The organism is Anaerobutyricum hallii (assembly GCF_900209925.1).
Lineage (GTDB): Bacteria > Bacillota > Clostridia > Lachnospirales > Lachnospiraceae > Anaerobutyricum > Anaerobutyricum soehngenii.
The window spans coordinates 227,672-343,014 of sequence record NZ_LT907978.1 but is presented as its reverse complement, the minus strand read 5'-3'; the positions used below and the strand labels follow the sequence as shown (position 1 = coordinate 343,014).

Genomic DNA, 115,343 nt, shown 5'->3' with positions numbered 1-115,343 from the left:
CAGTTTTCTTGTTGTCTTTATCATCTCATCCCTTTCCACATATTCGATCAAACCCTGCTTCTGTAAAAAAAGAAGTATATTATAAATAAACCCTTCTTTTGTTGTCTTAGCATGAGATCCCCGATCATCTGATTTCAATGCTTCATATGCATGCCACAGATCCAAAAAGGAAATTCCTGCCGTATCGATTTCTTCATCATTATCTTCTTTATGTTCCTCTTCGTAAGCAGCGCCTTCTCTTAAACGTTCTGATAAAATATTCATCAGCTCACCAGAACGAATATATTCTCTTGCTCTGCTGCTGTCTCCCTCCCCATCAAAAAATTCCGATAACAAAGTCAGGATTGTAAACTGTGATAAATAATAATCTTTGTTTGTTCCTGCCGATTTACATAATTCTTTTTTTAATTCCGCTTTGGAATATCCAAGAAAATTATTATTTTCCCTTGGAATCAGGTAAATAATGTTTCCATACCGCTCAATATCACAAGAAGCGGTTTCTCCCTGTGACTTTACAATATTCTGGACATTTTCTTCCTCTGTGTATGCCTTATATAATATCTGCTCCTCTTCTTCCCGAAGCTCATGATGCTCTAAAAGATAATAAAATATTTCTTGACTCTTTTTAATATCTTCTATTGTGTATGCCATTGTTCCTACTCCTATTTTGCGCTGTTATCCCGTACAGATCAACACTCTATATATATCAAAACATTTGAACATCGTATGGATCTGTATTGGTTCTTCTCATCTCTTATCCCTAAAAAAACAATCGCCTCTTCCTCTTCTAACCGCTCTGCTTTAATCAATCTTATCTTACTATTTTCAGGAATCTCTTCTACCAATTTTAAAAGCATTTCATTAAGCTGAAATCCTCCCGGCTGTTCCTGAATATATTCACTTTTTTCTTTTTTCAATGCAGCAATATCAATAATACGGTTGCGGATCAGTTCCACCATAATTTCTTTAAACACATCTACATTCGGTATAAAAATCTCTTTTTCTTCCGGGTAAGCTTCTATCCTTTCTTTTAACTCTCCTAGAGAAATCTTCCCTGTAACCGATGCTCTTTCAAGCAGATATCGAAGACTTTTCTCATAGACTAACAACTTCTTTCGCAGTTTTTCTTCTTTTTCTTTTTGAAAAGCTTCCTCATCAAAATCCAGTTCCTCCTCTATATCTTTATCCTCTGATATACCGACAGATTTCTCATAAGAAAATGCTTTGTTCAAATTATAAATTTTCTCTGGTTTTTTATTGAAAAGGGGTCGGAAAAACATATCCATATTTTCTAATGAAGCTGGTTTTTGCAATACCTTATCATAAAAATCTTTTCGTATCGAAAAACGTTGTATTAATCTTGCTTGTGATAAGCGTTCCAGTTCCTCTGTATACAATATTTTCAAATCAAAATGACTATTTAAAATCTTTTGATGCTCGTCAAGAACTCTTGTCAGATATTTCTCAATAATCTTAAGATTATTTAAATCCTGCTTCTCTTTTTTATCTAACTTGCGTATATTAATATTTTCCTCCTCTAAATCTTTCACACGCATCTGAATCATCTCTCTATAACTTTGAAACTTCTTTTTTGTATCTGTAATCGTATTTAAATTTCCTAATAAAATTTCTTCATAATCTTTTACAGAATAATTTAACGCATTTCTTCGGATCTGCCTCATGGCTTCCTGAACTTTCTGAAACTGTATCCGCATTAGATTAAATACGTTTTTTATATCATCCACTGCCTTATCATAACTCTGCTTTTCCAGATGAAGCCGAAAAATAATTTCATGAATATTAAACTTCATATTGTCTTCTATTTCCAAAGTTGATAAAAGCAGATTATATCCATCATCCGTCAGATAATATGATGTTCTTCTCACTTCGTTTTCTATATAAACAATTTTATTTGCTACATAACTGATCTGCATTTTTTCATATGCATTTTTTTCAAAATGATATCCATCAAAATATATAGGCCGCCCCTCATTAGACAACACTGTATTTACAATAAAATCCCCCAGCTTCCTGCATTGCTCATATGAAATATCTTTCTGCATATACTGCACATTAATCGTATCTATATATGTTGCTATATCATCCATCGTACACTTTTCTTCTTTTAACGATTGTTCCATAATATAAAGTAATACGATAAATAAAAGATTTATCTGCTCATCGAACTTTGTAAATCCATACTGTTTCCACGATAATTTCTGAACACTGTTTTGAACAATGACTGCATACAAACCTACATTTTTCATTCTCCGGGGGAAATTCTTCAAAAATTCATACTGCATATTTTTTCTCCATCTAACTAAAAATCTGAAATATTTAAAATTTCCTGTGGAACATATCTTCCCTTTTCCAAAATTTCTTTCATCTGCTTTATTCGTTCTGTTGAAAAATAAGAAAAGAAAATATTTTTTATATTTCTATTTTGCCTCTCTTTCGTCTCTGGAATACTGACAGCCTTCACAGCTTTATCTAACATCTTCTCATATCCGGCCATAAACGGAATGATTTTCCACTCTTCATTAAAAAGCTCAGCTAAATTCTCATAAATTCCAATACCTTCATAGTCCAGATCTCCAAAATAAAATATTTGGTTTCCTTCCGCCTGCATATAAGGTTCCACACACAAGTCAAAATCTTCAAAGCTTCGAAAAATCCCCTTTCCAGCTCCATAAATCAACGTATCAATCTTTATTCCAAGTATCTCCTCATTTCCTTCCAAAAGATGACGACGCATACTAAAAAAAGTATCTTTATTTTCTAATATTAACAAATTCTGCGGAATATTTCTTGTAAGTGAATAATATGCAAGCGGTTCTGTCGTCTCGTAAATATTAAAAAAAGACAGCTCCAGTCCACACCGATTCAAAATACGCTTTCCCTGTCCTCTAGATAAGAACTTCTCCTGTCCCCAGATTTCAAAACTGCGTTCATTTACCGATACTTTAAACTGAAGTGTCTTTTTTTTATTTTTCAAATATTGATTTAACTCAAGCACCCTTGTCCTGTCTGCTTCATAACTTTCTAAATGTCTTAAATAATAATCTACAGAAATATCCGGAACAATCTCATATCTTAATTCTTCAATATAAGTGCTATAGTCCTTCTTTTCTTCCAATACCCAGTACTCACGATAAAGAGCCGGACTCTTTCCATTCAATCTGGAAGCCTTCACCGGCTTAATCTTCTGTTCCTCCAGTAGATTCATAATGTACTCATACTGTTTTTGATAAGTTTGTTCTCTGCATTTTTCTAAAAGTTTTTCCAATAAAATTTTTTTCATATTCAAATTTCTCTATAAGATATTTCCTACAGAAACCTCCCCTGTCTACATAGGTACTCTCAGAATCTTTTTGTACTTGATTTTAATACTTGATTTTAGTATTTCGTTTCACAAAAAAACTCCAAGAATACCTATATGTTAGATATGTTCATGTGGACGCCATTGAGAATCATATTTCTCTGCCATCTCTCTTAAAAGCTTATTATATTCTTTTACATGTTCTTCCGGTGTGATCTCGCCATTCATAAGTTTCTGTCCAAGTTTTTTAAATGCATTCTCTGAATTCATTTTTAACTCTCCTTTTATTTTGTCTAAAATTTTTACGCATAGTTTTTTATTCTATCACAAAACAGAAGGAATGATAAGTAGAATTTTTAATACTTTGAATGTTTGAATGCTCTTCAAAAATAATACACTGATACTTTTTTAATTATAGCAGTTTCTAATGCCTTTAACCATAACTTTCAGGAATACCCCGGTAAAAAGATAAACAAAGCATAGATTCCACACATTGCAGGACAAAATATCTCATGATATACTTTTAAAAACACACCAAACTGAGGAGATGCTAGTTATGAAAAAAGATGGTTTTTATTCATCCGGAGAATTTGCAAAAACGGCTCATATCACAAAGAAAACCTTACGGTATTATGATGCCCACAATATTTTAAAGCCTTCTTATCTGACTCCTTATGGGGCGCGCTTCTATTCCGATGAAGATTTTGCCCGCCTGCAGCAGATTCTTCTATTAAAATATCTGGGATTTTCACTTGATGATATCCGGGAAATGACGATCAACGATTCTGACTATCATTTTATGGCAGATGCTTTGAAATTACAAAGAAAACTTGTTCAGGATAAAATAGAGCAGCTCCAGCTGGTAGAACGTGCGATTCAGGATACCTCCAAAGCAATTGAAGAAGAACACAGTGTAAACTGGAGTCAGATGCTTAAGCTGATTCATCTTACCGGTATGGAAAAAAGTATGAAAAACCAGTATCAGAATGCATCCAATATTTCCGCACGTATTCAGCTTCATAATAAATACAGCACGAACACACAAGGCTGGTTTCCCTGGATCTTTGATCAATGCCACATGGCAGAACATTCGACCGTTCTTGAGATTGGCTGCGGTGATGGTTCTTTATGGCTTGAAAATAAAGAAAAAATTCCAAAACAGCTCCATGTCGTTCTTTCAGATATTTCAGAAGGAATGCTTCGTGATACCCGGCGTGCCATTCATGCAAATGTAAAAACATCCCGCTTTGATTTCCAGGTTTTTGACTGCGAGCGGATTCCATATCCTGATAACAGCTTTGATCTTGTCATTGCCAATCATATTTTATTTTACTGCAAAAATCTCACCTCTGTTTTTGAAGAAATTTCCCGCGTACTAAAAACAGGCGGTACTTTTGTATGCAGTACCTACGGCGCAGCTCACATGAAAGAAATCAATGAGCTTGTCTCAGAATTCGATGACCGCATTGTTCTTTCAGCAGACCGGCTTTTTGAACGTTTTGGAAAAGAAAACGGTGCAGATCTTCTTGCTCCGTATTTTCAAAATATAAAATGGTTATCCTATGAGGACTCCCTCCATGTTACAGAACCGGAAACCTTAATATCTTACGTTCTGTCCTGCCATGGCAATCAAAACCAGTATATCATTGACCACTACAAAGAATTTCGAAATTATGTAAGAAAAAAAACAGAAGATGGCTTCACTATTACAAAAGACGCCGGGATTTTTATTACTATTTAATTCATTGAGAGAAAACAGACGAAAATAAAAAGAATAGACTATAGCAAATGTAAAGATATCACTGCGTAGAAAATGCCTGTTCGGCATTTTTACTTGCTCTCACATTACATTTGCTATAGTCTATTCTTTTTATTTTCTGTGTGTTGGCTTCAGAAGGAATGAATTCAATAGTCTTTGGGAGGGATAAGGGGGAGAGGTCAGAAGACTACTGCTTACTCGGAAAATGTATCATGTACAGCGATAAATTGCAGTATCATCTTATCATCAGTGAAACTTGAAAAAAGCTTCAGCATAGCGAAGAGAGTAAGTAGCAGACTCCTGACCTCTCCTCATTCTCTCCTCAAAAACTATTGAATTCATTCCTTTTGGAACCAAAACACAGAAAAAAGAAATCATATCATATCCCAGATGCGGCTTCGGAGCGTGATTAGGATGCGGATGAGCATCTTAACCACAGCGACTACAGAGCAGATGGGATATGATATGATTTCTTTTTTCGTCTGTTTTCCTCTAATGAATCAAATAGCAAAAAAAAACACTTGAAGGTGCCCTTAGGGCATCTTTTATAATTATGGTATCGTTATGACACAAGAGAAGGAGAATGTATAATGAAAGGTATTATTTTAGCAGGAGGTTCTGGCACACGCCTCTATCCTCTTACCATGGTAACTTCTAAACAATTACTTCCTATTTATGATAAGCCGATGATTTATTATCCGATGTCTGTTTTAATGAATGCGGGTATTCGGGATATCTTAATTATTTCCACACCACAGGATACTCCTCGTTTTAAAGAATTGTTAAAAGACGGAAGTCAGTTCGGAGTAAATCTGTCTTATGCTGTACAGCCAAGCCCTGATGGACTGGCACAGGCATTTATTATCGGAGAGGAGTTTATTGGAAATGATACTGTAGCTATGGTTCTCGGTGATAATATTTTTGCCGGACATGGTTTAAAAAAGCGTCTTTGTGCCGCTGTTAAAAATGCAGAACAAGGTAATGGGGCAACTGTTTTTGGTTATTATGTTGATGATCCGGAACGTTTCGGTATTGTTGAATTTGACCGTAATGGAAAGGCTGTTTCTATTGAAGAAAAACCGGAACATCCAAAGAGTAATTACTGTGTGACTGGCCTGTATTTCTATGACAATCGTGTTGTAGAATATGCAAAGAATCTGAAACCAAGTGCCAGAGGTGAATTAGAAATTACAGATTTAAATCGTATTTATTTAGAAAATCACTCATTAAATGTTGAACTTTTAGGACAGGGATTTACCTGGCTTGATACGGGAACACATGAAAGTCTTGTTGATGCTACAAACTTTGTAAAAACAATGGAGCAGCATCAGCATCGTAAGATTGCCTGTCTTGAAGAAATCGCTTATTTAAATGGTTGGATTTCTAAAGATGAAGTTCTCAAAGTTTATGAGGTATTAAAAAAGAATGAATACGGTCAGTATTTAAAAGATGTTTTAGATGGAAAATATCAGGAAAATTTATATTAATTCAAGAATGCCTCGGCAGGATTGCAGGAGTGGGAGTCATCTCACATCTGATATATTTATATGATACCAGGGTCAAAAGGTTAAAACTCCGTTCATGCTTGCACGATAAGGTATTTGACTTTGGGACCCGAAAAACATGAGAAAATGGCAATTTAAAAGGAGTATTTATTTATGACTATTATTGTAACCGGCGGCGCCGGATTTATTGGAAGCAACTTTATTTTTCATATGTTAAACAAATATCCTGATTACCGGATCATTTGTTTAGACTGTCTGACTTATGCAGGGAATCTCTCTACATTAGAACCGGTAATGGATAATCCGAACTTCCGCTTTGTAAAAGAGAGCATTACTGACAGAGAAGCTGTATACAAACTGTTTGAGGAAGAGCATCCTGACATGGTAGTAAACTTTGCGGCTGAAAGCCATGTTGATCGTTCTATCGAAAATCCTGAAGTTTTCTTAGATACCAATATTAAAGGAACTGCCGTCCTTATGGATGCCTGCCGCAAATTCGGCATCAAACGATATCATCAGGTAAGTACCGATGAAGTTTATGGCGATCTTCCTTTAGACCGCCCGGATCTTTTCTTCACAGAAGAAACACCGATTCATACCAGCTCTCCATACAGTAGCTCTAAAGCAGGAGCAGACTTATTAGTTCTTGCTTATCATAGAACTTACGGACTGCCTGTGACAATCAGCCGCTGCTCAAACAATTACGGACCTTATCATTTTCCTGAAAAGCTGATTCCGCTTATGATCGCTAATGCGCTAAATGACAAACCTCTTCCTGTTTACGGAAAAGGGGAAAATGTACGAGACTGGCTCTATGTAGAAGACCACTGTCGTGCAATTGATTTAATCATCCATAAAGGACGTGTCGGAGAAGTTTATAATGTCGGTGGACATAACGAAATGAAAAATATCGATATTGTAAAAATCATTTGTAAAGAACTTGGAAAACCAGAAAGCCTCATCACTTATGTTGCAGACAGAAAAGGCCATGATATGCGTTACGCTATTGATCCTACAAAAATTCATAACGAACTCGGCTGGCTTCCGGAAACTAAGTTTGCCGATGGTATAAAAAAGACAATTCAGTGGTATCTTGATAATAAAGAATGGTGGGAAACTATTATTTCCGGTGAATATCAAGACTACTATGAAAAGATGTACAAAAACCGTTAATTCATTTTTCACACACATGTACAAACAGTTATTTTTATCATATTCAACTTTATAAATATAAGAAAGAGGAATTATATATGAAATTTTTCGTAACAGGCGTTTGCGGTCAGTTGGGGCATGATGTCATGAACGAACTTGCATCCCGCGGTTATGAGGGGATTGGCTCTGATATCGCACCGGAATATTCTGGTGTGCAGGACAATACCGCTGTAACAAAAATGCCTTACATTTCATTAGATATTACGAATAAAGACGCCGTAAATCAAATCTTAGAAACAACTTGCCCTGATGTTGTTATTCACTGCGCTGCCTGGACCGCTGTTGATCTTGCAGAAGATACAGATAAACAGGACACCGTTAAAAAGATCAATGTTGATGGCACGCAGTACATTGCTTCTGCCTGCAAAAAACTTGGCTGTAAAATGATTTATTTAAGCACTGACTATGTTTTTGACGGACAGGGGACAACTCCATGGCAGCCTGACTGCAAGAATTATAGACCATTAAACATATATGGTCAGTCAAAACTTCTTGGAGAACAGGCAGTCGCAAACACTTTAGACAAATATTTTATTGTCCGCATTGCATGGGTATTCGGTCGAAATGGCAAAAACTTTATTAAGACCATGCTCACTGTCGGCAAAAATCATGACAAACTTACCGTCGTTAATGACCAGATTGGAACACCAACCTACACCTTTGACCTGGCAAGACTTCTTATTGATATGGCTGAAAGCGAAAAATACGGCTACTACCATGTCACCAATGAAGGTGGTTATATTAGCTGGTATGATTTTACAAAAGAAATCTTTCGTCAGGCAGTCGCGCTCGGTCATACGGAATATGATGAAAATCACATTACTGTAACACCCGTTACAACCGCTGAATACGGTGCATCTAAAGCCGCCCGCCCATTTAACAGCCGGCTCGATAAAAGCAAACTTATACAAGCAGGATTTACACCTCTTCCTGACTGGAAAGATGCACTGCAAAGATATTTAACTGAGATTTTAAATGAAGAATTTTAATAATTAAAATAACCAAATAATTAAAATACAGTAACAAAAATTAAAGGAGGTCTCTCTCTTGGGACAGATTAAAGTAAAAAAGAACGTTGGAGGAATCGAAGGTTTATGTATTATTGAACCTACCGTACATGGTGATTCTCGTGGCTATTTTATGGAAACATATAATAAAAATGATATGGCAGAAGCAGGACTGACAATGGAGTTTGTTCAGGATAATCAGTCTTCTTCTTCTAAAGGTGTTCTTCGTGGATTACATTTTCAAAAACAACATCCACAGGGTAAGCTTGTTCGTGTGATTAAGGGTACCGTTTTTGATGTCGTTGTTGACCTGCGAAGTCACTCTGAAACATATGGAAAATGGTTCGGAGAAATCCTTTCTGCAGAAAACAATAAACAATTCTATATCCCGGAAGGATTTGCCCATGGCTTTCTTGTTCTATCTGACACTGCAGAATTTTGTTATAAATGTACGGACTTCTACCGTCCAGGTGATGAAGGTGGTTTAGCGTGGAACGACCCTGAAATCGATATTAAATGGCCAAAACTCGTCGGAGAATATCCTGGTTCCCCAATCGGAGAAGGCTATCATTTAGAAGATGGAACTCCACTTACTTTAAGTGATAAAGATCAGAAATGGCTCGGAATAAAAGAAACATTTAAATTCTAATTTGTAGATTTCGTGTAGACGAAAAAAGAAATACTGGCATATCCCATCTGCTCTATAGTCGCTGTGTTTAAAATGCTCGTTCGCATCTTAAACACGCTCCGAAGCCGCATCTGGGATATGCCAGTATTTCTTTTTTCTGACTATACTAAATCCACAGTTGGTGAGAATTAGTATTTTTGTTTGAGGAAAATATGGGGTTTCTTCAAAAGTCTATGGATTTCGTTAGAATGAATATCTCCAGAAGAAGATATTTTTTACTTGATTGTATAAAATCATATCAGATGTGAGATGACTCCTATCTTATGGAGAATTTTTTCTCTGGTTAACTCTCATAATCTTCTGGAGAATCCCCTTCTCTTTCTAACAAAAATCACTAATTTACTATTTGTTATCAAATCCAGTCAGCCGCTGAAATAAAATTTTATGCTGAATTGTAAGAAGACTATGATAAAGAAAAAAGAATAGTTATAATGGTGTGCATCCCGTCAAGTAGACAATTAAAAAAATATAAAATTTTTGTGTTGCCCGGTTGGATATCGGGCAACATTTTTATGCCGCCAATCGTTGCTTTTCATGAAATTCCATTGGTGTTAATACTCCAAGTCCTCTCTGTGGTCGGTCGTTTGTATAGTAATCTATATATTCTGTGATTGCCTTCACTAATTCTTCTCTGCTCTCAAATTTCTTTCCATAATACATTTCCCGTTTCAAGATTCCCCAAAAGCCTTCCATTACTCCATTATCTGTACAGTGTGCTACCCTCGACATACTCTGTATCATTCCTGCTTCTTCCAATTTCTGATGGAATCTTCGGGAGGTATACTGATATCCTCTGTCACTGTGAAAAATAGGATGGGCTTCTGGATTTGCCTTTACTGCTTTATCAAAAGTTTCAAATACCAGCGCATTATTATTACTATCCCCAATAACATATGCAACGGGCCGTCTATCACATAAGTCTAATATAGCGCTTAAATATATTTTATGAACACTGTCTAAGGTGTTTCCATATTTGAATTCCGTTACATCAGTAACCCATTTCTCATTAAGGTGTTCTGCCTTAAATTCTCTATTAAGAATGTTTTCTGCAATAAATGCTGGGTTGTTTGATGCTCTGGTACAGCCATTATACCGGCTCTTTAAGTTGGACCGGATCTGTTTTTTTCTGCAAATACGGAGGATTCTCTTATCATTTACCCGAATGTCTTCATCGTGGCGCAGCTTGTCATTTAACCTTCTATATCCCATATCTGGATGTTTTTCATGTAATTGTTCCAGTTTCTCTGCCAATTCCTCGTTAAATCTCTCGTTCGGTGTCTCTACGTGATGGAGCCATTTGTAGTAGGATGATCTGGCGATTCCACCTATTTCACATAATAACAGGATTGGATAGTTATATTTTTCGTGTTCTTCCTTGATTGCCCGATAGATATGTTCCTGGCGTATCAGGCTCAGCCTCCCCTCCTCTCTATCTCTTCTAATTTTTTTAAGAAAGATATCTCTATTTCTGCCCGTCTTTTTTCCGCACGCAGAAGTCTTACTTCTGCACGCAGTTTTTCTACTTCCGTCATTTCCTCTGGGGATTTTCTCTTTCCCCGCTTATCTTGCAGCCCATCCACCCCGTTTTCTTCATATCTTATAGTATAACTTCTGGCCTGATGATAAGAAATGTGAAATTTTTTTGCTGTTTCCGAATAGTTATGAGAATGTTTTATGCAATATTGAACGATCTCGACACGTTCTTCAAATGTAGTTTTTCTGCCTTTAGTCATGATTGGTCTACCTCCTGTTTCCTTATCATGACTATTATACTTCATAATCCATCTTCTGAGTATCTGTGCATCTGAAATTTTGTGTTTGGCACAGATATCCCGGAGAGAACCTTTTCCAGAAAGATAATCGAAAACAGCTGCTTCTTTTTGAGCAGGAGTTCGATAGGTATGACCTTTTCGAAAAAAAGCTTCCGGTCCAATTGATTGATAATTTCTAAGCCATTTATCAACGGTCGTATAATAAACTCCTATTTTTGATGCAACAGAACTGATGGATTCTTTTTTCTGAAGAATTTTTTCCATCCATTGTATTTTTTCTTCTGGAGAAATCTTATCCATAAAAAATGCCCCCTTTCAGATAAACAGTTTTATTTTTTTCAACTGTCTACCTAAAAGGAAGCATACCATAAGTATTGCATTTTGTGACTTTGCGCTGTGGAATTTTGACTCTGAAAACTTCGGACTCGTTTTTCCGAAGTTTTCGTTTTTTGAGGCAAAATGAAGCGTTTAGCACAACGGAACAAAATCTAACTTATAACTATTCTTTTTTCTTTACAAGACTAACTACAATTCATCTCAATATCTTCTACTAAAGCGGCGTCTGTGTCCCCAGCAAATTAGTATTTAATCCTCATTCTCCTCAATTGTGGATTTATGATAGTCAGAAAAAAGAATTGTTATAAGTATTGCATTTTGTGACTTTGCGCTATGAAATTCTGACTATAGGAACTTGGGACTCGTTTTTCCCAAGTTCCTGTTTTTCTAGGCAGAATGGAATGTTTAGCGCAACGGAACAAAATCAAACTTATAACAATTCTTTTTTCGTCTACACGAAACCCACAAATCAAATCATTATGATTCGCAAAAGATTTTTCTTTGCCAGTCGAATGGAAGCAATATTTTCCTTTTCAATTCTGGTAATGACTTCTGTAAAATAGAGATATTCTTTTTCGAAGTGAAGCAGGGCGGGCAGAACTTCTGATGCAAATCCCTGTCTTTGCCATTCTTTTAATATAGAATATCCAATTTCAACATAATAATCCTCCGTATTTTCCAACGGCGAAAAGCCGGCAATGCCAAGAAAGGTGTCGTCGGTTTTTTTGAAAATACCATAGATTCCGTAGCCATAAAAACTATATTGATTTTTTATATAATCTAAAAGAAAAGTTTCTGCAGCAACAGTTGTGCAGCAATTTTGTGGAAAGAAGCAGCCAGATGGATTATTTTTATTTTCTTTCTGTAACAATAAAAGTTCAGGCAGTTGTTTGACGGTAAGTTCACGAATAGTGCAGCGGGAGGTTGTAGTTATCATCAGGGGAATATGATGATGTCTGCAATATACTTCTCTTAGAAAAAACGGACTGAGTGCATCTGCATCTAAAATCATCCAGGGCGTTCCCATCAGAGTTTCCTGCTTATTATTTTCGTGAGAAAATGCGATGGCTGGAAGATTATATTTTTTTGCAAGTTCTATATTTTGATCAAGATCACACAAGACAAGAGAAAAATCTGGGAAATCAGAGAAGGAAGGAAACTCTTTAGAAATTATAAAATTTATGGTATAGTTAAGATACTCTGAGGAAAAATGCCTGGCGATAGTATTTCCCAGGTTTTCGTCCATAATAATAAAAAAATTAAACATAACAGAGTCCTTTCTAACATATTCGTGTTTCTTATTGTATTTATCATACAAAAGAAAGGGATACTTGTAAAGAAGTTCTGTTTTGGAGGGTAATGATGCGAAAGGAAGAGAATATAGAAAATATAGAAAAGGAAGATCTGTGCAGTAAACTACAGGTTCATTTCATAGAGAATACAGAGGCGGAAAAGTCGGTAGAGGATACCGCATCGACAGATCAGATTTCAACTGATTCTTCTGTAAAGCCAGAAGAATGTTCTAAGAGAATGAATAAAAACAACAGTGAGAATGATGCACAGGAGGCAGCAAACGAAAGCAAACGCAAACATAGACATGAAAATATAACAAGCCAGAACGCAGAAGCTGTTGAAGAAACATTTTATAAAGTGACAGGAGAAGCAGAGCCGGAACGTAAGTCGCATCCGATTCGTAATGTGATACTGGGATTGCTGGTATTGATTCTTGTAGCAGGTGCCGCTATATCTTATCCGATAGGTAAAGAATATTTTCAGGAAAAGTCTGTAGCAGGAAAAGATATTGAAGTAACAATCAAAAAGGGAAGCACCTCAAAAGATGTGGGAGCGATTCTTAAGAAAAAAGGTGTTGTCCGCTATAAAACAGCCTTTTTATTAAAGTTATACTTCTCCGATTATAAAGGCAAGCTTCGTTATGGAACATTTGATTTAAACGATGGAATGAGTCTTAGCAAAGTAATTAAAGAATTAGCTACTCAGAATGGTCAGAAGGAAAATAAATTTACTATTCCGGAAGGATATACGATTGAGATGACAGCCGATAAGCTTGAAAAAGAAGGAATTATGACTGCACAGGAATTCCTTACAGCTGTAACAAAAGCGGCGGATACATCAAGGTATAAAAATATTCTTCCAGACAAAACAAAAGTATTTTATCAATTACAGGGTTATATTTATCCAGATACGTATTATTTGTCAAAGAATATTACAGGGGATCAGCTCGTAGCTAAGATACTCGAAGAGTTTGATAAAAAGTTTGATACGACAAGACAACAGAAAGCAGCTCAGCTTGGTATGTCTGTAGAAGAAGTATTAATTCGTGCATCTCTGTTACAGAAGGAGACAGAGTTACCAGAGGAATATCCAATCATTGCAGGAGTTATTCAAAATCGTCTCGATAAAAAGATGAAACTACAATTCGATTCTACAGCAGTATACGCAATCACAAAAGGTCAGTATGGCATTGCAAGAGTTATGTATAAAGACTTAGAAGTAGATTCTCCATATAACACTTACAAATATAAGGGACTGCCGGTTGGCCCAATCTGCAGTCCAAGCTTAGAAGCTATTGACGGTGTCTTGAATCCGCAGAAGAATGATTATTTATATTTCCAGATGAATACAGTGAAAAATGATGGCTCCAATATCTTCACCAAAACATATGAAGAACATAAAGCAGCATCAGCAACAACAGAACAGTAGAATACTAACATTCTGTCTTTTGCTATTTCACTTCAACAAAACATTTTTATTTTCAAGAATGCCCCGGCATTCTTACTGCCGGAGGCTATATCAGTGGGGGAGTCAATCCCATCTGATATATTAATGAGACAATGTACTTGTATATTGTCTCATTTTTTTCGCTTTTTCCGCATTTGTCTCACTTTTACGACCGTATGGTATTATCAAATTTTGTAAAATAAAACCATATAATGCGCTTACGCATAACAAAATTTGAAAGGAAGGTAAGAAATTATGCCAAAGCCAGTTGCGGAAACAGGCAACAAGAATTTAATCGGCTCTAACTTAATTGCTTTAAGAAAAAAACACCATTTATCACAAAGAGCACTTGCACATGAACTACAGCTCAAAGGTTATGATATTGACAAAAATGTAATTACAAGAATCGAAACACAACAACGTTTTGTAACAGATATCGAAATCCAAGCATTTTGTGAACTTTTCCACATCACATTTGAAGAACTAATAAATCCAAATATGAATTTGATGGACTAAAGAGACGAAAACCAGAAATTTAATATAGAAAAAAATGTGAAGATAGTCGCTTCGCAGAAAATGCCTGCTCGGCATTTTTACTCGCTCCGACATCACATTTTTTTCTATATTAAATTTCTGGTTTTCTGCTTTTTGGCTCCAGATGGAAATTAGTATTTAAATCTTGGATGGGAGAGAGGGGATTGTCCAGAAGTCTGTGGTTTTTATTTGGAATGAAAATCTCCAGAAGAGGGGTATCTTCTTACAATTCAGCATAGAATTTTGTTTTAGCGGCTGTCTGGTTTTGATAACAAATAACAAATTAGTAATTTATGTTGGAAAGATAACAATTTGAGTGTCAATCCTTTAGAATTTAATTTTTCGGAAGACCATAGCCTTCTGGCACATTCCATGTTGTTAAACCATAGATTTAGATAGTCAGAAAAAAGAAATAATGCCCTATCCCAGATGCGGCTTCGGAGCGTGTTTAAGATGCGAATGAGCATTTTAAACACAGCGACTACAGAGCAGATGGGATAGGGCATTATTTCTTTTTTCGTCTACACGAAATCTACAAACTAGTATTTTTTAAAATCTTTGTTCTAGTAAAGTATTATATATATTTATCTTTCCATAGCCCCATTCTCGGTTTGGATATTCATATGGTCCATCTTTTACCGCTCCCCGAATAAGATAGGTTCTCATGTCCTGCCCATTCATAAACGGGTCGTAGCCGGCAATAAATGCCCATTCCTGCATTAATGCTCCTATTCCCGCACCAAAGGCTGCTGCTATACTGCTTCCGCTTCGTACTCTTTCTTTTCCGGCTTTTTCTCCGTTTCTGTCAATTCTTGAAATCCCAGGGATTTTTACAGAGACTCCTGGGGCAGCAAGGTCCGGTACAATTCTTCCGTCTCTTGTATATCCTTTGCTTGCTCTTATATATAATCCTCCGGTTGTCACATCATATGGCGTATATGTTATGGCGTACTGAGCATTTCCTGGTGAAGTGACGGTCTGTTCGGAGTCTGGATTAATGAATACTGTTTCTTCTTTTAAGAAATTGCTGATTGGCATCCAGATATCGTACGTTTTTTCACCGTTTCCTGTTCCGTAAATAAAAAGCTTCCATATGCCGGGAACGAGATTTTTAAAGTTCATCCGGATTACCTGTGAACCTCCTATTGTTGCTCCCGGAAAAGAACGTATTTCCAATAATGTATTTTCGGGGAAAAAGCGAATGCTTCGAAATTCTCCCATTTTAAGCTGCATACGCTCAATATTTTCTCCTCCGGGAGACAGAACCCCTACTGTATACACATTTGGCTCGTCACCCCAAAGCTCCATGATGAAGCCATTTTCTCCTTCTGCCACATTAAAATCAACTGTCTGATATTGTTCCTCTCTCCGTATTGTTCCATGAAAATGATGACCGCTGATTCCTTCGTTTCCTCCTGCGATATGAAAAGAAATTTTGGGGAGTAGCGATAGATAGGAAATATATCTTGCCAGACCATTGGCTCCATTGTGTCCTCCAAGGTTTGTTCCGATTCCAAGACAGATTGATACCGGTCTTCCCAATTTATTTGCCACACTGATGACATAACGTACTGCCAACATAACGTCATCCTCCTGACAGGACCAGATGCCATCCGGAATAGAATAAAATTCACGCAAATATTTTTTACTTTGTTTTAATTTTACAACAACAAGTTCCGCATCCGGTGCTACACCCGAAAATCCCTTATCGATATCTTCTCGTCCGGCTGCAACGGCCGCGAGAAATGTTCCATGTCCATTCTCATCTCCGGGGAGTTTTTTATCTTTCTTTTTTATCCCTTCACTAATTTCTTCTCTCGTCCATTCCGTTCCGTAAAGAAATCCTTCCGGTCTTGTTCCACTCTGGTCACTCTGATCCCACAGTGCGACAACTTTGGAACTTCCGTCTTCATATAAGAAAAGAGAATCCTCTAATCGAATGCCTGTATCAATAATCCCAATCAAAGTCCCACTTCCCCTGTAACCAAGCTGAGGAGATCGTCTGACTTTCAGAATTCCCGTTTCTTCTAATTCTTCCGAAGCCATCAGACCATAGCATTTTGGAACAGTATTATATCGAAATCTTCTATCATCTCCTGTCAGGGGATTCTTCGACTTTATATAAACAATAGACTGATTATATCCTATAGGAAACACACAATAGTCTGCCAATTCATTTTCAAAAAAATTTTCATCAAGTAAATAATCAACAAGATATTCCTGATATTCTTCATTTGCCGGAACCCCAACACAATCCTTTTCCTGAAGCAATGCCTTTAATCCATCTTGATTATTTTCCATAAAATCTCCTTCTTTAAAATCTCTTTCTTTTTTTATATGAAAATCATTACATCACACATTATCTGAAATATTTTCTGGAATATTTTCTTTTATGTATATGCATTTTCAGGAAAAATGCTTCTATATTTTTGCTATTAACTTTTTTTGCTATGCCACAACAACGAATTGTCTATTTTTCATAAGAAATGTTTAAATATCTACCCTCAAATTTCTTTTCCTTCTATTGAAAACTGTCCTTTCAAATGTTAACATATTTATAATATTAGGATTAAAAAGTCAAACACCTTATCGTGCTGACCTTTTGACCCTGATATCATATTTATTAAATAAAGACCATAATTTAGAGCGTTTCTGCCTTTTTCTACATTTGGCACCGCTCTGAATCATTTTAACCAGTTACATTCATTAATTTTAGCGTTGAAAGTTTTGGAGGCATTTCCAGTGATCACAAAAACCATTACCATTAATTCTATGGATAAGATTAAAACTTTTGTAGACATAATTAATAAATTTAACGGACGTTTTGATTTAGTGTCTGGCTGCAGTATTGTCAATGCAAAGTCCATCATGGCCATTTTCAGTCTTGATATTTCCCGCCCGGTTTATCTCTACATCTATAACGAAGATTCCGCTGATTATGTTGCAAAAGCATTAAAAGATTTTGAAGTGAATGCATTGCAGATACAGGAACAGCTTTTAGCATAATGATATTATCCATTTGACTTAACTGATGAACACAAGAACATCAATTTTATCTCAGTCGAGAAGACTCCCACCTCTTTCAGGTGGTGAGTGACAGCAAATTTGTCTCAGTGGGAGTCCAATCTCTGACTGAGATAAACGCTCCGCGAGGATGCGCAGTGATTCTGTAAAGAATATGTCAGCTTACGCTGACCAGAATCACGCGCCAAGTCTCGCGGCTGCTCGACTTGAATTTAATTTAACAAAAAATGAACCAGAAAAAGTACAGATACAAAGTCTGTACTTTTTCTGGTTCGGCCAATTTCTTCTATTGAAATTCAAACACAGAATGTTTATTTTTCTATTTTTTCTGGTTCTGGATATTCTTCTCCCTGTGTATCTACAGTTACGGATGCCATTACCTGTTTTTCGTATGGAGAATCCATAAATGTCTTCACAGATGCAATCTTATCTACAACATCCATTCCTTCAATTACTTTACCAAATGCGGCATATTCTCCGTCAAGATGTGGAGCTGCCTTATGCATGATAAAGAACTGGGAGCCTGCAGAGTTTGGCATCATGGAACGAGCCATGGAAAGCACACCTGCTTCGTGCTTTAACTGATTTGTAAATCCGTTATTAGAGAATTCTCCTTTAATACTGTATCCCGGATTGCCGGTTCCGTTTCCAAGAGGGCATCCTCCCTGAATCATAAATCCTTTAATAACACGATGGAAAATCAGTCCATCATAAAATCCCTTATTAATTAATGAAATAAAGTTATTCACTGTGTTTGGAGCAATCTGTGGATATAATTCTGCTTTGATTACATCTCCATTTTCCATCGTAATTGTAACAATTGGGTTTGCCATTGTACTTCATCCTTTCTCATAGTTCTATCTATTTCTATTTTTAACATAATAACATATTTTTTTATATTTTCCAACTAAATCAATCTCCAACTTTCTCTCATTTCCCTTCTGATAAAATATATGCTATAATTATTTTCGTTCGTTTTCAGAAAATTAATTCTGAATGCTTTTAATTTCATGATGTCTGGGGCAAAAGTTCAAAACTCCGTTCATTCTTGCACGATAAGGTATTTGACTTTGGGTCCCGCAAAATATAAGAAAGGATTTTTTATGAATAGAAAACTTTTATTTTTTGATATTGACGGCACACTGCTTGCCGGAGGCATTCCCGGATATATTCCTGACAGCGCTATAGAAGCTTTAAAGCAGGCACAGGCAAATGGACATTATATTTTCATCAACAGTGGACGCACATACGGATTTATGCCAGAAGCAATTAAGGAATTTCCTTTTGATGGCTATGTATGCGGTTGTGGTACAGAAGTAATCTTTCATGGAGAAACTCTTTATCATTATGATCTTGATGATTCTTTAAAACGCAGTTTAGATGATATTTTAACAGAATGTAAAATTCAGGCCGTATGCGAAGGTCGAAATTCTTGCTATTTTCAGGCAAAAAATGATGCAGAAGTCTTTGCACCAATTATCACTATTCGTAATTCTTATGCAAAGACAAATCTTGAACATCCCATTCGTTTTCTTGACGACCCTGTTTTAGCTTTTGACAAGTTCATTATTTTAACAGACACAAACAGTGATATTGATTTATTTCACACGAAGCTAAAAGATAACTTTGACTTTATAATAAGAGAGGAAATGCATCCTTACGGATTCGAAGAGATTGTTCCTAAAGGATGTTCCAAAGCAAGTGGTATCGATTTCATTGTAAAGCATCTTAAAGCATCTTTAGATGACTGCTATGTATTTGGTGATAGTACAAATGATCTTTCTATGCTCACTCATGTAAAGAATAGTATTGCTATGGGAAATGCCTATCCTGAAGTGCTTAGAAACACCTCCTATGTTACAACCCCGATTGACAGGGATGGAATCAGGAATGCCTTAAAGCATTTTAAATTAATTTAATATTGGTCGTTTTTGATTTTCTATTCCTAAACATAATTAGATATACCTTCCAAAGATTAGCTTGCAGTTTTTTTCATAAACTGTTATAGTGGAGTAAATATTACAGCTACAGCTAGGGGGATATTTATGACAGATTTTCTTGTAAACAAATTTATAAAAGACAGTACCAATATTGAAAGTACAGAAGTCCGGACTCGCTATGGTATGCTTACCAGCGTTGTTGGGATTTTTTGTAATGTTTTGTTGTTTTCCGTAAAACTTACGATCGGACTTATTTTAAGTTCTCTTGCTGTTACCGCAGATGCTTTTAATAACTTATCCGATGCTGCTTCGTCTATTATCAGCTTTATCGGGGTGAAAATGGCCGGGAAGCCCGCAGATGCGGAGCATCCTTTTGGACATGGAAGAATTGAGTATATTGCGGCTTTAATTGTTTCATTTCTTGTTATTGAAGTTGGATTTACTTTCTTTAAAAGTTCGATTTCTAAGATACTGCATCCAGAAGAAATCAGTTTTGATCTTGTACCATTTGTTATCCTTATTTTATCAATCCTTGTAAAGTTATGGATGGCATTTTTTAATAATAAACTTGGTAAAAGAATTGATTCTAAAGTTATGCTTGCAACTGCAGCGGATTCTCTCGGAGATGTTATCACAACGAGTGCTACTGTACTTTCGATTATTATCTGCCACTTTACATCCATTAATGTCGATGCGATTGCCGGCCTCATTGTATCTGCTATTGTTATCTGGTCCGGTATCTCTATTGCAAAGGATACGTTAGAACCTTTAATCGGTGAGCGTGTCCCTGCGGAACTTTATCAGAAGATTACAGATATCGTAGAATCTTATGATGGAATTGTCGGAACGCACGATCTGATCGTCCATAACTATGGTCCGAATCGAAGCATGGCTACCATTCATGCCGAAGTTCCGAATGATATTAATATTGACGTATCGCATGAAATTATTGATAAGATTGAACGCGATGTAAAAAAAGATTTGAATATTCTTCTTGTTATCCATATGGATCCGGTCGAAATGCGTGATGAAGAAGTTCTTTCTCTTCGAGAGAAGACTTCCCGCATTGTTCATGCGCTTGATCCTGAATTGAATTTTCATGATTTTCGTGTTTTAAAAGAAAATGAACAACGAAATCTCATTTTTGATCTAGTGATTCCTGATTCTTATTCTGAAAAAGATGCAAACCGCGTGATGCATCAGCTTGTATCTCTTCTTCACGAAATGGATGAAAATGTAGAATGTATTATTACATTAGATAGAAGTTTTGAAGCACCGGAAAGCTAAGCCGTCACAACTTTTAGTTTTTCTTCCTATTCAATAAGCCGAGGCACAGATTTCCAATGTCTGTGCCTCATTTCATTTACTATTCTATATTCCCTGCATCGGATTTTTACAACTTGTAAAATCACCACTCTCTAGCTATATCTATCCTTATGAAGCCTCTTTTCATAAGCGATATACTTCTCTGTTTCTACTTTATAATTCTCCTGTTTCATCGTTACAAGATAAACCTCAAGCATATAAAAAAAATATATAGATTCTGACTCGCAACAGTAACATTTCTATCTTTATATAACTGTAAAAAAAACTCTATCTGACGTAACTCTATTTCCCCATCCCAAAGTCTTTATAACTTCTCTTCCCATTCTTTTTCTTTAAACCCGACCAAAACAAAATCTTCACCTACAACGATTGGTCGTTTCACAAGCATACCATCTGTTGCCAGTAACGCATACTGCTCTTCTTCACTCATTCCAAGCAGTTTATCTTTAATTCCATTATTACGATAAACCTGTCCACTTGTATTGAAGAAACGCTTTAATGGAAGACCACTTTTCGCATGCCATTCCTTTAACTCTTCCGCAGTTGGATTCTCTTCTACAATATGTCTGTCATCAAACTCCACATCATGATCTTTCAGCCACTTACCTGCTTTCTTACATGTGGAACACTTTGGATACTCTACAAATAAAACTTTCATCCTTATCCTCTCTCCTTCTTATCTTTCTTTAAAAATTTTTAAAATACTTTTATACCTTCCAAGAATCTAAATATTCTCTATCTGCCAATCAATTGGTTCAAGCTCATGAAAACGCAGGAATTCATTTGCCTGACTAAAATGCCTGCATCCAAAAAATCCACGATAAGCAGACAACGGACTTGGATGTGGCGCCTCTAAAATTAAATGATTGGGGTTCGTAAGCATCGGCTTTTTATTCTGTGCCGGCCTTCCCCAAAGCAAAAATACAATTGGCCGATCCTGTGCATTAAGTACACGTATCGCTGCATCCGTAAACTCTTCCCATCCGATTCCTCTATGAGAATTCGCCTGATGCGCCCGAACAGTAAGAACCGTATTTAATAAAAGGACACCTTGCTCTGCCCACTTTACCAAATACCCATTATTCGGAATATAACAACCAAGGTCATCATGAAGTTCCTTATAAATATTAACCAATGATGGCGGAATATCTACCCCCGGCTTTACAGAAAAGCTTAATCCATGTGCCTGCCCGTTATTATGGTACGGATCCTGTCCAAGGATCACAACCTTAACATCCTTTAACGGTGTCAAATGAAACGCACTGAATATCTCATCAGACGGAGGAAAAATTTCATGTGTCTGATATTCCTCATTCACCTTTTTATAAAGTTCCCTGTAATACGGTTTCTTATATTCTTCTTTGAGCGCCTCCGCCCAATCATTATTAATCGCTGCCATATTTTATCCTCTATTTCCTTCACTGTTTTATCTATATTGCTATTATAGCCTATACTCATGAACAGTGCAATAACTACTAATTTGTAGATTTCGTATAGACGAAAAAAGAAATAATACCATATCCCATCTGCTCTGTAGTCGCTGTATTTAAGATGCTCGTTCGCATCTTAAACACGCTCCGAAGCCGCATCTGGGATATGGTATTATTTCTTTTTTCTGACTATACAAAACTCACAGTTGGTGAGAATTAGTATTTTTGTTTGAGGAAAACATGGGGTTTCTCCAAAAGTCTATGATTTCGTTAGAATGAATATCTCCAGAAGAAGATATTTTTTACTTGATTGTATAAAATCATATCAGATGTGAGATGACTCCTATCTTATGGAGAATTTTTTCTCTGGTTAACTCTCATAATCTTCTGGAGAATCCCCTTCTCTTTCTAACCCAAATTACTAATTTGCTATTTGTTATCAAATCCAGTCAGCCGCTGAAATAAAATTTTATGCTGAATTGTAAGAAGACTATGATAAAGAAAAAAGAATAGTTATAAGTATTGCATTTTGTGACTTTGCGCTGTGGAATTTTGACTCTGAAAACTTCGGACTCGTTTTTCCGAAGTTTTCGTTTTTTGAGGCAAAATGAAGCGTTTAGCGCAACGGAACAAAATCTAACTTATAACTATTCTTTTTTCTTTACAAGACTAACTACAATTCAGCTCAATATCTTCTACTAAAGCGGCGTCTGTGTCCCCCTCAAATTAGTATTTTTGTTTGAGGAAGAATAAGGGGATTGTCCAGAAGTCTATGGCTTTCCAGGAAATCAAATTCCAAGAAACTGACATTTATATAAGGAGTTCTATTTCTTTTGCCGGTATCCCTTGCTATTTTCTTATCGCGAAATAGTTCTTTGATTAAAAGTCAGAATCTTCTGGAGAATCCCCTTCTCTTTCCAACACAAATCACTAATTTGCTATTTGTTATCAAAAACAGACAGCCGCTGAAACAAAATTTTATGCTGAATTGTAAGAAGACTATAATAAAGAAAAAAAGAATTGTGATAAGTTAGATTTTGTGACTTTGCGCTGTGGAATTTTGACTCTGAAAACTTCGGACTCGTTTTTTGAGGCAAAATGAAGCGTTTAGCGCAACGGAACAAAATCAAACTTATCACAATTCTTTTTTTCTTTAGAAGACTCCATATAATTCAGCTCAATATCTTCTACTAAAGCGGCGTCTGTGTCCCTAGCAAATTAGTAGTTTATGATATATTTTGCTGATTGGCAGCCCTACGACGTTATAATAATCTCCTTTGATTCCAGAGATAAATACCGCTGCCGGTCCCTGAATACCATATGCACCAGCCTTATCTAACGGATCACCGGAAGCGACATAATCTGCTATTTCCTGTTCTGACATTGGCACCATCGTGACATCCGTACACTCATGAAATGTTTCCTTTTTTTCCACAGTACCTTTTTTTACGTAAAATAATGCAACTCCTGTGTATACCTGATGAGTTCGGCCGGAAAGGGAAGCCAGCATTGTCTTTGCATCTTCTTCATCCACAGGTTTCCCCAGAACTTTTCCTTCGAGTACTACTATGGTATCTGCCCCAATTACAAGACAGTTATCCTCTGCTTTATTATGAAGTCTAACTACCGCCTCTGCTTTTCTCGCGGCAAGTTCTTCCACCATTTGTTCTGGTGACTCTTCTATAACATTCTCATCTGCATTACTTACTTCTACTTTAAATTCAAAACCGGCCTGCGCCAAAAGTTCTCTCCTTCTTGGGGAACCGGATGCTAATATGATATTCATGATTTTACTTGCTCCTCTTGCGTTCTTATTTTCTCCCGAATTAATACCATCTTGTCATCGGCAAATCATTATTTACTCCATTCGTAAATAGAATCTGATGCAAATCAATAATACCATTCATAAATGTTGCAGCGCAAGCACAAAGATATAATTCCCACATGCGAACAAATCGTTCACCAAACATTTCTCTTATTTCATCTTTATGCTTCTGGAAGTTTTGATTCCAGCAAAGTAATGTCTTATTATAATGTCTTCTTAAACTTTCTACATCCAATGTATAAAATTGATGATCCCCTGCGATATGAATAATCTCACGCAAAGATGGTATAACTCCTCCTGGGAAAATGTATTTCTTTACCCATGCATCACCCGGATGCTCCTGCAATGCACTGATATAATGAAGCAGGAAAAGCCCACCGGGATTCATAATGCTTTTTACACATTTCATAAACAGTTCATAATTATCTCTTCCAACGTGTTCAAGCATTCCGACACTGACAACACGATCAAATTTTAAGCCGGATTCAGGTAAATCTCTGTAATCCATCAGACGTACTTCTAACTGGCTTTCCAGATGATTTTCCTTAATTCGCTCCTCAAACTTCTTCTTTTGCTCTTTACTTAAAGTAATTCCGACACCTTTAATTCCGTACTTTTTCGCCGCTTCAATCAGTAAATACCCCCATCCGCAGCCTATATCACAGAGTGTCATCCCCTCTTTCAAATACAGTTTCTTGAGAATTCTTTCTACCTTCTGCACCTGTGCCTGATATAACGTATCCTCTGGATGCTTAAAATATCCACAGGAATAGCTCATCGTCTCATCAAGCCACATCTTGTAAAAATCATTCCCAATATCATAATGAGAAGACACTTCCTTCTGCTGATTCTTCTTTGTAAGTGAAGAAAAAATTAATTTCTTCAATGCTTTCTTATCCGTAGAAAACTTGCCCATCTGTCCTAAAAACATATTCAAAGCATGGTACAGATCACCTTCTATTTCAAGCTTTCCATCCATGTAAGCTTCGCCAAGCGCAATTGATGTACTCGTTAGTAATTCTTTCATCGACGGAATCTCATGAAAAATAACTTTAAATTCCGGTTCCCCCTTACCTATATGGCTTACCTCATCTCCAATTTTCACATCAAATGGATGTTCATCAAATTTGCTTAAAAACTTTACAAATTCTTTTTCTGTCAAATTCATCTCTGTCACTCCAATCTTTTGCTCAATCAATCGGATGTCTCCTCGATGAAGGTGTAAAATCGCCTTGTCTCTACGAAACATTCTTCCATAAAATAACTAGTTTATTCAGTTTTATTACAGAATATATTCTGCCATAGGGGATTATAGCACTTTTTGACACTTTTCATAAGAAAAAAATGACAAGGTTTTTGTAAATTGTGATTCTGCTTGCCACTTTACTGACACGAACCTTTTGAACTTGAACTTCTGTATTATTTCTAAGCTTAACCTTTATGTCTGTCTCTACACTTTTTGCGGAAGCTTGCAGTTCCTTTCTTGATGCTGAAAATGTAAATTCTACATCGCCAAGTACAGTTGCATCTGGAGTCTCATATTCCTTAGTTATATAACGTATGATTTTAAACGGTATCTTTAATTTTTCTATCTTCTCAGGAAATGTATATCCATCAAATACATACTTTATAAGAACCTCTGTCCCTTTTTCCCCAAGACTGTGACTTATCCCTGTACTCCGGTTTCCCATAACATCATCCATGCTCTTTCCATTGATGCATATGCTTCCACTCGGCGCAATGTCCACCTGATCCTCATCTTCGTTTACACTTTCTCTTTTGCCGTTAACATCCAGCAAAACATACAGAGTATCTTCATCTAATATAACATTTTCCAGCGTAACATCCACATCCGCTACCGTTTTTGTTGTATTGAGTATCTGCGCATACGAAGTCAGATCTTCACGACTTCCCAATATTCTGTCTATCTTTATTCTGATATTTTCTGCCATTACTCTTGCCGTCGGGTTAAATGATACACCAGAAAGCAGCAATGACACAATAATTGCAAAACACGCCGCTATCTTTACAAGAATCTGCTGTACATTTCTTATAGGCTGTATCCACTCTCCTGCAGCTTCTTCAATAAAACGGTCATCGATATCCGTCACTTCCTTTAAGAAATCCCACTTTTCACTCATAATGCTCTCCTCCTTCTCTATAAAATATATAATAAATTCTGCCATAAGTCTTGTAGCAGATTTATATCTCACACTGCATAGTAATGAAATTACTTTTTCCTTTACTATATATGCCGAAAAAATAAGTACTTCTGTTGCATGGAATTACTATTTGATTCATTTAGAAGAAAACAGACGAAAAAAGAAACAATACCCTATCCCATCTGCTCTGTAGTCGCTGTGTTTAAAATACTCATTCGCATCTTAAACACGCTCCGAAGCCGCATCTGGGATAGGGTATTGTTTCTTTTTTCTGTGTTTTGGCTCCAGAAGGAATGAATGCAATCATCTTTGGGAGAGAGAAGGGGGAGAGATCAGAAGACTACTGCTTACTCGGAAGATGTATTGTCCAGAAGATTCGGTGTTTTCTTTAACGAACAGTAAAAATAAAGTGGATTGTCATTTTACGAGAAATTAAAGTAGTCACCTTTAGAGCTATCTTGAATGCGACAATATAATGATAAATGTATCATGTGCAGCGATAGCTTCACCTCCATTAATATACTTACAAGTATTATACTCACGAGTTAGTAACTTACGAGTATATTATTTGCAAATATATTCAAGTCGAGCAACCGCGAGACTTGAATAGAATGAACATCTCCAGAAGAGGCTAGTTTTCCAAAACCATCCAGCTGCTAAAACAAAATTTTATGCTGAATTGTAAGAAAACTACGATAAAGAAAAAAGAATGGTTATAAGTATTGCATTTTGTGACTTTGCGCTGTGGAATTTTGACTCTGAAAACTTCGGACCCGTTTTTCCGAAGTTTTCGTTTTTTGAGGCAAAATGAAGCGTTTAGCGCAACGGAACAAAATCAAACTTATAACCATTCTTTTTTCTTAGAAGACCGCGTACAATTATTCAGTAAGGAGATATCCCTCTTCTGGAGATTCTCATTCCAAATAAAAACCACAGACTTCTGGACACTCCCCTCTCTCCCATCCAAGATTTAAATACTAATTTCCATCTGGAGCCAAAAAGCAGAAAACCAGAAATTTAATATAGAAGAAAATGTGATGTCGGAGCGAGTAAAAATGCCGAGCAGGCATTTTCTGCGAAGCGACTATCTTCACATTTTCTTCTATATTAAATTTCTGGTTTTCGTCTCTTTAGTCCATCAAATTCGTATTTATAAATTGGAATATCCCATCAGAGCGGTATCTACTTCTCTTGCACAGTCACGACCTTCGCGAATTGCCCATACAACGAGTGACTGTCCTCGATGCATATCACCTGCGGTAAAGACTTTATCTACGTTTGTCTTAAAGTGTCCTACCTCTGTCTTTACATTCGTGCGTTCTGTGAGATCTAAGCCAAAAGCTTTTGTAACATATGGCTGGCTTCCTAAGAATCCTGCTGCGATTAATACTAAATCAACAGGTACTTCGTACTCGCTTCCAGCGACTTCTGCCATGATGTTTCTTCCGGCTTTTTTGTCGAATTTACTTTCGAGTTTGACAAGTTTTGCCTTGCACACTTCGCCTTTTTCATTGGCAATGAATTCTTTTACGGTTGTCTGATATACTCGTGGGTCTTTGCCAAATACAGCGATTGCCTCTTCCTGACCGTAGTCTGTCTTGCAGACTTTTGGCCATTCTGGCCATGGGTTGTCTGCCTGACGTTCATCTGGGAGTTTTGGCATCATTTCTAACTGGATCAGGCTCTTACATCCTAAACGGATTGAAGTTCCTACGCAGTCATTTCCAGTATCACCACCACCGATAACCATAACGTTTTTACCTTTGGCATCGATGTATTTTTTATCAGCGAAATTGGAATCTAACAGGCTCTTTGTTGCTGCTTTTAAATAATCTACTGCAAAATAGATTCCTTTGCTTTTTCTACCTGGAGCTTTGATGTCTCTTGGATTAGATGCTCCACAGCAAAGTACAACTGCATCATACTGTTTCTTTAATTCCTGTGCTTTTATGTCTACGCCGACATTTACACCTGTCTTGAATACAACGCCTTCTTTTTCCATGAGCTTTACTTTTCTCTGGATATATGTTTTCTCAAGCTTCATATTTGGAATTCCGTACATGAGTAATCCGCCGACGCGGTCAGAACGCTCATATACTGTTACAGAATGTCCACGACGGTTTAAGTATTCTGCTACGCAGAGTCCGGATGGTCCAGAACCTACGATAGCGACTGTTTTTCCTGTGCGTACTTCTGGTGGTTCTGGTTTAATGAGACCACTTTCATAAGCTCGCTCTATGATACTTAATTCTTTTTCTTTGATATTAACCGGATCCCCGCCTAAGTTACAGGTACATCCAACCTCACAAGGATGTGGGCATACACGCCCTGTAAATTCAGGGAATGGATTTGTTTTTTTCAGACGGTTGTAAGCCTCATCCCAGTTACCTGTATAAGTAGCATCATTCCATTCAGGAATCAGGTTGTTAAGAGGACATCCGGTAACCATTCCTTTAATTAAAATTCCGGACTGGCAAAATGGAACTCCACAGTTCATACATCTTGCACCCTGTCTCTCCTGTTCTTTTTTGGACAGGGGAGTATGAAATTCGTTAAAATGTTTGATTCGTTTTAACGGCGCTTCACCTACGCTTTCTTTTCGTTCATATTCTAAAAATCCAGTTGGTTTTCCCACAGCGCTCTCCTCCTATCCTCTTTTAATTTCATAAAATGCTTCAATCTGTGCCTGTTCTGCGCTAAGACCTTTTCCTTCCATTTCGGAAATCTTCTGGAGCATCTTCTTGTAATCGTGTGGAATGATTTTCTTAAACTTCGGCAGATATTTGCTGAAGTTATTTAAGATTTCTTTACCTTTTTCAGAGTTTGTATATGCCACATGAGCAGTAATCATATCCTTGATTTCCATAACATCATATTTAGAAACAACCGGTTCGGAAGAAACCATTTCTTTGTTAAGGCTTAAATACAGATCATTATCCTCATCAAGAACATAGGCAACACCGCCGCTCATTCCGGCTGCAAAGTTCTTTCCTGTCTTACCGATGATCAGAACCTTACCACCTGTCATGTACTCACATCCATGATCGCCAACACCTTCGACAACTGCGGTTGCACCAGAGTTACGAACACAGAAACGTTCACCTGCGACACCATTAATGTAAACCTTACCGCTTGTTGCACCATACAGTGCTACGTTACCAACGATGATATTTTCTTCTGCTTTAAATCGGATTCCTTTTGGAGGATAAACAATCAGCTTACCACCAGATAATCCCTTACCAAAATAGTCATTACTGTCACCGACAAGCTCCAAAGTAAGACCATTTGGAATAAATGCTCCAAAGCTCTGTCCGCCGGCGCCTGTACACTGTATAGTAAATGTATCGTCTTCTAATGTATCATAGTATTTCTTTGTAATTTCAGAACCAAAGATTGTACCAAAGGATCTGTCTGTATTTCCAACATCGATAGAAATACTTCTCTTCTGCTTTTTATCGAGTGCTGTCTTTAACTTCGTAAGAAGAACTTTTTCATCTAATGTCTTTTCTAATTCGAAGTTGTATTCATTCTTCTTGTTGTAGCAGATTGGATGTTTCTTATCTATATATGGATTGTTCAAAATAGCTGATAAATCTAAGTGATACTCTTTTGCTTCTGGAAGTTCCTTTAACAAATCTGTACGTCCTACCAGCTCATCTACTGTACGAACACCAAGCTTAGCCATATATTCACGCATTTCCTGTGCGATGAATTTCATATAGTTTACAACATATTCTGGTTTACCTTTGAAACGCTTTCTAAGTTCTGGATTCTGTGTTGCAATACCTACCGGACAGGTATCTAAGTTACAAACTCTCATCATAACACAGCCCATTGTGATCAGCGGACCAGTTGCAAATCCGAATTCTTCTGCTCCAAGCGCTGCCGCCATTGCTACGTCACGACCACTCATAAGCTTACCGTCTGTCTCGATAATTACTTTATTACGAAGGTCATTTTTAATTAATGTCTGGTGTGTTTCTGCAAGTCCAAGCTCCCAAGGAAGTCCGGCATTATGAATGGAAGAATTACGAGGTGCTGCACCTGTACCTCCGTCATGTCCGGAAATAAGGATTACCTGTGCACCAGCTTTTGCTACACCGGCTGCGACTGTTCCGACACCTGCTTCGGATACCAGTTTTACAGAAATACGAGCATCCCTGTTCGCATTTTTCAAGTCATAAATTAACTGTGCTAAATCTTCGATACTGTAAATATCGTGATGAGGTGGTGGTGAAATAAGTCCTACACCAGGTGTTGAATGTCTTGTCTTTGCAATCCAAGGATATACTTTTCCTGCTGGCAAATGTCCACCTTCACCAGGTTTTGCTCCCTGTGCCATCTTGATCTGGATTTCCTGTGCGCTTACCAAGTAACGGCTTGTTACACCAAAACGTCCAGAAGCCACCTGCTTAATTGCGGAACATTTATTCAGTCCATCCGGTCCAACCGTCAGACGTTCTAAATCCTCTCCACCTTCACCAGTGTTTGATTTACCATGAATCATGTTCATCGCAATTGCCAGAGTCTCATGTGCTTCTTTGGAAATAGAACCGTAACTCATAGCACCTGTCTTAAATCGTTTCACAATAGAATCTACAGATTCAACTTCTTCGATAGGAACTCCTTTGGATGGATAATTAAAATCCATTAATCCACGAAGGCTTACTGGAGAAGTTTCTTTATTAATCATGGAAGTATACTGTTTGAACAGGTCATAATTATTTGTCCATGCTGCTGTCTGTAATGTATGGATCGTAAGTGGATTATAAAGATGTTCTTCTTTACCGCTTCTATATTTATGATCTCCTTCACTATCAAGACTCAGATCGTTTTTCAGACCTAACATATCAAATGCTTTTGAATGATGGAAATCTACGTCTTCTGCGATATCCTCTAATGTAATTCCTTCTACGCGGCTTACTGTATTCGTAAAGTATTCATCAATCACTTTCTTGCTGATACCAACTGCCTCAAAAATCTGAGAACCCTGATAAGACTGCAGAGTGGAAATACCCATCTTAGATGCAATCTTTACGATACCATGAAGAACAGCGTTATTATAATCATTTACTGCTGCATAGTAATCTTTCTTTAATAAGCCATCCTGAATCAGCTTCTTAATACTAAACTGTGCCAGATATGGATTGATCGCACATGCACCGTAACCTAACAATGTTGCGAAATGATGTACTTCTCTTGGTTCACCACTCTCTAAGATAATGCTTACAGATGTACTCTTCTTTGTCTCGATCAAATGATGATGTACCGCAGATACTGCTAATAACGATGGGATGGCCACATGATTCTCATCCACGCCTCTATCTGTAAGGATAACAATATTTGCACCATTTTTATGTGCCTGATCTACTGCGATATATAAATGATTGATTGCCTTATCAAGTGGTGTTCCTTTGTAGTAAGTAATCGGCACATCTTTTACATTGATATTCTTTACTTTTGCATGACGGATCTTTAATAAATCTGTATTTGTTAAAATAGGATTATGTATCTTAAGTACATGACAGTTTTCTGCTTTTTCTTCTAAAACATTACCCTCTCCACCAACATAGATTGATGTAGATGTAACGATTTCTTCACGAATCGCATCAATAGGAGGATTTGTTACCTGTGCAAAAAGCTGTTTAAAATAATCAAATAATGGATGATGTCTTTTAGAAAGTACCGCTAATGGTGTATCAACACCCATCGCTCCGATTGCTTCACTTCCATTTAATGCCATCGGTAAAACAGAATCTTTTACTTCTTCATAAGAGTAACCAAATGCTTTCATCAGTCGGTTGCTCTCTTCATAGTTGTACTCTTCTACTGCAACGTTCGGAATCTTTAAGTCTTTTAAGAATACAAGATTATCAGATAACCATTCACCATAAGGCTGTTTCTTTACATAAGAATCTTTAAGAATATCATCATCAATCAGCTCACCTTTTACAGTATCTACAAGAAGCATCTTGCCCGGATGAAGTCTCTCTTTCTTTACGATATGTGTTGTGTCAAAGTCTAAGACACCTACTTCAGAAGAAAGAATCAGCTGATCATCGTCTGTAATATAGTAACGGGAAGGTCTAAGACCATTACGGTCAAGTACTGCTCCCATGATATCTCCATCTGTAAAAAGAATGGATGCCGGTCCATCCCAAGGCTCCATCATGGTTGCATAATACTGATAGAAGTCTCTCTTCTCTCTGCTCATTCCTTCGTTATTTTCCCAAGGCTCCGGAATTGTAATCATCATTGCTAGCGGAAGTGGCATTCCACTCATCAGAAGGAACTCTAATGTATTATCTAATCTTGCAGAGTCGGAACCATTTGGATCAACAACTGGTGTCAGCTTGATCATTTCATCTTTCAGATAATCAGATTCCATGTTTTCTTCACGCGCTAACATTTTATCAGCGTTACCACGAATCGTATTAATCTCACCATTATGAACAATGTATCGATAAGGATGTGCTTTCTCCCAACTTGGTACGGTGTTGGTAGAGAAACGAGAATGAACTAATGCAATTGCAGATTCATAATCTTTATCCTGAAGATCATTGTAAAATAATCTTAACTGTCCAACTAAGAACATACCTTTATATACAATCGTTCTGCTGCTTAAAGAAACAACATAAGTAGAATCGCTGGACTGTTCAAATACTCGTCTTACAATATAAAGACGACGGTCGAAGTCAAGTCCTCTTGGAACATCAAATGGTCTCTTTACAAACCCCTGCATGATACATGGCATACAGTCTGCCGCTTTCTTTCCAAGAATGCCCGGTTGAATCGGAACTTCTCTCCAGCCAAGGAAGTTTAACCCTTCCTTCTCAACAATAATCTCAAACATTTTCTTTGCACGATTTCTCTGCAGTTCATCTTGTGGCATAAAGAACATACCAATACCGTAGTCACGTTCCTTGCCAATAGAAAAACCGAGAGTACTACAGGTCTTTTCGAAGAATTTATGGGATATCTGCACTAAGATACCTACTCCGTCCCCTGTTTTACCCTCGGCGTCCTTGCCGGCTCTATGTTCAAGATTTTCAACAATTTTCAAGGCATTCGATACTGTCTCATGGCTCTTAAGACCCTTGATGTTTACTACAGCACCAATACCACAGTTATCATGCTCCAGACTTGGATCATATAGACCCTGTCGCATATTGTCCTGATACATGGTCTCACCCTTTCTTGCATCACTATAAAATAGTAAATATTCATCAGTTGTAAATTATATTTTTGTAATTAGTAATTGCCAGAAACTCTTCATCAATCCTCATGATTTCATAATCTCATCCTCTTATGATTTTATGATTCTGAAAAAGTATTTATAAATATCTGGAGAATCACATATTTAAAAAAGTAACAAATTCATTTTCAGAAGTAGTTACGATAACTTCCTGCATTTCTTTTTGTTGCTATCATATTACAACATTTTGGGTAGGTTGTAAATATAAACATTAAGGTGAATTATCTAATAATTTGATTATTTATTTTTAAATACATTATTTTCTGATTATTATTTTTATTTTGTGGGCTATTGTAGCTAATTTATTTGATTTTTGTTTCTTTTCAGACTGTATTGTTCTTATAAAAATACATTTTTGTTTGTGCTTTTGCTTGCTTATCCATCGTTATTTTTAGATTCAAATACAATTCATACAATTACAAATGTAATTTTAAAATGCAAATCCTGCATTTTGTTAATATTGTATACGAGGTAGCTTAAGAAAATTAAGTACTTATCCAACCTAGCATATTAATTAACAGATATCAAAAAAACGAAAGGTAAGATAATGATTCTGAGAAATCTGAAAGAATATATCCTCCAGCAGGATTGCATATGTTTAATTCCTTCAACTAAGTATAGAATATGTTCAAATTTATCATAAATTAACTAACTAAATCAAATCCCCTCATTTTTTTACGAAAACCTTTTAGGTCTTTATTTCATAACAGTGTATTCACTTCGTTATGTTAAGATTTATTTTTTGCTTCTTTAATAACTTCTTATATAATTTTATCTTTTTCGGCGGAACTTTCACAACCAATTTCTTTGGCAGCTTTTTAAATGCATCTTTTCCAATCGTTTTAAGCTTGGACGATTTTATAATTATTTTTTTAAGCTTCCTGCAATTATTAAATGCCCCTGCTCCAATAGTTACAACATTCTTTCCCATCGTTATTTTCGTTATTCCTTTGTTTCTCAATACATTTGGTGAAATTGATGTGACTTTATAAGTCTTTTTATCAATTTTTATAGTGCTAGGAATCGTCACATTTTTTATTTTCTTATTTGCAATCCCTAAAAATGTTACTTCTGAATTGTTCTTTATTCTATATCGACAGGACTTAACAGTATGAACTTTCATATATTTTAAAGATGTATAAAATTCAAACTTATGCTTTTTTGCATATCTATAGGCTGCAGAATTTTTCTTTCCTATGATAGTAAATCCTCGCACCTTATACTTATCACTCGCCATCGTTCTCGTCTTATAGTCTGATACGGATTGCACATAAGCTAAACTTGTACAATATCCAAATGCATAGTCTCCAATCTTCGTAACACTCGATGGTATAGACACATTCTTTAACTTATAACTATCTTCAAAAGCACAGTTTCCTATATATGTAACCGTATTAGGAATATTTACCTGTTCCAAATCAAAACATTCTGAAAAAGCATACCCTTTAATAGTTTTTACACTTGCCGGAATGTTAATTGATTTTAGACTGTCACACCCCATAAAAGTACCAATCTCAATTACAGAAAGCTTTTTAGAAAGATTAATTTCTTTTAACTTTCTGCAATCAACAAATGCTTGTATCCCTACACTTTCTACCGTATCAGGAATAATAATAGTTTTCAAACTTTCACATTGCGAAAATGTACAATCTGGAATAACCGTCATTTTCTTTGGTATAACAACATTTTTCAAATTGAAACACCTCTCAAAAACTCCATTCCCCATATGCGTTACATTCTCAGGTATTTTTATCGAATCCAATTTATCGCACTCGGTAAATGCATACTCACCAATGCTTTTTACACTGTCCGGAAGCTCAACCTTTTCCAGTTTTCTGCATCTTCTAAAAGTCTCTTCTTTAATATCCTCTATATTTGCCTTAATTATTACACTCTTTAAATTACTACATTCATCAAAGGCATAACTACCTATCTCTTTAACACTTTCAGAAATTTCTACACTTGTTACACTATTATTTCTCGACAAAAAACCATCTGGCAAACTAGTAATCCATTCCTCCACAACTACTTTTATACAAGAAATCTATATCCTACCAAATCTATGCATATAGTTAATTATTTTGTTTTTTATAACAGCAACTTTTTATTAAATTTAGCGGATAGGATATTATTCCTCCCTGTGATAAAACAAAAGTAACGATTACTGCAATCAATAACAATACTACTTTCCCTTTGGCACCCCAAAATAGAAGTTTATTTATATGAAAAAATCTATTTAATAACATATATACAGGCCAATGCCAAAAATATACATCTATTGTTCTCTCGCCCATCGCAGAAATCCATTTTATTTTTTTAGAAGGCATAAGAAAAATTATAGATGCTCCGACAAAAAAAGTAATTATATAACAAAGCAACCTCATAAATGCTCCATACGAATATATAGATGGTGCAAAACAATTTCTTCCTGTAAATAAGTGTTTCAAAATTATAACTTTTTCTCGATCATAAAAACATATAAATAACCACGCAATTAAAATAACTAAGGATATCCATCCTACCCACTTATTTTTCTTAATGTCTTTAATTTTTTCATCGCTTACTATTGTTCCCAATAAATATATTGGATAGAATACCAGTATTCTTGATAAACACAAAAAATCTCCTACTTCTTTATCATATCCTACAAAACAAGCCAACATTATAGAAAAAAGACATATATATTCTTTATTTTGATTTCTCAAAAGATATGTGATCAAAGTATATATAGACAATACAAACATAAACCACGGAATACCACCTTCTGACAAAAAAGAAAATGTCATTCCAGCACCAATTATATATCTTACTATTGCAAAAACCATTTTCTGTATAAATCCTACAGATATAAAAAATATACATTTTTGTCCTACATTTTTATTTTTATGAAATAGTCCTGAAACAAATAAAAATAATGGCATATGAAATGTATATATAAATAATGATAAGCTACTATACATATTAGATTGGTTTAAGAACAACTCCATAAAATGCCCTATAACTACTAACATTATTAATAGAAATTTTAAATTATCCCAAAGTGCAATACGTGTCTTCACATATTTCTCCTTTCTTTTAATGAAGAAGAAGCCATGCATCGGCATAGCTGACACATGGCTTTTCTTTTGTATTTTATAAAGTTTTATCTTTTGTATAACTAATCTGACTGACCAGTTCAGGCTTTATTATTTATAAAGCTCAACGAGTCTCTGCAGGTGCTCGTAACGTTCTTTAGCAACCTTCTCAGATTCGTTGAAGAGTCTTTCAGCTCTTTCTGGGAATGGTTTGATCAGACGAGTATAACGGGATTCGTTATTCAGGAATTCCTGATATGTTCCGTCGCCTTCTTTAGATGTTAATGTAAATGGATTCTTTCCTTCTGCTTTCTTAGCTGGGTCGAAGGAGAAGAGGTTCCAGTAACCAGCCTTAACGGCTTTCTTCATCTCATCCTGGCAATGGTTCATTCCACCCTTAGCGATACCATGAAGTTCACATGGAGCGTATCCGATGATCAGGGATGGTCCGTCATAAGCTTCTGCTTCTGCAAGACATTTAACTGCCTGGTTAGGGTTAGCACCAAGAGCGATCTGTGCAACGTATACGTATCCGTAGCTCATTGCGATTTCTGCAAGGCTCTTCTTGCTCATTTCTTTACCAGCAGCTGCGAACTGACAAACCTCACCGATGTTAGAAGCTTTAGAAGCCTGTCCACCTGTGTTGGAGTACATCTCAGTATCGAATACCATGATATTTACGTTTTCACCGGAAGCTAATACGTGGTCTAATCCACCGAAACCGATATCATAAGCCCATCCGTCACCACCGAAGATCCATACAGACTTCTTAGCAAGATACTGTTTCTTCTCTAATACGTCTGCTGCATCTGGACATCCTGCTGCTGCAGCTTTTTCTACCTCAGCGATTAATGCCTTAGCATCTGGTGTATTTTCTTTTGTATTTTCTTTTGTTTCCATGAATTTAGCAAAAGCTGCCTTAAATTCATCTGTTGCTTTATCGGAAGCTGCCATCTTCTCTAATTTAGCGATAGCCTGGTCACGTAAAGTCTTCTGTCCAAGATACATACCAAATCCATGCTCTGCGTTGTCCTCGAATAAGGAGTTAGCCCAAGCTGGTCCCTGTTTGGAATCTTTGTTTACTGTATATGGAGCTGTTGCTGCAGGACCACCCCAGATAGAGGAACATCCTGTTGCGTTGGAGATGTACATCTGCTCTCCAAATAACTGAGTGATCAGACGAGCGTAAGATGTCTCTGCACATCCTGCACAAGATCCTGAGAACTCAAGTAATGGCTGGTTGAACTGAGATCCCTTAACTGTAGTATCTGCAGGAGCGCCTGGTTTTCTTCCAACAGTTGCAACTAAGTAATCGAATACTGGCTGTTCTGCTGCCTGGCTTTCCTGTGGAACCATCTTTAATGCACCCTTAGCTGCTGCAGGACAAACTGTGATACACTCACCACATCCCATACAGTCTAATGGAGATACACTCATTGTAAATTTATATTCGCTTGCTTTTGGCTTTGTATCTGCAACTTTCATGTTGTCAGGAGCTGCCTTAATTTCGTCTTCGCTTACTAAGAAAGGACGGATTGTAGCATGGGAACATACAAATGCACACTGGTTACACTGGATACAAGCTTCTGGATTCCATTCTGGAACAGATACAGCAGTACCACGTTTTTCGTATGCGGAAGCACCAAGTTCGAACTGTCCGTCAGCGTTATCTACGAATGTAGATACTGGCAGGCTGTCACCATCCATGATTCCGATAGGTTCCATCATTTCTCTAACCATCTTAACTGTCTCTGGACGTCCTACAAGTTCTTTAGCAGGAGCATCTGGAGCTGGATTAGACCAGGAAGCTGGAATCTCTACTTTATGAATAGCATCTACACCAGCATCGATTGCTTTGTAGTTCATCTCTACAACAGCGTCACCCTTCTTGCTGTAAGACTTCTTAGCTGCTGCTTTCATGAATTCTACTGCTTCATCGATAGGCATGATGTTCGCTAATTTGAAGAATGCGGACTGTAAGATTGTGTTAGTACGTTTACCCATACCAATCTCAATAGCCTTGTCGATCGCGTTGATTGTGTATAACTGAATGTTATTGTCTGCAATATACTTCTTAGCTGCTGCAGGCATATGATGATCTAATTCTTCATCAGACCACTGGCAGTTAATCATGAAGATTCCGCCTGGTTTAACATCCTGAACCATCTTGTAACCTTTAACTACATAAGATGGGTTATGACATGCTACGAAGTCAGCCTGATTAATGTAGTATGGGCTTCTGATTGGGTTGTCACCAAAACGAAGGTGAGAAATTGTGATACCACCTGTCTTCTTGGAGTCATACTGGAAGTATGCCTGAATGTATTTATCTGTGTGGTCACCGATAATCTTTGTAGAGTTCTTGTTAGCACCTACAGTACCGTCTCCACCAAGACCCCAGAATTTACACTCTACTGTACCAGGAGCAGATGTGATAGGAGCTGGTTTAACTTCTGGTAAGGATAAGTTTGTAACATCATCCACGATACCGATTGTGAAACGGCTCTTTGGAGCATCTTTTTCAAGTTCTTTATAAATAGCAAATACAGATGAAGGAGGAGTATCTTTAGAACCTAATCCATAACGGCCAGCTGTAAGAACGATGTCGTTAAGACCTGCTTCTCTAAGAGTTGTAGCAACATCAAGATATAAAGGATCTCCTAATGCTCCAGGCTCTTTTGTACGGTCAAGAACAGCAATCTTCTTAGCTGTCTTAGGAATAACGTCTAATAATGCAGAAGATACCCAAGGACGATATAAACGAACTTTGATTAAACCAACCTTTTCACCTTTTGCTGTTAAGTAATCAATTACTTCTTCTGCTACGTCACAGATAGATCCCATAGCGATGATTACGCGGTCTGCATCTTCTGCACCATAGTAGTTGAATAAATCGTAGTTAGTTCCCAGTTTTTCGTTAATCTTGCCCATGTATTTCTTAACAACAGCTGGAAGAGCTTCGTAAACAGAGTTACAAGCTTCTCTGTGCTGGAAGAATACGTCACCATTTTCATGAGAACCACGCATTGCTGGATGTTCTGGGTTAAGAGCATGCTCACGGAAAGCTTTAACTGCATCCATGTTGCACATTTCTTTTAAGTCTGCATAATCCCACTTTTCGATCTTCTGAATCTCATGAGATGTACGGAAACCATCGAAGAAGTTAATGAATGGAACTTTACCTTCGATTGCAGCAAGATGTGCTACAGGGCTTAAGTCCATAACTTCCTGTGGGTTTGTTTCTGCCAGCATAGCAAATCCTGTCTGACGACATGCATATACGTCACTGTGGTCACCGAAAATGTTCAGGGACTGTGTAGCAACTGTACGTGCAGATACATCAAATACACATGGAAGCTGCTCAGCTGCGATCTTATACATGTTAGGGATCATAAGAAGAAGACCCTGGGATGCTGTAAATGTTGTTGTGATAGCACCAGCTGCAAGAGAACCATGAACAGTACCTGCTGCACCTGCCTCAGACTGCATCTCACTAACAACTACCTGGTTACCAAAAATATTCTCCTGTCCTGCTGCTGACCACTGGTCAACGGAATCTGCCATTGGACTGGATGGTGTAATAGGATAGATAGCTGCAACATCTGTATACGCATATGCTACGTGAGCTGCTGCGGTATTTCCATCCATAGACTGTTTTGCTCTAGGCATTGATTATTCCTCCTTGTCAAAAGTTGTGGTTTATTTTAAATTCGACATAATATTATCATTTTTTCGAGGCAATGTAAAGCTTATTCGGAACTGTTCCTTCTAAAATACAAAATCTTGTCCGAAACAGCCTTTTTATGCCAAAATTTCCCCTTGACAGCGTATTTTTTCGAGTACAATTTTATGTTAATTTCGTCTCGAAACTAACAATGTATTATACCGACTTCTTATCTCTTAATTTGTCTATTTTTATCAATAAGATATTGGAGGGTCAAAAGGTATTTTGCAGCTATCATTTTTTCACTTAAATCAACAACTCAGAGAAAATTATACAGTAACATCACCGTAAAAAATTTATCTGAAAAAATACAATCGCAATTCCCAGACACAAAAAAGGTCCCAGCGCAAAACACTCCTTATACCCAATACGTTTTGTGAGCAAAAGAAACACTCCACAAAAACCTCCTAACAACAGACCAAAACAGGCAGCAAAAACATTCCCTGTCACTCCTAACAGTACCCCACTTGCCGCCATTAGTTTAATATCTCCTCCACCCAGTCCACCAGAAGACAGTAATGCAATAATAAAAAACGGAATACTCACTACAAAAATACCAAAAAACCTTCCTGTTATTGTAATCTTCTGAAATACAAAACTGCTCCATATTCCTGCCAAAAATAATAACATATTCAACTGATCCGGAATCATGTGAATTTTAAAATCCACGATTGAAATAAGCAGCAAGATTCCAAAAATAACAATTACTGTAACTAATCTCAATATCCGCTCCTCCCTCTCAAGAATACCGCAGCATTCTTGCTTGACTTTGTTGTTCTTATTCTTATCCCTATCCTTTCTTATCCTTATCTTGCCTTATCTTTCTTTATATTTCTTTATAGAAAGACTTCGAAAGTTCTTTGTGTTTTTCATTCCTTCTAATTCCAATTAAGTATTTTATTTCTATTTATATATTTATTTTACATTTTATTCCATTTTTCATATTCTGTCAACTATTTATTTACAAAACAGACGAGAAATTATATACTATTTTTAGGAGGATATAAACGAATATGGTCAAAATAATTGAAACAGTCTACAATTTTTTATGGGGAGATTTGCTCACACTGCCTCTACCTGGCGGCGGAACTCTCTCCCTTTCTCTTTTAGTCATTTTACTAATTCCTACCGGATTTTATTTCACGATCCGGACAAGATTTCTACCAATACGTCTTTTTAAAGATATGGTAGGAGCTCTTTTTGAAAAAAAAGGAGATGAGAAAAGTGCACTTTCTGTCATACAGACACTAATCGTTTCTACGGCAACACGTGTTGGAATGGGAAATCTGGTCGGTGTCGTTGCCGCAATTTCTGCCGGGGGTGCCGGTGCAGTTTTCTGGATGTGGCTCACAGCTCTTATCGGATCATCCACAGCATTCATCGAGGCAACCTTAGCGCAGATCTATAAAGAAAAGGATCCTCTTTACGGAGGATATCGAGGTGGTCCGGCTTATTACATTCACCGTTATTTTGAAGAAAAAACAGGAAAGCAAAAACGTTACGTTCTTATTTCCGTACTTTTTGCCATTTCCGGTTTAATATGCTGGTGTGGTATCAGCCAGGTTGTAAGTAATTCTGTAGCATCTGCATTCAAAAATGCATTTCATATTCCACCGCTTTACACCACTATTGTTCTCGTAGCACTTGCCGCGATTATTGTTCTTCGAAAAAATGCAACGGTAAAGGTTTTGGATATTATTGTTCCGATTATGGCAGGATGTTATTTATTGATTACATTGTTTATCATTATCACAAATATCACACAGCTTCCCGGAGTATTTTCACGTATTTTTTCTGAAGCTTTTGGACTCCGTCAGGTAGCCGGTGGCGGCTTTGGCGCCGTTCTCATGAACGGAATCAAACGAGGACTTTTCTCTAATGAAGCCGGTTCAGGTTCGGCCCCTTGTGCGGCAGCCGCTGCTGTTTCTGATAATCCTGTTAAAGTGGGATTAACACAGGCATTAGGAGTTTTTATTGATACACTTATGATCTGCAGTTGTACTGCTATGATCATGCTTCTTACACCAACTAGTCTTACAAAAGGACTTGTTGGAATGGATTTGTTACAAAAAGCAATGGAATACCATTTAGGTACATTTGGAGTAATCTTTATTGCCATCACTTTATGGTTATTCAGTTTCTCCACTTTTATCGGCATTCTCTTTTATGCCCGTTCTAACGTAGCTTATCTATTCGGAGACAACTGGTTCTCTCAGACTGCTTACAAAGTTCTCGCACTTGTAATGCTCTTTGTCGGAGGACTTGCTACTTATACTATTGTATGGGATTTAGGTGATGTAGGCATCGGATTGATGACGATTTTTAATATCATAATGCTGTACCCACTATCAAGAAAAGCCTTAATAGCCTTAAAAAATTATGAAAAAGCTCATTAAAGATAAATAGCCGAAAAACAGAAAACCAGAAATTCTATATGGAATTTCTGGTTTTCTGCTTTTCGGCTCCAGATGGAAATTCGTATTTATTCTTCTAAATCTTTTGCTAATATTTCTTTCATTGCTTCTAATGCTTCTTTTTCACCCGGTCCGTCACACACACATTGTATAACATCTCCCTGTCGGAATGTTCCACTAATCAAGTTAATAATACTTTTGGCATTCACATCCATATATTCTGTCTTGAAATGGATCTGACAATCATAACGATCCGCCAAATTGGCAATCTTATTCGCTGGTCCAAGGTGGATTCCCTGCTCATTTATAATAGTCAATTCCGCGTGTACCATATGTTTCTACTCCTCCTCCATACTTATACCTGATATGTTTAACTTTCCCCTTCTCAATTAAGAAAAAAGCTATTTCTATTAGTTTTATTTTATCACATTTCAGAGTAGTCTTCAATTATCAAAGCATCGGCAATTCTAGCTGAAATCCAACAAAAAATCTCTTTATATAAATTGAGGTGTGGTAAAATTATCTGTCTTTGATCGCAGTCACTTCAACTTCAATTAACAGATCTTTTGGAAGTCTTGCTACTTCTACACAAGAACGTGCCGGAAATGCACCTGTAAAATAGGTGGAATAAATTTCATTTACTTTTCCAAAATCGTCCATATTTTTAATGAAAACGGTTGTCTTAATAGCCTGATCCAGACTGCTTCCGGCATCAGCAAGGAGTCCTTTTAAGTTTTCAAAAACCTGTGTTGTCTGTTCTTCGATCGTAGCTCCGACTTCACCTGTTGCCGGATTCACACCAATAACTCCTGATGTATATATAAGACCATTATACTCTATTGCCTGTGAATATGGTCCAATTGCAGCGGGGGACTTTTCTGATACGATAACTTTCTTTTCCATAATTAAATTTTTCCTTTCTGTTCTTCCTGATATAGTAATTGTTATCTTTATATTACCATGTCACTGTTGTCTTTTTCATTGTATTATTTCTTTTAGGACTTTTTAACAGATAAAACTTACTCCAGGATAAACTGCTGTTCCTGCCCTGTAATATCCATAATCTGTCCTGTAAGAAACTTCCTGTCATTATTTCTCTTGTATCTTTCAATAATATCATACTGTTCCCAACAATGCATCGGAAAAATAAAACGTGCTCCGACATTTTTTATAAAGTAATCTATTCCAAGAGTTTCTGATTCTTCCTGTCTTGGGTCGAGAACAACAAATGCATAATCGATGCTTTCTTTTTTTAAAGATTCTAATTCTTCTTTATATTGCCGTTCCATCATTTTATTATCTTCTTCCGGCTCTCCCGGCCAATCCCACCAATGAAGATCTCCTGCATGATAAATTGTCTTTCCTTCTGTTTTTACAAGAAATGCAACTCCTTCATCTGTAGATTTTAGTGTAGACACTGTACATGCATCTATGACTTTTTCTTCATGAGGCTTCATAAATAGAACATTCTCTGCTTTTTTCCAAAAACTACTTGCTCTTTTAATATCCGAAGATAAAACATAAACAACTTTTTTACATTTATTTTCTAATTTAAAAATATCTTTCGTATAATGATCATGATGCGCATGACTGGAAAAAACATAAAGTTCTTTATCGTATTGCAGTTCTGGGAGCTTTCCTTCCCAATAATCAAATAATAAATAACTTTCTTTTGTTTCCACAAGAAAGCCACTATGTTTAATATACGTAACTGTTACTTTGTCCATTTTATTTTCCCTCCAAAATTTTTTCTTTTAAATCGGCTTGAAATATACCTTCTTTTAACATGGCAATTTCATATTTATATGGAGCATATGCTCTCTTTTTCGTTTCTGGATTCGGTATATAGGGAGTTTCCAGTATTTTAGGTACTTGTTCAAACTCTTTATTATAAACAATTTTTTGCAGACATTCATAACCAAGCTCGCCAAATCCTATATTTTCATGACGGTCTTTGTGAGCTCCCTGAGGATTCTTACTGTCATTTATATGAAAAACCGCAATCTGTTCTTTTCCAATAATCTTATCAAATGTCTCTATAACATAATCAAAATCTTCTTTTACTGCATAACCGGCATCACTTGTATGGCAGGTATCAAAACAGACTCTCAATCGTTCTGCATGCTCTACGCCCTCATAAATAGCAGCGATTTCTTCAAAGCTTCTCCCAATCTCTGTCCCTTTCCCAGCCATTGTCTCCAGTGCAATATTTACTGTTCCGTCTTTATCTGCATCAAATACTTTATTTAACCCTTTAATAATCTGTTTTATTCCTGCATCTGCTCCCGCACCTACATGCGCACCCGGATGTAAAACCAGTGTCCTGCATCCCAAAGCCTGTGTTCTCTCAAGTTCTAACTGCAAAAAGTCTACAGCCAGTTCAAATGTTTCCGGCTTTACCGTATTCGCCAGATTAATAATATATGGCGCATGCACTACAAACTCATCAATCGCATTTTTCTTCATTAATTCCCATCCTTCTTCTATTCGAAGCTCTTCTATTGGCTTTCTACGCGTATTCTGCGGTGCACCGGTATAAATCATAAATGTATTTGCATTATAAGAAAGAGCTTCTTTCACAGATCCGAGAAACATCTCTTTCCCACTCATGCCAACATGGCAACCTAACTTTATCATAATAATCTCCATATCTTTTCATTGTATTTTCTATCTATTTTCTGTGGCTTTATAATACCAAACCAAAAGTTGATGCGCAAGAAAATAGTAATTTCTGATTATCTGTTTTTTAATGCATGACGCGCATCTCGCAGCAAGACTGCTGGGGCATTCTTGAATTTTTAAAAATTACATAATTTATCTTGACATTATCATAAGAAAATGGTATTTTAACAAGCAAGCACTTACATGCTTTAAAGTGTTAATTTTTAAAGTATTGTAGTGTGGTTTAATATTATATTTATGGAGGAATTATTATGGATACAAGAATTTCAGGCAAAACAAGATTATTAGGTGTATTCGGCACCCCGATCAAGCACTCCGGCTCACCGATTATGTACAACTTCTGCTTTGATTATTACGGAATTGATTGTGCTTATCTTGCCTTTGATACTGATGCATCCCAAGTAAAAGATTCCTTAGCTGCCATGAGACGACTGAATATGCGTGGTGCCAACGTTACTATGCCATGTAAACAGGAAGTATGCCGCAATATGGATAAATTATCTGATGCTGCAAGATTCGTTGGGGCTGTTAATACTATTGTCAACGATAACGGCGTTTTAACAGGTCATATCACAGATGGTATGGGTGTTGTTTTAGATTTAAAAGATCATAACGTATCAATTATAGATAAAGATATTGTTTTATTTGGTGCAGGTGGAGCCGCAACTGCCATTATGGTACAGTGTGCCTTAGATGGAGCGAAATCCATCACTGTATTTAACAGAAGCAATGAAGGTCTTGAGCACGTTGCATCTATCGGACAGAAGATGATGGAGGATGGTGTGAAGTGTAAATTGGAATTCCATCCACTGAGTGACACAGATTTTATGCATGAAAAAGTACGCAGCTGCGATATTCTCATTAATGGAACCTGTGTAGGAATGGCTCCGGCTCTTGATGGGCAGTCTCTTATTACTGATATGAGTGTATTTCATGAAGATATGGTTGTGTACGATGTTATTTACCATCCACTAGTAACTAAGCTTATGGCAGATGCTGTTGCAAATGGATGCAAAGAAGAGAATGTCATTGGTGGAAAAGGTATGCTTTTATGGCAGGGAGCCGGTGCATTTAAGTTATATACCGGACTTGATATGCCTGCTCAGGAATTAAAGGCTTTCCTCGCTAAACGAGAAGAAGAGGGTGTTGAACCACTTGCAGACGTTGCAGAAAATATTCCTTTCTAGTATACTACATTGTTAGGGTCAAAAGATATTTTGCCCTTAACAGCATTTTATACTGGAAGGAGAATATATTTTATGCCAATTGGAGTTATTGTGAACTGTCTTGGAATTATCATCGGAGGAATTTTAGGTACCTTTATCGGACCACGATTAAGTGAATCTTTCAAGACAAATCTCAATTTAGTTTTTGGTGCCTGTGCGATGACCATGGGCATTAGTTCCATTGCCCTGATGAAAAACATGCCTGCTGTTATCCTTTCTGTTATTTTAGGAACAGTAATAGGACTTGCTATTCATCTTGGTACAATAATACAAAACATGGGGATGGGAATGGAAAAGATTATTTCTAAAATCATTCCCGGTCAGGGAACAAAGGATGCAGAATATCAGAGTGTACTGGTAACCGCTATCGTATTATTTTGTGCAAGCGGTACTGGAATCTACGGAAGTATCACAGCCGGAATGACTGGTGATCACAGTATTCTTTTAGCCAAGACAATTCTTGATCTTCCAACCGCTTTAATCTTTGCCTGCGTTCTTGGATTTGTAACCTGTGTAATTGCAATCCCTCAGTTTATCGTATTCATGCTGCTTTTTTTACTTGCCGGGGCGATTTATCCATTCTGCACAGAAACTATGATCTGTGATTTCAAAGCTTGTGGCGGAGTACTTCTTGTAGCAACTGGCTTCCGAATGATGAAAGTGAAAGAATTTCCTGTAGCAGATATGATACCGGCAATGATACTTGCCATGCCATTAAGCCACCTCTGGGTAACATATGTACTTCCTTTTGTTTCTTAAAAAGATTTCACTAAAAAAAGAACTCGAATAAAATACTAATTTGAGGAGCTAAACAGACAAAAAGCAGAAATTTAATATACAATAGAATGTGAAGATAGTCGCTTCGTAGAAAATGCCTGTACGGCATTTTTACTTGCTCCGACATCACATTCTATTGTATATTAAATTTCTGCTTTTCTGTTTTTTGGCTCCAAATGGAAATTAGTATTTAAATCTTAGATAGAAATAGCGGGGATTGCCCAGAAAATTATGAGAGTTAACTAAAGAAAAATTCTCCATAAAGTAGAAGTAAAAAATATTCCCCTATGGAGATTTTAATTTATATAAAAACCATAGCCCTCTGGACAATCCCCTTCTCTCCTTATACATAAATTGCTAATTTGCTATCAAAACTATCCAGCCGCTGAAATAAAACTTTATGCTGAATTGTAAGAGAACTACGATAAAGAAAAAAGAATTGTTATAAGTATTGCATTTTGCGACTTTGCGCTATGGAATTCTGACCATAGGAACTTGGGACTCGTTTTTCCCAAGTTCCTGTTTTTCTGGGCAGAATGGAATGTTTAGCGCAACGGAACAAAATCAAACTTATAACAATTCTTTTTTCTTTAGAAGACTGAATACAATTCAGCTCAAAGCATTCCTCTTCAACGGCATCTATCTCCCTAGCAATTAGCAAATAAACATCGCATCCCCGAAGGAGAAGAACCTGTATCTTTCTTTTACCGCTTCCTCATACGCTGCCATAATATGATCCTTTCCTGCTAATGCGGATACGAGCATTAAAAGGGTAGATTCCGGCAGATGGAAGTTTGTAATAAGACAGTCAATTGCCTTAAATTTATAACCTGGGTAAATGAATATTTCTGTATTACCGCATCCCGGATGAATCACTCCATTGTCATCTGCAACCGATTCCAGAGTTCTTGTACTGGTTGTACCTACTGCGATAATTCTTCCACCATTCCTTTTCGTATCATTGATCAGCTTTGCTGCGGTTTCTGTTACATTATAGTATTCAGAATGCATATGGTGTTCAAGTACATTTTCCACTTTTACAGGCCGGAAGGTTCCAAGACCTACATGGAGTGTTACGCGAGCAATGTTTACACCCATATCTTCAATCTGTTTTAACAGTTCATTTGTAAAATGAAGTCCGGCTGTCGGTGCGGCAGCAGATCCCTGATATTTTGCGTAAACTGTCTGATAACGGTTTTTATCCTGTAATTTATGTGTGATGTATGGGGGTAAAGGCATCTGGCCAAGACGGTCTAATACTTCCTCAAAGATTCCTTCATATTCAAAATGTACAAGACGGTTTCCATCTTCTAATACATCAACGATTTCAGCTTTTAATTCTCCATTCCCAAAAACAACTCTTGCACCTGGACGACATTTTTTCCCTGGTTTTACAAGTGTTTCCCATACATCGTTTTCTTTTCTCTTTAATAAAAGAATTTCAATATGTGCTCCGGTATCTTCTTTTGTTCCAATCAATCGTGCCGGGATAACTTTTGTATCGTTAATGACCAGACAGTCTCCCGGTTGAAGATATTCTGTAATGTCATGGAAAATACGGTGAGTTATCTCACCGCTTTCCTTGTTAAGCACCATCAATCTTGAAGAGGAACGATCTTCTAACGGGTCTTGAGCGATCAGTTCCTGTGGAAGATCAAAATTAAAATCACTTGTTTTCATCATGCTCTTAATTCAACTCCCATTTTTTCAAGTTCTTTAAGAATCTTATCTACGATCTTGTTGATTTCAGCAGCTTCTAAGCTTCGTTCTGGGGAACGGAATACAAGGCTGAATGCAACAGATTTATATCCTTCTTCAATCTGTGAACCTTCATAGACATCAAATAACTGAATACTTTCTAATAATTTGCCGCCTTTTTCTTTCATTACTTTTTCAAGACTTCCTACGAAAACTTCTTTTTTCATAACAAGGCTTAAGTCTCTGTTTACAGCAGGATACTTTGCTACACCTTCATACTTTCTGTCAAAGGTTGCTTTTTCTGTGATAACCGGAAGATCAATTCCCGCTACGTATGCTTCACACTTCATATCGTAGTTTTCACACACTTCAGGGTGTACCTGTCCGATAAAGCCAGCATAAGTTCCACCCACATAAATGAGTGCCTGTCTTCCTGGATGTAAGAAAGGTTTTTCCTGAGATGGCTCAAAGTCAACTTTGCCTTCAAGACCAAGTTTTAAGAACATTTCTTCAAGAACACCTTTTAACAGGAAGAAATCACATTCTCCGTACATTCCAAGAGTCAGACGCTTTCTTTCCTCTGGAAGTTCTGTCAGTGGCAGTGCCTTTGGAAGATATACATTACCAATCTCGTAAAGACGTACATTTTTATTTCTATGGTTATAATTTCCTGCTAAAGAAGTTAAAATACCATTTAACTCAACTGTTCTCATGATACTGTAATCTTCTCCAAGTGGATTTGCGATTACGATTGCCTGACGTAACGGATCGTTATCAGGAAGAAGTAATTTATCAAATACCTTAGGGCCTTCAAAAGAGTAGCACATTCCACCGCAGAATCCGTTCTGCTCTGCAATATTCATAACAACGTCTTCTACTCTTGCACTAAAAGACTTCTTACCGGCAGTTGCTTCTCCATGAGGGAGTGTTGTAGGAATATTATCATATCCAAAGAATCTTGCCACTTCTTCTGCGATATCTGCAGAACATCTTAAATCCTGACGGAAAGATGGGATAAGTAACATATTTGTTTCTTTATCATAGCCAATTTCCAGGCGGGCAAAGTATTCCATCATCTTTTCTTCAGATACATCTGTTCCAAGAAGCTTATTATATTTTGCTGGTTCAAAAGGAATCTTTACTTCTTCTACAGGATTTGGATATACATCTACAACACCGCCAACAACTTCACCGGCACCTAATTGTTCTACTAACTGGCAGGCGCGGTTGATTGCTTCTAATGCATTCTCAGGATCAAGACCTTTTTCAAACTTACCGGAAGCATCTGTTCTAAGACCGATTCTCTTAGAAGAAAGACGGATATTTGTTCCATCAAAAGTAGCAGCTTCAAAAAGCATTGTCTGAATGTCATCTGTAACCATGGAGTTTTCTCCACCCATGATACCGGCAATACCAACAGGACCTTCTGCATCGTTAATCATTAATACATCTTTATCAAGCTTTCTTTCCTGTCCATCAAGTGTTGTGTATACATCACCGTCATTGGCACGTTTTACAACGATTTTATGACCTCTGATCTTATCTAAGTCATAGGCATGCATTGGCTGTCCATACTCTTCCATAACATAGTTTGTAATATCTACGATATTGTTGATTGGACGAATACCCATTGCCGCAAGTCTTCTCTGCATCCATTCCGGTGACGGAGCTAATTTAATATTCTTTACGATTCTTGCTGTATATCTTGGACACAGTTCTGTATCCTCTACCTCTACAGAAATATAATCTTTTGTTCTTTCATCGTTTCCAACTACTTTTACTTCTGGAGCATAAAATGGCTTTTCAAATGTAGCTGCTGCTTCTCTTGCCATACCGATCATACTGAAGCAATCTACACGATTAGATGTAATTTCAAATTCTACTACTGCATCACGAAGTCCTAATGCTGCTACTGCATCATCACCTGGTTTTACTCCTCTGCTTTCATCAAAAATGTAAATTCCATCTTCTGGTGATTCCGGATACATATCGCGTGTGCTTCCTAATTCTTCAATAGAACACATCATACCGTAAGAAGGTACTCCACGAAGCTTACCTTTTTTAATCTTGATTCCATTCTCAGGATTAGGACTTCCATCATGTCCGCCTGCAACACATCCACCATCTAAAACAACCGGAACTAATGCTCCCTTAAATACATTGGATGCTCCTGTTACAATCTGTACTTCCTCAGCACCTACATTTACCTGACAAATCACTAACTTATCAGCATCTGGATGCTTTTCAATCTTTTCAATTCGTCCAACAACGATCTTCTCCAGATTTTTATCAAGATATACTGCATTCTCTACATGGGAACCAGACAGAGTCATCTTGTCTACATATTCCTGTACAGTACAATCCAAATCTGGAACATATGCTTTAATCCATGAAATTGGTGTATTCATTTTCGTCTCCTTTTATATCTATAAATTTAAATATTAGTTATTTTTAATCCTTTCCACTTCAAGAATATCTCAACATCCTTGAAGCAGAATACACATTATACACTGCACACTCTAGAGCAGATTTTAAAAATGCTTTTCGCAAGATGTGCATCACTATTTGTGGGAGATTTTTCAAACACGCTCTAGAACTGTTTTAAAAATCTTGCATCGTTTTCGTATAAGAGGCGCATATCATCGATTTCGTATTTTAAAAGAGTGATTCTTTCAAGTCCGATTCCAAATGCAAAGCCTGAATATACTTCCGGATCAATGCCGCAGTCACTTAATACTTTAGGGTGTACCATTCCACATCCAAGAATCTCAATCCAGCCGCTTCCTTTACACATACGGCATCCTTTTCCGCCACATTTGAAGCAGGATACATCTACCTCAGCACTTGGCTCTGTGAATGGGAAATGATGTGGACGGAACTTAACCTTTGTATCTGGTCCAAAGAATTCCTCTGCCCACTGCTGTAATGTTCCCTTTAAATCAGCAAATGTAATTCCTTTATCTACTACAAGTCCTTCTACCTGATGGAAAGATGGGGAATGTGTTGCATCTACTTCGTCAGAACGGAATACTCGTCCAGGAGCGATAACGCGGATTGGCATACGTCCTGTTTCCATGATACGTGCCTGTACCGGTGATGTCTGTGTACGAAGAAGGATATCTTTTGTAATGTAGAAAGTATCCTGCTCGTCCTTTGCCGGATGATTTGCCGGAATATTTAACAATTCGAAGTTGTAGTGATCATACTCTACTTCCGGTCCCTCTACCACTTCATATCCCATACCGATAAATACTCTTTCAAGATCATCTAATGCGATCTGATTTGGATGACGATGTCCGACTGCTACTTTTTTACCTGGTAAAGTTACGTCAATAACTTCCTTCTTCATCTTTTCTTCACGAAGCTTTTTCTGGATGGCTGTTCTCTTTTCTTCCATCTTTTCTTCGATACCAGCACGTGCTTCATTTACCATCTGACCTACTTTTGGTCTGTCTTCCGGTGCTACATCTTTCATTCCTTTTAACAGGCTCGATAACTGTCCCTTTTTACCAAGGAAAGCAACTTTAACATCATTAAGCTTGTCCATACCCGCTGCATCTTCAATTGCCGCAAGTGCCTGCTGACGAATCTGCTCGATTTTCTCTTTCATGATAAACTCCTTTATTATTTAAATTAATTTACTTTGGTTGTCTGGCAGCTGCTTTTCGTTATTCAATAGGGAATTCCAACAGATTTGTCTATTGAATCTATTAAATAAAAAAAGCCCCTTTTTAATATAAATTAAAAAGGGACGAATAAATCCGCGATACCACCCTGATTCCCGAATATACTAGATATATTAAGCGTATTCAGGCTCTCATTAACGCGTAACGTGCGTAGACGACATTCCTTATCTAAATATATAGTTTCTAAAATATATAGTCTCCGGAATGCAGCTCCAGTGTGGAAATTCGAAATATAACGGAGCCTTGAAGAACTTACAGCCGATGATTCTCCTTCTCTACTGGTACATTATACTTCTACTGTGGGCAGAATGCCCGCACTTTCAACGCTTTTTCAATGAATAACATTGTAACGCAGGGAAAAATTAATGTCAAGAGGTATTTCGTGCTTTATTCCCATTGAATTCGTCCTTCCATCATCAAAAGCTGCTGTCCAACTCTGGAAAACTCTCCAAGTACTATCTTTCTTCCTTCTTCTGTTTTATACCAGTCCTCTGGGGAAACATGATCTACAACAACGGGATGTATGAGAATCTCCACCTCTGGAAATACCATAGAATAATAAAGGAAAGAACGTCTGGCATGATGTGCTTTACAACATAATATCGCTTTTTTTAAATGGATTCCCTGCTTTTGAAGCAATATTTTTGTCTTTTCTGCATTCTCCAAAGTATAGGTTGCCTCACACTCTTTTAAAATTGCGGAAGCCGGAACTCCATTCTGAAGTAAAACTGCCTCTAAAAAGTCCGCCTCACAGGCAAAATCTGTTCCATATTTTTGCCCCTCTTTTGAAACACCCTGAAAACTTCCCTGTACCTTTGTATAACCGCCAGAGGGCAATAACAAAGGAGCGTATCCTTCTTTATATACTCTTGCCGCTTCTTCCGTATGCTCCGGTCTCGCACAGCCTGGTATAAATATCGCATCTGCCCTTTCCAGTCTATTTTCTAAAAATATATAATCTGTAATCTCCTGAATCTGTTTCTTATCCAAATGATACATTTCAATTCCTTCTGTCATTCACTACTTTCTAAAATTATCTGTTTTAAAGTTTCCTGTTTTTCTCTTTCGAGTTGTCATCTTCTTCCATCTGTACTTCTTTATCATTTTTACTATCATTTTTATTATTATTTTTGTTATTCTTCCTATCAGCTCTCTCACTTTTAGATTTCTGACGCATCCTCTCTGTCTGTGCCCTCTGCTGCCTGCGCCAGTTTGGTCTAAGAGTACGAATAAGAAGATGATAATTATCTTTATTCTCTAAAAAATAATTCACTTCTGCTCCATAAAAAACCATGGACATACAAAAATACAGCCATAAAAGCAGTATCATGATTCCCGCCATACTTCCGTAAATATACGAAAAATTCGTAAAATTATCCATATAGATCGAACAGCCTACAGAAACTGCCACCCAGCCAAGTGTCGCAATCAAAGCTCCCGGAAACTGCCCTCGAAAACTAGATGTTCTGTTTGGAATCCATTTATAAATTATCATAAATAATAATGTCAGAAAGACTAGGGAAAATAAAATCCTCTGATGCATAAAATATCCCAAAATCGGAATCACAAACGGGAACTTCCAACATACATAACGATATAAACTATTTCCAAATACCCACATAACAAGCATAACGCTTATCATAAGTGCAAACAATAATGTATACACCAAACTAAATAAGCGTATTACAAAATAATTTCTGTTCTCATCAATATCATATACAGAATTCAATCCGATAACAATCGAATACACACCCCTTGAAGATGACCACAATGCTGCAATAATAGAAATTGCAGATACTGTCGTTCCTGTCTTATGATAAATTTCATTTACAATACTTTTGATCAATGACCCTTCCTCAAAAGAAATCATCCTTGTCAATATCACTATAATGTCATCTTTTGAAAAAGGAATATATCTGGTCAGTGTTAACAGGAAGATCATAAACGGAAAAATGGAAAGGAGTATAAAAAAGGCGGACATCGCCCCGAATGCTCCCACATGATCATCACTGCATTTCTTTAGAAAATCCATAACCAGTTCGTATAAATCTTTCACCCTTTTTCTTGCTGGCATACTTTCCATCCTCATTATATTTTACATAAGAAAAGCCGCCTCATTCACATGAGACGGCTATAAAGCATACACCCAAAATGCCGTAGCCTGCGATTTTGAGTCCTAGCCAAAGCCAGGTGGGTAACTTCAATTAAATATCTGACGTCCTCTCAAAACGGTGAGGCATGCCATCCCTTCAATGATTTAGTTTCCCAAGTTCAAAAATGTAGGTTCAAAATAGCAGGGGGTCTCGAACACTCCAGGCTGGTATATACATACTATAACTTAATTATCTCTAAATTTCAAGATAAAATTATCCACTTTACTGTAAAAATATTACTCTACAATCATATACTCTGTGCAGATTCCTTTCAATTCCACTTCAGTCCAGCTCAGATACTGTACTTCTAATGGCCTTTCACTTAATCTAAATACAACTTTCCATCCCGCACATGGTAATCACGATTTTTATGTCGAAGCAGCGTATGCCTCATATAATGCAATAGATATTCTTCTCCTTTCATATCGAGCATTGTAAGAAGATATCTTGACAGATAATCTGTCTCGTCATCTATAAGCATCATATGCTTTCCGTTTAAATAGTATGCCAATGCGCTTCCATCATTATACTGATCTTTTAAATAATTTTTACTCGCACTGATACGATCAATAACCATTTCCGCTACATATTTTTTTGGCATCTTCATTCCGACAAGCTTTCCTCCTGTTGGATTAATGCTATAATCAATCCAATATTCAAAATGATGAAGATTCCTTCCCTTATGATGAAGCCAGCCTCTTGAACAGGTCTTTAATTCTTTCTCCCTGTTAATCGGACTTCTGTCTCCCTGATAGTAAATCACCCCTGGAATAAATTCTATGGGTGTATACTTTGACAGATCATGGAGAAGTCCCTGTTTATATAACCCCACCTTAAAACAAGTTTTCATTACCAGCATCTTGTGGTGGGTGATGGTACTAAAATGTCCTTTTAAATTTTTAAATATCCTCATTCTCTTTTTCCTGATCTTTTTCAAAGTTTACCGCATCCCTTACTAAGTAAATTGGTCTCTTTCTTATTTCTGATAAAATAACTGCCAGATATTCTCCAATGATTCCCAACAAGAAAAATAATACTGTAAACATAAAACAAATTACTACAACCGTTGTCGTATAGCCCCCCGGTGCACCAACACGAATCTTCATATAAATAGAGTAAATAATCAACAATACACAGGCAATTCCTGCAAACGTACCACATAATGAAGCAATCTTCAACGGCAGGTCTGAGTAACTTAACATTGCCTGTACCGAAAACTTAAACAATCCTTTGATACTGTACTTACTTTCTCCTGCTGCTCTATCATGTGCTTCGTATTCTATGGTTGTCTTTTTAAATCCAATACTTTGCACATAGGCACGAAGAAAACGTGAAGTTTCCCGAAAATGTTTTTTTAAAACTTCCGCTGGCTTCTTTGTGATGGCAAAAAAATCGGAAGCATTTTCCTCAAAATGTACCTCTGAAATCTTATTCAGTATTTTATAGAACAAGCCCGATGTAAGATTCTTAACAAATCCAGCACTCTTATTTGCAGTACGAACCATGCTGATTACTTCATATCCCTGATTAAACGTATCTAAAATCTGTGGGATACATTCTACAGGATGCTGCAAATCTGCATCCATACATACAATTCCATCGCCTGAACTATAATCAATTCCCGCAATCATTGCTGCCTCATGTCCATAATTTCTCGAAAAATGTATTACCTTTACCTTTTTCGAATCCATAGCCAATCTATCTAAGATAGCAGGGGATGCATCTCTACTTCCGTCATTAACAAAAATCAACTCATAATCACTATCAATTCCCTCTAAAATAGGAAGAATCGTTTCATAAAACTTATCCAAAACTGCCTCTTCATTATATACAGACACTACAATGGATAACTTATTTATTAATTTCATACACTATCCTTTCTCCTCGTATATTATTTTCATTTATAATAGCATTTCATGAAAAACTTCGCAACCTGTCGTATAAATTTCCTGATTTCTTGTTAATAAAATCTCTTTACAAAACTCTCATTTCGTGCTAGACTCGATTAGATACGACAGTTCATTTGTACCATCCTGTCGCTAAATAAAACCAGGACAGCATTTTATTTTTACCAAAAGATTTTACAAACAGATGATTTCAAGATGCTGTATATTTGCAGCATCTTTTTTATTTTTAATATGTACCATCAGAATCTTTTAATAATTTTGATCGTATGTATAAGTTTAGAGGAGGATTTTTTAATGTATATTTTAGAAACAGAGCAATCCTTTGACTCCGCTCATTTTCTAAGTGGTTACAAAGGTAAGTGCAGTAATCTCCATGGACATCGCTGGAGAGTTGTCGCACGTATTGCTATGGATGAATTAAATAAAGAGGGCCAAACCAGAGATATGGTAATTGATTTTGGAGATTTTAAAGATGCTCTTAAAAAACTCACAGATGCTTTAGATCATTCTTTTATCTTTGAAACAGGCTCTTTAAAAGAAACAACGGTAATAGCTCTTAAGGAAGAAGGATTTTTACTTCATGAAGTTCCTTTCCGTCCAACCGCCGAGCAATTTTCCCGCTATTTTTATGAACAATTACAGGATCTGAACTTCCCTGTATATAATATTTCTGTATATGAAACTCCAACAAACTGTTCTACTTATCAGGAGGCATCTTTATGATTACCTATCCTGTAGTTGAAAAGTTTATCAGTATTAACGGAGAAGGTCAAAAAGCCGGGGAACTTGCTGCATTCATTCGAATGCGTGGCTGTAATCTTTCCTGTAATTACTGTGATACATCCTGGGCAAACACAATGGACTGTCCTTGTGAATTTTTATCCACAGAGGAACTGATCACATGGCTCACTGAACATAAAATTAAAAATGTAACTCTTACCGGTGGAGAACCTTTACTTACAAAAGGAATCGACATATTTATCGAGTCACTCGGTTCTTCCGGATTTTCTGTAGAGATTGAAACAAATGGAAGTGTAGCTTTGGATTGCTTTCATAATCTTTTACATCGTCCGGCCTTTACTATGGATTATAAATGTCCGGACAGCGGAATGGAGCAGGCGATGTGTACAGATAATTTTTCTCTACTGCTTTCTAAAGATACCGTTAAATTCGTTGTCAGCAGCATTGCTGATCTAGAAAAAGCAAGAACAATCTGTACACACTATAAAATTGCTGACCATTGTCCTATTTTTTTAAGTCCGGTATTCGGACGAATTGACCCAAAAGAAATTGTAGAATATATGATAGAACACCATTGGAACGAAGCCCGTCTCCAGCTCCAGATGCATAAGTTTATCTGGCCGCCGGAACAGCGCGGAGTATAAAAGGAGGTAAAACTATGGCTATAGATAAAGATGCCATTCGTGAACATATCAGGGGAATTCTTGCCGCTCTTGGCGATGACCCCGATCGTGAAGGATTGAAAGAAACACCCGATCGCGTAGCTCGTATGTACGAAGAAGTTTTTGAAGGAATGAATTATACCAATCATGAAATTGCCATGATGTTTAATAAATCTTTCAAAGACGATCTATGTGTCGGCGCTGATAAAAAAGATATTGTTTTAGTTCGAGATATTCCAATCTTCAGCTATTGTGAGCACCACATTGCTCTTATGTATGATATGTCTGTGTCCGTTGCATATATCCCAAAAGACAAAGTTCTTGGTCTAAGCAAAATAGCAAGAATCTGCGACATGGCCTCCAAACGTCTTCAGCTTCAGGAACGCATCGGCTCTGATATTGCAGAAATCATGTGCGAAGCTGCCGAAACAGAGGATGTTGCCGTTATTATTCATGGAACACACAGCTGTATGAGCGCAAGGGGTATCAAAAAAGATGCAGCATCTACTGTAACTACAACTTTCCGAGGACGTTTCGAAACAGATTCTTCTATTCAGAGTCAGCTTACAATGATGCTTCACGCATAAACATATGCCATATGTAAGATGCGAATAGAATTATGGCATGCATTGCATAATGCGCATGAAAAAATTATTTAAAAGATACTTAATAGATACCTTAAAACCTATAGAAAGAAGGAATTATTTATGCAGGAACTCAAAAATAAAGAAGCTGCTGTTGTCGTTTTCAGTGGTGGACAGGATAGCACAACTTGCCTTTTCTGGGCTTTAAAACGTTACAAAAAAGTAATTGCATTATCTTTTGACTATCATCAAAAACATGTAAAAGAATTAGAATGTGCAAAGAAAATCTGTCGTGACCATGAGGTTGAACACCATATCATGGACATGAGTCTTTTAAATCAACTTGCACCGAACTCTCTTACACGCGTAGATATTAAAGTAGATGAAAACGCTCCAGAAGAGGGAACACCAAATAGCTTCGTTGACGGAAGAAATCTTCTCTTTCTGTCCTATGCCGCCGTTTTTGCAAAACAAAGAGGCATCACAGACATTATCACTGGTGTATCTCAGAGCGATTTCTCCGGATATCCTGACTGCCGCGATATCTTTATCAAATCATTAAATACAACACTCTGCCTTGCTATGGATTATCAGTTTGATATCATTACCCCTCTTATGTGGCTTGATAAAAAAGAAACCTGGGCTCTGGCAGACGAACTTGGTGCCTTTGATATTATAAAAAATGAAACTCTTACCTGCTATAACGGGGTTATTGGAGATGGCTGTGGTCATTGTCCATCATGTAAACTCCGTAAAAAAGGATTAGACGCATATTTAGCTTCAAAAAACTAATTAAATCAGCTTAAAGAAATGAAAACCAGAAATTTAATATAGAATAAAATGGTGTCAGGGTCAAAAGTTCAAAACTCCGTTCGTGCTTGCACGATAAGATATTTGACTTTGAGAGCCTGTTATCATTCTATTCTATATTAAATTTCTGGTTTTCTGCTTTTGTCACTAAAAAAATTAACTTTTATTATATTCTCAGTGTATGCTTTTCGCTCTCGCCCGGTCCAAATCCAAGCTTGTCATATTCTGCCTTAGCTACTTCCCATGGAAGTTTATCTACCGGTTCCTTTAAGTAACTTAATATCTCTGCAATACCTTCGCCTGTATAGGAACTGGTAAAAAAAATCTTCTTACAACCTGCAAGGCGCAGCCATTCGGCTGCTAATTCCGGATTCGCTGCCCAGTGATCGCACTTCGTAACTACACCAACAACTTCACGATTACTTACTGACACAATATTCGGTGGATATAGAGAAAACGGTTCTATCGCACTCATCAAAAGTCCAATAACATCTGCCTCACATCCGTAAACAGCTAATGCTCCGGATAACTGCTTCGTTTCTGCATACTCTCCCGGTGTATCAATAATTACATCAAAGTTGTTTACATACTGCGTCTTATGGTAAGTAATCGGCTTACCTTTCATCGCCTGCATGATCGTAGTCTTACCTGATTCGCTACGACCCACAAACATTATCTTACGCATTATAACCACCCTGTCTTCCTGCTTCGCGTCTGCTGTATGCTATCACCACTTTATGTCTATCGACTTATTTCTATCGACTTATTTCTTTGTAACAGGACATGTAGCATATCCTAAATCATTCTGGAAATAATGGATTACAGCCTTAACAGCAGATTCCACTGCAGAAATACGTCCTGTCAGAATTAAAGTACCGCTGAAACGGTCTACGAATCCAAGATAAACATCTCCGCTCTTAATAGCGATATCTGCTCCAATTACAGCAGATTCACTCGGAGTAACTGTGATAATACCGATTGCAGAACGATCAAAATCGATATCTGGATTCAATCCTAACTTACGATATACGATTGGCTTAGGACTTGTAATAACATGAGCCAGTGTAATCTGTCTTCCTGGCACAGTTTCCTGAATAATACGTAATCTTCCTTCTGTGTCCTTTGGTAATAATTCTTTGATATCCATAACTTCAGCTCCTTTAATTTATATTCATCATTACACTCATGATAATGACATTACACCAAAATGGGCGTAAATGTACTCCTATGTGAACATTATATCATACCCATTTTGAACATTCTATGAAAAAATTGGACACTTCATGGGATTAGTTGGCACTTTCTTGATAATTCGCACAAAAAAGGGTAAAATATCAACGGGAAAAAGCAACAGATTGCAATAATCTCTATTATGGAAAGGAATTAATTTTATGAATACAATGCAGACAAACCCACAAGATATTTTAAAAACGCTTTCTTTATCTTTTGAGGTTTTTCCTCCTAAGAAATGGGAAGACTTTCCGGGATTATATGAGACACTTGATGAATTAAAAGGATTACATCCAGAATTTATAAGCTGCACCTATGGTGCTGGTGGAAGTAACAGCAAAAAAACTGCTGAAATCGCTTCTCATATTGAAAATGAACTGGGTATCCGTTCCATCGCACATCTTACCTGTGCAGCCTTAACAGAGGATAAACTTTTATCCACAATCGAAAATTTCAAAAATGCCGGAATCCACAGTGTACTTGCCCTTCGTGGGGATAAACCATTTGATATGAGTGAGGAAGATTTTGCGAACCGCCAGTACAAACATCCATCTGAAATCATCCCAATTTTAAAGAAAGCAGGGTTCCGTGTTGCTGCTGCCTGCTATCCGGAAAAACATTATGAAGCACCATCTATGGAAGAAGATCTTCACTGGCTCAAACACAAAGTAGAACAGGGCACTGACGCTTTAATCAGTCAGCTTTTCTTTGATAATAATGCTTTTTACCGCTTTATGGATGTCGCTGACCAGAAAGGAATCACTGTTCCTGTCCATGCAGGAATCATGCCAATCACCAGCGCGAAAATGATTAACACAACTATCAATCTGTCCGGTGCCAGCATTCCAAAGGCACTCTCTGATTTAATCGCAACTTACGGGGAGAATCCTTCGGATATGCGAAAGGCTGGAATTGAATATGCGGCAAGGCAGATTAATGATCTGGCAGAACAGGGGATGCATTATGTGCATATCTACACGATGAATCATAGTGAAACTGCTAAAGAAATTTGTGATTTAATTCGTTAATAGGCTGACGCACCGAAAGAAAGCCTATAAATATCATAAAGCATAGATAACTTCTCTTGGTGTTATATCTGAATATTTAAATGGAGATTATTTTATGATTAAAGAACAATTACAAATGAAAAATAAGTTTACTTATCAGGAGAGTGCGATTGCTGATTATATTCTTACAAATCCAGTCTGTATTCTTGATATGACTGCCAAAGAACTGGCAGACTCTACTTTTTCAAGTTCGTCTACTATTGTTCGGTTTTGTAAAAAGCTTGGATTTACAGGCTATCCTGCCTTTCAAAGACAGTATGCCAGAGAATATGGGACTAAGGAGCAATTTAATGAAAAAATCCTGCTGTCCAATGTTACACTTGAAAAGGCGCCTGGAGTTCTTGATAATCTTTATCAATATGTTATCAAAGAAACACAGTTGCTTCTTGATAATGATACGTTACGGAAGGTAACTAACATGCTTCTTTCCGCAAAAAAGATTGATTTATATGGTTCGGATTTTAATTATTTTGCCCTGCAAACAATGGGTCTGAATTTATCAAATATCCAGAAGCCTGTACAGACCTTTAACTGCGTAAATAATTTTTATATCTCTACTTTAAATCCTGCCGATACTGTCAGTATCATTGTAAGCCACAGCGGAAAAAATCCTGCCATGATGCGAATTGCCTGCGAGTTAAGGAAACGGCATATTCCTACGATTGCTTTGACAAATTCTGTAGAAGATTCTCTTAAGAATCTCTGTGATTATGCTCTTTACGTTTTTACTTCTGATGAGCACAGCAGGATTGGTTCTCTCCAATGGACGATTTCTGTAAATTATGTTTTGCAGATACTATATGTATGCTTACTTGAGCATTATAAAAAGGAGTCCTAAGACTCCTTTTTTCTTCCATATCTGATAGGTTCTGATAAATGTACATTAAACCACTGTATAACAGGTCCCATCATAAAAGCGGTAATCACTGTCCCTATTCCTACTGTAACGTGAAAAACAAAACCGATAACCACACAAAGGATATCTGTGGTTATGCGGCAGTACTGAAAAGGAATCCGTTTACATTTTTCAGAAATCGTAAGTGCAACTGCATCATATGATGATACCCCTAAATCTGCAACAAAATATAATGATGTTCCCATGCAGTGTTTTGATAATTTCTGTTTCGAATGATTTCTTCAAAGGTGCAGAACTCATGATACATCTTATGTTTTCCTTCATTGAAATCATAAACGTCTCCGGCAGATGCATCTGTCATCTGAGTTCCTTTGCTGACTTTATTCATTAATACTCTGTAATCATCAATTAAGTTTACGGAAGAATGAATAAGAACACATCCCTCATCTCCCTGAATGGAAGTTAACATTGGTGCTTTACAATCTTTTGCTGCGATACATACACATTTGAATGTTCCATAATCAAGAGTTAAGATTCCTGAAGTATCAATTCCACGGTCAATGTTTGCCTGATAATCAACATGAAGTGGCTTTCCAAAAAGCATTGCTGCAAAGTTGATATTATAAATATTTAAATCCATTAAAGCTCCGCCTGACATTTCCGGATTAAATGCTGGTAATACGTTACCTTCTTTAAATGCATCATAACGGGAGGAGTACTGAGAATAGTTCATGGAAACAATTTTCAGATTTCCAAGCTGTGGAAGCATTTCTTTAATTTTTAATGCATTTGGCAGATATCTTGTGTTTACAGCTTCAAGAATAATTGCTTTCTTTTCTTTAGAAATCTGAATTAATTCTCTTGCTTCCTCAATGTTAGATGTAAATGGTTTTTCACAAATAACATCCTTGCCTGCAAGTAAAGCTTTCTTCGCAAATGTATAATGAAGGTGATTTGGCACGCCAATATATACAACATCTATGTCTGCATTATGAAGCATTTCATCTACATCCGTATAATATACTGGTATATTCTGTTCTTTGCAGATAACTTTCAGTTTTTCTTCTTTTCCCTCAAGTACAGCATTGATATTATCGTAAATCAGTCCGTAATCACATGGTTCTACTGGAACTTTTTCTGTAATATCTTCCCCTTTATCATTGATATAAGACAATGTTCCCCATTTTTCTTCTGGATAAATCTTTTTTTCTAACTTAATTGCTCCAGGACCCTGTTTCACATCGGAATTATGTCCTAACTGTGGCATAAGGAAACTTCCCTTTGTTCCATGAACAAGAAATCTTGGATTTTCAATTTTTACATAATAACTGGTTGCCACACTTGCTTTAAATCCATCATAGAAAAGGTCGATATCCCAATAATCATCTGCCTGTCCCGGATGTGCAATACCACGACAATCATAAACAACTTTCTTAGGAACTCCGAATTCACAAACCATCTGGTCTAATGGATGAACGCCCACACCGGAAATTTTTTCAAATCCAAGATATTCCTGTGCATGCTGTGGTCTGAAGTAATCATAATGTGACTGAACTTCTACAATATCGCCTAACACTCCAGACTGTAAAACTTTGCGGAGAGTTCTCATATCTGCATCAAATCTTCTATTCTGGTTAGCAGTAGCAATCAGACCTTTTTCTTTGGCAAGGGCAAATACTTCTTCTGCTTCCTCTACACTCTCTGCAAATGGCTTTTCACAGAGAACATTTTTTCCGTGATTTAATGCCATCTTTGAATAAAATGCATGGAATCTATTTGGAGTATTTACAACAATCAGATTAACTTCCGGGTCATTCATAATTTCATCAATATCAGAAGTAAAAATAATATCTGGATACCAGCTTTCTCTTTCTGTATCACCCACACGGTCTTCTTCTCTTCTGAAAATATATTTCACTTTGATTGTCTCTGGTCTTTCCTGTACATATGGTAAATGATATACACAAACACTATTTCCAAATCCTATATAAGCTACAGTTAACATATGATTCTTTCCTCCTGTAAATTAAATAATATCGTTAATTCCTTGTAATTTAAGCATTTTGAACGTTCTTATATGCTTTGTTTTCCTGTTGAGACGATAATAACACCGTCTTTTAATTCTGTCTATATATTTGGGGATAGTTGGATATGAATTGCATAAAAATTGATACAGTGAGAAATTTTATTTCATATTTTCAGAATTTTATATTAGTTTTTCTTATAAGTAATACAATAGATTGCTTAAAATCAATGGATTGCCTGCGAGACCACAAATATGGAGTATCTATCTTCCTAAGCTCGTCAGCTTTGCCTAGTAAATCAAATAAAAAGAGCCAATAAAGTGCAAAGCACTTTATTGGCTCTTTTTTTATATCATATACCTTCAAAACTACACACAAATCATCTTTTCTATTTCCAATCGCTTTTTAAGGTCAAGCTTTCGACCGATTAGTAACAGTCAACTCCACACATCACTGTGCTTCCATCTCTGCCCTATCTACCTCATCGTCTCTAAGGGGTCTCTCACTCTTTCGAGTCTGGATATCTCATCTTGAGGGGGGCTTCACGCTTAGATGCCTTCAGCGTTTATCCCTTCCCGTCTTGGCTACCCGGCTGTGCCATTGGCATGACAACCGGTCCACCAGCGGACGGTCCATCCCGGTCCTCTCGTACTAAGGACAGCTCCTCTCAGATATCCTGCGCCCGCGCCGGATAGGGACCGAACTGTCTCACGACGTTCTGAACCCAGCTCGCGTACCGCTTTAATGGGCGAACAGCCCAACCCTTGGAACCTGCTCCAGCTCCAGGATGCGATGAGCCGACATCGAGGTGCCAAACCACTCCGTCGATGTGAACTCTTGGGAGTGATAAGCCTGTTATCCCCAGGGTAGCTTTTATCCGTTGAGCGATGGCAATCCCACGTTATGCCACCGGATCACTAAGTCCTACTTTCGTACCTGCTCCACCCGTCGGTGTCGCAGTCAAGCCTCCTTCTGCCTTTGCACTCTGTGGATGGTTTCCAACCATCCTGAGGAGACCTTTGAGCGCCTCCGATACCCTTTCGGAGGCGACCGCCCCAGTCAAACTCCCCGCCTGACATTGTCCCCCGCCCGGGTGACGGGCGCAGGTTAGAAACCCAGTACTGCAGGGGTGGTATCCCAACATCGGCTCCCTTACGGCTGGCGCCATAAGTTCTTAGCCTCCCACCTATCCTGTACATGCAATACCGAATCCCAGTATCAGGCTGGAGTAAAGCTCCATGGGGTCTTTCCGTCCTGGCGCGGGTAACCAGCATCTTCACTGGTATTTCAATTTCACCGGGTGTGTTGTTGAGACAGTGCCCAAATCATTACGCCTTTCGTGCGGGTCGGAACTTACCCGACAAGGAATTTCGCTACCTTAGGACCGTTATAGTTACGGCCGCCGTTTACTGGGGCTTAAGTTCAAACCTTCGCTTGCGCTAAGCTCTCCCCTTAACCTTCCAGCACCGGGCAGGCGTCAGCCCATATACCTCACCTTTCGGTTTCGCATAGACCTGTGTTTTTGCTAAACAGTTGCTTGGGCCATTTCTCTGCGGCTGCTTGCGCAGCACTCCTTCTCCCGAAGTTACGGAGTCATTTTGCCGAGTTCCTTAACAACACTTCTCCCGCCGGCCTTAGGATCCTCTCCTCATCCACCTGTGTCGGTTTACGGTACGGGCCCTTGCTACACGATAGCGGCTTTTCTCGACAGGAAGGGGCCGCAGCTTCGCTACTTTGTTTCGCTCCGCATCACGCCTTCGTCTCATGCAGGACGGATTTTCCAATCCTGCGACTACTTCGCTTGCACCGGGCTTTCCATTCCCGGCTCTGCTTCCCTTCCCGTGTCCCCGCAGTTCTGATAACAAGGGGTGCAGGAATCTTTTACCTGCTGTCCATCGGATACGCATCTCTGCCTCTCCTTAGGCCCCGACTTACCCAGAGCAGATCAGCTTTACTCTGGAAACCTTGGATATTCGGCCGCAAGGATTCTCACCTTGCTCTCGCTACTCATTCCGGCATTCTCTCTTCTTAGCAGTCCACATCCCCTTCCGGTAATGCTTCACTCCCCTAAGAATGCTCCTCTACCAACTCTTACGAGTTCCGCGGCTTCGGTGTGGTGTTTCAGCCCCGGACATTTTCGGCGCAGGACCTCTCGACCAGTGAGCTGTTACGCACTCTTTTAATGAATGGCTGCTTCTGAGCCAACATCCTGGTTGTCTTAGAGATCCCACATCCTTTTCCACTTAACACCCACTTTGGGACCTTAGCCGGCGGTCTGGGCTCTTTCCCTTTTGACTGTCCAACTTATCTCGTACAGTCTGACTCCCATACACCATCTGTCCGGCATTCGGAGTTTGATATTCTTTGGTAGGCTTTGACGCCCCCGCGGAAATTCAGTGCTCTACCTCCGGCAGACTTGTATGAGGCTAGCCCTAAAGCTATTTCGAGGAGAACCAGCTATCTCCGGGTTCGATTGGAATTTCTCCGCTATCCACACCTCATCCCCACCCTTTTCAACGGATGTGGGTTCGGTCCTCCATCGCCTTTTACGGCGGCTTCAACCTGGACATGGATAGGTCACCCGGTTTCGGGCCTGCACGTACTGACTAATTCGCCCTCTTAAGACTTGGTTTCCCTACGGCTCCGTACCTTAAGTACTTAACCTTGCCAGTACCCGCAGCTCGCCGGACCGTTCTACAAAAAGTACGCGGTCGTGCATAAGAAGCACTTCCACAGCTTGTAGACACAGGGTTTCAGGTTCTCTTTCACTCCCCTCCCGGGGTTCTTTTCACCTTTCCTTCACAGTACTATACGCTATCGGTCACTGAGTAGTATTTAGCCTTACGGAGTGGTCTCCGCTCATTCCCACAGGGTTTCCCGTGTCCCGTGGTACTCTGGATCCTGCCAGGTCAGCTCTGACTTTGGATACGGGGCTCTCACCCTCTCTGGCCGGCTGTTCCAAAGCCGTTCTCCTGTCATTACTGAATCCCTTCTGCAGTCCGAACCCCGCGATGCACGCATCACGGTTTGGGCTCTTCCGCGTTCGCTCGCCGCTACTTACGGAATCGATGTTTCTTTCTCTTCCTCCGGGTACTTAGATGTTTCAGTTCCCCGGGTTCCCTTCCATAAGCTATGGATTCACTTATGGATGACTGTAGTCCATACAGCCGGGTTTCCCCATTCAGAGATCTCCGGATCAAAGGATATTTGCTCCTCCCCGAAGCTTATCGCAGCTTATCACGTCTTTCATCGGCTCTCAGTGCCAAGGCATCCGCCCTGCGCCCTTCTTCGCTTGACCTTTGTATGTCCATTTCCTAAGAAATGGCTGCCTCCTGTTCTTCCTAGCGTAGAGAACATTCGGCGTATGAGTTAAAACTCATGTTTCGTCTTTCGACTTGCTATTGGGAGAATTGATATATTTAGTCTCAATTCTTTCTTATCATAGAAATCTGATGTCGCTTTTCTTTTAAAGAAAAACTTCTCTGTGTGCAGTTTTCAAGGTACATCTTCCACTTCCGTATTGCCACACCTGCTTGGTTCCCACAAAAGCTATAAAAACTTTTTTAAGGAACCGGGCAGCCACCTGCTCTCCCATGCCGTCTCCAGCATAGTACCATCGGCCGCTCAGGTCTTAACCATCGTGTTCGGGATGGGAACGGGTGTGTCCCCTGAGCGCATCGCCACCCGGAAGGGCGTTATCAAGTTTTCACTTGGTAACTGAATAACAAAACAACTCTCTACTTGTCTTCCTTAGAAAGGAGGTGATCCAGCCGCACCTTCCGATACGGCTACCTTGTTACGACTTCACCCCAGTTACCGGCTCCACCTTCGACAGCTCCCTCCATAAAGGTTGGGTCACTGGCTTCGGGCATTTCCGACTCCCATGGTGTGACGGGCGGTGTGTACAAGACCCGGGAACGTATTCACCGCGACATTCTGATTCGCGATTACTAGCGATTCCAGCTTCGTGTAGTCGGGTTGCAGACTACAGTCCGAACTGGGACGGCCTTTTTGTGGTTTGCTCCCCCTCGCGGGTTTGCCTCACTTTGTGACCGCCATTGTAGCACGTGTGTCGCCCAGATCATAAGGGGCATGATGATTTGACGTCGTCCCCACCTTCCTCCAGGTTATCCCTGGCAGTCTCTCCAGAGTGCCCAGCCTTACCTGCTGGCTACTGAAGATAGGGGTTGCGCTCGTTGCGGGACTTAACCCAACATCTCACGACACGAGCTGACGACAACCATGCACCACCTGTCTCTTCTGTCCCGAAGGAAAACTCCCATTACGGAGTGGTCAGAAGGATGTCAAGACCTGGTAAGGTTCTTCGCGTTGCTTCGAATTAAACCACATGCTCCACCGCTTGTGCGGGTCCCCGTCAATTCCTTTGAGTTTCATTCTTGCGAACGTACTCCCCAGGTGGAATACTTACTGCGTTTGCGACGGCACCGAAGCCTATACGGCCCCGACACCTAGTATTCATCGTTTACGGCGTGGACTACCAGGGTATCTAATCCTGTTTGCTCCCCACGCTTTCGTGCCTCAGTGTCAGTAACAGTCCAGCAGGCCGCCTTCGCCACTGGTGTTCCTCCTAATATCTACGCATTTCACCGCTACACTAGGAATTCCGCCTGCCTCTCCTGTACTCTAGCTATGCAGTTTCAAATGCAGCTCCGGGGTTGAGCCCCGGCCTTTCACATCTGACTTGCACTGCCACCTACGCACCCTTTACACCCAGTAAATCCGGATAACGCTTGCTCCATACGTATTACCGCGGCTGCTGGCACGTATTTAGCCGGAGCTTCTTAGTCAGGTACCGTCATTATCTTCCCTGCTGATAGAGCTTTACATACCGAAATACTTCTTCACTCACGCGGCGTTGCTGCATCAGGGTTTCCCCCATTGTGCAATATTCCCCACTGCTGCCTCCCGTAGGAGTTTGGACCGTGTCTCAGTTCCAATGTGGCCGTTCATCCTCTCAGACCGGCTACTGATCGTCGCCTTGGTAGGCCGTTACCCTGCCAACCAGCTAATCAGACGCGGGCCCATCCTGTACCACCGGAGTTTTTCACACAAGAGGATGTCCTCTCGTGCGCTTATGCGGTATTAGCAGCCGTTTCCAACTGTTATCCCCCTGTACAGGGCAGGTTACCCACGCGTTACTCACCCGTCCGCCACTCAGTCACCAATCAATCATCCGAAGAATCTTAAAAGGTGCTTCGTTCGACTTGCATGTGTTAGGCACGCCGCCAGCGTTCATCCTGAGCCAGGATCAAACTCTCAAATAAAATGTTTAAGATGTCAGATCAAGGTCCAGAACCACTGGTTCTTTTCCTGTCTTTACTGTTTATTTAGGTTTTGAACTTTCGTTCTGTTCCATGGACTTTCCTGCAGACATCACTCTCAGGAAAACCCGAATGAAATTTGAATTAACGTTCAAGGTTGTTTTGTTATTCAGTTATCAAGGTTTACTTCCTTGCGAAAGCTTTTATATTTTATCACATCACTTTCTGTTTGTCAAGAACTTTTTTAAAAACTTTTTCATCTTCTTTTTGAAGATTTTTGTTCTTTGCGATGCGAACTTTTATATGTTATCACATGTTATTCAATCTGTCAAGAAGTTTTTCAACTTTCTTTTAAGATTTTTATCATTTTTCTTTCAAAAATGTGTTTCTCATGTGCAACGCATATTATAATATCATAACACTATACTCACGTCAAGCATTTTTTGAATATTTTTTCTTTTTCTCAAAAAGTACTAGATATTGTACTTTTTCTGTATTTTTATCATTTACACCACATATACGGCTTGTTAAATTGTTATTTTTTTATCAATTCAACAAGCTTTCTAGCTCAGATTTTCCTGATAAATTCCAATTCACCGTTACTATAGTCACAGCGGATACATCCAACCAAACGCACCCATAGGATAGCGACTTTCTTTGGATGCTGGCTTTGCCTACTGAAGCAAAATTAGAGTAAGAATACTAGCTCACATGAAGTTATCACAGTACAGCCTCATAGAAGATAAATAATCCCTATTTGTGACCTGGGAGCAAGTGTTGAATGTGAGCGCTAAAGCGAACATTCAACACGCCGCGACGAAAGTCACAAATAGGGATTATTTATCTTCTATGAGGCGTCTGTATCAGAGCACAAGTATTCTTACTGCTCTACTTCCTGACGAATCTCTTTTGTACGAATTTCTTCACAGATTGCAGCGATAAAGTCTTTTAAATCTTTCTGACCTTCATCTCCTGCGAAACGGCTTCTTACAGATACTTTTCCTGCTTCCTGTTCCTGTGCACCTACTACTAACATATATGGAAGTTTCTGAAGACGTGCTTCACGAATCTTGTATCCAATCTTTTCAGAACGATTATCTACTGTACTTAAGATACCATTTTTCTTAAGTTCTTTATTAACTTCTTCTGCGTAATCGGCAAACTTCTCGGAAATCGGAAGTACGCGTACCTGCTCTGGACAGAGCCATGTAGGGAACTTACCTGCATATTTTTCAATAAGCCATGCAAGTGTTCTTTCATAACATCCCATAGATGTTCTGTGAATAACATATGGACGCTGTTTATCTCCATTCTGGTCAATGTAGTACATATCAAAGTTCTCTGCGATAGCACAATCAAGCTGAATCGTAATCATCGTATCTTCTTTGCCATATACATTCTTAGCCTGGATATCAATCTTTGGTCCGTAGAAAGCAGCTTCACCCTCTGCTTCTACAAAAGGCACGCCCTGATCAATTAAAATATTACGGATTGCATCCTGAGTTGTTTCCCAGTATTCATCATCCCCTAAATATTTTTCTTTATTATTAGGATCCCATTTAGAAAGACGATATGTCACATCATCCTGTACACCAAGAACGCTAAGGCAGTGCTGTGCCAAGTGAAGACATCCTTTTAACTCATCATTTGTCTGATCTGGACGAATAATCAAATGTCCTTCTGAAATAGTAAACTGACGTACACGAGTTAATCCATGCATTTCTCCAGAATCTTCATTACGGAACAGTGTAGATGTCTCACTCATTCTATAAGGAAGATCTCTATAAGATTTCTGAGTATTCTTGTAACAATAATACTGGAATGGACATGTCATCGGACGAAGCGCTAATACTTCTTTATCATTTTCTTCATCACCAAGTACAAACATTCCATCTTTATAATGATCCCAGTGTCCGGAAATCTTATAAAGATCACTCTTTGCCATCAATGGTGTCTTTGTTCTTACATAACCCCATTCATTATCCTCTAAATCTTCAATCCATCTCTGTAATGTCTGAACGATTTTGGCTCCCTTTGGAAGGAGAAGTGGCAGTCCTTGTCCAATAACATCCACTGTTGTAAACAATTCCATATCACGTCCAAGACGGTTGTGATCACGCAGCTTGATTTCTTCTAAATATTTAAGACGTTCCTCTAAATCTGCTTTCTTTGTATAAGCTGTACCATAAATACGTGTAAGCATCTTATTATTCTCGTTACCTCTCCAGTAAGCTCCTGAAGAAGCTGTAAGTTTAAATGCTTTAATCGGCTTTACACTCATTAAATGAGGACCAGCACAAAGGTCTGTAAAATCTCCCTGTTTGTAGAAGCTGATCGTTGCATCTTCCGGTAAATCTTCAATAAGTTCTACTTTATAAGGTTCCTCTTTTTCTTTCATGAAAGTGATTGCTTCTTCCCTTGGAAGCTCATATCTTTCAATTGGAGGATTCTCTTTAATCACTTTTTTCATTTCTTTTTCAATGGCATCTAAATCTTCTCTTGTAAGTGGAGCCATATCAAAATCATAATAAAAACCTTCTTCGATTGCCGGTCCAATTGCAAGCTTTGCCTCTGGATACAAACGCTTTACTGCCTGTGCAAGTACATGAGACGCTGTATGTCTAAATGCAAGCTTGCCTTCATCGTCATTAAATGTAAGAATATTTAAATCACTATCTTCGGAAACTATAGTACGAAGATCTACTGTCTCCCCGTTCACCTGTCCTGCACATGCATTTCTTGCAAGACCTTCACTAATATCTTTTGCAATATCAAGCACAGACATCGGCTGTGCATATTCTTTTTCAGAACCATCCTTTAAACGAATAATCATTTCTATTCTTTCTCCTTCTATCTATTGTGATGGATTAGTACGCGATAAGCAGCTCCGCTGCCATATAATCTGCATATTAACTTATTATATCATAAACATAATCATTCTACCAAACAAAATTCATGAATGCGAAAATAGCTGCAACATAGAAAACACTAATTTTTTATGTAAAAAAATTCTTTTTGCTGATCATCTTTCCCAAAGAGATTATTATATTCAAGCAGATTATACTGATGTATCAATTCATAATATGGAGATTTTTTATCATCCACCCCGTAAAACTTTCCATTTTTATCCCAATATCCGATAGCATTAATTGCCGGAATTTCTTCCCTGAGTTTCGTTAAATATTCAAGATAACCTGTTTTTTTAATGCCTGCTACTTCTGCAAGATATGTCGAAAGATAGTTGTTACTGGTACGTTCCACATTTTCTTCTTTAATATCATAGTTCGCCCAAATTAAAAATGGAACTTTATAAAGTTTCTCCAGCTCTTCTCCTTCTAACTTCTGAATATCTGTATGCAAAAGTTTATTATAGAAATCTTCTTCTAAATCCGGCTGATGATCTCCAAAAAATACGATAACAGTCGGCTCATCTACTTTTTCAAAATAATGAACGAGTTCCTTTAATGCATTATCGGACATTTTAATCATGTTGAGATACTGCTCTGCTTTAGAATACGACTGTAGATCACCTTCAATCTGTACATCATCCCCTGTTTCTAAAGTGCTTCCATCATAACTTCCATGATTCTGCATCGTTACATTAAATAAATAAAATGGCTTATCTTTATCGGTTCGATTCTCATAAAGGCTAATAAGCTTTTTATAATCTTCCGAATCTGTAATATGGTAATTTACCGTATCTGTAAATACTGAAAAATTATCAGACGTATAAAATTTATCAAATCCCATTAATGGATATACTTTATACCTGCTGTAACCTGTCTTATAAAATGGATGCAGCGCATAACATGGACTGTATCCCTGATTTTTTAATGTATGTGTCAATCCTGCTGTCTTACTTCTAAGAAAAAGCTGATATGGAACAGAGTTATCTGGTAAAAATGCAAGTGTATTTCCCGTCATAAACTCAAATTCCGAGTTAGCTGTATTACCGCCAAATACAGAAGAATATGTATATCCCTTGATTGTATTTTCCTTTAATTTACGGAAAAATGGCATGTAATCCTGAGAAACCTGCAGATCACCTGCTGCCTTTAAATCCGCAAAAGATTCATTCATAATTGCAATTATATTCGGTTTCTTAGTTTCGGTAGATTCAGTAGATTCAGCGGATTCACTATCCGTATACTGCTTTGTAATTTTCTTAACTGTACTCACCGAATAATCTTCCGGTTGTGTCACATGAAGATAACCAAATGTCCGCATCGTTGTAAGCAACGTTCCATAATAACGATACTTATACTGCGGGCGGTATACACGAAAATCCACTCCTATATTCTCCAGATAATCACTGTACACATATACTTGTGTAAATCCAGCAAAAATCATACAGGATACTAAAGTATAAATAATCCGTCCCTTCCATTTAAAAAGCTTCTCTTTATCAAGCTTCAACAGAAGTGCAACCAACACAAGTGTCATCATAAAAAATTCCGCTGTGTCAACATCAACTTGTAACTGATAAGTATTTGCTACAGAAACTGCCGTCACAAGCGAATAAATATCTGATGCGATAAATGACATGCTTCGGAATAATGTCAGTTCATAGTTAAAAATCCCAAACACTGCTGTCACAATAATCATGCAGATAGAAGCTCCTCGTATGCTATTAAAAAGTAGCAAAAATAAAACATATATCACATAATACACAATAATATCTAATATCAGATACAAAAATGGAATACTGAAAATCGGCACCCAAAACTGTGCATCATTATAAAATTCCAACCATAAAAAAGCCATAAATGGTGTTGCGATCCCTGCAATATACGTCAAAATCTTATTTACTTCTGCTGAAAAATGAATCTTCTTCACAGTCAGAAAAACCAGAGCAACCCACAGACCGCCACAGATAATGAGAGAATCTGCATAAAAACGGTCAAAAAATTTCGGAGCTTCCGGATTATAATATAGATCCGGCTTTGCAAAAAAGGCAACTGCCAGTAAAACATCTAGCGCCAGCAAGAAATTCCTTCCATGTTTTCCCTTGAAGAAAGTCCTGATTCCTGCCTTTCTCTTTCTTAATTTATTCATCTTAATTCATTCCAACCTTTCGTTTTTCTTCCCCTCATTCTGAAGAAAAAATCTTTTTCATATGTCTTTCCAATGATAGCACAAATGTATAATTAAAACAAATAAAACCCGAAATTCATATTATGTAAAACTACCTCACATTGCTATATTTAAAATACCACTTTGCATTTTAAATCGGCTCTAAAGCACAGTTATTACATACTATAAATTTCGAGTTTTTTGTTTTTAATGCTTAATATGCTTTATCGTAATATATCACATATTTTACACTAACTGTCTGTCATTTCGCTTTTTTAACTTTCCTGTTCTCCTTCGTAACTATAATAAATTCTATATGTTCTATTATATTTACTTCCTGTTAATGTGAGATAATAGACTGTTTCTCCATCTTCTTCACATGAACTAATCTTCCATGTTGCACCATCTTCTGCAATATGAATATCCATTGTATCCTTTAAAGCTGCAAAATTCTCTGCAGTTCCGCTAATAGTAATCACATTCGAATCCGATTCATAGTCACTCCCGTTATACTGTTCACTTGTACTGGATATATCAGATATATACAATGATCCATAACTCATATCAAAGTACAATCTATACTTTCTCGTAACATTATTCTTACATTTTAATACAAGATATGTTTCGCCCTCTGTTTTTTCTATCTCCTGAGAAATCACGTTTTCTCCACACTTAAAGGTTAGCAATGGAAGCATCTCCTCTAATGAATCTTTTGCACCATATATCTCTATGGCATCGTTATACATCTCTACATCTTGTAAGATATCTTCATCTGTTGATTGTACACTCGTAACACTGTATTCATCCGTATAATATGTATCCCATTCAATATCATAAGTTCTTGATTTACCAGTTACACTATCCGTAATTATGTATTGATAACTATCTCCATCTCTTACAACTTTACCAGTTGTAGTATCCGTTCCAAAATCAAATGTAAGATATTCATCAATCAGCTCTTCTGAAGGATTTATATTACGTATGTTCAGATAAATCTTGGCATAACTTATACTAATATCATCTTCATCAATTATTTCTGAATTTTTAGAAGTTACGTTAGTCACGCACAGATTGCCATAATCAAAATAATAATTAATAGTATATGTTATAGATGCGTAGTCTGAAGTTACAGTGATTACATAATCACCTGCATCCTCATCATAAACAACACCTGTGTTGTCTTTTACATCTACTCCAAATGTAAACTTTAGTTTATCTTTTATCTCATCAAGGGAATCTGCCTTTCCATAAAGAGTAATATAATTATCTCCATCATCAGTTTCAACTTCTGTAATCTGATCTCCTGCAACAGATTCTATCTTCATATCTCCATAATATTGATATATGGATAACCTATAGGATCTGCTACTTCCATCATTATCCGTAAGTACAAGATAATAACTTCCATCTTCTTCCTTTACACTGGTATTAACACCTGACTGCTTTGTGATTGGCTTGATTGTTTTTTGTACTTCTTCTAAAGACAAGTCTTTATATTTCATATAAAGATCTATTTCATTATCTTCTTCATAAATGTAGTATTTTTTCACATTATCATTTATCTCGAAAGAAGTTACGTATTTATTTCCATAATCAATACTATATCTAATGTGATATGTCCTCTCAAGACCTTTTTCATCAGTGATAGTAAGAACAAGACCATCCTCTTCATCGTTTTCAACTTTATATGCTGCACCACTCAGTTTGATTTCCGGAACAATATCACTTAAATGATTGTCAATGTCATCTGAGGCCACATAAATTCTTATTGCTCCACCATTTACTGTCGCTTTTTTCACAAAATCGTTTGTTTTAATTCCTGTAACCTTCAAATCACCATAATAATAATTTGAGCCTACACTTTCTGGTTCACCTTCATATGTCATCTCATTTATTGGAGTAACTGCTCCAGTCACTGAATTATAAGAACATACAGCCCACAGTGTTCCCTGCTGGTTTGGAACATAAAATGTATTTACTAGGCGACTTCCAGAATATACTTCTACTTTTGCCTGAGAAGTAGCTAGTGCAGTACTGTTCTCTAATTCCTTATTCGTATAATCATGCACTAGGAAATAATAATTTCCAGAACTCTTTTGATAGATTGTAGTTGTTTCTGGTCCTTCCCATTCTGTATCATCCAAATCCAAATCTGCATATTTATTATCATTTTCCATATATGCTTCATCCGAAAAATATGTATGGAACTGACCTAATGTAGCTTTTGGTCCAACCAAATGAGAATCCAGATCACTTGGTGCACCAGATTCTTCATTTCCCCATGTAAGAACAAAACGAAGCTGTTCAGATTCTATAACTGGAGATAAGCCAGTACCTGCATTGGTTGCTTCTTTTCCTGACTCAATATAAACATTAAATGATGCACTGATATATTTATGTTCTCCACTATTTCGAAGGTCAATTACCTGTATTGTATATACTCCAGGATCTAAATCCATAATTTTATACTTACCTTCTGCATCAGTATATACTTCTTCAGACGCTTCTTCTCCTGTAAGATTGTTCTGTCCTTTTCTAATACGAACTGTCAATCCCTCTATTGCTTTTCCATCAACACTATCAATAATCTTACCGCTGACACTTCCTGGAAGCATTTCCTGCTCTTTTGAAGTTATCGTATGTCGCTCATTATTTACTTCTCCTTCTACATTAGAAAGAGTACATGTCTGAACAGTATCATAATATCCATCTTTTTGGATAATTAGATAATAATTTCCAGCCTCTACAGACTCTATTATGTATTCGCCATCTTCATTTGTCTTAGCAAATTTAATTACATCTGCATCTGAAAAATCACCAATATTAAAATCTTTTTTGTAAGCAACAAGCGACACTTTTACATTCTTTACACCTGTTCCATCGGTATTTGTAACAACGCCTTTTAATGCAGAAATAATTACTGCACCAACATCTTCTGTTGTCTTGTCTGCAATAATTATCATCTGATCTGCTATTCCACTGGCATTGCTGATATTTGCCGTAACCCTTCCTATTCCACTTACAGCAGGAATATTCTTTTTATCTGAACTGCTTACCTCTGTTCCTTCAGCGCCTGCTTTTAAAATAAGCTTCGCCTTTTGCTCGGCAGTAATAGAAAGTGGTTTCGATGTTGCTATTTCAACCTTTTCGTTTATCTTAACAGGAATTTTATCCTGAGATGACGTTCCCTGTAACAGAACTTTCCCCTTGGTATTAACTTCTAAATTTTTTATTATTCCGTTATTCTCCACAATAGTATCATTAGCCGTTTTACCTAATTCTAAATCAACATTTGCTTCTTTTTGTACTATAATATGACTTTCTGGAGCCGAAACAAGAATAGAGTTATCCTTATTCTCTTCATATGTATTCTTTGCAATACGGATAATCTCTACTTTTTTAAATGAAACATGATTTACAATTGTCGCATTTGGTGCATCAATTTTCAAAATGGTATCTTTAAATTTATCTTCATCTTGTGGGGAATGTAATGTAATCATACCAGTTTCATCCGTAGAAAAATGAATAATCTTATATGATTCATTTCCCTGAATCAATTCATTAAGAGCCGCTGCTGTTGTTACTTTCATACCAGAAGAAATCGTCACTTTACATACTGCTTCAAAGTCTCCATCTACTGTTTTGGCAGTAATTGTTGCTTCTCCTTCTTTTTTCACCGGTGTTACAAGTCCATTATCAGACACTTTTACAATTTTTTCATCTGATGTACTCCACAAAACACTCTTATTTGTAGCATTCTCCGGAAATACTTCAGCTGTAAGCTGCTCTGGTGCAGAATTAGAATAAAACTGTAATTCGCGTTTACTTAACTTAATTCCTGTAACAGCCTCTGTTACAATCACTACCACATCTTCACTAATCTTACCATCCGCAGATGAAATACTTATTCTGGTCTGTCCCGCAACTGTTCCAGCAGTAATTTTACCATTAGCATCTATCTTAGCCACATAATTATTATCCGATTTATAGACTAATGACTTATTGCTGGCATTCGCCGGAAGTACAGTTGGATGAAGCTGAATACTTTCTTCTTTTTTTAATACCAGATTTTTTTCTTCTTCTGAAATAGAAATCTTTTCAACTTTTATCGGAGCAGGCTTACTTTCTCCATTACTTTCATCTTTTCCTGGATTATTAGGTGCTAGTTTGGTTACTATTACAGAACAACTTGCCTTTTTATCCGTTCCATCTTTAGCTATTGCACTAATAACTGCTGTTCCTTCTCCCACAGCTACTACTGTTCCAGAAGCATTGACAGATGCTACTTTAGAATTAGAGCTGCTGTAACTTATTGCTTTTGTTGTTGCCTTTGTAGGCAAAACAGATGCTTTTAGATTAAAACTCTGCCCTGTTGTAATTTTTTGCACTGTACTTGACAATCTTACTGCTGTTACCGGAACACCCACGATAATCTTACAAACTGCCTTCTTATTTGTCCCCTTTACTTTAACTGTAATTTTAGTCGTTCCATTCTTCTTCGCCTTTATAACACCTTTATTTGTCACTGTTGCAACTTTTTTCTTGCTTGATGACCACATTAACTTACTCTTTTTCCCTTTTTTAGGAAGAATAGAGACTTTTAACTTTATCTTTTTCCCTTTCTTTAAGGTATAAACCTTCTTGTTTAAATTTATCTTTTGAACTTTAACTGCTTTTTTTGCTTCCACATGAGATGTTCCAGATACTGGAACAATAGAAAATACCAGTAACATTACTAGCATCCACACAATACTTTTCTTTAACTTTTTCATATGCTCTCCTCTCCAAAAACTACAACTATTCTTTATCTAACTTCACACTTACTAATCTTTTCCCTCCTTCGTATAATGTAAATTTATTTTCAGACAAATCTTTATTCTTTGTCTATACTCTTAATTTTAAACTTATTATATCAAATTTTCCTTATGCTCTCCACCTTTTTTTACTAAACTAATAATTTTTTTCCTAATTTACAGAAAAAATACGCCATCAGTTGCGCTCTTCCTGAAAATTTTTCCGTTTCTAATAATTTTTCAAGCTGTTTTCTGTCTGCAAGTAACGGCTGGATATATTCGTCTGCCTCTGTCTGTGGATTAAATTCCCCTTCTACTTCTGCTATGACAACCCAGGCAGAAGAATCACTTAAATCTGGTGCAGCATAGGCTGGCGGGAGTATTTTACAGATTTTTTTGATGTAAAGTCCTGTTTCTTCTCTTAGCTCCCGCCCGGCACACTCTTCTATCGATTCTCCTTCTTCTAAATGTCCTGCCGGCATGTTGTAGATAAACTGATTCACCCCCATGCGAAACTCTCGCAAAAGAAGAAGTTTCTCTCCGCAAAAACCAACAATTACCACACCTGAAGCTTTCTGTCCAATTTCCTCCGGCTTTTCATAATCAAAGTTACTTACCATTTCATATAATTTTTCATTGCCTTCTGTATTTGTATAATTCAATGTATAGCTTTTTAAAAAACGAGTATCTCGATTCTTCGTCATAAAATTTAATACAGGTACTTTCTTTTCACACATAAATATTCCTTTCTAAATACTAATTTGATGGACTAAAGAAACGAAAAGCAGAAATTTAATAGAAAAGGAAATGTGAAGATAGTCGCTTCGTAGAAAATGCCTGACCGGCATTTTTATTCGCTCCGACATCACATTTCCTTTTCTATTAAATTTCTGCTTTTCTGTTGTTTGGCTCCAGATGGAAATTAGTATTTAAAGCTTGGATGGGAATAAGGAAATTGCCCAGAAGATTATGAGAGTTAACCAGAGAAAAAATTCTCCTAACAAAATCCATAGACTTTTGGAGAAACCCCATGTTTTCCTCAAACAAAAATACTAATTCTCACCAACTGTGAGTTTTGTATAGTCAGAAAAAAGAAATAATACCATATCCCAGATGCGGCTTCGGAGCGTGTTTAAGATTCGAACGAGCATTTTAAACACAGCGACTACAGAGCAGATGGGATATGGTATTATTTCTTTTTTCGTCTACACGAAATCTACAAATTAGTATTAATCTAATATTTCTTTGAGAATCTGATTTACCATTGCCGGGTCTGCTTTTCCTTTCATGGCTCTCATTGTCTGACCTACAAAAAATCCCATTGCTTTCTTCTTTCCAGCTTTATAGTCTTCTACAGACTTTGGATTATTCGCAACGATTTCTTCAATTACCTTTCGTAATGCGCCTTCATCATTTACAGTCTTTAATCCGTTCTCTTCTACATAAACTTCTGGATCTACATCCTCGTCAAAGATTGCCTCAAATACCTTCTTGGCTACTTTACGGTTAATTGCTCCAGATTCAATCATCTGAATCATTTTAACAAGATTTGCTGGACTGAAATGTATGTCAGAAGCTTCCATTTCTTTTTCTTTTAAGAGACGCATAATGTCTCCCATAATCCAGTTCGATACTTCTTTTGCAGCTGCACCCAGTTCGATGCAGGATTCAAATAAGTCGGTAAGTGTTTTATCTTCTGTAATGATATTGATATCATATTCAGGAAGACCAAACTGTTCTTTATAACGTGCCTGTTTTTCATCACGAAATTCTGGCTGACGACTGCGAATCTCATCTAACCATTCATCTGAAATTACGATTGGTGCAAGGTCTGGTTCCGGGAAGTAACGATAATCCTGTGCATCTTCTTTGGAACGCATCGGATAAGAATATTCTTTATCATCATCCCATCTTCTTGTTTCCTGTACAACTTTCTTACCATCTTCAATTAAATCAATCTGGCGTTCCATCTCTCCCTCGATTGCTCTTGCGATTGCGCTGAAGGAGTTTAAGTTCTTCATCTCTGTTCTTGTTCCGAACTCTTCTGTTCCCACTTCGCGGACAGATAAGTTAACATCCGCTCTCATGGATCCTTCCTGAAGTTTACAATCAGATGCTCCAAGATACTGGATGATCATGCGAAGCTTTTCAAGGTATGCGATAACTTCTTCTGCTGAGCGCATATCCGGCTCTGATACGATCTCGATCAGCGGAACACCACTTCGGTTAAAATCTACTAAGGAATTACCTGTAGATGGGTCATGTACTAACTTTCCGGCATCTTCTTCCATATGAATCTCATGGATTCTTACATTCTTCTTTCTTCCGTCTACATTAATCTCTACCTGGCCATTGCGGCAAATTGGAAGATAGAGCTGAGAAATCTGATAGTTCTGCGGATTGTCCGGATAAAAATAGTTCTTACGGTCAAACTTGCAGTACTGTGTAATCGTACAATTTGTTGCAAGACCTACAGCAGCGGCATACTCTACAACCTGCTTATTTAATACAGGAAGGGAACCAGGCATACCTGTACAAACCGGGCAGGTATGTGTATTCGGAGCGCCACCAAAAGCAGTGCTGCATCCACAGAAAATCTTTGTTTTTGTCGCCAGTTCTACATGGACTTCCAGACCGATGACCGTTTCATATTGTTTACTCATTCTACTTTTCCTCCTTTCCGTTCAGACTCCAATTTACAAATTCACGACTCTGCTCAAATGCATATGCTGCACGAATAATATTTTTTTCTTTAAAGCAATCACCGATAAACTGGATACCGATCGGAAGGCCTTTGCTGTCAAGGCTGCCCGGTACGCTGATTCCTGGAAGACCTGCAAGGTTTACAGAAATGGTATAAATATCTCCCAGGTACATTTTAATCGGATCACTTAAGCTCTCACCAAGCTTCGGTGCCGTTGTTGGTGCTGCCGGCCCTAAAATGACATCATACTTTTCAAATGCTTTATCAAATGCCTGCTTAATTAATGCCTTTGTACGAAGCGCTTTTAAGTAATATGCATCATAATAACCTGAACTTAACACGAAAGAACCAAGCATAATTCTTCTCTTTACCTCAGGTCCAAAGCCTTCGGAACGAGTCTTTTTATACATATTATGAAGTCCTTCGTAACTTTCTGTACGATATCCATATTTCACACCATCAAAACGTGCAAGATTAGAACTTGCCTCTGCAGAAGCAATAACGTAATAAGCAGGAATTGCATATTCAACAAGGCTTAAATCAAACTCTTCTACAATGGCACCTTTTTCTTCTAACTTCTTTGCGGCTAAAAGAACGGCTGCCTTTACTTCCTCATCCAGTCCTTCTCCCATATAATCTTTTGGGATTCCAATGCGCATTCCTTTTACATCCTCTTTTAAAGCAGATGTAAAATCATAATCTTCTCTCTTGACAGAAGTAGAATCTTTCGGGTCATAGGATGCGATTGTTTCAAGAATAGTTGCACAGTCCGTTACATCCTTCGCCATCGGTCCGATCTGATCAAGAGAAGAGCCGTATGCAATGAGTCCATAACGGGAAACAGTACCATACGTAGGCTTCATTCCGACAATACCACAATAAGAAGCCGGCTGGCGAATCGATCCACCCGTATCTGAACCTAACGCATAGCTGCACTCTCCTGCTGCAACTGCTGCTGCCGAACCACCTGAAGAGCCGCCTGGTACATGCTCTGCATTCCATGGGTTCTTTGTCACTCCATAATGAGAAGTTTCTGTTGTACTGCCCATCGCGAACTCATCCATATTGGTCTTACCAATAATAAGTGCGCCGGCTTTCTCAAGATTCAGAACTGCCTCTGCAGTATAAGTTGGCTCAAAGTTCTCAAGAATCTTAGAACTACAGGTTGTGCGAGTTCCCTTTGTACACATATTATCCTTCACTGCAACCGGAACACCGGCAAGTGGACCTGTAAGGGTTCCGTCATCAATCTTCTTCTGAAGTTCTTCCGCTTTTGCCTGTATAGTTTCTCTTTCCTGTACAGTTACATAACAATTAAAGTTATCTTCTAAAGCATTAATAGCATCCATGGCCGCATTCGCAGCTTCTAAAACAGATACTTCTCCTGCTTTAATCTTCTTACCCAGCTCAACAGCTGTATAATCCATAAGCCCCATATCTTTCCTCCTAATCAAAAGTCTTTGGAACTACAAAAGCTCCGTCCTTCGCTTCCGGCGCATTCGCCAGAATCTCTTCTCTGTCATCTTCATTTGTAACAACGTCTTCTCTAAACACGTTATTCACTGGAAATACGTGACTCATCGGCTCCACTCCACTGGTATCAAGTTCATTCAATGTATCAATATAGTCAAGCATATTTGCCATATCTTTCTTTGCCTGTTCCTTTTCTTCCTCAGAAAGTTCCAGCTTGGCAAGGATTCCGACATATTCGATTGTTTCATCTGAAATTATATTTGCCATATTTCAATCTCCTTATCGTTTTACAACTCTTTCTAATCTCTGAATTTATCATATTTATTATGCATAATCAAGTGAATAACCAGATAAATACAAATTTAATGCACTCTCAGTGTCTTTCTGTACTGAGAAATACATGAGCTTAAAAGAAAAAACTGACACACAAAAAGAGACCCATTTTATAAATGGATCCCTCCTTGCATTTTATTATGTAACTAAATGGCTAATTCTTATTAATCAAATCAAGTCTAACTAATCTTCTTTTGCCCATCCGTAGGAACACTTAACAGCTTTCTTCCAGCCTTTAAGTAATTTCTGACGGTGATCATCATCCATCTCAGGATCAAATACTTTATCAATAGCCCAGTTAGCGATAACGTCTTCTTTACTGTTCCAATATCCAACTGCAAGACCTGCAAGATATGCAGCACCCATAGCTGTTGTCTCAACACACTGTGGACGATGTACAGGAGCATCAATGATATCTGCCTGGAACTGCATTAAGAAGTCATTCTTACAAGCTCCACCATCAACCTTAAGAGCTGCTAACTTAACGCCTGCATCAGCCTGCATAGCTTCAAGGATATCATATGTCTGATATGCAAGAGATTCTACTGTAGCACGAATGATGTGAGCTTTGTTACATCCACGTGTAAGACCTACAATACATCCACGAGCGTACTGATCCCAATGAGGAGCTCCGAGTCCTGTAAATGCAGGAACTACATAACATCCGTTTGTATCTGGAACTTTGTTACAGAAGAATTCAGAATCTGGAGCTGCGTCTACGATCTTAACTTCATCACGTAACCACTGGATAGCTGCACCTGCTACGAATACAGAACCTTCTAATGCGTAGTTAACTTCGCCGTCAAGTCCCCATGCGATTGTAGTTACAAGACCATTCTCAGATAATTTAACTTCTTTACCGATATTCATTAACATGAATGTACCAGTTCCGTATGTATTCTTAGCTTCACCAGGATTGAAACATGTCTGTCCAAATAAAGCTGCCTGCTGATCACCTGCTGCTCCAGCGATAGGAATTCTTCCCTGGAAGAGGCTCTCATCTGTCATACCATAAATTTCACTTGATGGTTTCGGTGTTGGAAGCATCGATTTAGGAATATCTAATTCTGCTAAAATCTCATCATCCCACTGAAGAGTATTAATGTTAAATAACATTGTTCTTGCTGCGTTAGAGTAGTCTGTTACATGAATCTTTCTTCCGGACAGGTTATAGATTAACCATGTATCAACTGTACCAAACATTAACTCGCCTTTTTCAGCTCTTTCTCTTGCTCCAGGTACGTTTTCAAGAATCCAGTGAATCTTTGTTCCTGAGAAGTAAGCATCAATAACAAGACCTGTTTTTTCTCTGATCTTATCTACTAATCCTCTTTCCTTTAAGGAATCGCAGTATTCAGATGTACGACGGCACTGCCAAACGATTGCATGATAGATTGGCATTCCTGTTTCTCTATCCCAAACGATAGTTGTTTCACGCTGGTTAGTAATACCGATACCAGCGATATCAGCTGCTGTAACACCAAGTTTTTCCATAGCCTGACGTGCTACAGATAACTGTGTATGCCAGATCTCCTTTGCATCATGCTCTACCCAGCCTGGCTGTGGATAATACTGTGTAAATTCTTCCTGCGCTACACTACAGATTTCACCTTTTTCATTAAATAAGATACAACGGTTACTAGTTGTTCCTGCGTCTAACGCCATCATGTACTTAGCCATAAGTAAACCCTCCTTAAAATAATTCATTACGTTGTGGTCAAGCCCAATACCTTCCTGACCTCTGCTCTTATATTAACATAATTTCTGTGCGATGTATTTAGACAATTTACATTTTTTGTATGTTTCTTTTGTGTTTTTGCATGATAATGCACAATTTTTTTGTCGTTTTTAAAGCAGATTAAATAATTATTTTTTTAACAATTTTATCTGAATGGTCGTTTTGTCTACTTTATTGATTCTTTTTTATTTAATCATACTACATTTTGTATGACCACTTCCTTAATTTTCTTTACACAAATGGCTGTCGGGCTATTGTTCCGAGATAAAATAAAAATAAAACACAGAGAGACCCCATATATAAATCTGCACTATTTGAAGAACGAGGAGAGATTGTATCCAAGGGAAGAAGACAATCCCTTGTCTTACTGACCTGGACACAATCCGACGAAGTACTTCAACTAGTGTGGATTTATATATGGAGTCTCTCTGTGTTTTTCAATAGTCTAAAGTTGGAACAATAGTGCGACAGCCCCATACTTCTACTGCACGTCGGATATAAATTCTCTCTGACGCATTGTTTCGTACATAAGAATCGTGGCAGACACTGCTGCATTTAAAGATTCTACCTTTCCTTTCATCGGAATCTTTATCTTATGATCTGCTAAAGCAGTAATCTCATCCGTAAGTCCATTTCCCTCATTACCTATAAGGAAAGCACTGCCGTTTCGATAATCCTGCTTATAAAACACATCTCCTTTTAAGTGTCCTGCATACACAGAAATTCCTTTCTGTTTTAATTGTTCAACTACTTGAGGAAGATCATCCGTAATAACAAAAGGAACTCGGAAAATCGCTCCCATCGTAGAACGAATTACCTTGGGATTATAAATATCCACCGTTTCTTTGTTCATGATGATTCCTGTTACTCCGGCGCCTTCTGCTGTTCTTACAATTGTTCCAAGATTACCCGGATCCTGAAGACTTTCTAAGAGAAAAAAGCATGGATTCTTTTCTTTATTGATGAGTTCTCCAATGTCAGGTTCTTCTCTTCGTACTACTGCGATGACTCCCTGCGGAGTTTTCGTATCAGAAAGATGTCTGCATACATTTTCACTGATAAGATCGTAGTTCCATCCTCTTAGTTCTTTATCGTATTTCCCGGCAAATTCTTCTGTGAGATAGCATTCCACAACTCTGTCTCTCGGAATCTCAAAAAACATTCTGGGACCTTCTACCAGAAAACAATTTTCTTTTTTTCTTGCCTTTGCACTTTTTTTCAGATTTATAATATTTTTTACTTTTATATTGGATGTACTGGAAATCATTTTTACCCTCCTATGCAGACACTTTATACATACACTTTCTGTAAAAGCCATGACAGATGGGCGATGATATCTTCTACCGGTTCTCTGAAATCATTTTCTGCCCATTCAAGAACATATTGTGTAATTCCTAATGTAAAGAAATCATTACAAAATTCTTCCTGCTTTTTCTCTAAAAACGCCTCTGTATTTTTTGAAAAATACCCACAGGATATGCTCCTTGCAATCAGCGGATACATAGCTTTTTTTAAATATGGCAGCTCTGCATTTGTCAAAATATTTCGAATGATCACGCGATTATCTTTTATCCACTGTAAGAACCTGCTCATAGCATACTCCCAGGTTACTTCTTCATATATGCGGCTCTCATGTACCAGTTCATATTCAAATGCTTTTGACATCAGGTCGTATATATTGTCAAAATGATAATAAAAAGTTTGCCGGTTCACTCCACATTGACCGGCAAGCTTTTGTATCGTGATTTTTGAAAAGGGACACTTTTTCAGTAGTTCCATGAAAGCAGCACAAAGCATTGTTTCTGTTTTTTGTCTCATATAATCATTTCCTCAATTCATCAAATCCACTATTTGTAACTAATCAGATTTGTGCGGTATTCTATAAAGAAGCCGCACAAATGAATCTACTGATCAAGTCTGAACAGTTACTTATTTTCTTTTAAAGTAATCTTGAGCTTTGTTGTGGCTCCTACGGTAACTCCCTCAACATCTCTCACGTGCAAAGATACTTCATGTGTTCCGGGTTCTAAACCATTCACATCTATCCATGGAACAAAATCTTTTATCGCCAGACTATCCACAACAGAGGATGGTCCATCTACCAGGATCGAATAGTCATTATCCTTATCATAAGCAACTTTGTAACCATTACTATTATTTGTTACATTAATATCTTTTTTCTCAAACGACAACTTATGAGAAGTTATCTTTTCAATCGTTGCCTTGACTTTCACGTCATTTGCATCGTCTCCGGCTAATATCACATCATCCGGAAGCACTGCCTGTGTCAGATCAATATCCTTCTCATAATTTTCCTTGAGTCCATCAATGGATACACTGTCAAGTGTAATAGAGTCCAGACTTTCTAATGTATCATCCGGTGCTGCGATCGTGATCTGCTTTGGTTCATAGTCAAACGAAACCAGATGATAATTCTTTGCAGGCTCCCCTGTATAAGAGAGCTTTACATCTACGGTTTTCGTCTTCCACAGTTCCACATAAATACTTATGGATGATGTATCAAATTCTATCTGGTTGTTGCTTATCTTCTTACCTTCCTCATCATATAGCACCGGCTTATCTGTTGCTGTAACATCATGAGAAATATCATCTACACTGACCGTTGCACGAATTTCTTTCGCAGAAGAAAGTAAATTCTCCGGTCCACTTACCTTGATCAGATTCGGGGTACTTGTAGCTCGACCAACAGCATATCCTTCTGCCGGATCTCCTTTTACTGTAATGTTGACCGGAACACTGATCGTCACGACTTCATCCTTCTTAATCTTCATCGTGTTTGTTGTTCCCAATGTAATATCTAACTGATCGGCGTACTTCTTTGCCGTAACATCAATTGGTACTGCATCAACTTTAGACAGCTTTGAAAAATCTGCAACCGCCTGAAAATCTGTAATTCCCATGGAACGTACAATACTGCTCTTTCCTTTTACTGTAATATTGACTTCTTCACCATCGAGAATTTCGTAAGCATATCCTCGTTTTGTAAGCGCATCCTCATTCGTAATCTTTACAGGAATACTGTAAAACCTCTTCGTAATTACCGGATCGTTTGTATTTGCCACAAAAAGCCATATTAAGACTGCTATGACGACAGAAAGTATCTTCATCCACATATTATTTTTCTGACTTTTCATTCCGCAACAAGTCCTTCCATTTTTTAAATACATCTGCATTACCTGTATCATCAACTTTTAACTGCTGAAGCTTTTCTACAAGTTCTTCCTTCTGCAAATGTTTATATAATCTTCCATCCTTTGCAAGTGATACTGCACCAGTCTCTTCTGAAACAATGATCGTCAGACTATCTGAGACTTCGCTGATTCCCACCGCAGCTCTGTGTCTTGTTCCTAGTTCTTTTCCAATATCCATGCTATCTGTAAGAGGAAGATAACAAGTCGCTGATACGATACGATTCCCTCTGATAATAACAGCTCCATCATGAAGTGGTGTATTATGTTCAAAAATATTGATCAGCAACTGACTGGTTACCAGACCATCTATAGTGATTCCTGTACGCACATACTCCCCAAGTGCTACATTCTGCTCAATGACAATTAAAGCTCCTGTTTTAACTTCACCCATTTCATAAGAAGCACGTACAACTTCATTGATCGTCTTTTCTGTAAACGCAGACTGTCTTCCCTCATACTCTCCGGCTGAAAATGAAAAAATATTACTGAAGATCTTCTTCCGTCCTAACTGTTCCAATGCCCGTCTAAGTTCCGGCTGAAAAATAATGATCGCCGCTGTAATTCCAACACTGAGCGAATTAGAAAGCAGCCATGATATTGTATTAAGCTGGAATATTGCCGCAAAAAGGGCAAAAAGCAAAAGCATGATAATACCCTTAAACAACGTCCATGCCCTTGTTAGCTGTACCCACTTCAACATCTGGTAAACGATCACACTGATAATGATAATCTCCAGAATATCTGTAAAACCAATTGACGGAAGAGACAGCCAATATAAATACTTTTCTATTACTTTGTGAAATTGTCCTATACTTATTAACTGCATAATCTATTATCTAGCCCTTTCACTCTTTCTCTGCTTCCTTCCCATCCTTGTCAGGCAAATCAGAATCTTCCGTTATGTCATCAAACAGAAGGTCATCCTCATTTTCTTCGGACTTAATATTCGTTACATTCCTGTTTTTCTCTGTAACCTTAATCTTGGGAACTGCTTTTACATAATAAAAATATTCGTCATCCTCAAAAGATACCTTCTCGATTCTGGACACATCTCCGATTCCCCTAAAGAATCGATAAATATAACAACATCCAATTCCCAGTATTACCTCAAGAAACAGCCGCCATATCGTATAATCCAGTTCAAAAATCAATCTTCCAAATAACAATAACAGTACCATTGCTATATTTCCCACAAAAATAGCAAACATCCATGCTCTTTCATAAAATATGTGGCAAAGTAATGTTGTTATAAAAATAATCAAAGCAAATGTTACAAGAAGCACCAGCAGCTTCTTATCAATTAAGATCAGATTAACTATTCGCTGTAGTCCCATTCCAAAACTAGAACTTGTAGAGGTCGTAAGCAATGTACTTACATCTGTCATGTATACTGATAAAAAGTACGTCACAATTCCTGCCGCTGCCGGAAGAATCGCTCCAAAACCAACGCTCATCCCTAAAAGTACCGGCAGAAGATACTCCAGCTTTAAATAAAATAAAAGCACTGTAGCTATAATAATTATCGCATGCTTCTTATCTACTCGTATAAATGCAAGGGAACAGATGATAAAGAAAATTACAAATCCCAGAAAAATATCCATGGAAACATTCCACAGATTTATCATAATCAATATAGATATCGCATAATACAAAAACGATATTGGTAAAAAAGCCTGCACAGCTGAAACTGCCAGGAACACCCATGGTTTATCAATAAATTCATTATAATAAAACATTCTCTGAAACATACTCAGTGCAAAAAAAGCAAAAAGCAACTTCAATATCGGTAAAATTATCTCTATATGTCTCTTATATAAAGTTGTTAACCATTCTTTAAAATAGACTAATTGTGCCATCATAAGCTATTCCCTGTCCTTTTCTTTTTGAATATATCTTCCCAGACGATACAAATTATGTTCGTACTGCTTTATATCCACTCTCATCTTCTCATAAACTCTGGTATAATATCGCCTTATACATACAATATCCAGAACAACTATAATAACGTAAAGAATAACTGCATGAACAATATACTTTTGATAGGGAAAGCTCAATCCTCGTGACATAATATCTGTGTAAATGCCAAAACAATACAGCACCATCGCTAATATATAAGCCGCTGTAATTGCAATTACACTTTCTAACTGCTTAATATTCACATATGTTCTCTTACTGTAACCGTTTATTCTCAAATCCTTCTTTCCCGGACCCTCTTCATAAACCGCCAACTTCGTCATTAATCTGACTTTCTTCGGATCAATCATAACTGTTCCTCGATTTCTAAAATCTTTTTAATCTATTTTAGTATAACATGAACTTTCTTCCAATTACAACGGTAAAATAAAGATTTCATATACTGATTTATGAGGGGAAACAGACGGAGAACAAAAATATTATATGAACTAGAATGTGAAGGTAGTCGCTGCATAGAAAATGTCTCGTCGGCATTTTTATTTGCTCCGACATCACATTCTAGTTCATATAATATTTTTGTTCTCTTGTCTGTTGACTCCAGATAGAATCAGTTATTTAATCTGTGGGAAAGAGGGGGCGACAGACGCTTCATTTTGCCTCAAAAAACGAAAATCATAGACTTCTGGGGAAACCCCTTATTTTTTCCATACAAAATCCTGATTTCATCTGGCGCCAAAGAACAGAAAAGCAGAAATTTGATATAGAATAAAATGTGATGTCGGAGCAAGTAAAAATGCCGATCAGGCATTTTCTACGCCGCAACTATCTTCACAATTTATTCTATATCAAATTTCTGCTTTTCGTTTCTTTAATCCATCAAATCAGGATCTGGAAATCTCTAAAATCTTGTATCTGGAAAATCCATCCGGACTCTCTACCTGAACAGTCTCTCCGACCTTAGCACCAATCAGAGCTTTTCCTAATGGAGATTCATTAGAGATAAGTCCTTTAAGAATATCAGATTCTGTAGAACCAACAATGCGATATTCTAATTCTTCGTCAAATTCTTCATCGTAAAACTTAATAGTGCTTCCGATACTTACTGTATCTTTATCATAAGCAGATTCATCAATAACTTCTGCGTTCTTGATGATCTTCTCAAGTTCTTCGATTCTTGCTTCCATAGAACGCTGCTCATCTTTAGCTGCATCATACTCTGCATTCTCAGATAAGTCACCCTGTTCTCTGGCTTCTTTTATCTTCTGTGCGATTTCTTTTCGTTTAACTACTTTGAGATCCTGCAGTTCATCTTCTAATGCCTGCATTCCCTTACTTGTCAGGATATGTTTCTTTGCTTCCACCATAATCTACACCTTTCTTTTCTGGTTCACTTAAAGTATCATTATAGTCCAAAAAAAATTCATTGTCAACGCATCAAAAGTTCTCTGAGCGCTTCTAAAGTTTCTACCTGGTTTACTTTATTTCGAAGAGAGGAAGAACCATGCATTCCTGTAGTATACCACGCTGTGTGTTTCCGCATCTCCCGGATTCCCATTTTCTCTCCTTTATACTTCACACTTAATTGTGCATGACGAAGGAGCATGGAAATCACTTCTTCCTCTGTAGGACATTCCGGAATCTTCTCTCCGAAAAGTGCTGCCTTTATCTCTCGAAAGAGCCATGGATTTCCCTTCGCTCCTCTGGCAACCATAATTCCGTCACAACCTGTATATTCCCGCATTTTGACAGCATCTTCTCCGGTAAAAATATCACCGTTTCCGATAACCGGAATAGAAACAGCTTTTTTAACTTCTTTGATAATATTCCAGTCTGCCTCTCCGGTATAATATTGGACTCTCGTCCTCCCATGAACAGCAACAGCAGCAGCACCATTTTCCTCCATGATCTGTGCAAATTCAGGAGCATTGATATGGTCATCATCAAAACCTTTTCTAAACTTTACTGTAACCGGTAAACTTACTGCTTTAGAAACTTCTTTTACAATTCTTCCGGCAAGTTCCGGATTGAGCATTAATGCTGAGCCTTCTTTATTGTTCACAATCTTGGGAACGGGGCATCCCATATTAATATCAATATAAGAAAATCCCTTATTTTCGATTTTATGAGCCATTGCACCCATAAGTTCCGGCTCCGAGCCAAAAATCTGCACTCCGATCGGTTTCTCTTCTTCTTCTGTCTGCATAAGCGGCAATGTGTTCTTATTCCCATAAAAAAGTGCCTTCGCGCTGATCATCTCCGTAACCATCACATCTGCACCCTGTTCTTTACACAAAATTCGAAAAGGAAGATCTGTAATTCCCGCCATAGGAGCCAGAATCACTGGAAAATCTGTGCCATATATTTCTTTTACAGTCATGATTTAATCCTGTTTCTGCTTATCATAAATAATCTGCAGTCCCTTCAATGTAAGATTGGCATCATAATAATTAATAAAACTTGTTTCCTTTGCAATCATTTTACCAAGACCACCTGTTGCTACAACGTTGATTTTTCCAAGACCGCTTTCTTCCTTCATCTTACGGATAATGTATTCTGTCTGACCGATATATCCATAAACAAGACCACCCTGCATGCTTGTTACGGTATCTTTTGCAAGAATATTCTTTGGCTTTCTGATTTCAATTTCTGGAAGTTTCGCTGCCTGCTGCCAGAGAGCATTCGCGGAAGTGCGGATTCCAGGGGATGTCACTCCTCCGACAAATCTGCCATCTTGTGTAATCAAGTCATACGTTGTTGCCGTACCAAAGTCAACAACAATAACCGGGCCACCGTAAAGTTCATACCCTGCTACAGCATCCACAATTCGATCTGCCCCTGTTTCTTTTGGATTTGTTGTTGCAATACGGATTCCGGTACGAATTCCAGGACCTACGATAATCGGCTTGAGACCAAAATATTTGATGATCGCACTGTTAAAAGAATGCATAACTGCCGGTACAACAGAGGAGATAATGACATCTTCCACATCTTTTGCCTCATATCCTTTATACTGAAGAGTATTTAAAATAAATACACCATATTCATCTGAAGTACGATTAATCTTTGTTCTCATTCGAAAGGTATCGCACAGCTTTTTCTCCTGAAAGATTCCTATCGTAAAATCTGTATTTCCAATATCAATTGCCAGTAACATCTTGTCCCTCCTGTAAGAAAAATACCCTGAAATATGTTTCCATATTTTCGAGGAGTTCTCTCTTTTCTGCACGTAGCTGTTTTATCTTAAGAACACTTCCTATTTCGTCAAAGAAGAAATCATCTTCCTTTGACTCCACAGTAAGATTAAGATTTCCTGTTTCATCAAATTCCAGTCTGAGAATTCCTCCCACATCTTCTGTAAAAAGAACGCACATAATCTGAAGTTCCTCTTTAATCTGCTTAGGAAGTGAATCAAATTCCGGATTAAAGTAAAAAATCTTCTCATAACTGCTGGAACCACATAATATTACTTTATCATCAAACATACTAACGCTCTCCTATACATACCCATAAATACCACGAACGGATACCTCACCGGAAAAAATATGTTCTTTTCTTCCCTCTGCATCCTGAACGATCAGTTCTCCTCGTTCATTAATACCAAGCGCTGTACGAATGATTTCCTCATCTTTTTTTATAATCTTTACTTCATGGTCTACATTCACAAGCTTCTTGTTATAATAATCTAAAAACGGGGATAAGTCCTGTTTCTCCAAAAACAGTTTATAATCTCTGAAAAAAGCTGTCAGAATTTCTGAAAGCAATACAGATCTTTCTATATTATGACCACTTTCCTTTTTAAGTGAAGTTGCCATATCTGCAATCTCTTCTCCAAAATTTATACGATTTACATTAATTCCAATACCAACCACAACATATGCAATGCTGTCAATCTCCATATTCATTTCTGTGAGAATACCACATACCTTTTTCTTATTAAGAACAATATCATTCGGCCATTTAATCTGGCAGCACTGTCCGGTCACCTTATCAATTCCTTCCGCAACTGCCGATGCCGCTACTAAAGTAAGCATGGAAACACAGTCTAACGGCAGTTCAGGTCGCAGCAGTATGGTAAAGAAAACATCTTCTCCTGACGGAGATATCCAGGTTTTTCCTCTTCGTCCCTTTCCGCGAGTCTGCTGGTCTGCCACATAGACACTTCCATCTGGCGCCCCGCTTTCTCCCCGGCGCTTTGCTTCTTCATTGGTAGAATCAATACTCTCAAAACAACATAACTCTCCCGGTATACAAGCTTCTTTCATAGAAGAAAGTATCTCTTCTGTTGTGAGCAGGTCCGGGCTTTGTAAAAGCCGGTAACCTTTCCGGGTCACCGACTCTATCTCATATCCCTCTTTTTTCAGACTGTTCATATACTTCCAAACAGCAGTCCTTGAAACGCCCAGCTCATCACAGATACGCTGACCGGATATAAACCCATCCTGCTGTTTCAAAAACTCTAAAATCTTTTCTTTCATTGATATCAAACCGTCTTTCCAGGTAAACTATCTTCCGAGAGTTGCCACCATCACAGCCTTAATTGAATGCATTCTGTTCTCTGCTTCATCAAACACAACAGAATTCTCAGAGCGGAAGACTTCATCTTCTACTTCTCTGATATCAAGACCCAGACGATCTCTCATATCTCGTGCAACGCTTGTTTCAAAATCATGGTATGCTGGCAGACAATGCATAAATAAGCACTTGTCGTTACCGGTATCTTTCATCATCTTCGTTGTAACTTTATAAGGAGATAACGCATTCACACGCACTGGATATAAATCTTCTGATTCACCCATACTTACCCAGATATCTGTATAAATAACATCGGAACCTTTTACATCTTCTGGATCGTGAGAAATTGTAATCGTTGCACCACTCTTCTTAGCAAGCTCCTGTGATACTTCAAGAACCTTAGGATCACATACGGTCTCTTTCGGTCCTACTGCCTTAAAATCGACACCCATGATCGCACTTCCATACATCAGAGCATACATTACATTATCAGATAAATCTCCAACAAATGTAAGCTTCATCTCATCTAACTTCTTATCAATATGTTCTTCCATTGTCATGAAATCTGCTAAAACCTGTGTAGGATGATCTACATCTGTAAGACCATTCCATACAGGAACACCGGAATACTTCTGTAAATCTTCTACGATATTCTGTCCGAATCCACGATACTCGATTGCATCATACATTCTTCCAAAAACCTTCGCAGTATCCTCGATTGATTCCTTCTTATTCATATGAGAGTTTGTAAGATATGTTACATGTGCACCCTCATCCATTGCCGCAACTTCAAAAGAGCAACGTGTTCTTGTAGAAGATTTATCAAAGACAAGCACGATATTCTTACCTTTAAGTTCTTCACCCTGAATACCCTTCTTCTTTTTTGCTTTAAGCTCATGAGCCAGATCCAGCATATAACGAATCTCATCTTTATTAAAATCCAGTAAAGTTAAAAAACTACGTCCTTTTAAATTCATCTTCTATTCCTCCAAGTCAAAACAACTTACTGCCTGTAATTACTATTTACATAGTAAAAGTATTAACAAAATTTATACTACATATGAAGAATAATGTCAATATTTCTAGTTTAATTCACTTAACAAACCATTCCTCTAAAAAGGATTATGTTTTTTAATGAGTGATATAATTCGCTATAAGGTTATTATCAAGTACTTCCTTACAGGTATCTATCAAACTCTGGGCACGATCCGAGTATTTCTGACAAAGTTTTTTGTTAAGGTTCTTTCTGCTGCCATCTAAAAGTGAGATTAATCTTCCACTTTCTACTGTTCCATCTTTTCCTATTGTAAATAACATATTATCATCACTGGTGATAAAGGAACCTTCTCCTACATATGAAATCTGCGCTATGAAACCTTCATCTGCATTCAACAGATCATGTCCGAATACATAAGGTTGTTTTGTATCTAAGTCCATGAGATTTGCAATAGTCGGCATGATATCAACTTCCCCGCCAACCGTATCTACAACCTTACTTTCATTTAATCCTGGGATATGAATGATAAACGGAACATTCAACATCTCATCATAATCATATTCTTTTCCGAGAAAGTCTGTCATTTTCCAGCGAACAGATGGGGTTTCCTTATTCATCCCCTGATGATCTCCGTATATAGCGATCACTGTATTATCATACATATCATTTCCCTTGAGATATTCTATGAGTTTACCAAATGCTTCATCTGTATATCGAACCGTTTGCAGATAATTTCCAAAGGTACTTCCTTCGTCGCTGCTTTTTAATTTAAGACTCGCTAAAGACTGGTCTAGTTCATACGGAATATGATTGGTAAGTGTAATCATAAAACTGAAAAATGGCTGCTTCTTTGTTTTTAAAATATCAACCGCCTGCCGGAACATTTCCTTATCCGTAATACCAAATCCTGAAATCTGTGTTTTTTTCAGTTCTTCTTCTGAATAATAGTGTTGGAATCCCTGATTTTTATATGCCTCACTTCGGTTCCAAAATGTTTTCACATAGCCATGGAATGCCAGTGCACTATATCCATTCTCACGAAACATCCAGGGTAAACCATTATATGTATTATCTACATACATACGATAACATTCCCTGATATCATTTGGATAAAGACCATTCAGTGCAGAAAATTCTGCGTCAGCAGTATTTCCTACTCCTGTTGTTGAATAAAAATGATTGAAATAAATCGTATCATTCTTTAATAGTTTATTTAAATTAGGGGTTATTTCCTGTCCATTATATGTTGCTCCCACTACAAAATTATTAAAAGACTCTGTCTGTATCAAAATCAGGTTCTTTCCCTTTGCCGCCCCTTTATAAGCAGTTCCGGATGACTTCGGTACAATAGCTTTCATTTTCTTTTGAATTGCCTTCTCATCAACGGAACTTCTCTTTAACTTTCCGACAACATTGACAACCACATCATTTGTGTGATACGTAAAAAATTCAATGTGATTTACCTGCTGCACAGAGCGAAGATTCTGAGGATTTAATCCATAATAATACCATGCACATATTGCTACAATATAAATAATAATGTGAAATACACTCTTAATAAAAGAAACTGTAAATTTCTTTTCTTTCCACAAACTTTTAAAAGAAAACTTTGCAGGCCAATGCTTTGCCAATTCATCAAGCATTCCCTTCTTCCCTTTATTTCGAAGACGGTACCAGTACAAAACAAATGGATAGTCAATTAATGTCAGTAAACATCCCGGACTTACACTTGCCCCGATCACATTACCATCTCCTGCAATCTGTCCCAGACTTGTAACTTGATAAAGCTGATTGACCGATATATATTTTCCAAAATAACTGCTGTATGCCGCATCTGCCAGCATAATCAATGTAATCAATGTGTATACAACGTAAAACCCATACCTTCTTGGTTTACTTTCTTTAAAAGAAAATACCTCAAATACACAAAATAAGAACAACAGACTTAACAATGGGACGTCATAAATGCTTAACATATCCAGTCTTTTTGTCTGCCAGTAATATATAAACATCTTTAAAATCAATGCCGGATACACTAACCAGTAGTGCGCCAGTAGTTTTTTTATTATTGCTTTCATAATTTTCAAACACACTCTAATCTGTAATTTCTAACATTCGGGTATTAACTTAAATCCCGAATTTCTTCTAATCAAATCTAATCAAATCTAATCAATAAAACTGTAAACGAATTCTGAAAAGAAAGAAAATCTCATCAAAATAATTGATGAGATTTCTCGATAGTACTTTTATCATCTGGCTTCTGCCTTACTTCTCGGTAGTATCTGCTTCTTCTACTGTGTCTGGCTGTGTTGCTACTTCTTTAATAGAAGTAACGAGTCCGGCAAGATTCTGAATCTCAGATGGAATAATAATCTTTGTTGCCTTTCCATCTGCTACTTTCTCTAATGCCTCTAATGATTTAAGCTTAATAACTGCTTCGTCTGCTCCGGCTTCTCTGATTGCTCTAAGACCGTCTGCAGTAGCTGTCTGCACTTTAAGAATCGCTTCTGCCTGACCTTCTGCTTCACGAATCATCGCTTCCTTCTTCGCTTCCGCATTAAGAATAGCGGCTTCCTTCTCTGCTTCTGCTTCGAGGATCGTAGATTCTTTATGACCTTCTGCACGAAGAATGGAAGACTTCTTCTCCCCTTCTGCACGAAGAATCGCTTCACGACGTTCTCGTTCTGCTTTCATCTGCTTCTCCATGGCATTCTGAATTTCTGTCGGCGGAATAATGTTCTTAAGTTCCACACGATTCACCTTGATTCCCCATGGGTCTGTTGCTTCGTCTAACGTAGCACGCATCTTTGTATTGATCGTCTCACGTGATGTTAACGTAGAGTCGAGTTCTAAATCACCGATAATATTACGCAATGTTGTTGCTGTCAGATTCTCGATTGCCATGATTGGATTATCTACTCCATAAGCATACAGCTTCGGATCTGTAATCTGGTAATATACAACTGTATCAATACGCATTGTTACGTTATCCTTTGTAATAACCGGCTGTGGTGCAAAATCAACAACCTGTTCCTTTAATAAAACTTTCTTTGCAACGCGGTCAATAAACGGTACCTTAAAATGCATACCAACAGACCATGTTCCATTATATGCACCAAGTCTCTCAATAACATATGCCTGTGCCTGCGGTACGATTCTCACACAGGATGTTACGATATACACAACTAACAGTATTATGATAATCATAAAAATCGTTCCAAATACTCCCATATATTCACTCCTCCTTCTGTTTACCTTACATCGGCTTTACAATTACCTTCACTCCAGAAATAGATTCTATGCTGACCTTCTGCCCCTCATGAAGCTTTACCTCATCGGAAATGCTTCTTGCTGTCCAGATCTGTCCTCTCACCTTCACCTGTCCCTTTGCATTCAGGTTATCAATATCCTGTGTTACAAGTCCAGTCTGACCGATCAGACTGTCTACATTCGTCTTAATCGTTCTGCTGTTAACATACTTCAAGGCCCATGGTCTTGTCAGAATCAGAAGAATCACTGATATAACAGCAAATGCGATAATCTGACTCCACAATGGCAGAGAAACGGCAGCCATTACTGCACCTACCAGAGCGCCACCGGCAAACCATATCGTAGTAAGACCCATCGTCATAATCTCGATCACAACAAAAACTGCCGCAGCTACCAGCCAATACATCACTGTCATACTTCCACCACCTTTCTTTACAGTAGAATATTTCCATCTGTGTATCTACCCCTATTCTATCCTATCCTCTATAAGAAGTAAACTAAAAGTTTCTTAATTTTAAATAATAATTTAAATAATAAGATATACCAGCCAGGCTGCAAGCCAGGCTATAGTACACTGCATTATGACAATTCCTATTGTCTTTAATGTCGAATTCATTTCTCTTTTAATCGCGGCTATCGCTGCAACACAAGGTGTGTATAATAATGTAAATACAAGGAAACTTGTTGCAGAACGAACAGTAAATAATGTGCCAAGTGCGGCAGATACATGCGCTGCATTCGTTCCAAGTAAAACACTAAGTGTAGAAACTACCGCTTCTTTCGCAGTGATTCCTGTTACAAGCGCTGTAGAAATTCTCCAATCTGCAAAACCAAGTGGTTTAAAAATTGGTGCGATCAAATGTCCAAGCATTGCAAGCAAACTATTTGCACTGTCTGTTACAACATTCAATCTGCTGTCAAATGTCTGTAAAAACCAGATGATCATCGAGGCAAGAAAAATAATCGTAAAAGCCCTTTCTAAAAAGTCTCTTGCTTTTTCCCACATTAAAAGCAATACACTTTTAAACGATGGAAAACGATAATTCGGAAGTTCCATAACAAATGGCATCGGTTTCCCTGTAAAAAGAACTCTTTTAAAAATTAAGGCCATTAATATTCCAACTGCAATTCCTCCAAAATAAAGGCAGGACATAACAAGTACTCCTCTATGTGGGAAAAAGGCGGCTGTAAATACCGTATAAATCGGAATTTTTGCCGAACAGCTTATAAATGGAATAAGCATGATCGTAAGATTTCTGTCTCTTTCTGAAGAAAGAGTCCGGCTTGCCATTACCGCAGGTACAGAACAGCCAAATCCAAGGAGCATTGGTACAAAGCTTCTTCCTGACAAACCAATCTTACGCAGGAACGTGTCCATAACAAAAGCAATCCTTGCCATATATCCTGTATCTTCTAATATAGATAAAAAGAAAAACAATATTAAAATGACAGGAAGGAAACTCAGCACACTTCCGACTCCGGTAAAAATTCCATCAATAACAAGACTCTTTACAACAGGATTAATTCCGTAATTTGTAAGCAGCTGGCTCGTCCCTCTTGAAGCCCAGTCAATTCCTGCACTTAATGCATCACATAAAAATGACCCGAACGGACCAAATGTCATCCAGAAAATAAATACCATAATTGCCGCAAATACCGGCAATGCCAGAAATCGGTTTGTAAGTATATTGTCTATTTGTACACTTCGTTCATATTCCTTGCTGACCTGACACTTTACTACGGACTTTTCACAGATATTTTCAATAAAGCTATAACGCATGTCTGCCATTGCTGCATTCCGGTCAAGACCCCTGTCTGTCTCCATCTCGATAATACTGTGTTCCATCATTTCAAGCTCATTATCAGAAAGTTTTAACTGTCTGATGATATCCTGATCCCCTTCAATTACTTTTACAGCCGCAAAACGTCCATTCATTCCAATCCTGCTCGCATGATCTTCCAGCTGATGATATAGACCATGGATACAGCGATGCACCGGACCTGGTGTACAAAAATCATAAACCTTCGGATACTGTTTATTCTCGGCAACTTCACACGCCGTATGGATCAAGTCTTCCACTCCCTCATTCCGAATCGCACTGATCGGAATAATCGGAATACCCAGTAAGCGGCTCATTTCCTTTACATTAATAGAACCACCATTATTCCTTACTTCATCCATCATATTTAATGCCAGCACCATCGGAATTTTCATCTCAATAAGCTGTAACGTAAGATACAGGTTTCTCTCAATATTCGTAGCATCTACTATATTAATAATTCCATCCGGTTTTTCCTTCAAAAGAAAATCTCTCGTAACAATTTCCTCATTTGTATACGGACGGAGTGAATAAATTCCCGGAAGATCTACAACAGATCCTTCCGCAGAACCAACAGAAAACTTTCCCATCTTCTGATCTACTGTCACACCTGGAAAGTTACCAACATGCTGATTAGAGCCAGTCATCTGATTAAATAATGTTGTCTTTCCGCAGTTCTGATTACCAATCAAAGCAAATATCACTGAACGGATCCCTCCTTCAAGATTATTTTTTCTCCATCCTCTTTTCGGATCGTAATATCATATCCTCGAAGATGAATTTGTATCGGGTCTCCCATCGGTGCCATCTTAAGCACTTTCACTTTTGTTCCCGGAATAAGGCCCATATCTAAAAAACGGCAGCGTAAATCTCCTTCTCCCCCCACCGTCTCAATTACTCCTTCTTTTCCCACAGGTAACTGTGCTAACGTCATTTCAAATTCCTCCTGTAGTTTGTTATGTACTGATTTTTAGAATAAGTTGTATCTAATCAGTCATAGTATAAGCTTATTGATATTTTTTTTCAATACCCGCCGTCCTGTATAACAAAAAAGTGTATAATACGAACTATTATTCTAAATGGTCGAATACTATGAAAATAAAAACAAAATAAAATTGTATTTTTTTAAATTTTCTATCGCTTTTTTTATAAAAATGTATTATAATATAATTAGATTAATTCATTTCATGTATTCTGAATAGGATTAATCACTATACTTTGCATAACAGGGAAAGGAAGAATATTTTCGACTCGTTGGTCGTCGAAAATATATCTTCCTTTTTCTTTTGTTATAAAAAGAACTTCAGACCATAATACTTTTCAAGTCGAGCAGCCGCGAGACTTGGCGCGTGATTCTGGTCAGCGTAAGCTGACATATTCTTTACAGAATCACTGCGCATCCTCGCGGAGCGTTTATCTCAGTCGGAGATTGGACTCCCACTGAGATAAATTTGCTATCACTCACCACCTGAAAGAGGTGGGAGTCTTCTCGACTGAGATAAATATATAATCTGAAGTTCTTTTTTATATCTTTTTTATATTTTTTCTCGTAGTGAATAAACTCTCTACTCTTCTTTGAGCCAGTTTGCTACATCAAGGGCATGATATGTAATAATCATCTGTGCGCCTGCTCTCTTCATGCCAATCATATTTTCCATAACGATTTTCTTTTCATCAATCCAACCGTTTGCTGCGGCAGCTTTTACCATGGAATATTCTCCACTTACATTATAAGCACAAAGTGGCATATCTGTTTCCCAGGATGCGGTTTTTAAAATATCAAGGAATGCTAATGCCGGTTTAATGATAATGATGTCAGCACCTTCATCGATATCATCCTGAATATCACGCATTGCTTCTCTTGGATTATGGTAATCCATCTGATAAGTTTTTCTGTCACCAAAGCCCGGTGCAGAGTGCGCTGCATCTCGGAATGGCCCGTAGTATCCGGAAGCCATTTTAGCGCTGTAAGCCATAATCGGTGTCATCTCATATCCGGCCTCATCTAATGCTTCACGTATTGCTGCGACGTGACCATCCATCATGTTCGATGGCGCTACCATATCAGCACCAGCCTGTGCGCAGGTTACTGCTGTTTTAGCAAGCAGTGGAAGTGTTTCATCATTTAAGATAATACCGTCTTTAATCACTCCACAATGTCCATGGGAAGTATATTCACAAAGACAGATATCTGCGATAACGACAAGTTCAGGAAATACCTTTTTAATGTAACGAATCGCCTCCTGAATGATTCCATGTTCATTATATGCTTCTGTTCCACACTCATCTTTGTGCGCAGGAATTCCAAATAAGAGAACTCCTTTTACACCAGCCTCGCGGATACGGTCTAATTCCTCATCCAGACGGTCGATGGAATACTGATAGATTCCCGGCATAGAATCAATCGGATTCTTAATGTCCTTTCCTTCGATAACAAATACCGGATAAATTAAATCGGATGCACTTACGGATGTTTCACGAACTAATGCACGTAAATTCTCTGATGCACGAAGACGTCTTCTTCTAATCATAATACAACTCTCCTAACTCTGATATAAATTATAACTGTAAACGGTTATAAAAATTACAACTCTAACGTTTATATTTTACCACATTGGATATGAAAAGCAACTTTACTGCTCATCGGAACCAATCTGAATAAACTGAATCATTCCAGGTCCTAAATCTTTTGTCGGTCTGGCGATGAATCCATGCTTTTTATAGAACTCTTCCCTCCCTTTTGCACACATAAGATCAAACATCATTGTGGTCCCTTCGTACCCTTCCTGAATGACAAACTTCTTTAAGGTCTCTAAAATAAGACCACCGATGCCTTCTCCCTGCACTTCCGGACGGATGATCAGATCCTGTACATAGCAGATGATTGCTCCATCTCCTACGATTCGTCCCATGCCAACTGCCTTTCCATCTTTAAATGCAACCAATGTATACAGACTGTTACTAAGTCCTTTTTTCGCCTGATCTCGTGTCAGTTTTCTAAATTGAACTGACTGACGAAGTTCAAGATACGTATCTATATCTAATCTGTCTTCCACTAACTCAATCATTTTGTCCCTGCCTTATTATTTCTTTTATTTCATTTTCGGTAAGAACCCGCTCTTTAGAAAAGGCTTTTGCTGCGGCAGTTTTCAAAATATATCTCCGCATTGCCTCTTCCTCAAAATTCGCCTTTACATACTGGCGAAGTTCTCCCATAAAAATTGCAATATCTGCATAATAATCCGGAACAGCTTTTTCAATCTGGCAACGAATCTGTTTGGATACAGCCGGGCTTCCTGTCCCGCTGTTAATTCCAATACTGATATTACCCTTTCGTACAACAGATGGGAAAATGAAACTGGACTCCGCTTCAGAATCTGCTACATTTACAAGGATGTGATACGCATGGCAAAGTTCTGCAACACGATGGTTCTCCTCACGACTACTTGTCGCTGCCACAACAAGAACAGCCTTTTGAATTTCTTTTTCTAAGAAATCGCTTTCTGCATTTTTTATGAAATCTTCAAAAATACTTTTTTCGGGAAGAACTTCTTTAATCTCATCGCATACTTTTTTTGCAATTACAACAATATCCGCTCCGTATTGAAGCAGCGTATGCACCTTTCTTGCGGCAACTTTTCCACCACCCATAATAAGGCACCGTTTTCCTTCAATTTGTGTAAATACCGGAAAATACATCATCTCTACATCTCAATTCCTATACGAGAACTTATGCCCTGATCAAATGGATGTTTTACCTTTCGGATTTCGGACACATAATCTGCGTGATCGATTAATCTCTCAGAAGGATTTCTTCCACTGAGAACAACTTCTAATGCAAATGGTTTCTTCTCAAGATGTTCAATTAACTTTGCTTCATCTAAAAGATCTTTATCGATAGAATACACACTCTCATCAAGAACAAGCATATCGTAATCTTTTGCCATCTCAAAAAGTTTGTCTAACATTTCATTATTATAATCACGAAGCTCCTTCAGCTCTTCTTCATTCATCTGGAAAGTAAACTTCTGCAATTCTTTTCCTGAAACTACGTTAATCCCTGACTGTTTTTCAAGAATACTTCTTTCACTGGAACTATTATTTTTCAGGAACTGATAAAAAAGAACTTTTTTTCCGCTTCCTGCTGCGCGAACTGTTAATCCAACACTTGTTGTTGTCTTTCCTTTTCCGTCTCCGCAATAAATGTGTACCAGTCCTTTTCCGGAAGTGTCATCTTTTTTACCACCACAGCGTACTACTTCTTCTTTTTCCCCAAATAATGCTTTATAAACCGCATCCATATCCAGACTGTTTCGAATTAAATCTGCGAGCTTATTATACTGTATTTCTTTATATTCCGCTATACTAAGATGATTTTCGGCAGGATTAATTCCTTTTTCTTTCATAATGTCCTGTACAAGGGCAAATACAAGGTCTTCATTATCGAAAATTCCATGTAGATAACTTCCCCATATACGTCCATTCTTTGTCATATATGCATCGGTTCTTCCGTCTTCCAATGTGATCATAGGAATCGCCTCTCCAAGATTCTCCGTCATGCCCATATGAATCTCATAGCCTTCTACAGAAAGATTTTCAAGTCCATAGATATTATGTTCTTCTGCAATATGTCCGTTAATTCTCGTTCTTGTTTTTGCCTCTTTAAATACTGTCTTAGTATCAAGAAGTCCAAGTCCACGCATCGTACCACCATGCTCTACTCCATCCGGATCATGCATTTCCTTTCCAAGAAGCTGGAAACCTCCACAGATTCCAATCACTCTCGTTGTTCTTGCCGCGCGGATGATTGCTCCTTCCAGACCACTTTCAATAAGCCATTCCATATCACCCATCGTATTTTTTGTACCCGGAAGAAGGATCAGATCTGGATCACCAAGTTCCTTTTTATCGGTAACATAACGAAGAGATACTCCATCAATTAATTCAAAAACACTGAAATCAGTAAAGTTAGATATGTGAGGAAGACGAATAACCGCTACATCAATTCCCTCTGTGATCGTTTTCTGATTCAGGCGGTCAGAAAGACTGTCCTCATCATCCACATCAATTTTTTCCATCGGAACTACACCGAGTACCGGTTTACCGGTTAATTCTTCTAACATCGCCAGTCCCGGTTTTAAGATATCCACATCACCCCTGAATTTATTGATGACAATTCCACAAAAACGTTCCTGTTCGTCCACAGGGAGAAGTTTGATCGTTCCATAAGCAGAAGCAAATACTCCACCTCTGTCAATATCTGCCACTAAGATGACTGGCGCATCCGCCATTTTTGCCATTCCCATATTTACGATATCATTTTCCGCAAGATTGATTTCTGCAGGAGAACCAGCACCTTCAATTACAATAATGTCATTTTCTTCAGAAAGATGGCGAAATGCCTTCATGACTTCTGGTGCAAGATTATCTTTCATTTTATAGTAATCCTGTGCACTTAAATTATCATAAACTTCTCCGTTTACAATAACCTGAGAACCCATATTGCTTGTTGGCTTTAACAAGATCGGATTCATCCAGTGTGTCGGCTCAATCATAGCAGCTTCTGCCTGCATTGCCTGTGCACGTCCAATCTCTAGCCCCTCTTTTGTAATGTAAGAATTCAGCGCCATATTCTGTGATTTAAAAGGAGCTACTTTATATCCATCCTGTTTAAATACTCTGCAAAGTCCCGCTGTAACAAAGGTTTTGCCTGAATTTGACATCGTTCCCTGTACCATAATTGCTTTTGCCATTATTCTTCTCCTTTCAAAATCATCCGTAATGCTTTTATAAGTTTTTTATTCTCTTCATGTGCCTTTACCGCTACCCGCCAGTAATCCCTGCCAAGATTTTCATAGTTACTGCAATTTCGGATCATAATTCCATGACCTTCTAATTGTTTATCTAAATCTGTAATTTCCGGTGTCCGGAAAAACAGATAATTTGCTGCTCCATCATACAAAACAACTGGTAATTTATAAAATTCTTTCTTCATATAAGCCAGTTCCTCTGCTACGGTATCAATAACCTTTTCTTTATAAATATTATCAGCAAGAGCCGCCACACCTGCACACTGTGCGATATGACTTACAGACCATGCCTGTCCGGCACGATTTACTCTTTCAATTACCTTCTCGCTTCCTGCAAGGATATATCCAAGACGAACTCCCGGAATCGCATATAGCTTTGTAAATGATTTTAAAATAATAAGATGTTCGTATTTTTCTATAAAAGGCTTTACTGTATATTCTTTTTCATTTTTACAGATTTCCAGGAAACATTCATCGACCATCACAAACGTCTTTGTTTTTTCTGCCCGATCGAGAATTCGGAGAATCCGTTCTCTTTCTGTAAGAATACCTGTCGGATTATTCGGATTACAGATAACAACAAAGTCTGTATCTTCTGTGATCTGCTCTAAAATATCTTCTTTGATAATAAAATCCTCTGTCATCCGATAATATTCTATCTGTGCGCCTGCCGCTGATAGTGCTTCCTCATATTCTACAAATGCAGGTGCCGGAAGCAGTACTTTTTTTGGCTGTAAACCAAATGCCAGACGGTACAGAAGATCTGCCCCACCGTTACCACAGGCGATTTTTGTCTCAGAAACTGCATCCTCTTTGCTGATGGCTTCTTTTAAACGGCTGCAATCCGGATCAGGATAATTTATCGTTTGGTCAATCGCCTTCACCATTGCCTGTCGTATATGCTCCGGGAGTCCAAGTGGACTGATATTAGCAGAAAAATCCAGAATATCCTCTTCCCGGATTCCCATTTCCTTCGCCTTTTTGTAAATGTTTCCCCCATGTGAAATCTTCTTCATAATTTTAGCCTCAATTTTCTAAATCGTTGGTTATTAATCGCAAATCACGCCAAGCATGTCAATCCTACTAATCCTATAGTATATTCTTCGCATATGATCTACACAGTACTATCCTTATCTTTATGAAATAGCATTACATAAATCTAAATACCTACACGTTAAATAGCTGCACGTAAATTAAAAAAGTAATCAAAGTGCATACTGCCATTGATAAAAATGCACTGACATACAACAATTGATTTGTTCTTTTTATATCTTCGTATTCTACCGGACGGATAGCATCACCGATCGTCGGTTTCACCACTGCTTTTCCAAAGTAATTATGTGTTCCTCCAAGCTGAATCTGTAATGCTCCTGCTGCCACTGCTTCTGTCTGTGCACTGTTCGGACTTAAATGTGCAAAACGATCCCTCTTAAAAATTCTTACTGCTCCTTTAAAATCAAATCGCAGAAAAAATGCTGCGAGCATCATCATTACCGCTGCAAATCTTGCCGGTACAAAATTACAGATATCATCCATTTTCGCAGAAAAAAAACCGATATGTATCAGTTCTTCATTTCTATAGGCAACCATAGAATCAAGCGTATTTACTGCCTTATAGGCAAAGCCGAGCGGCGCGCCTCCAAGCGCGATAAACAGCATCGGAGCAATTACCCCATCTGCCGTATTTTCGGCGATCGTCTCCACATCTGCTTTTGCCACTTCACTCTCGTCAAGATTCTCTGTATCACGCCCTACCAGATAGGATACTTCCTTTCTTGCACCGAGCAGGTCCCCTTCTTTTAACTTTTTATACACTTTCATAGATTCTTTCTTCAGACTTTTCGTCGCAAGAATCTGATAAATGAAAAATGTTTCTAAACAGAAACGAAGCAGTGGATGAATCCTTCCGGCCACATACAAAATACCGTACATAACAGCATATGTTCCAGCTACGATAAACAGCATCAGAAAAAATCCGGCTGCTTTTTCCATTCCCACTTTTCTTTCTATTCCTTTTTCTTTGACTTCCTCATAACTACAGCCATAAATCAGATGCTGCATTCCTTTTTTTAATTTATCGATAAACCACCCGATGATCTGTACCGGATGAACCAATCCATGAGGATCTCCAAAAATTAAATCCAGTACAAATCCAAGCAGCATCGCACAAACCAATTTCATTCCTTGTCTCTCCCTTTATGCATATTTAAGAATGCCTCAGCATCTTTTTGTACTTGCTTCTTCTGCCATGTCTACGAAACATTTGGCAACTTCTCTGCAATTATGAAAATAAAAATGTGGGTATCCTGCCATAATTTTATCCTTTACATAAAGACCATTCCAGCATTTACCAGAATACTTCGTAATCTCGCAGGCATCGCCCCTTTTATCCGCTTTTGAATAATGGAATTCATGAACGCGGATCTTTGTATCTTTTTTAAAAAATGCAGTGTCATAAAGTGCTTTCATCGTCACATAACCAAACTGCATGGACAGACGTTTTGTCATACGCACATCTGTATTGATCAGACCGAGCATTTCCTCCAAGCTGTCATCTGTCTCTATCAGATGATCGCAGACATACATGAATCCACCGCACTCTGCAATGATCGGTCTACCAGACTGTGCCGCCTCACAGATTGATTGCTTCATGGAAATATTATCTGCCAGCTCTTTTCGGTAGGTTTCCGGATATCCTCCGCCAAGATAGATTCCATCTGTATCTTCCGGAAGATGCGTATCATTTACAGGACTGAAATAACAAAGTTCTGCCCCTAACTGCTCTAAAATTTCCAGATTTTCTTTATAATAAAAACAAAAAGCGTTATCCTTCGCTACAGCAATTCTCGCCCGTTTCTTCTTCGGAACTTCCGGTCTCTTCACTTTAGGAAGTTCTTCTGCTCTTTGTCCGATTTTCAAAAGTAAATCAATATCTATACATTCTTCTGCTGTTTCACCAAGAAGATTTAAAATCTCATCAAGATTATCAATCTCTGCTGCAGTCATCAAACCTAAATGTCTGCTTCCAATATAGATTCCTTCTTTTTGAGGGAAATATCCCACAACAGAAATACCAAGCTTTTCTTCAATTTCCGGCTTCATCAACTGATACATCCCTTTGCTGCATCGATTTAAGATAACACCGGTAACCGGATTCTCCTGATATTCTATCATTCCTTTTATCAGCGGAATCATCGTATGTGACATTCCCTTTACATTAAATATTAATATCGTCGGTGTTCCTGTCTCTTTTGAAACAGTCCACGTACTCTTTTCACAACTGATCCCGACCCCATCATAATATCCCATGACACCTTCTGTCACAGAGAAATCTACGTCCTGACTATCCTTTCCTACAAGATATCGCAAATCTTGTCCCGTTGAGAAAAAAGGATCAAGATTGCGACAATCTCTTCCGGTAATATGACTATGTAACATAGGATCTATGTAATCCGGTCCACATTTATAAGATTGAATATGAAGTCCTCTGTTCACAAGAGCCTTCAAAATACCACAGGTAATGCTTGTTTTACCACATCCACTGTTTGCACCGGCAAGCAATACCCGCGGCATCCGCTTTACACTTTCCATATATTCATACACCTCCATATTACCTGGGACGATCAATAAGAATCATCTTTATTCCAGTTTGCCGACAGGCTTCTACTTTTATATCCACTCCGCCTGTCTTGCCACTATCTTTTGAAACAAGAACTTCCGCTTTCGTCTCTTTAATAAGCTTCACATTATCTTCAACAGTAAATGGTGGCATTTTCCCAAAAACATGGTCTTTTTGGTATCCGGCTTCCGCACATCCTTCCAAAGAAGAAATATTATCAAGTACACGAATAAAAAGACGATCGGCACCACCTTTTACTCCAGCCATATATGCTGCCGCTGTATTTACTCCCGTTGTAAGAAAAATATTGCCTTCTAATTCATTTAAAAGAGAAATTGCTTCCTGCACATTTTTTACATGAACAATCCCTTCATAATTATACTGAAGATTCCTTCTCTCGTATCGTTCATACAAAATACCGGCTGTCTGTGCTGCCTTCTTTACTGTCTCCGAAACAATTCTGGCAAACGGATGCGAGGCATCAATAATCTTTCTACAGGGATTTTCCTCAAAAAGTGTAAGAAAACCATCATAGTCAAGCCTTCCTACATGAATATCAATTCCGTATTCCAGAAGCATCTCTTTTCCAAGCTCTGTTGCCACGCTGGCAAGAATCCGCTCCTTTGGATTCGCCCTAAGCAGCTTCTCGATCACCTGTCTTGATTCTGTTGTCCCGGCAATGACCAAAACATCATACTTCATAAATAAATCCTTTCGCTTTCCGCCAATTTCTCAAATACAAACTACAGTGAGCTACATCTCACTCTTAATAATCATTGTTGTAAAATATCCGTATGCACGATCAGGAATCAGTGGACCGACATACTCGCCTTCCATTCCAACATTACTGATGATTATCGCATTATTCTCCATGCCTCTCTCCACCAGCAGATCATAAACTTCTTTTACATGACTTCCGACCTTCATGATAACCAGATTGTCAAATACGCCAAGTGTTTTCTCCACCTGATCGATACCCTTCAATGACGGAATCACACCAAAGCCTTCATTTCCTTCCACGATAGAAATGCCAGCCTTGCTCGCACCTGCGCAAAAAGAAGGAATACCGGAAACCATCTCCACGTCGTATCCAGCTTTTAAAAGGCGCTTATGCACATACGCATAGGTACTGTAAATTCCAATATCGCCAAGCGCAAGCATCGCAATAGACTTTCCTTCATCAAGAAGTTCCATAATTTCTTCTGCTGCTGCCTGACGGCAGGCTTCACGCTTTGCCTTATCTTTTACCATCGTAAAAACGATTTCCCGAATCTTTCCTTCAGGAATATCTACCGCACCTTTTGCGATATTTAAAGCGACACTATCCTCGCCTTCTTTTTTCACCGGCACTGCCACGATGTCACATTCTTCAATTAATCTTTTTGCTTTCAGAGTTAAAAGCTCCGGATCACCAGGACCAACTCCGATACCATATAATTTGCCTTTCATAAATCCTCCTTTATAGACGGATTTTTTATATATTTTAATAAATTATTTTGAGTTCCGTTGTGCTAAACGTTCCGTTTTGCCTGATAGTACAGACTCGCTCGAAAACGAGCTCGCGAGTCTACAGTCAAAACTACACAGCACAAAGTCACTCAAAATAATTTATTAAAATATATAAAAAATCCTGTCTATGTAAATCTATTGGTGGGTATAGTTAATTATTGTCTACTCTTCCCTTTATATCCATTTGAAAATTTCACTACAGGTAATCCAACTCAAACTACTTTCTTTTTCTTCGTCAAAAATCCTGCCTATGTAAATCTATTGGTGGGTATAGTTAATCATTGTCTACTCTTCCCTTCTGGTGCTAGAGCATGTTTGGGAAGATTTTGATAACGAAAAGAAGATTGAACTTTATGACTTTGTGCTACGGAATTTTGACCATAGGAACTTCGAGCTCGTTCTCGAGAAGTTCCTGCTTTACTGGGCAAAATGAAGTGTTTAGCACAACGGAATAAAGTCAACTTCTTTTCTGTATCAAAATCGTCTTACAAAGACTCCGCCTTCTTCAGGTGTTTTACAAACATTTCTGCTATTGCGTCAATTTCCCCTAAGCCTTTCATGATGACTTCTGTTTCAAATCCATCTGCTTTTAAGATAGAGTCCCAGGAGTCGGCTTCGGCTCCAGCAAGGTCATTTCGGGCATGATCGCCTGCTACGATCATAAGGGGCATAACATATACTTTTTTAATCTCTCTTATTTTTAATCGACGGATAACATAATCAAGGCTTGGGAATCCTTCTACGGTTCCGACATATGTGCTTTCATGTCCAAGGTCTCTGAGCATGTTTTCAAACTGGCTGTATGCGCTGTTGGCAAAGTGTTCTGTTCCATGTCCCATGAATACAAAAGCTTCGTCTTTCGCTAATGGCTTTTCTAATTCCTGCATAACAATCTCGCAGGCTTCTTTGTAATCTTCCTCTTCGGTAAGAAGGGGAGTTCCAACCTTAATTGTTGGAATCTGATCTTTATATGCCAAAAGCATATTCATCATTTTGTCATATTCCAGTCCATTTATAATATGTGTTGGCTGACAGATTACTTCTTCGTAACCTTCTGCTACCAGTCGTTTCATCACTTCATCCGGATTATGGATAATGACATTTTTTGTTCTTGCCCATTTACGGATAATCATTCCGGAAGTAAATGCTCGATAAAAGTCATAGTCTGGAAATGCTTTTTTGCAGGTTTCTTCAATGTTAACGATTGCCGGAAGTGCTTCTTCAAAGCTTGTTCCAAAGCTTACTACTAATAATGCTTTTTTCCCCATTTTTCTTTTCTCCTCTTATCTTAAATGTGTGCTGTAAATATCATTACCGGATTATTGGTATCCATAATATGATAACTGCCGATTTTACGTCCCCGTCCTACTGTTGCCTGAATCACATCAAAGTCTGTGTCATATTTTCCTAAGAGTTCATTCGCTTCTGCGATTGTTTCAATCGTTACCGCAGAAATGACTACTTTTATCTTCTTGGGAAATGCTGCAATTATCTCTAATATCTGAGATAATTCTTTTCCACTCCCACCGATAAATACTTTATCCGGTTCCGGTAAAGTACATGCTGTCTTAGCTGCATCCCCTTCATAAATAAACAAGTTATCTGCTGAAAATTTTTCTTTATTTTTATAAATCAACTTTACTGCAGTTTCATTCCGTTCCACACTGTGAACCGTTCCAAATGGTACTTGTCTTGCACATTCAATTGATACCGATCCGGTTCCGGCTCCGATATCCCAGACAACATCATCTGGGTGCAGCTTCATTTTATGAAGAATAAGTACACGAATTTCTTCTTTAGTCATTGGCGTTTTATCCCGCTCAAAATCTTCATCTGATAAAAAGCATGGACGCACAATCTGATGTGGCTCTGGATTTTTAATCATGGCTACGCAAAGAGATGGAAATTCTTTTTGTACCATCTCTTCAGGTGTGCCTGACTCAAGTAATTCGTCTTCATAAGAAAGGTTTGCGCCGGCACAGACGGTAACATGATCCATATGATAGTCGAGCATAATCTGTGAAAGCCATGCCGGTCCTTGTTCCTTACTGCAAAGGAAAAATACTTTGGGATTCTCCGCTACCGCAAGGGCAATAGAACCTGCTGTTTTTGCTCTTCCATGTACACTGATGATCA

Annotated in this window: 89 protein-coding genes, 3 rRNA genes and 1 other RNA gene (2 of these 93 running past the window's edge); 19 read left to right on the top strand and 74 right to left on the bottom strand. The window is 37.9% G+C overall.

Going from position 1 to position 115,343, the window contains the following annotated elements; translation table 11 throughout:
* The 4 genes from EHLA_RS01495 to EHLA_RS16175 all read right to left on the bottom strand — a co-directional run.
* A protein-coding gene (locus EHLA_RS01495; RefSeq protein ID WP_096239046.1) for a DUF6063 family protein crosses the window boundary here: on the bottom strand, window positions 1-651 show its 5' portion. 90 nt of this gene lie to the left of the window's left edge; the window shows 651 of its 741 coding nt (coding positions 1-651); its start codon is at window positions 649-651; the stop codon falls past the left edge of the window.
* 38 nt (window positions 652-689) lie between these two features.
* Window positions 690-2,303, bottom strand: a complete 1,614-nt coding sequence (locus EHLA_RS01490) for a hypothetical protein (RefSeq protein ID WP_096239045.1) — start codon at window positions 2,301-2,303, stop codon at window positions 690-692.
* A gap of 17 nt (window positions 2,304-2,320) precedes the next feature.
* A complete protein-coding gene (locus EHLA_RS01485; protein WP_096239044.1) occupies window positions 2,321-3,301 on the bottom strand; it encodes a DUF2220 family protein in 981 nt (326 codons plus the stop codon).
* Between the two features lie 138 nt (window positions 3,302-3,439).
* On the bottom strand, window positions 3,440-3,589 hold the full coding sequence (locus EHLA_RS16175; RefSeq protein ID WP_157908533.1) for a hypothetical protein: 150 nt from the start codon (window positions 3,587-3,589) through the stop codon (window positions 3,440-3,442).
* 286 nt (window positions 3,590-3,875) lie between these two features.
* On the opposite strand from EHLA_RS16175, the gene EHLA_RS01480 reads away from it, so the two are divergent.
* The 5 genes from EHLA_RS01480 (at window position 3,876) to rfbC (ending at window position 9,451) form a co-directional block, all read left to right on the top strand.
* Window positions 3,876-5,060, top strand: coding sequence for a MerR family transcriptional regulator (locus EHLA_RS01480; protein ID WP_096239043.1), 1,185 nt, complete (start codon window positions 3,876-3,878; stop codon window positions 5,058-5,060).
* 608 nt (window positions 5,061-5,668) lie between these two features.
* Window positions 5,669-6,565 (top strand): glucose-1-phosphate thymidylyltransferase RfbA, encoded by an 897-nt coding sequence (gene rfbA, locus EHLA_RS01475; protein WP_021908301.1) that lies wholly within the window; start codon window positions 5,669-5,671, stop codon window positions 6,563-6,565.
* 171 nt (window positions 6,566-6,736) lie between these two features.
* Window positions 6,737-7,756, top strand: coding sequence for a dTDP-glucose 4,6-dehydratase (gene rfbB / locus EHLA_RS01470; RefSeq protein WP_096239042.1), 1,020 nt, complete (start codon window positions 6,737-6,739; stop codon window positions 7,754-7,756).
* A gap of 77 nt (window positions 7,757-7,833) precedes the next feature.
* Window positions 7,834-8,784: a dTDP-4-dehydrorhamnose reductase gene (rfbD, locus tag EHLA_RS01465; RefSeq protein ID WP_096239041.1), complete on the top strand. Its 951-nt coding sequence runs from the start codon at window positions 7,834-7,836 to the stop codon at window positions 8,782-8,784.
* A 58-nt stretch (window positions 8,785-8,842) separates the two neighbouring features.
* Window positions 8,843-9,451: a dTDP-4-dehydrorhamnose 3,5-epimerase gene (gene rfbC / locus EHLA_RS01460; RefSeq protein WP_021908298.1), complete on the top strand. Its 609-nt coding sequence runs from the start codon at window positions 8,843-8,845 to the stop codon at window positions 9,449-9,451.
* Window positions 9,452-10,000: 549 nt separating this feature from the next.
* Here rfbC and EHLA_RS01455 read toward each other — a convergent pair.
* From EHLA_RS01455 to EHLA_RS01445, 3 genes are all read right to left on the bottom strand, one after another.
* The gene (locus tag EHLA_RS01455; RefSeq protein WP_242970754.1) at window positions 10,001-10,882 is read right to left on the bottom strand and encodes an IS3 family transposase; all 882 of its coding nucleotides are present in this window, start codon (window positions 10,880-10,882) and stop codon (window positions 10,001-10,003) included.
* 20 nt (window positions 10,883-10,902) lie between these two features.
* Window positions 10,903-11,562, bottom strand: a complete 660-nt coding sequence (locus EHLA_RS01450) for a helix-turn-helix domain-containing protein (protein WP_096238895.1) — start codon at window positions 11,560-11,562, stop codon at window positions 10,903-10,905.
* Window positions 11,563-12,067: 505 nt separating this feature from the next.
* Window positions 12,068-12,865, bottom strand: a complete 798-nt coding sequence (locus EHLA_RS01445; RefSeq protein WP_096239040.1) for a GNAT family N-acetyltransferase — start codon at window positions 12,863-12,865, stop codon at window positions 12,068-12,070.
* Window positions 12,866-12,957: 92 nt separating this feature from the next.
* On the opposite strand from EHLA_RS01445, the gene mltG reads away from it, so the two are divergent.
* Both mltG and EHLA_RS01435 read left to right on the top strand, forming a co-directional pair.
* Window positions 12,958-14,319, top strand: a complete 1,362-nt coding sequence (gene mltG / locus EHLA_RS01440; RefSeq protein WP_096239039.1) for an endolytic transglycosylase MltG — start codon at window positions 12,958-12,960, stop codon at window positions 14,317-14,319.
* Between the two features lie 273 nt (window positions 14,320-14,592).
* Window positions 14,593-14,853: a helix-turn-helix domain-containing protein gene (locus EHLA_RS01435; protein ID WP_021907427.1), complete on the top strand. Its 261-nt coding sequence runs from the start codon at window positions 14,593-14,595 to the stop codon at window positions 14,851-14,853.
* Window positions 14,854-15,420: 567 nt separating this feature from the next.
* Here EHLA_RS01435 and EHLA_RS01430 read toward each other — a convergent pair.
* Window positions 15,421-17,172 carry a S8 family peptidase gene (locus EHLA_RS01430; RefSeq protein ID WP_096239038.1) on the bottom strand — a complete coding sequence of 584 codons (1,752 nt, stop codon included), beginning with the start codon at window positions 17,170-17,172 and terminating at the stop codon, window positions 15,421-15,423.
* 441 nt (window positions 17,173-17,613) lie between these two features.
* Between EHLA_RS01430 and EHLA_RS01425 the strand changes: the two genes are divergently transcribed.
* The gene (locus EHLA_RS01425; protein WP_096239037.1) at window positions 17,614-17,877 is read left to right on the top strand and encodes an HPr family phosphocarrier protein; all 264 of its coding nucleotides are present in this window, start codon (window positions 17,614-17,616) and stop codon (window positions 17,875-17,877) included.
* Window positions 17,878-18,206: 329 nt separating this feature from the next.
* On the opposite strand, the gene EHLA_RS01420 is transcribed toward EHLA_RS01425, so the two are convergent.
* Complete coding sequence (locus EHLA_RS01420) at window positions 18,207-18,728, bottom strand: peptidylprolyl isomerase (RefSeq protein ID WP_021907603.1); 522 nt, start codon at window positions 18,726-18,728, stop codon at window positions 18,207-18,209.
* A gap of 270 nt (window positions 18,729-18,998) precedes the next feature.
* Here EHLA_RS01420 and EHLA_RS01415 point away from each other — a divergent pair, with 270 nt between their 5' ends.
* Complete coding sequence (locus EHLA_RS01415; protein ID WP_157908532.1) at window positions 18,999-19,814, top strand: HAD family hydrolase; 816 nt, start codon at window positions 18,999-19,001, stop codon at window positions 19,812-19,814.
* Window positions 19,815-19,940: 126 nt separating this feature from the next.
* Window positions 19,941-21,122, top strand: a complete 1,182-nt coding sequence (locus EHLA_RS01410) for a cation diffusion facilitator family transporter (RefSeq protein ID WP_096239035.1) — start codon at window positions 19,941-19,943, stop codon at window positions 21,120-21,122.
* Between the two features lie 343 nt (window positions 21,123-21,465).
* Here the strand turns inward: EHLA_RS01410 and EHLA_RS01405 are convergent, their stop codons facing one another.
* From EHLA_RS01405 to EHLA_RS01355, 11 genes are all read right to left on the bottom strand, one after another.
* A complete protein-coding gene (locus tag EHLA_RS01405; protein WP_096239034.1) occupies window positions 21,466-21,819 on the bottom strand; it encodes an arsenate reductase family protein in 354 nt (117 codons plus the stop codon).
* A 66-nt stretch (window positions 21,820-21,885) separates the two neighbouring features.
* Window positions 21,886-22,560, bottom strand: a complete 675-nt coding sequence (ung, locus tag EHLA_RS01400; RefSeq protein WP_021906456.1) for a uracil-DNA glycosylase — start codon at window positions 22,558-22,560, stop codon at window positions 21,886-21,888.
* A gap of 1,241 nt (window positions 22,561-23,801) precedes the next feature.
* Window positions 23,802-24,377: a Maf family protein gene (locus EHLA_RS01395; protein ID WP_096239033.1), complete on the bottom strand. Its 576-nt coding sequence runs from the start codon at window positions 24,375-24,377 to the stop codon at window positions 23,802-23,804.
* Window positions 24,378-24,417: 40 nt separating this feature from the next.
* On the bottom strand, window positions 24,418-25,584 hold the full coding sequence (locus tag EHLA_RS01390) for a class I SAM-dependent methyltransferase (protein ID WP_096241519.1): 1,167 nt from the start codon (window positions 25,582-25,584) through the stop codon (window positions 24,418-24,420).
* A gap of 163 nt (window positions 25,585-25,747) precedes the next feature.
* Window positions 25,748-26,557, bottom strand: a complete 810-nt coding sequence (locus EHLA_RS01385) for a DUF4179 domain-containing protein (protein ID WP_157908531.1) — start codon at window positions 26,555-26,557, stop codon at window positions 25,748-25,750.
* A gap of 1,171 nt (window positions 26,558-27,728) precedes the next feature.
* Window positions 27,729-29,213 carry a glutamate synthase subunit beta gene (locus tag EHLA_RS01380; protein ID WP_096239031.1) on the bottom strand — a complete coding sequence of 495 codons (1,485 nt, stop codon included), beginning with the start codon at window positions 29,211-29,213 and terminating at the stop codon, window positions 27,729-27,731.
* Between the two features lie 12 nt (window positions 29,214-29,225).
* Entirely contained in the window at window positions 29,226-33,761 is a 4,536-nt protein-coding gene (gene gltB / locus EHLA_RS01375) for a glutamate synthase large subunit (RefSeq protein WP_021906354.1), read from the bottom strand.
* A gap of 787 nt (window positions 33,762-34,548) precedes the next feature.
* A complete protein-coding gene (locus EHLA_RS01370) occupies window positions 34,549-35,835 on the bottom strand; it encodes a leucine-rich repeat domain-containing protein (protein WP_123864827.1) in 1,287 nt (428 codons plus the stop codon).
* A 70-nt stretch (window positions 35,836-35,905) separates the two neighbouring features.
* Complete coding sequence (locus EHLA_RS01365) at window positions 35,906-36,892, bottom strand: acyltransferase family protein (RefSeq protein ID WP_096239029.1); 987 nt, start codon at window positions 36,890-36,892, stop codon at window positions 35,906-35,908.
* A 126-nt stretch (window positions 36,893-37,018) separates the two neighbouring features.
* Window positions 37,019-40,576, bottom strand: a complete 3,558-nt coding sequence (gene nifJ, locus EHLA_RS01360) for a pyruvate:ferredoxin (flavodoxin) oxidoreductase (protein ID WP_096239028.1) — start codon at window positions 40,574-40,576, stop codon at window positions 37,019-37,021.
* Between the two features lie 337 nt (window positions 40,577-40,913).
* A complete protein-coding gene (locus EHLA_RS01355; RefSeq protein WP_157908530.1) occupies window positions 40,914-41,354 on the bottom strand; it encodes a prepilin peptidase in 441 nt (146 codons plus the stop codon).
* 290 nt (window positions 41,355-41,644) lie between these two features.
* On the opposite strand from EHLA_RS01355, the gene EHLA_RS01350 reads away from it, so the two are divergent.
* Window positions 41,645-43,027, top strand: a complete 1,383-nt coding sequence (locus EHLA_RS01350) for an alanine/glycine:cation symporter family protein (protein WP_096239026.1) — start codon at window positions 41,645-41,647, stop codon at window positions 43,025-43,027.
* Between the two features lie 86 nt (window positions 43,028-43,113).
* On the opposite strand, the gene EHLA_RS01345 is transcribed toward EHLA_RS01350, so the two are convergent.
* The 4 genes from EHLA_RS01345 to EHLA_RS01330 form a co-directional block, all read right to left on the bottom strand.
* Entirely contained in the window at window positions 43,114-43,377 is a 264-nt protein-coding gene (locus EHLA_RS01345) for an HPr family phosphocarrier protein (RefSeq protein WP_096239025.1), read from the bottom strand.
* Between the two features lie 187 nt (window positions 43,378-43,564).
* Window positions 43,565-43,948 (bottom strand): RidA family protein, encoded by a 384-nt coding sequence (locus tag EHLA_RS01340; protein WP_021906682.1) that lies wholly within the window; start codon window positions 43,946-43,948, stop codon window positions 43,565-43,567.
* 116 nt (window positions 43,949-44,064) lie between these two features.
* The gene (locus EHLA_RS01335; RefSeq protein WP_096239024.1) at window positions 44,065-44,772 is read right to left on the bottom strand and encodes an MBL fold metallo-hydrolase; all 708 of its coding nucleotides are present in this window, start codon (window positions 44,770-44,772) and stop codon (window positions 44,065-44,067) included.
* Window position 44,773: 1 nt separating this feature from the next.
* On the bottom strand, window positions 44,774-45,682 hold the full coding sequence (locus EHLA_RS01330; protein ID WP_330399834.1) for a deoxyribonuclease IV: 909 nt from the start codon (window positions 45,680-45,682) through the stop codon (window positions 44,774-44,776).
* A 296-nt stretch (window positions 45,683-45,978) separates the two neighbouring features.
* On the opposite strand from EHLA_RS01330, the gene aroE reads away from it, so the two are divergent.
* Together aroE and EHLA_RS01320 are read left to right on the top strand one after the other, a co-directional pair.
* Window positions 45,979-46,914, top strand: coding sequence for a shikimate dehydrogenase (aroE, locus tag EHLA_RS01325; protein ID WP_096239023.1), 936 nt, complete (start codon window positions 45,979-45,981; stop codon window positions 46,912-46,914).
* A 72-nt stretch (window positions 46,915-46,986) separates the two neighbouring features.
* Window positions 46,987-47,712: a DUF554 domain-containing protein gene (locus EHLA_RS01320; protein ID WP_096239022.1), complete on the top strand. Its 726-nt coding sequence runs from the start codon at window positions 46,987-46,989 to the stop codon at window positions 47,710-47,712.
* A gap of 672 nt (window positions 47,713-48,384) precedes the next feature.
* Here the strand turns inward: EHLA_RS01320 and queA are convergent.
* The 8 genes from queA to EHLA_RS01280 form a co-directional block, all read right to left on the bottom strand.
* On the bottom strand, window positions 48,385-49,410 hold the full coding sequence (gene queA, locus EHLA_RS01315) for a tRNA preQ1(34) S-adenosylmethionine ribosyltransferase-isomerase QueA (RefSeq protein ID WP_096241517.1): 1,026 nt from the start codon (window positions 49,408-49,410) through the stop codon (window positions 48,385-48,387).
* A complete protein-coding gene (gene pheT / locus EHLA_RS01310; RefSeq protein WP_096239021.1) occupies window positions 49,410-51,836 on the bottom strand; it encodes a phenylalanine--tRNA ligase subunit beta in 2,427 nt (808 codons plus the stop codon). The genes queA and pheT overlap by 1 nt, the downstream gene beginning before the upstream one ends.
* 182 nt (window positions 51,837-52,018) lie before the next feature.
* Entirely contained in the window at window positions 52,019-53,038 is a 1,020-nt protein-coding gene (locus tag EHLA_RS01305; protein WP_021906689.1) for a phenylalanine--tRNA ligase subunit alpha, read from the bottom strand.
* Between the two features lie 463 nt (window positions 53,039-53,501).
* Window positions 53,502-54,131, bottom strand: coding sequence for a YdcF family protein (locus tag EHLA_RS01300; protein WP_096239020.1), 630 nt, complete (start codon window positions 54,129-54,131; stop codon window positions 53,502-53,504).
* Between the two features lie 25 nt (window positions 54,132-54,156).
* On the bottom strand, window positions 54,157-55,188 hold the full coding sequence (locus tag EHLA_RS01295; protein ID WP_157908529.1) for a YihY/virulence factor BrkB family protein: 1,032 nt from the start codon (window positions 55,186-55,188) through the stop codon (window positions 54,157-54,159).
* Window positions 55,189-55,254: 66 nt separating this feature from the next.
* A non-coding RNA gene (gene ssrS / locus EHLA_RS01290) (6S RNA) lies at window positions 55,255-55,436 on the bottom strand.
* Window positions 55,437-55,589: 153 nt separating this feature from the next.
* Window positions 55,590-56,180, bottom strand: coding sequence for a DUF5662 family protein (locus EHLA_RS01285; protein WP_021906692.1), 591 nt, complete (start codon window positions 56,178-56,180; stop codon window positions 55,590-55,592).
* Complete coding sequence (locus tag EHLA_RS01280) at window positions 56,167-57,135, bottom strand: glycosyltransferase family 2 protein (protein WP_154581476.1); 969 nt, start codon at window positions 57,133-57,135, stop codon at window positions 56,167-56,169. The genes EHLA_RS01285 and EHLA_RS01280 overlap by 14 nt, the downstream gene beginning before the upstream one ends.
* Before the next feature lie 333 nt (window positions 57,136-57,468).
* Here EHLA_RS01280 and EHLA_RS01275 point away from each other — a divergent pair, with 333 nt between their 5' ends.
* The 4 genes from EHLA_RS01275 (at window position 57,469) to queC (ending at window position 59,953) form a co-directional block, all read left to right on the top strand.
* Entirely contained in the window at window positions 57,469-57,897 is a 429-nt protein-coding gene (locus EHLA_RS01275) for a 6-pyruvoyl trahydropterin synthase family protein (RefSeq protein WP_096239018.1), read from the top strand.
* Window positions 57,894-58,559, top strand: coding sequence for a putative 7-carboxy-7-deazaguanine synthase QueE (gene queE, locus EHLA_RS01270; protein WP_096239017.1), 666 nt, complete (start codon window positions 57,894-57,896; stop codon window positions 58,557-58,559). The genes EHLA_RS01275 and queE overlap by 4 nt, the downstream gene beginning before the upstream one ends.
* A gap of 14 nt (window positions 58,560-58,573) precedes the next feature.
* Window positions 58,574-59,164 (top strand): GTP cyclohydrolase I FolE, encoded by a 591-nt coding sequence (folE, locus tag EHLA_RS01265; RefSeq protein ID WP_096239016.1) that lies wholly within the window; start codon window positions 58,574-58,576, stop codon window positions 59,162-59,164.
* 120 nt (window positions 59,165-59,284) lie between these two features.
* The gene (gene queC, locus EHLA_RS01260; RefSeq protein ID WP_096239015.1) at window positions 59,285-59,953 is read left to right on the top strand and encodes a 7-cyano-7-deazaguanine synthase QueC; all 669 of its coding nucleotides are present in this window, start codon (window positions 59,285-59,287) and stop codon (window positions 59,951-59,953) included.
* Window positions 59,954-60,137: 184 nt separating this feature from the next.
* Here queC and EHLA_RS01255 read toward each other — a convergent pair whose 3' ends face one another.
* Window positions 60,138-60,656 (bottom strand): EutP/PduV family microcompartment system protein, encoded by a 519-nt coding sequence (locus EHLA_RS01255; RefSeq protein ID WP_021906351.1) that lies wholly within the window; start codon window positions 60,654-60,656, stop codon window positions 60,138-60,140.
* Between the two features lie 78 nt (window positions 60,657-60,734).
* Complete coding sequence (locus EHLA_RS01250) at window positions 60,735-61,118, bottom strand: BMC domain-containing protein (protein ID WP_005350505.1); 384 nt, start codon at window positions 61,116-61,118, stop codon at window positions 60,735-60,737.
* Window positions 61,119-61,362: 244 nt separating this feature from the next.
* Between EHLA_RS01250 and metF the strand changes: the two genes are divergently transcribed.
* Both metF and EHLA_RS01240 read left to right on the top strand, forming a co-directional pair.
* Entirely contained in the window at window positions 61,363-62,229 is an 867-nt protein-coding gene (metF, locus tag EHLA_RS01245; protein WP_096239014.1) for a methylenetetrahydrofolate reductase [NAD(P)H], read from the top strand.
* A 94-nt stretch (window positions 62,230-62,323) separates the two neighbouring features.
* The gene (locus tag EHLA_RS01240) at window positions 62,324-63,106 is read left to right on the top strand and encodes a MurR/RpiR family transcriptional regulator (protein ID WP_096239013.1); all 783 of its coding nucleotides are present in this window, start codon (window positions 62,324-62,326) and stop codon (window positions 63,104-63,106) included.
* Window positions 63,107-63,335: 229 nt separating this feature from the next.
* Here the strand turns inward: EHLA_RS01240 and EHLA_RS01230 are convergent, their stop codons facing one another.
* The 40 genes from EHLA_RS01230 to cbiT form a co-directional block, all read right to left on the bottom strand.
* Window positions 63,336-65,129 carry a Gfo/Idh/MocA family oxidoreductase gene (locus EHLA_RS01230; RefSeq protein ID WP_096239011.1) on the bottom strand — a complete coding sequence of 598 codons (1,794 nt, stop codon included), beginning with the start codon at window positions 65,127-65,129 and terminating at the stop codon, window positions 63,336-63,338.
* 426 nt (window positions 65,130-65,555) lie between these two features.
* Window positions 65,556-68,446 (bottom strand): 23S ribosomal RNA (locus EHLA_RS01225).
* Between the two features lie 272 nt (window positions 68,447-68,718).
* Window positions 68,719-68,836: ribosomal RNA gene (rrf, locus tag EHLA_RS01220) — 5S ribosomal RNA — on the bottom strand.
* A 66-nt stretch (window positions 68,837-68,902) separates the two neighbouring features.
* Window positions 68,903-70,433, bottom strand: a 16S ribosomal RNA gene (locus EHLA_RS01215).
* Together the 16S, 23S and 5S rRNA genes form the textbook arrangement of a ribosomal RNA operon.
* A gap of 877 nt (window positions 70,434-71,310) precedes the next feature.
* The gene (gene thrS, locus EHLA_RS01210) at window positions 71,311-73,263 is read right to left on the bottom strand and encodes a threonine--tRNA ligase (protein ID WP_096239010.1); all 1,953 of its coding nucleotides are present in this window, start codon (window positions 73,261-73,263) and stop codon (window positions 71,311-71,313) included.
* A 155-nt stretch (window positions 73,264-73,418) separates the two neighbouring features.
* Window positions 73,419-75,485, bottom strand: coding sequence for an LTA synthase family protein (locus EHLA_RS01205; RefSeq protein ID WP_096239009.1), 2,067 nt, complete (start codon window positions 75,483-75,485; stop codon window positions 73,419-73,421).
* Between the two features lie 293 nt (window positions 75,486-75,778).
* On the bottom strand, window positions 75,779-80,275 hold the full coding sequence (locus tag EHLA_RS01200) for an Ig-like domain-containing protein (RefSeq protein WP_096239008.1): 4,497 nt from the start codon (window positions 80,273-80,275) through the stop codon (window positions 75,779-75,781).
* 173 nt (window positions 80,276-80,448) lie between these two features.
* Window positions 80,449-81,033 carry an NUDIX hydrolase gene (locus tag EHLA_RS01195; protein WP_096239007.1) on the bottom strand — a complete coding sequence of 195 codons (585 nt, stop codon included), beginning with the start codon at window positions 81,031-81,033 and terminating at the stop codon, window positions 80,449-80,451.
* Between the two features lie 492 nt (window positions 81,034-81,525).
* Window positions 81,526-82,959 carry an Asp-tRNA(Asn)/Glu-tRNA(Gln) amidotransferase subunit GatB gene (gatB, locus tag EHLA_RS01190; RefSeq protein WP_096239006.1) on the bottom strand — a complete coding sequence of 478 codons (1,434 nt, stop codon included), beginning with the start codon at window positions 82,957-82,959 and terminating at the stop codon, window positions 81,526-81,528.
* Window position 82,960: 1 nt separating this feature from the next.
* Window positions 82,961-84,436, bottom strand: coding sequence for an Asp-tRNA(Asn)/Glu-tRNA(Gln) amidotransferase subunit GatA (gatA, locus tag EHLA_RS01185; RefSeq protein ID WP_096239005.1), 1,476 nt, complete (start codon window positions 84,434-84,436; stop codon window positions 82,961-82,963).
* A 10-nt stretch (window positions 84,437-84,446) separates the two neighbouring features.
* On the bottom strand, window positions 84,447-84,740 hold the full coding sequence (gene gatC, locus EHLA_RS01180; RefSeq protein WP_021907520.1) for an Asp-tRNA(Asn)/Glu-tRNA(Gln) amidotransferase subunit GatC: 294 nt from the start codon (window positions 84,738-84,740) through the stop codon (window positions 84,447-84,449).
* Window positions 84,741-84,989: 249 nt separating this feature from the next.
* Window positions 84,990-86,486, bottom strand: a complete 1,497-nt coding sequence (gene glpK, locus EHLA_RS01175) for a glycerol kinase GlpK (RefSeq protein WP_096239004.1) — start codon at window positions 86,484-86,486, stop codon at window positions 84,990-84,992.
* A gap of 539 nt (window positions 86,487-87,025) precedes the next feature.
* Window positions 87,026-87,811 carry a TrmH family RNA methyltransferase gene (locus tag EHLA_RS01170; RefSeq protein ID WP_096239003.1) on the bottom strand — a complete coding sequence of 262 codons (786 nt, stop codon included), beginning with the start codon at window positions 87,809-87,811 and terminating at the stop codon, window positions 87,026-87,028.
* A gap of 23 nt (window positions 87,812-87,834) precedes the next feature.
* The gene (locus EHLA_RS01165; protein WP_096239002.1) at window positions 87,835-88,362 is read right to left on the bottom strand and encodes a TetR/AcrR family transcriptional regulator; all 528 of its coding nucleotides are present in this window, start codon (window positions 88,360-88,362) and stop codon (window positions 87,835-87,837) included.
* Between the two features lie 107 nt (window positions 88,363-88,469).
* Complete coding sequence (locus EHLA_RS01160; protein ID WP_162290847.1) at window positions 88,470-89,699, bottom strand: YbbR-like domain-containing protein; 1,230 nt, start codon at window positions 89,697-89,699, stop codon at window positions 88,470-88,472.
* Window positions 89,680-90,582, bottom strand: a complete 903-nt coding sequence (gene cdaA, locus EHLA_RS01155; RefSeq protein ID WP_096239000.1) for a diadenylate cyclase CdaA — start codon at window positions 90,580-90,582, stop codon at window positions 89,680-89,682. Before cdaA ends, EHLA_RS01160 begins: the two co-directional genes overlap by 20 nt.
* A gap of 19 nt (window positions 90,583-90,601) precedes the next feature.
* Window positions 90,602-91,615: a hypothetical protein gene (locus EHLA_RS01150; RefSeq protein ID WP_123864825.1), complete on the bottom strand. Its 1,014-nt coding sequence runs from the start codon at window positions 91,613-91,615 to the stop codon at window positions 90,602-90,604.
* A gap of 3 nt (window positions 91,616-91,618) precedes the next feature.
* Window positions 91,619-92,020, bottom strand: coding sequence for a hypothetical protein (locus EHLA_RS01145; RefSeq protein ID WP_096238998.1), 402 nt, complete (start codon window positions 92,018-92,020; stop codon window positions 91,619-91,621).
* 531 nt (window positions 92,021-92,551) lie between these two features.
* The gene (greA, locus tag EHLA_RS01140) at window positions 92,552-93,034 is read right to left on the bottom strand and encodes a transcription elongation factor GreA (RefSeq protein WP_096238997.1); all 483 of its coding nucleotides are present in this window, start codon (window positions 93,032-93,034) and stop codon (window positions 92,552-92,554) included.
* A gap of 62 nt (window positions 93,035-93,096) precedes the next feature.
* Window positions 93,097-94,047, bottom strand: coding sequence for a tRNA dihydrouridine synthase DusB (dusB, locus tag EHLA_RS01135; RefSeq protein WP_096238996.1), 951 nt, complete (start codon window positions 94,045-94,047; stop codon window positions 93,097-93,099).
* A 3-nt stretch (window positions 94,048-94,050) separates the two neighbouring features.
* Window positions 94,051-94,824 carry a type III pantothenate kinase gene (locus tag EHLA_RS01130; RefSeq protein WP_021906200.1) on the bottom strand — a complete coding sequence of 258 codons (774 nt, stop codon included), beginning with the start codon at window positions 94,822-94,824 and terminating at the stop codon, window positions 94,051-94,053.
* Complete coding sequence (locus EHLA_RS01125) at window positions 94,808-95,152, bottom strand: DUF6145 family protein (protein WP_021906201.1); 345 nt, start codon at window positions 95,150-95,152, stop codon at window positions 94,808-94,810. Before EHLA_RS01125 ends, EHLA_RS01130 begins: the two co-directional genes overlap by 17 nt.
* Before the next feature lie 12 nt (window positions 95,153-95,164).
* A complete protein-coding gene (locus tag EHLA_RS01120) occupies window positions 95,165-96,145 on the bottom strand; it encodes a biotin--[acetyl-CoA-carboxylase] ligase (protein WP_096238995.1) in 981 nt (326 codons plus the stop codon).
* Between the two features lie 27 nt (window positions 96,146-96,172).
* Complete coding sequence (gene argF / locus EHLA_RS01115; protein WP_096238994.1) at window positions 96,173-97,159, bottom strand: ornithine carbamoyltransferase; 987 nt, start codon at window positions 97,157-97,159, stop codon at window positions 96,173-96,175.
* A 154-nt stretch (window positions 97,160-97,313) separates the two neighbouring features.
* A complete protein-coding gene (locus EHLA_RS01110; protein WP_096238993.1) occupies window positions 97,314-99,257 on the bottom strand; it encodes an LTA synthase family protein in 1,944 nt (647 codons plus the stop codon).
* 187 nt (window positions 99,258-99,444) lie between these two features.
* A complete protein-coding gene (locus EHLA_RS01105) occupies window positions 99,445-100,386 on the bottom strand; it encodes an SPFH domain-containing protein (protein ID WP_408608975.1) in 942 nt (313 codons plus the stop codon).
* Window positions 100,387-100,435: 49 nt separating this feature from the next.
* Window positions 100,436-100,864, bottom strand: a complete 429-nt coding sequence (locus tag EHLA_RS01100; protein WP_021906206.1) for an NfeD family protein — start codon at window positions 100,862-100,864, stop codon at window positions 100,436-100,438.
* A gap of 111 nt (window positions 100,865-100,975) precedes the next feature.
* The gene (gene feoB / locus EHLA_RS01095; RefSeq protein WP_096238991.1) at window positions 100,976-102,973 is read right to left on the bottom strand and encodes a ferrous iron transport protein B; all 1,998 of its coding nucleotides are present in this window, start codon (window positions 102,971-102,973) and stop codon (window positions 100,976-100,978) included.
* Entirely contained in the window at window positions 102,970-103,203 is a 234-nt protein-coding gene (locus EHLA_RS01090) for a FeoA family protein (RefSeq protein ID WP_021906208.1), read from the bottom strand. The genes feoB and EHLA_RS01090 overlap by 4 nt, the downstream gene beginning before the upstream one ends.
* A 631-nt stretch (window positions 103,204-103,834) precedes the next feature.
* On the bottom strand, window positions 103,835-104,800 hold the full coding sequence (gene hemB / locus EHLA_RS01085; protein ID WP_021906210.1) for a porphobilinogen synthase: 966 nt from the start codon (window positions 104,798-104,800) through the stop codon (window positions 103,835-103,837).
* Window positions 104,801-104,902: 102 nt separating this feature from the next.
* Window positions 104,903-105,337, bottom strand: coding sequence for a GNAT family N-acetyltransferase (locus EHLA_RS01080; protein ID WP_096238990.1), 435 nt, complete (start codon window positions 105,335-105,337; stop codon window positions 104,903-104,905).
* A complete protein-coding gene (locus tag EHLA_RS01075) occupies window positions 105,330-105,971 on the bottom strand; it encodes a precorrin-2 dehydrogenase/sirohydrochlorin ferrochelatase family protein (RefSeq protein WP_096238989.1) in 642 nt (213 codons plus the stop codon). The genes EHLA_RS01080 and EHLA_RS01075 overlap by 8 nt, the downstream gene beginning before the upstream one ends.
* 2 nt (window positions 105,972-105,973) lie before the next feature.
* Entirely contained in the window at window positions 105,974-108,022 is a 2,049-nt protein-coding gene (locus tag EHLA_RS01070) for a cobyric acid synthase (RefSeq protein ID WP_154581171.1), read from the bottom strand.
* Complete coding sequence (gene cobD / locus EHLA_RS01065; protein ID WP_096238988.1) at window positions 108,022-109,095, bottom strand: threonine-phosphate decarboxylase CobD; 1,074 nt, start codon at window positions 109,093-109,095, stop codon at window positions 108,022-108,024. Before cobD ends, EHLA_RS01070 begins: the two co-directional genes overlap by 1 nt.
* 151 nt (window positions 109,096-109,246) lie before the next feature.
* Complete coding sequence (cbiB, locus tag EHLA_RS01060) at window positions 109,247-110,260, bottom strand: adenosylcobinamide-phosphate synthase CbiB (protein WP_096238987.1); 1,014 nt, start codon at window positions 110,258-110,260, stop codon at window positions 109,247-109,249.
* 36 nt (window positions 110,261-110,296) lie between these two features.
* Window positions 110,297-111,670, bottom strand: coding sequence for a cobyrinate a,c-diamide synthase (locus EHLA_RS01055; protein WP_157908528.1), 1,374 nt, complete (start codon window positions 111,668-111,670; stop codon window positions 110,297-110,299).
* Between the two features lie 19 nt (window positions 111,671-111,689).
* Window positions 111,690-112,400, bottom strand: coding sequence for a precorrin-6A reductase (cobK, locus tag EHLA_RS01050; RefSeq protein ID WP_096238985.1), 711 nt, complete (start codon window positions 112,398-112,400; stop codon window positions 111,690-111,692).
* A 51-nt stretch (window positions 112,401-112,451) separates the two neighbouring features.
* Complete coding sequence (gene cobI / locus EHLA_RS01045; protein ID WP_096238984.1) at window positions 112,452-113,147, bottom strand: precorrin-2 C(20)-methyltransferase; 696 nt, start codon at window positions 113,145-113,147, stop codon at window positions 112,452-112,454.
* A gap of 545 nt (window positions 113,148-113,692) precedes the next feature.
* Window positions 113,693-114,475 (bottom strand): sirohydrochlorin cobaltochelatase, encoded by a 783-nt coding sequence (locus EHLA_RS01040; RefSeq protein WP_096238983.1) that lies wholly within the window; start codon window positions 114,473-114,475, stop codon window positions 113,693-113,695.
* A gap of 20 nt (window positions 114,476-114,495) precedes the next feature.
* On the bottom strand, window positions 114,496-115,343 hold the 3' portion of the coding sequence (gene cbiT / locus EHLA_RS01035) for a precorrin-6Y C5,15-methyltransferase (decarboxylating) subunit CbiT (protein WP_096238982.1). It continues 406 nt past the right edge of the window; 848 of the gene's 1,254 nt are visible here — the last part of the coding sequence; the start codon falls outside the window, past its right edge; the stop codon is at window positions 114,496-114,498.

Excerpts from the sequence above, each read along its gene's own strand:
- thrS (WP_096239010.1), bottom strand. The coding sequence starts at position 73,263 with ATGATTATTCGTTTAAAGGATGGTTCTGAAAAAGAATATGCACAGCCG.
- EHLA_RS01105 (WP_408608975.1), bottom strand. The coding sequence starts at position 100,386 with ATGATTATCATAATACTGTTAGTTGTGTATATCGTAACATCCTGTGTG.
- EHLA_RS01320 (WP_096239022.1), top strand. The coding sequence starts at position 46,987 with ATGCCAATTGGAGTTATTGTGAACTGTCTTGGAATTATCATCGGAGGA.
- EHLA_RS01340 (WP_021906682.1), bottom strand. The coding sequence starts at position 43,948 with ATGGAAAAGAAAGTTATCGTATCAGAAAAGTCCCCCGCTGCAATTGGA.
- EHLA_RS01195 (WP_096239007.1), bottom strand. The coding sequence starts at position 81,033 with ATGTGTGAAAAGAAAGTACCTGTATTAAATTTTATGACGAAGAATCGA.
- EHLA_RS01165 (WP_096239002.1), bottom strand. The coding sequence starts at position 88,362 with ATGAGACAAAAAACAGAAACAATGCTTTGTGCTGCTTTCATGGAACTA.
- EHLA_RS16175 (WP_157908533.1), bottom strand. The coding sequence starts at position 3,589 with ATGAATTCAGAGAATGCATTTAAAAAACTTGGACAGAAACTTATGAAT.
- EHLA_RS01480 (WP_096239043.1), top strand. The coding sequence starts at position 3,876 with ATGAAAAAAGATGGTTTTTATTCATCCGGAGAATTTGCAAAAACGGCT.
- EHLA_RS01040 (WP_096238983.1), bottom strand. The coding sequence starts at position 114,475 with ATGGGGAAAAAAGCATTATTAGTAGTAAGCTTTGGAACAAGCTTTGAA.
- EHLA_RS01240 (WP_096239013.1), top strand. The coding sequence starts at position 62,324 with ATGATTAAAGAACAATTACAAATGAAAAATAAGTTTACTTATCAGGAG.
- EHLA_RS01420 (WP_021907603.1), bottom strand. The coding sequence starts at position 18,728 with ATGGCAAACCCAATTGTTACAATTACGATGGAAAATGGAGATGTAATC.
- EHLA_RS01305 (WP_021906689.1), bottom strand. The coding sequence starts at position 53,038 with ATGAAAGAGAAAATCGAGCAGATTCGTCAGCAGGCACTTGCGGCAATT.
- cdaA (WP_096239000.1), bottom strand. The coding sequence starts at position 90,582 with ATGCAGTTAATAAGTATAGGACAATTTCACAAAGTAATAGAAAAGTAT.
- rfbB (WP_096239042.1), top strand. The coding sequence starts at position 6,737 with ATGACTATTATTGTAACCGGCGGCGCCGGATTTATTGGAAGCAACTTT.
- EHLA_RS01110 (WP_096238993.1), bottom strand. The coding sequence starts at position 99,257 with ATGAAAGCAATAATAAAAAAACTACTGGCGCACTACTGGTTAGTGTAT.
- EHLA_RS01150 (WP_123864825.1), bottom strand. The coding sequence starts at position 91,615 with ATGATGGCACAATTAGTCTATTTTAAAGAATGGTTAACAACTTTATAT.
- EHLA_RS01350 (WP_096239026.1), top strand. The coding sequence starts at position 41,645 with ATGGTCAAAATAATTGAAACAGTCTACAATTTTTTATGGGGAGATTTG.
- ung (WP_021906456.1), bottom strand. The coding sequence starts at position 22,560 with ATGGCAGCGATTAATAATGATTGGGCGGAGGCGCTCAAAGAAGAATAT.
- argF (WP_096238994.1), bottom strand. The coding sequence starts at position 97,159 with ATGAATTTAAAAGGACGTAGTTTTTTAACTTTACTGGATTTTAATAAA.
- cobI (WP_096238984.1), bottom strand. The coding sequence starts at position 113,147 with ATGAAAGGCAAATTATATGGTATCGGAGTTGGTCCTGGTGATCCGGAG.
- EHLA_RS01430 (WP_096239038.1), bottom strand. The coding sequence starts at position 17,172 with ATGGAAAATAATCAAGATGGATTAAAGGCATTGCTTCAGGAAAAGGAT.
- EHLA_RS01130 (WP_021906200.1), bottom strand. The coding sequence starts at position 94,824 with ATGTTACTGGCAATTGATATTGGAAATACAGATTTTACGATAGGAATC.
- EHLA_RS01230 (WP_096239011.1), bottom strand. The coding sequence starts at position 65,129 with ATGTTAACTGTAGCTTATATAGGATTTGGAAATAGTGTTTGTGTATAT.
- EHLA_RS01100 (WP_021906206.1), bottom strand. The coding sequence starts at position 100,864 with ATGACAGTGATGTATTGGCTGGTAGCTGCGGCAGTTTTTGTTGTGATC.
- EHLA_RS01120 (WP_096238995.1), bottom strand. The coding sequence starts at position 96,145 with ATGAAAGAAAAGATTTTAGAGTTTTTGAAACAGCAGGATGGGTTTATA.
- EHLA_RS01205 (WP_096239009.1), bottom strand. The coding sequence starts at position 75,485 with ATGAATAAATTAAGAAAGAGAAAGGCAGGAATCAGGACTTTCTTCAAG.
- EHLA_RS01335 (WP_096239024.1), bottom strand. The coding sequence starts at position 44,772 with ATGGACAAAGTAACAGTTACGTATATTAAACATAGTGGCTTTCTTGTG.
- EHLA_RS01080 (WP_096238990.1), bottom strand. The coding sequence starts at position 105,337 with ATGATTGAGTTAGTGGAAGACAGATTAGATATAGATACGTATCTTGAA.
- greA (WP_096238997.1), bottom strand. The coding sequence starts at position 93,034 with ATGGTGGAAGCAAAGAAACATATCCTGACAAGTAAGGGAATGCAGGCA.
- rfbA (WP_021908301.1), top strand. The coding sequence starts at position 5,669 with ATGAAAGGTATTATTTTAGCAGGAGGTTCTGGCACACGCCTCTATCCT.
- glpK (WP_096239004.1), bottom strand. The coding sequence starts at position 86,486 with ATGGCTAAGTACATGATGGCGTTAGACGCAGGAACAACTAGTAACCGT.
- metF (WP_096239014.1), top strand. The coding sequence starts at position 61,363 with ATGAATACAATGCAGACAAACCCACAAGATATTTTAAAAACGCTTTCT.
- EHLA_RS01275 (WP_096239018.1), top strand. The coding sequence starts at position 57,469 with ATGTATATTTTAGAAACAGAGCAATCCTTTGACTCCGCTCATTTTCTA.
- EHLA_RS01145 (WP_096238998.1), bottom strand. The coding sequence starts at position 92,020 with ATGATTGATCCGAAGAAAGTCAGATTAATGACGAAGTTGGCGGTTTAT.
- EHLA_RS01295 (WP_157908529.1), bottom strand. The coding sequence starts at position 55,188 with ATGCCAGCAAGAAAAAGGGTGAAAGATTTATACGAACTGGTTATGGAT.
- EHLA_RS01160 (WP_162290847.1), bottom strand. The coding sequence starts at position 89,699 with ATGAAAAGTCAGAAAAATAATATGTGGATGAAGATACTTTCTGTCGTC.
- EHLA_RS01075 (WP_096238989.1), bottom strand. The coding sequence starts at position 105,971 with ATGATGTATTTTCCGGTATTTACACAAATTGAAGGAAAACGGTGCCTT.
- cobD (WP_096238988.1), bottom strand. The coding sequence starts at position 109,095 with ATGAAGAAGATTTCACATGGGGGAAACATTTACAAAAAGGCGAAGGAA.
- gltB (WP_021906354.1), bottom strand. The coding sequence starts at position 33,761 with ATGTATCAGGACAATATGCGACAGGGTCTATATGATCCAAGTCTGGAG.
- EHLA_RS01300 (WP_096239020.1), bottom strand. The coding sequence starts at position 54,131 with ATGACAGAAGGAATTGAAATGTATCATTTGGATAAGAAACAGATTCAG.
- mltG (WP_096239039.1), top strand. The coding sequence starts at position 12,958 with ATGATGCGAAAGGAAGAGAATATAGAAAATATAGAAAAGGAAGATCTG.
- pheT (WP_096239021.1), bottom strand. The coding sequence starts at position 51,836 with ATGAATACACCAATTTCATGGATTAAAGCATATGTTCCAGATTTGGAT.
- EHLA_RS01410 (WP_096239035.1), top strand. The coding sequence starts at position 19,941 with ATGACAGATTTTCTTGTAAACAAATTTATAAAAGACAGTACCAATATT.
- nifJ (WP_096239028.1), bottom strand. The coding sequence starts at position 40,576 with ATGCCTAGAGCAAAACAGTCTATGGATGGAAATACCGCAGCAGCTCAC.
- EHLA_RS01490 (WP_096239045.1), bottom strand. The coding sequence starts at position 2,303 with ATGCAGTATGAATTTTTGAAGAATTTCCCCCGGAGAATGAAAAATGTA.
- queA (WP_096241517.1), bottom strand. The coding sequence starts at position 49,410 with ATGAAAACAAGTGATTTTAATTTTGATCTTCCACAGGAACTGATCGCT.
- EHLA_RS01405 (WP_096239034.1), bottom strand. The coding sequence starts at position 21,819 with ATGAAAGTTTTATTTGTAGAGTATCCAAAGTGTTCCACATGTAAGAAA.
- EHLA_RS01255 (WP_021906351.1), bottom strand. The coding sequence starts at position 60,656 with ATGCGTAAGATAATGTTTGTGGGTCGTAGCGAATCAGGTAAGACTACG.
- EHLA_RS01345 (WP_096239025.1), bottom strand. The coding sequence starts at position 43,377 with ATGGTACACGCGGAATTGACTATTATAAATGAGCAGGGAATCCACCTT.
- EHLA_RS01390 (WP_096241519.1), bottom strand. The coding sequence starts at position 25,584 with ATGAATTTGACAGAAAAAGAATTTGTAAAGTTTTTAAGCAAATTTGAT.
- hemB (WP_021906210.1), bottom strand. The coding sequence starts at position 104,800 with ATGATTAGAAGAAGACGTCTTCGTGCATCAGAGAATTTACGTGCATTA.
- EHLA_RS01385 (WP_157908531.1), bottom strand. The coding sequence starts at position 26,557 with ATGAGTGAAAAGTGGGATTTCTTAAAGGAAGTGACGGATATCGATGAC.
- folE (WP_096239016.1), top strand. The coding sequence starts at position 58,574 with ATGGCTATAGATAAAGATGCCATTCGTGAACATATCAGGGGAATTCTT.
- aroE (WP_096239023.1), top strand. The coding sequence starts at position 45,979 with ATGGATACAAGAATTTCAGGCAAAACAAGATTATTAGGTGTATTCGGC.
- cobK (WP_096238985.1), bottom strand. The coding sequence starts at position 112,400 with ATGAAGTATGATGTTTTGGTCATTGCCGGGACAACAGAATCAAGACAG.
- gatB (WP_096239006.1), bottom strand. The coding sequence starts at position 82,959 with ATGAGTAAACAATATGAAACGGTCATCGGTCTGGAAGTCCATGTAGAA.
- EHLA_RS01435 (WP_021907427.1), top strand. The coding sequence starts at position 14,593 with ATGCCAAAGCCAGTTGCGGAAACAGGCAACAAGAATTTAATCGGCTCT.
- EHLA_RS01125 (WP_021906201.1), bottom strand. The coding sequence starts at position 95,152 with ATGTTTGATGATAAAGTAATATTATGTGGTTCCAGCAGTTATGAGAAG.
- EHLA_RS01395 (WP_096239033.1), bottom strand. The coding sequence starts at position 24,377 with ATGAATATCATATTAGCATCCGGTTCCCCAAGAAGGAGAGAACTTTTG.
- EHLA_RS01485 (WP_096239044.1), bottom strand. The coding sequence starts at position 3,301 with ATGAAAAAAATTTTATTGGAAAAACTTTTAGAAAAATGCAGAGAACAA.
- EHLA_RS01250 (WP_005350505.1), bottom strand. The coding sequence starts at position 61,118 with ATGGATATCAAAGAATTATTACCAAAGGACACAGAAGGAAGATTACGT.
- queC (WP_096239015.1), top strand. The coding sequence starts at position 59,285 with ATGCAGGAACTCAAAAATAAAGAAGCTGCTGTTGTCGTTTTCAGTGGT.
- EHLA_RS01280 (WP_154581476.1), bottom strand. The coding sequence starts at position 57,135 with ATGAAATTAATAAATAAGTTATCCATTGTAGTGTCTGTATATAATGAA.
- gatC (WP_021907520.1), bottom strand. The coding sequence starts at position 84,740 with ATGGCAAATATAATTTCAGATGAAACAATCGAATATGTCGGAATCCTT.
- EHLA_RS01330 (WP_330399834.1), bottom strand. The coding sequence starts at position 45,682 with ATGATAAAGTTAGGTTGCCATGTTGGCATGAGTGGGAAAGAGATGTTT.
- EHLA_RS01200 (WP_096239008.1), bottom strand. The coding sequence starts at position 80,275 with ATGAAAAAGTTAAAGAAAAGTATTGTGTGGATGCTAGTAATGTTACTG.
- dusB (WP_096238996.1), bottom strand. The coding sequence starts at position 94,047 with ATGACTGTAAAAGAAATATATGGCACAGATTTTCCAGTGATTCTGGCT.
- cbiB (WP_096238987.1), bottom strand. The coding sequence starts at position 110,260 with ATGAAATTGGTTTGTGCGATGCTGCTTGGATTTGTACTGGATTTAATT.
- EHLA_RS01285 (WP_021906692.1), bottom strand. The coding sequence starts at position 56,180 with ATGAGGATATTTAAAAATTTAAAAGGACATTTTAGTACCATCACCCAC.
- EHLA_RS01445 (WP_096239040.1), bottom strand. The coding sequence starts at position 12,865 with ATGTTTAATTTTTTTATTATTATGGACGAAAACCTGGGAAATACTATC.
- gatA (WP_096239005.1), bottom strand. The coding sequence starts at position 84,436 with ATGGGGCTTATGGATTATACAGCTGTTGAGCTGGGTAAGAAGATTAAA.
- EHLA_RS01070 (WP_154581171.1), bottom strand. The coding sequence starts at position 108,022 with ATGGCAAAAGCAATTATGGTACAGGGAACGATGTCAAATTCAGGCAAA.
- queE (WP_096239017.1), top strand. The coding sequence starts at position 57,894 with ATGATTACCTATCCTGTAGTTGAAAAGTTTATCAGTATTAACGGAGAA.
- EHLA_RS01415 (WP_157908532.1), top strand. The coding sequence starts at position 18,999 with ATGAATAGAAAACTTTTATTTTTTGATATTGACGGCACACTGCTTGCC.
- EHLA_RS01055 (WP_157908528.1), bottom strand. The coding sequence starts at position 111,670 with ATGGAAAGTGTAAAGCGGATGCCGCGGGTATTGCTTGCCGGTGCAAAC.
- EHLA_RS01450 (WP_096238895.1), bottom strand. The coding sequence starts at position 11,562 with ATGGATAAGATTTCTCCAGAAGAAAAAATACAATGGATGGAAAAAATT.
- rfbD (WP_096239041.1), top strand. The coding sequence starts at position 7,834 with ATGAAATTTTTCGTAACAGGCGTTTGCGGTCAGTTGGGGCATGATGTC.
- EHLA_RS01090 (WP_021906208.1), bottom strand. The coding sequence starts at position 103,203 with ATGACGTTAGCACAGTTACCTGTGGGAAAAGAAGGAGTAATTGAGACG.
- EHLA_RS01170 (WP_096239003.1), bottom strand. The coding sequence starts at position 87,811 with ATGATTTCCAGTACATCCAATATAAAAGTAAAAAATATTATAAATCTG.